Raw genomic sequence first — 112515 nt, 5'->3', positions numbered from 1 at the left:
TGGCGTCGTCGCGCAGACGCACACTGAGGGGAAGCTGAATAGGTTTCATGCCAGGCTGGGCGGACAATCCGAAAACGCCGCAGGAGTCACCGTAAAGGCTGCAAAGTTTATACGCCTCGGCAAGGCCGCACAATGAGCAACTAGGCAAGCAAAATCAAAGGTTTGCCGATAGCCGAGGCTCCTTGCCCAGAGCATCGGCCGGTCGCGCGCCGGCCCGCTCCGTTGCATAGGAGCGGATCGGCGCGCCGACTCACTGCCAGCGGAAATTCAGTTGGGTCGACGACGGTACCGCCGCGCTGGGCGCTGCGGGCTGGCCGGACGCATCCACCGGTACGCTGTCGGCCGGGACTTCCTGCAACTGCGCCAGGCCCAGCTGGGCACGCAATTGCTCGGGACTGGCCTTCACGGAATAGTCGAGGCGGTCGCCCCGCACGCCTACCAGGCGCGCGCCGAACGGATCGAGCAGGCGTTGCAACTCGGCATAGCGTGCCAGTGTCGCGCCCTGGACCTGGAGGGTCAGGCCGGTCGCCGCTCCCGGCGTGGCAACGAAACGGGTAGACAGGCGGTTGCCGACGGCCAGCATCACGCTGTCTGCCAACGCGTCGGGCGTAGCGCCTTCAGCCTGGCCTTGCTCTCGCGAATCGCCCATCCACAGCCGCCATTGCGCCTGCCATTTGCCGTCCGCCTCCTTGGCGTCCACTGCCAGCAAGGCATCGGCGGCATAACGCTCGGAGGCTGCGCGCAGGGCATCGGGTTGGGCGGCGGTGAGGTTCTCCGGGGTACCGACGATCTGTTCGTCGAGATCCGCCAGAGGCAGGCGCAACGGCAAGCCGCGGTTCTGCGCCGCACGCTTGAGCGGTTCGGCCGAGGCCTGGTTGTCACCGACCAGGGAGCTGCCATCGGCGCTTTCGTTCAGCCACCAGGCCAGCACCGCCGGCCGGTTGGCGCCCCAGCTCGGCAGGCCGGCGGCCCGCAGCGCATTACCGGTGGCGGTCGGATCGAAATCGACCACCAGCGCCAGCGGCGGACCATTTTCGAAGGCGTACTGGCTGATCAGTTGCTGCGGATCCTTCAGGTACCCCGCCAATGCCGGATTCTGCGGCGCCTGCGGATTGCCGGTCAGGCGCACCAGCAGGGTCTGCAGGGCTCGCACCAGTCCGGCATCGCGCTCCCCGGGCTGCTGCGACGAAACCGGCTCGTGGACCTGGTAGAGATTGGGGACCGTTGCCGCGAAGACGGGCAAGCCTAGCAGGGAAAAACAGAGAACGAAGAGTCGGGCTATGCGCATGGAGGGCTCTCGACGAACGGATGGGAACGGCGGCGACGAGCTGTGAAGGCCGCGCAAGTGGACCTATACCTTAAACAGCAGTCCGTCCAGCGGCAACCGAGATGGCCGCTGCGTGGCAAGCCTGATAAAATCGCGCGCCTTCAAAACCGGCAAACAGCGTTGCACGCCTGGGCGGCCGGCCGATCTCCGAATTACCCCTATAGGCCTGGATTTATGAGCAGCAAGCAACCCTCGTTGAGCTACAAGGACGCTGGTGTGGACATCGACGCCGGCGAAGCCCTGGTGGAACGCATCAAAGGCGTGGCCAAGCGCACCGCACGCCCGGAAGTGATGGGCGGCCTCGGCGGCTTCGGCGCCCTCTGCGAAATCCCGGCCGGCTACAAGCAGCCGGTGCTGGTATCCGGCACCGACGGGGTGGGCACCAAGCTGCGCCTGGCGCTCAACCTGAACAAGCACGACAGCATCGGCCAGGACCTGGTGGCGATGTGCGTCAACGACCTGGTGGTCTGCGGCGCCGAGCCGCTGTTCTTTCTCGACTACTACGCCACCGGCAAGCTCAACGTCGACGTCGCCGCCACCGTAGTTACCGGCATCGGTGCGGGTTGCGAACTGGCGGGCTGTTCCCTGGTCGGCGGCGAGACCGCCGAAATGCCCGGCATGTACGAAGGCGAAGACTATGACCTGGCCGGCTTCTGCGTCGGCGTCGTGGAAAAGGCCGAGATCATCGACGGCTCCAGGGTCCAGGCCGGCGACGCGCTTATCGCCCTGCCCTCCTCCGGCCCGCACTCCAACGGCTACTCCCTGATCCGCAAGATCATCGAGGTTTCCGGCGCCGACATCGAGCAGGTCCAACTCGACGGCAAGCCGCTGGCCGACCTGCTGATGGCGCCGACCCGCATCTACGTCAAGCCGCTGTTGCAACTGTTCAAGCAGACCGGCGCGGTCAAGGCCATGGCTCACATTACCGGCGGCGGCCTGCTGGACAACATCCCGCGCGTCCTGCCGGACAACGCCCAGGCCGTGATCGATGTCGCCAGCTGGAACCGTCCGGCGGTATTCGACTGGCTGCAGGAACAGGGCAACGTCGACGAGACCGAGATGCATCGCGTACTCAACTGCGGCGTCGGCATGGTCATCTGCGTGGCCCAGAGCGACGCCGAGAAAGCCCTGGAAGTCCTGCGTGCCGCCGGCGAGCAACCCTGGCAGATCGGTCGCATCGAAACCTGCGGCGCGGACGCCGAGCGCGTGGTCCTGAACAATCTGAAAAACCACTGATGCCGAAACTCTGCAATGTCGTGGTGCTGATTTCCGGCTCCGGCAGCAACCTGCAGGCGCTGATCGACAGCCTCCGGGACGGCGCCACGCCGGCCCGGATCCGCGCGGTGATCTCCAACCGCGCGGACGCCTATGGCCTGGAACGCGCACGCCAGGCCGGCATCCAGACCGAGGTGCTCGATCACAAGGCCTATGCCGATCGCGAAAGCTTCGACCAGGCCCTGGCACAACGGATCGATGCCCATGAACCGCACCTGGTGATCCTTGCCGGGTTCATGCGCATCCTCAGCGCCGATTTCGTTCGCCATTACCAGGGGCGTCTGCTGAATATCCATCCCTCGTTGCTGCCGCGCCACAAAGGGCTGCATACCCATCAGCGCGCCCTCGAAGCCGGCGACCGCGAGCACGGTTGCAGCGTGCACTTCGTGACGGAGGAACTCGACGGGGGGCCACTGGTCGTACAGGCAGTAATCCCGGTAGAGTCGCAAGATACGCCGGAACGCCTGGCCAGACGGGTTCACGAGGAAGAACACCGGATCTACCCGCTGGCCATGCGCTGGTTCGCCGAGGGCCGCTTGCGCCTGGGCGAACAGGGCGCCCTGCTGGATGGCCAGGCCCTGCCTGCCACCGGCCATCAGATTCGCACCAAGGAGATTCGCAATGCGTAAAGCCATGCTGTTCCTGCTGACGCTGCTGACCCTGCCGGCCTATGCCTTCGAGCTGAAGCCGTTTACCGCCAGCTATACCGCCGACTGGAAACAGATGCCCATCAGCGGCAATGCCTCGCGCAGCCTGAAGGCTCTCGCCGACGGCCGCTGGCAACTGGACTTCGAGGCCTCCATGCTGCTGGCCAGTCTCAACGAAGTCAGCACCTTCAAGGTCGAGAACGACACCTTCCTGCCACAGACCTACCGCTTCGCCCGCCAGGGTCTGGGCAAAGGCAAGCAGATCGAACTGGACTTCGACTGGTCGCAGAAGCAGGTGCTCGGCAGCGACCGCGGCGATGCGGTGCGGCAACCCCTGAATCGCGGTCAACTGGACAAGTCCACCTATCAACTGGTCCTGCAGCATGACGTTGCCGACGGCAAGAAGAGCATGAGCTACCAGATCATCGAGGGCGAGGATGTCGATACCTACGACTTCCGGGTTCTCGGCGAGGAAAAGGTACGCACCCAGGCCGGCCTGATCAACGCGATCAAGGTCGAGCGCGTGCGTGATCCGGGCAAGAGCAACCGCAAGACCATCCTCTGGTTCGCCAAGGACTGGGACTACCTGCTGGTCCGCCTGTACCAGATGGAAACCGACGGCAAGGAATACCAGATCATGCTCAAGGAAGGCACCATCGACGGCAAGACCGTCACTGGTGAAAAGAGCTGACCCCCTCTCCCACGAAAAGCCGGGCCATTGCCCGGTTTTTTATTGCCCGCGGGTCAGCCGCAGGCCTGGTGCTCGCGGCAGATCAGCTCGGCATCGACAGCGCTCAACGGCTCCCCGGTTAGACCGCAGAAGGGCGAGCCCGCACGCCGTTGATGGAACCGGCAGGACCGACAAAGGCCGAAACCAGGCACATCCTCCTGACGCTGGATGACGACCAGAAGATCACGCAACAAGCCTTGCAAGTGTTCGCCCTTCTCGCCCAGTGCCGTGACGGCCTGCTCGAGGAACTGCGGCGGAATCACCGCCTCGATCAGCGCGCGCCCCGCATCGGTCAGCCGCAGATGAACGCTGCGCCGATCCCGCGCATCCGGCAGCTTGCTGATCAGCCCCCTCCCTTCCAGCACCTTGAGCGATTGCGACACTGTGCCCTTGGTCAAGCCAAGGTATTCGGTCACGCCCAGCGGAGTGTCCGAATAGCGATTACAACGCGCCAGGTAATGCAAGGCGCTCAACTGCACCGGCTGCAGCTCAGCCACCAGCGGCTGCTCGCGGGACCAGGCACGCATCAGGCTGGTCAGCCTTTCCAGGTAATCGTAAAGGGCGATGGCGGACATGGGATACCTCCTTGCCAATATAGTATCGACTAAAAACATGTTTGACAAAGAGGTCGCCCTTGTTTAGGCTGAAAACGTATCGTATCGATACTAAATTCCCACAGGAGAATCAGCATGACCAAAGCCATCTACTACCACGCCGGCTGCGCAATCTGTGTCGAAGCCGAACGTTCCTTGCTGCCATTGCTCGATCGCAAGCAGGTGGACATCGAAGTGGTCCATCTCGCCGAACAATCGGCACGCATCGCCGAGGCGGAAAAGGCCGGGGTCAAGTCGGTTCCTGCCCTGGTTGTCGATGGACAGGTACTGCACCTTAACTTCGGTGCGGCGCTCAGCGATCTGAAATAAGGAGAACGGCCATGGAGGTGAAGATCTTCGACACCCATGTGCGAACCCGCGACGGCCGCTACCTGCACTTCGATGTCCTGGTCACGGAGGAGCTGGGGGCTCGCGCCGGCGAGTTCGCTCGACGCTGGCTCGCCGGAAGAGGCATAGACGAGGCCGATATCAGCCAGGGGCATTGCAGCTACTGCCATAGCGAGATTGCGACAGCAGAGGTTGCCGAAGCCATTCGGCTCCATGGCCATTACATCCTTCCCCTGGAAGGCTGTTGAGGCCAATGGACAGCTACCGCCCAATCGCCTGCGATCTCCATGACTACCTGGAGATCGCCTGCCTCTACCGCTACCGGTTGCTCCTCGAACTCGAGGACGGTGTTCGCTTCGAAGCCGAGGCGCGCACGACGCATACCCGGGCCGTTCGGCCAGGCGGCGGCAAGGAGGAATACCTTGAGGTGGCCGTCGAAGGAGCGACTCTGCTGCTGCGCCTGGATCGCCTGTTGGCGATTAGCGCCCTCACGGAAGCGGCCTTGTTCGGCCGCATACGCCTGAGGGAAGAGGCCTGTTCCAGAGCATCCGGCATGCCATCTTCACACCTTGGAAACTGAAAAGGTTTTTCTCAATTCCAGGGCTATTTGATTAGCCTGCTATTGAAATAGGCTGAATTTGCCTTGATGCAGATCAACCCTGGAGCAGAAAAATGAGTGTGACAGTGACCGAGCGTGACGATGACCACAAATCCCGCGAGCTGCGTGCGCTTGGCCGCCGCTGCTGGGACGTGCATCAGCAGGGACTGCTGGTTGGCGTCTTCCATAACGAGGATGACGCCCACGCCTATCGGATCAAGCTGGAGAAAGAAGAAGAACTGCGACAGATAGGTAAATCGGCCTGAACCATGCGCCCCCGCGTACTTCGGGGGCGCACCTTTGGTCTCAGGTCCCTGAAAGGCTCCGGTCGAGGCTGACGACTCCCGGCGGCAGGCTATCTTCCTGTACCCGTTGCCGTGGGGCACGCAACATCGCCCGAACCAGAGCCACCAGCACGCCGAGCGCCAGCCCACCCAGGAGGCCCAAGGCCACCACTAGAGCCTTGCGTGGCTTGATCGGCCTCAGAGGCGTTGCAGCTTTCTGGTCGACCCGTACCAGTTCGATCTTAAGGTCACTTGCCCTCAAGGTCTGTAGACGCGCCTGCTCTCCACGCAGCTTGTCGATGTTTTCGAAGAAACGCTCCTCGCCCTTTCGAGCCTGCAGGTATTGCACTTCACGGTTGTTCTCCAACTGTTTCAGCTCTTGCTGGATCGTCGCCACGCGGGGCTCGGTGAAGTCATCGCCCTTGCGTTTGAGCAAGGTATCGCGCTCGGCGGTCAAGGCATCGACGCCCATGAAATACAGGGGAATCTGCTGGTTATTCACCTCGGTGCGGAAAACGCTGCGCGAGCCATCCTGCCCGACCTCTCCCAGTGCGCCCGGGGTCGTCGGCTTGACGATCCCCAGCCGCGTGGCGATCTGGATGGCTTCGTTGAGCTGCTGGATACGCGAGTCGCGCACCATCTTCAGCCGCCCGCGCAACGCCCTGAGTTCATCCTCCAAGCCAGCCCGCCGGATGCTGTCCGCTTCCAGCAACCGGGCGATCTTGCCTTCCTTGCTAGCCTGGTAACTGGCACGCTTGCCTTCGATATCCTGCTCGAGGAATTGCAGGCGACCGTCGATACGTGCCTGGAGGTCGTCCAGGATTCGCTGGCGCTCGTTCTCGATGGTCGACGCGAGCATGCCGTTGAGAATGGCGGCACCATCCATGCCCTGGGGATACTGCATGGACAAGCGGAAGAAAGGCGCCGCCTGGGGGGCCGTCTTCAAGTCCGTCTGCTGCATGCTGAAGGCATCCTGGTTGAACTTCCAGAAAGCCTGCTCGGGGGACAGGCCCTCGGTGTTCAATTGCTGGAATAGCTCTGGATGGGCTTCGAAATACTCCAGCCTGCCGGAGTAGGCTGCCAGCTCGTTGCCGACGCGCTCCAACGCTTCCCGCGGAGTCATGGCGTAAAGACCTTCGATGTTGACAGCCTCCAGGGCCTTGGTCTGTATAGGCCGCAACAGGACATCCACCTGGTAGGTCGGAACGACCAACAGCGCATAGGCGAGCGCAGCGGCGGTCGCCAAGGCTGCGATCAGCGCTATCAGCCATTTCGACGCCCACAATTGCTGGAACAGTTGAACGAGATCGATCTCCGAGGGCGAAGCCCCCGGAAGCTGTGAGGAAGGCATACCAACGTCCTTTTCGATAGGCGGCTAGCCCACAGATGCACGCAAAGGCAACCGTAGGAGATTTCTGAGGAAAAGCATTATGCTATCGAAACGAAATCATCGGTAGTTATTTTAGAACTGCTTCGCATTCCAGAATTGGTAGTTGACCGGCATCCGTACCGGTCAAGCGACACTCCAGATGCGGACCTCACCACATGAGATCGTCGGGCACCACATAGTCCTTGTAGGGATCGTCTTCGTCCGGCTCCTGGCTCTGTACGTTGAGCAGCACCACCCGCCGCGGATCGCGCTCCTGGATCTTCACCGCCGCATCCCGGGGCACGATCTCGTAGCGTCCGTCATAGCTGACGATAGCCAGGCTGCCTCGGCTCAGCTTGTCGCGGATCAGGTCGTTGACCGCGATCCGCTTGACCTTCTTGGCGTCGACGAAATTGTAGTAGTCGTCGCTTTCCAGCTTGGGCAGGCGCGTCCCTTCGATAAGTTGCTTGATCTGCGCGGCCTTGGCCTTCTTCTCGGCTTTTTCCTGCTGCTGGCGGTTCAATTCCTGGTCGCGCGCCAGCTTTTCCGCCTTGGCCTGCTCCGCCGCCTGGCGCTGGGAGTCGTCCTTGTCGACCTGGTTCTTGTGCTCCAGGCGCTGCTGTTTCTGTTTCTGCTTGGTGGCCTGCTTGGCCTGTTTCTCATTGACCAGCCCGGCTTTCAGCAACTGGTCACGCAATGACATGCTCATTCGTCAACGACTCGCTCGCGTGGCACGCCCGGTGGGGTGCGGCATAATCTTCCAGCCGACTGGGGTTCAGCCGGCCCTCGCAGGGGGTATAATCCTCCAGCCTCAGCCGCCTCAACGCAAGTCTCGGCGGCTCGCAAACTGCCACGCATGCCCTGGAGACCCCTCCCTACCGTCCCGAGCACCCGCAGGCACTCCTCCCGGCCCCTGATATCGAAGGCATGGAAAGCAAGGCATGAGCGTTTCTCTCCTGGTAAAAGTCACTCTGGTGGGCCTGTTCGTCGCCAGCGTCCTGTTCGTCCATTTCCGTGGGCGCGCGCGCTTGCCCTTCCTGCGCCAACTGGTCAACCACTCCGCCTGGTTCGCCCCCTACAACTCGCTGATGTACCTGTTCTCCAGCGTTCCCTCGAAGCCCTATCTGGATCGCAGCCGTTTTCCGGAGCTGGACGAACTGAAGAACAATTGGCAAACCATCCGCGAAGAAGCCCTCAACCTGTTCGACGAGGGTTATATCCGGGCTGCCCTGAACAATAACGAAGCCGGCTTCGGCTCGTTCTTCAAGAAAGGCTGGAAGCGCTTCTACCTGACCTGGTACGACGGCCCGCTGCCCTCCGCCCAGCAGCTCTGCCCGAAGACCGTAGAGCTGGTGAGCCGCATCCCCAACGTCAAGGGCGCGATGTTCACCCTGCTTCCCGGCGGCAGCCACCTGAATCCGCACCGCGACCCCTTCGGCGGCTCGCTGCGCTATCACCTCGGCCTGTCCACGCCGAATTCGGACAACTGCCGCATCTACGTCGACGGCCAGCCCTACGCGTGGCGTGATGGCGAAGACGTGATGTTCGACGAAACCTTCGTCCACTGGGTGAAGAACGAGACCGAGCAGACCCGGGTGATTCTCTTCTGCGATATCGAGCGGCCGCTCCGCTCCCGCCTGCTGACCCGCCTCAATCGCTGGATCAGCGGCATTCTCGGGCGTGCGACCGCACCGCAGAACGTCGAAGGCGAACGCGTCGGCAGCATCAACCAGGCCTACTCGGTCGCCATTCGCGGCGGCAATGCCATCGGCGCCCAGGTGAAGCGCTTCAAACGCGCCTACCCGAAGGCCTACCGAATCCTCCGCCCGGTGCTGGCGGTGATCCTGCTGGTCATCCTCTATCGTTGGATCTTCGGCTGATTCAGATGCCGTGGCAGCCCGGCTGCCACGGTAATTTTCCCATTAACAGCCGGGCGCGCTCCTCTCCGCTTTCTTAGCCTCGCCCCAGAGGCTGTCCAGTTCCTCCAGCGAACACTCTTCGGCTTTCCGGCCGGCTTCGCGCAGGTTCCGCTCGATGAACCGGAATCGCCGCTCGAACTTGCCGTTGGCCTGGCGCAGAGCAGCCTCCGGATCGACCTTGAGATGCCGGGCCAGGTTGACCACGACGAACAGCAGGTCGCCAACCTCCTCGCCCACGGCACCCTCGTCACCCTCTGCCATCGCCTCGAGGACTTCGTCCAGCTCCTCGCGAACCTTGTCCACCACCGGCAGCGCTTCCGGCCAGTCGAAGCCGACCTGCGCCGCGCGCTTCTGCAGCTTCGCCGCCCGTGACAACGCCGGCAGGGCGACAGGAACGTCATCCAGCAGCGACAACTGCTGCGGCTCCTTGGCCTTGGCGGCACGCTCCTCGGCCTTCAGTTCTTCCCAGCGCTGCTTGACCGCCGCTTCGGCCAGCTTCGCCGCATCGGGCTTGCCATAGAGATCGCCATCGAGGAATACGTGGGGATGTCGACGGATCAGCTTGCGGGTGATGCCGTCCACCACCTCCTCGAAAGCGAAGCGATCCTCTTCGCGAGCCAACTGGCTGTAATAGACCACCTGGAACAGCAGGTCGCCCAGTTCCTCGCGCAATTGCGGGAAATCCCCCTGCTCTATGGCGTCCGCTACTTCGTAGGCTTCTTCCAGGGTGTGCGGGACGATGGTCGCGTAGCTCTGCTGGAGATCCCAGGGGCAGCCGAATTCGGGATCGCGCAGGCGCGCCATGAGGTGGAGCAGGTCGTCGAGTCGGTACATGGGTATCTCGGGTCTTCAGTGAACGGTCCGGGCATTCTGCCCTTTCCGGAAACGAAAAGGCCACGGGCAGCCTGCGAGCGCCCGTGGCCTGTTTCCGCCTCGCCTCAAGGCGTACGGTTGCGCCGCGCCTCGATGATGTTGGGCAGTTGCGAGACGCGCGCCAGCAGGCGTCCAAGAGCGTCCAGACCGGGAATCTCGATGGTCAGTTGCATGGTCGCGGTGTTGTCTTCCTTGTTCGAACGGGTATTCACCGCCAGAACGTTGATCCGCTCGTTGAGCAGCACCTGGGACACGTCGCGCAACAGGCCGGAACGATCATAGGCACGGATCGCGATATCCACCGGATAGGTGCGAACCGGCTCCGGCCCCCAGCTGACCTGGATCATCCGCTCCGGTTCGCGTCCCGCCAGTTGCAGCGCGGTGGCGCAATCCTGGCGGTGGATGGTGACCCCACGGCCCAGCGTGATGTAGCCGACGATGGGATCTCCCGGCAGCGGCTGGCAGCAGCCGGCCATCTGCGTCAGGAGGTTGCCGACACCCTGGATCTGCACGTCGCCGCGCTTGCCGTGGCCGATCTTGCTCGGCTTGCGCGGGATCAGTTCGAGTTGCTCGCTGTCGCGGTCCGGCTCGACCAGTTGCTGGGCATAGTTGACCAGGTGCGCCAAGCGCAGGTCGCCGGCGCCGAGAGCGGCGAACATATCCTCGGCGGTACGCACGTTGGCCTTCTCCGCCAGCCGGTCGAAATCCACCGGCGGCAGCGCCAGGCGCGACAGCTCGCGTTCGATCAGGGCCTTGCCGGCAGCGACGTTCTGGTCCCGCGCCTGCAGCTTGAACCAGTGGACGATCTTCGCCCGCGCCCGGGAGGTGGTGACGTAGCCCAGGTTGCTGTTCAGCCAGTCGCGGCTCGGACCGCTGTGCTTGCCGGTGATGATCTCGACCTGCTCGCCGGTCTGCAGGCTGTAGTTCAGCGGCACGATGCGTCCGTTGATCTTCGCCCCGCGGCAGTTGTGCCCGACTTCAGTGTGGACCCGATAGGCGAAATCCAGCGGGGTCGCGCCCTTGGGCAGGTCGATGGCATGGCCGTCGGGAGTGAAGACGTAGACCCTGTCCGGCTCGATATCGACCCGCAGTTGCTCCGCCAGGCCACCGATGTCGCCCAGTTCCTCGTGCCATTCGAGCACCTGGCGCAGCCAGGAGATCTTTTCCTCGTAATGGTTGGAGCTGGCCTTGACGTCGGTCCCCTTGTAGCGCCAGTGCGCGCAGACTCCGAGCTCCGCCTCTTCGTGCATGGAGTGGGTACGGATCTGTACTTCCAGCACCTTCCCCTCGGGGCCGATCACTGCGGTATGCAGCGAGCGATAGCCGTTTTCCTTGGGGTTGGCGATGTAGTCGTCGAACTCCTTGGGAATGTGCCGCCAGAGGGTATGCACGATGCCCAGCGCGGTGTAGCAGTCGCGCATCTCCGGAACGAGCACGCGCACGGCGCGAACGTCGTAGATCTGGCTGAAGTCCAGGCCCTTGCGCTGCATCTTGCGCCAGATCGAATAGATGTGTTTCGCCCGTCCGCTGAGATCGGCCTGTACGCCGGTGGCCGCGAGAGCTTCCTTCAACTGGCTCATCACGTTGGCGATGTACTGCTCGCGATCCAGCCGGCGCTCGTGCAGCAGCTTGGCGATCTGCTTGTACTGGTCGGGCTCGAGGTAACGGAAGGACAGGTCCTCCAGCTCCCACTTGATATGCCCGATGCCCAGGCGGTGGGCCAGCGGCGCGTAGATATCGAAGACTTCCCGGGCGACGCGGTGGCGCTTTTCCTCGTCGGCGTTCTTCACCGCGCGAATGGCGCAGGTGCGCTCGGCCAGCTTGATCAGGGCGACGCGAACGTCGTCGACCATCGCCACCAGCATCTTGCGCAGGTTCTCCACCTGCGCCTGGGTACCCAGCACCATGGAATGGCGCGGATTGAGGCTGGCGCTGATCGCGGCCATGCGCAGCACGCCCTCGATCAGCTTGGCCACCACCGGCCCGAAATGCTTGTTGACCGCTTCCAGGGTGATCTTGCCTTCCCGCACGCCTCGATAGATGACCGCGGCGACCAGGGACTCCTGATCCAGCTTGAGATCCGCGAGGATCTCGGCGATTTCCAGTCCGGTCTGGAAGCTGGACGTGCCTTCCGCCCAGGAGTTCTGTGCGGCGATCGCTCGCTGCTCGGATTCGCGAGCGAACTCGCAAGCCTCCAGCAAGCCCTGACGATCGAGCCCGGGGACGAGGTTCTGGACGTGGTCCAGCCAGGCCTCGAGGTTGATACTGCCGTCGGTGTTGACCGGCTGGTGCGCTCTCACCTGTACCATCTTGCCTACCCTTTACCACGGTGCGCGTAGCCCACCGATGACTGCGCCAGCCTTCGAACGGGCTGGTCGGATTACGCAGGCATCCTAGCCTGCCTCGAACAAAGCCATGGCCTCGACATGTGCGGTCTGCGGAAACATATCGAGGATTCCGGCGCGCTTCAGACGATAGCCCTGCCTGGCCATTTCGCCAGCATCGCGCGCCAGGGTCGCCGGATTGCAGGATACATAGACTACCCTCCGGGCACCCAGAGAACTCATTTCGCGTACCGCCTCGAACGCGCCGTCGCGCGGCGGATCGAGCAGCACAGCGGTAAAACCTTGCTCCGCCCAGGGCGCTTCGGCAAGCGCTTTGGACAGGTCGGCCTGGAAAAAGTGCGCGTTGCCAAGGCCATTGGCCAGCGCGTTGGCGCCTGCCCGCTCGACCATCGCCGCCACGCCCTCCACCCCGACTACCCGCGCCACCCGGCGCGCCAGCGGCAGGGAGAAATTGCCCAGCCCGCAGAACAGGTCGAGGACCCGCTCGTCGGCGGTCGGCGCCAGCCAGTCAAGGGCCTGGCGGATCATCGACTCGTTCACCGGCGCATTGACCTGGACGAAGTCTCCGGGTCGGTATGCCAGAGTCAGTTGCCAGTCACCCAAGGAGTAGCCCAGTTCGGCGGCCGGCTCCACCGGCAAGGGCTGTTCCGCACCTTGCAGCCAGAGCTGGGCCTGGTGTGCGGAGCAGAAAGCGGCCAGGCGCTGGCGATCCTCGTCGACCAGGGCAGTCGTATGCCGCAACAGCAATGCACTGGCCGTGCCATGGAAGAGCTCCACGTGGCCGATGCTTTCCGGCTTGCGGAAGTCCTGCAGAAGAGCAGGCAGGGCACGGGCAATCGTTTGCAAAGGCGGCACCAGGACCAGGCACTCATCGAAGGCGACGATCTCCTGGCTGGCCGAGGCACGGAAGCCGACATCCAGACGCCGCGCCCTGGCATCCCAGCGCACGGCGATCCGAGCGCGGCGCCGATAGCCGAATTCGGGCCCGACCAGAGGGGCGGCCCATTCTTCCGGCTCGATCCCGGCGAAACGCTGCAACTGCTCCTGCAAGGTACGCTGCTTCAGGGCCAACTGCTCGCCGTGTTCCAGGTGCTGCAGGGTGCAGCCGCCGCAGCGACCCGCTACAGTGCAGGGCTCGCGGCGACGCAGGTCGCTACTGCTGAACAGGCGCTCGCTGCGCGCGTCGACCACCTTGCTTCGTGCGCCCAGCACCCGGGCCTCAAGTTCCTCGCCAGGCAGCCCTCCGCTGACGAACCAGGTCATCCCCGCCTCGTGGGCGATACCTCGGCCGTCATGGGCCAGGCGCTCGATGGTCAGGCGCTGCTTCTTGCCTACCGGTATCGCGGGACCGCGCGCACCACCGCTGGGCTGGAAGCGCAGCCCGCCCTTATTTCTGGCCATGGACATGCTCAGCGCGGGTCATAGACGCCGGAAGACAGGTAGCGGTCGCCGCGGTCGCAGATGATCGCCACCAGCACGGCATTCTCCAGTTCGCGGGACAGGCGCAGCATCGCCGCCACCGCCCCACCGGAGGACACGCCGCAGAAGATGCCTTCCTCGCGGGCCAGCCGGCGCATGATGTCCTCGGCTTCGTCCTGGTGCATGTCGACGACCCGGTCGACGCGACTGGCGTCATAGATCTTCGGCAGGTATTCCTGCGGCCAGCGTCGGATTCCCGGGATGGCCGAGCCCTCCATGGGTTGCAGGCCGACGATCTGCACCGCCGGGTTCTGCTCCTTGAGGTAGCGCGAGACGCCCATGATGGTCCCGGTGGTGCCCATGGAGCTGACGAAATGGGTGATGCTGCCGCCGGTCTGCTGCCAGATTTCCGGGCCGGTGCTGTGGTAATGGGCTTCCGGGTTGTCGCCATTGGCGAACTGGTCGAGGACCTTGCCGCGGCCTTCGCGCTGCAGCTTGTCGGCCAGATCGCGCGCGCCCTCCATGCCCTCTTCCTTGCTGACCAGAATGAGCTCGGCGCCATAGGCGGTCATCGCCGCCTTGCGTTCGGCCGTGGAGTTGTCCGGCATGATCAGGATCATCTTGTAACCCTTGATCGCCGCCGCCATGGCCAGGGCGATGCCGGTGTTGCCGGAAGTAGCCTCGATCAGCGTATCGCCGGGGCGGATGTCGCCGCGCAGTTCGGCACGGGTGATCATCGACAGGGCCGGGCGGTCCTTCACCGATCCCGCCGGGTTGTTGCCTTCGAGCTTCACCAGCAGGGTATTGGAGGTTTCCCCGGGAAGGCGCTGCAGACGCACCAGAGGGGTATTGCCAACGCAGTCGGCGATAGTCGGGTACTGCACGGTCATGGAGGCACTCGTTCGGCACTGACGGTAAAGGCTGAGCATGATACCGGGAAACTGGGGCCGGACCCTAGCACCGCAATATCCGGTCATGCATGCCGATTCAGCCGAAAGACCGCCCGAAACGGCATGCGATGCGATGACCAGAGGCGTCCGAAGAGAAAACCTGGCGTTGGACAGCCGATGCCTGACCAACGCCAAAGAAAGGTCCGACAGGCGTTGCGCCTGCCGGTGAAAGCGCGTTGGCCGCGGCGATCAGAACGAGGTGGTCATCGAAACGTAGTAGGCGCGACCCGGCTCGTTGTAGGTTGCCGCGCCGGCGTCGAAGGAGTTGCCCTGGCGGTACAGGCGCTTGTCGAAGAGGTTGCTTACCCCGCCCCGTACGCTCAGGTTCTCGCTGAAGGTGTAGCCGGCGCTGACGCCCCAGATGCCATAGGTACCCACCTCTTTTCGCGAGACCACCGGCGTGTTGCGGCTGGTGCCATGCTTCGGCGGCTCCTGGCGGCCGTAGATGGTGCTGGTCAGTTGGGTGGAAAGACGCTCGCTGGCCTGCCAGTCCAGGGTCGAGTTCAGGGTGTACTCGGGGATCACCGAAAGCGGGTTGCCGGTGTCCTTGTCCTTGGATTGCAGCATATAGGTCAGGTTGGTGCTCCAGCTCAGGTCCTCGTGCAGGGGGACCAGCAGGTTGCCTTCCAGGCCCTCGACCACTGCTTTCTTCGCGTTGCTCCATTGCAGGATGTTGTTACCGGTCCCGGTCTGTCCCATGACATCCAGCGGCGCGACGATCTTGTTCTTGTAGTCGTTGCGGAAGTAGGTGAGCCCGGCGACCCAGCCATCGCGCCGGAACTCGATGCCCAGTTCCTTGTTTACGCTGGTCTCGGCGTCCAGGTTCTCGTTGCCGACCAGGTAGCAGCCGCCGCTGCTGGTCTGGATCGGGCAACCGTTGCCACGGGTATAGAGCAGGTAGTTCGGGTTGCTCTGGTACAGGTTGGGCGCCTTGAAGGCCCGTGCGATACCGGCCTTGACCGTGAAGTATTCGCCGAGCGTTTGGGAAGCGTTCAGGCTCGGGCTCCAGTTCAGGCCGAAGTCGCTGTGATCGTCCAGGCGCAGCCCGGGGGTGAGCATGGTGCCGGGGCGCAGTTCGATATTGTCTTCCACGTACAGCGCGCGGATCTCCGCCTTGCTTTTCGGGCTTCGCGAGCCGGCCGCGGGGGTCCCCGGCAAGCTATCGCTTCCCACGAAGCCCTGCTTGAGCGAGGACGGGTCGTTGAGGGTTTCCTTGTTCCACTCCGCGCCCACCGTCAGCACCTGCTCGAACAACGCATGCAACGGAAGGTTGAGTTCGCCGCTGAGGCGATAGTTCTCCAGCTTGCTGGTGCTGAACGAACGGTCGGCGCCGATCTGCCCCTCGACGGAACCGGCCAGCCCCTCCTCCAGACGGTTGTTGCGGGTGGAGTCGTACTGGGCGACGAACCTGGAAGTACCGAACGACCAGGTCCCGTTGTGGGTGATGGCGTAGTTCTCGCGATACATGCGGTTGGTCTCCGCACCGTCGTCGGCGAGTCCCTGGGTATTGGCGGTGCCGTTGTTGTTCTGGGTATCGCCGGCATAGATGTTGCCCTGTCGGCTGAAGCCCGCTTCGAAATCGACGACCTGGTCGGGGGTCACCTGCCACGACAGCATCCCGCTGAGATCGCGATTGCGTACCCCTTCGCGTCCGGCCACGGTACGGCTCGGGTTGACGGTATGTCCGAGGTTGATGTCGGTATCGTCCGAATCGGTCTTGTTCGCGCTGCCGTACGCGCGGAAGCTCAAGGCTTCGGTCAGCGGCCCGCTGAGGCTGAAGTTGGCGCGGCGCGTGGCGCCATCCTTGGAGCTTTCCGGAATGTTGGTGAACACCGTCATGGAACCACGCAAACGATCGGTCGGGCGCTTGGTGATGATGTTGACTACCCCGCCCGCCGCGCCGGAACCGTAGCGTGCCGCCGCGGGCCCACGGAGGACCTCGATGCGCTCGACCTCCTCCGGCGGCACCCAGTTGCTGTCGCCGCGGGTGTCGCGTTCGCCGCGCCAGCCGTAGCGCACCGAGTTGCGCGAGCTGACCGGTTTGCCGTCGACCAGGATCAGGGTGTTCTCCGGCCCCATGCCGCGGATGTCGATCTGCCGGTTGTTGCCGCGCTGGCCGCTGGAACTGTTGCCGGTGAGGTTGACCCCGGGCATGGTGCGGATGATCTCGGAGAGATCGTTCACCGGCGGGCGCTTCCTGATGTCCTCGGCGGTGATGATGGATACCCCCGGTGCCTGCTTGAGCTCCTGTTCGGCGGTGCCCAGCACCACCTCGTCACCCAGCTGGACCACCGATTCGGCGCGTTCGTCCAGTTCTTCCAGGCGCTCGTCCTCGGCCAGGGCCTGCCCGCCCAGCAGGCTCGATGAAGCGAAAAGGACGGCAGCGGCGAGATGGCCGCGACGGAATTGGGGGTACATGCGTGACTACTCCTGTCGAGGGAAAACGGGTAGCAGGCGAGCCACGAGGGATACGTTGACGTTTTTTCTGAAGCCTGGGTCGCCGGCGTTGCGCGGGTGACGTCTCGGCACGGGTAGGACAGGGCGCAGACCCGGAACAAGGCCGGCCGAGGAGATCGGCACGAATGATAATCATTCACAAAAGAGAGTAAAGATCATTTACATCTAGACCAAATGTAAAGGTACCTGCGCCTCGCTAGGCAGAAGGCAGCACCAGGCACAGGCGCAGCCCCGGATCGGCGGCTTCCGCCCATAGGCGGCCGCCCTGGAGCACCACGGCGCGACGGGCAATGCTCAGTCCCAGGCCGAAGCCCTTGCCGGTACGTGCCGAAGACAGCCGGGTGAACGGGCGGAAGATGGTCTCCAACTGGTGCTCGGCCACACCCTCGCCCTGGTCTTCCAGGCAAAGCCACCAGCAACTTCCTTCGCGCCGACCATGCAGGCGGATCACGCCGCCTTCCGGCGAATGCCGGATGGCGTTGCGCAGCAGGTTCTCCAGGGCCTGGGCAAGTGCATTGAGGTTGCCACGCACGACACAATCCTCGGGCAGATCGCTGCGGAACCGCTCGGCGGCCCAGCCGCTTTCGAAGCGTGCGTTCTCCACCAGCAGGTCCCATAACGCCGGGATGGAAATGTCCTCCAGCGCCAATACCGGGCGTTCGGTGTCCATCCAGGCCAGCTCCAGGGTGTTGTCCACCAGTTGCTGCATGCCCCGTACCTCCTGCTCCAGGCGCTCGCGCAGGAGCTGCGCGGACAGCGTGCCCTCTGCCGCCACCTGCAGGCGCGCCAGCGGCGTGCGCAGCTCGTGGGAGAGATCGCGGAGCAGTTGGCGCTGCAACACCATGTGCTCGTCGAGTCGCTCGGCCATATGGTCGAACGCCCGCCCCAGATCGCCCAGCTCGTCGCTGCGCCGGCTGATCTCTGCCTGCGTACGCGCCGTCAGGTCGTTGCCGCGCAGGGCATTGGCCTGCGCTCGCAGGCGTCCCAGCGGCACTATCCAGCGCCGATACAGCAACACTCCCAGCAGCAGGGCCAGCCCGGCCGGCACCAGGCCATGGGTGACCAGGCGCTTGGCCGGCGACAAGCCGGGAGGGACGAACTCGGCGGGAAGACGCAGGACCACCCGGCCTTGCTCCGGATGTTCGGGGAAGCGCAGGCTGATGAACGGCCGCGACAACGAGCGGGAGCTCATCGGCCAGTCGACGCCCCGCAGGAAAGTCAGGCGCTCGGCTTCCTCCGTGGTGAGCGGACGACTGCCCAGCGATTGCAGCCGTCCGTCGAGCACGACCACCCAGTCCAGCGCCCGCTGGCGCGGCTCGGCCAGCCAACGGTCGATGCCCTCGCGGCCATCGTCGAGCCAGGCACGTTCGGCTCGCCGCGCATAATCCGCCAAGGCGGAGCGGGCTTCGGCGGACAGGTAGTAACCCTTCAGTTCGGCGCTGCGTCCCCAGGTCCAGGACAGCCATACCGATAGCAGGAAGAACGCCACCAGCACCAGGGCCAGGCGCCAGAACAGCGAATGACGGTTGGGCATCATGGCGCCGGTGTCAGGACGTAACCCTTGCCCCAGACGGTATGCAACTGGTGACCGGCGTAACCGAGGCGTTGCAGCTTGCGCCGCAGGTGACTGACGTGCATGTCCAGGCTGCGATCATGCTGGGTATGACCGCGGTGCAGGACATGCTGGTAAAGGAAGGCCTTGGTCAGGGTCTCGCCTTCCGCGGCGAGGAAGGTTTCCAGCAGGCGGTATTCGGTCGGCGTCAGGCCGGCGAACCGCTCGCCAAGGCTGACATCGCAGACATCGGCAGAGAATTGCAGCGAGGGCCGCGCCAGCGGTTCGGCGCAGCGGCCCGGCGCGCCCCCCCGCTCCAGGGCGATCCGACGCAGGATGGCATCGATGCGTACCCGCAGCTCGGCCAGGCTGAAAGGCTTCGGCAGATAATCGTCGGCGCCCTGGCTGAACCCGGCGATGCGGTCCTGCTCGGCGCCCAGGGCTGACATCAGGATCACCGGCAGCGCCTGCTCCTGGCGGAGTTGGCGAAGAATCTCGAGGCCATCGCGCCCGGGCAGCATGATGTCCATCAGGATCAGGTCATAGCCGCCGCTGCGCGCAGCCGCCAACCCCTCTTCCCCGTCTCGGCACCAGGTCACCTCGAAACCGCTGCCATTGAGGTGCTGGAACAGATGTGCGCCCAGTGTCGGATCGTCCTCGATGGCCAGCAGTCGGGGGTCGGGCGTCAGGGATGGGAACATGGCAGACAAATAAGATTGATTAGCAATCGTGCCAGTATTCACGATCTTTCCGCTTCGTCGCAAGCCGAATCCGCCGGGCTGCGCACATCGGTGCAGATTCCCCTTCCGCGACCCGCTAAACTGCGCGGGGTAAACGTATGGCCGGGGAGCGTCGGCCATCCCGATCTGGCTCGACGGAGAGACGTGTGTTCAAGGATCTCGGCATCAAGGGGCGCGTACTGCTGCTCACCCTGCTCCCCACCAGCCTGCTGGCGATGGTGCTTGGCGGTTACTTCACCTGGGTCCAGCTGTCCGACATGCGCGCCCAGTTGATCGAGCGCGGGCAACTGATCGCCGAACAACTGGCGCCGCTGGCCGCCACCGCGCTGGCGCGAAAGGATACCGCCGTGCTCAACCGCATCGCCAACGAGGCGCTGGACCAACCGGACGTGCGCGCGGTGACCTTCCTCGACGCCCGCCAGGAACGCCTCGCCCATGCCGGGCCAAGCATGCTCACCGTCGCCCCGGCCGGCGACGCCAGCCATCTGAGCATGTCCACCGAACTGGACACCACGCACTTCCTGCTACCGGTTCTTGGCCGCCACCACAGCCTGTCCGGCGCCACCGAGCCTGACGACGAGCGCGTACTCGGCTGGGTCGAACTGGAACTGTCGCACCACGGGACTCTGCTGCGCGGATATCGCAGCCTGTTCACCAGCCTCTTGCTGATCGCCGCCGGCCTCGGCGTCACCGCCCTCCTCGCCCTGCGCATGAGCCGCGCGATCAACGCGCCGCTGGAACTGATCAGCCAGGGCGTCGCCCAGCTCAAGGAAGGCCGCATGGAAACCCGCCTGCCACCGATGGGCAGCAACGAGCTGGACGAACTGGCCTCCGGCATCAACCGCATGGCGGAAACGCTGCAGAGCGCCCAGGAGGAAATGCAGCACAACATCGACCAGGCCACCGAGGACGTACGGCAGAACCTGGAAACCATCGAGATCCAGAACATCGAGCTGGACCTGGCGCGCAAGGAGGCCCTGGAGGCGAGCAGGATCAAGTCCGAGTTCCTCGCCAACATGAGCCACGAGATCCGCACCCCGCTCAACGGCATCCTCGGTTTCACCAACCTGCTGCAGAAGAGCGAGCTCAGCCCGCGCCAGCAGGACTACCTCACGACCATCCAGAAATCGGCGGAAAGCCTGCTGGGGATCATCAACGAGATTCTCGATTTCTCGAAGATCGAGGCCGGCAAGCTGGTTCTGGAAAACCTCCCTTTCAATCTCCGCGACCTGATCCAGGACGCCCTGACCATGCTGGCTCCGGCCGCCCACGAGAAGCAACTGGAACTGGTCAGCCTGGTCTACCGGGATACCCCGATCCAATTGCAGGGCGACCCGCAGCGGCTGAAGCAGATCCTCACCAACCTGGTCGGCAACGCCATCAAGTTCACCCAGGGCGGCACCGTCGCCGTACGCGCCATGCTCGAGGACGAAAGCGACGACCGCGCGCAGCTGCGGATCAGCGTCCAGGACACCGGTATAGGCCTCTCCGAGGAAGACCAGCAAGCCTTGTTCAAGGCCTTCAGCCAGGCCGACAACTCACTGTCGCGGCAAGCCGGTGGCACCGGCCTGGGCCTGGTGATCTCCAAGCGCCTGATCGAGCAGATGGGCGGCGAGATCGGCGTCGACAGTACGCCTGGGGAAGGCGCCGAGTTCTGGATCAGCCTGAGTCTGCCGAAAAGTCGCGACGACAACGAGGAGCCGGGCGCCTCCTGGGCCGCGGGCCAACGCGTGGCGCTGCTCGAACCGCAGGAACTGACGCGCCGCTCGCTGCACCACCAGCTCACCGACTTCGGCCTGGAAGTGAGCGAATTCGCCGACCTCGACAGCCTCCAGGAAAGCCTGCGCAACCCGCCGCCCGGCCAGTTGCCGATCAGCCTGGCGGTGCTCGGCGTCTCGGCCGCGATCCATCCGCCGGAAGAGCTGAGCCAGTCGTTCTGGGAATTCGAACGGCTCGGCTGCAAGACCCTGGTGCTCTGCCCGACCACCGAGCAGGCGCAATACCACGCGACCCTGCCCGACGAACAGGTCGAGGCCAAGCCCGCCTGCACCCGCAAGCTGCAACGCAAGCTGCAGGAGTTGCTTCAAGTCCGCCCGACGCGCAGCGACAAGCCCCACGCCATGGTTTCCGGACGGCCGCCACGGCTGCTATGCGTCGACGACAACCCGGCCAACCTGCTGCTGGTGCAGACCCTGCTCAGCGACCTCGGCGCCCAGGTCACCGCGGTGGACAGCGGCTACGCGGCCCTCGAGGTAGTGCAGCGCGAGCGCTTCGACCTGGTCTTCATGGACGTGCAGATGCCCGGCATGGACGGCCGCCAGGCCACCGAGGCGATCCGCCGCTGGGAGGCCGAGCGGGAAGTCAGCCCGGTGCCGGTGATCGCGCTCACCGCACATGCGCTTTCCAACGAGAAGCGCGCATTGCTGCAGGCCGGCATGGACGACTACCTGACCAAGCCGATCGACGAGCAGCAATTGGCCCAGGTAGTGCTGAAGTGGACCGGACTGAGCCTGGGCCAGTCGCTGGCCAGCATGAGCCGTGCGCCGCAGCTCGGCCAGTTGAGCGTGCTCGACCCCGAGGAAGGGCTGCGCCTGGCCGCCGGCAAGGCCGACCTCGCCGCCGACATGCTGGCGATGCTGCTGGCCTCGCTGGCGGCGGACCGCCAGGCGATTCGCCAGGCCCGCGACAACGACGACCGCACCGCTTTGCTCGAGAGGGTCCACCGGCTGCATGGCGCCACTCGCTACTGTGGCGTGCCGCAGTTGCGCGCGGCCTGCCAGACCAGCGAAACCCTGCTCAAGCAGAACGATCCGGCGGCGGCCGCGGCCCTGGACGAGCTGGACAAGGCCATCGAGGCCCTGGCCGACACTGCCTCGGCCACCACCCACCTGTCCTCCACCAGCCTCGACTCCAGCGAACTCTGACCATGCGCATCCTGTTCTTCAGCAGCCAGGCCTACGACAGCGAGAGCTTCCAGGCCAGCAACCACCGGCACGGCTTCGAACTGCACTTCCAGCAGGCCCACCTGCAGGCGGACACGGCGGTCCTCGCCCAGGGCTTCGAAGTAGTCTGCGCCTTCGTCAACGACGACCTCTCGCGGCCGGTGCTGGAACGCCTGGCGGCCGGCGGCACGCGCCTGGTCGCCCTGCGCTCGGCCGGCTACAACCACGTCGACCTGGCCGCCGCCGAAGCGCTCGGCCTGCCGGTGGTGCACGTCCCGGCCTATTCGCCGCACGCTGTCGCCGAGCACGCGGTCGGCCTGATCCTGACGCTCAACCGGCGCCTGCACCGCGCCTACAACCGGACCCGCGAGGGCGATTTCTCGCTGCATGGGCTGACCGGCTTCGACCTCCACGGCAAACGCGTCGGAGTGATCGGCACCGGACAGATCGGCGAGACCTTCGCCCGCATCATGGCCGGCTTCGGCTGCGAGCTGCTGGCCTACGATCCCTATCCCAATCCGCGCATCCAAGCACTCGGCGGCCGCTACCTGGCGCTCGACGCCCTGCTCGCCGAGTCCGACATCGTCAGCCTGCATTGCCCGCTGACCGCCGACACCCGCCACCTCATCGACGCGCAGCGCCTGGCGACGATGAAACCCGGCGCGATGCTGATCAATACCGGCCGTGGCGCCCTGGTGAACGCCGCGGCGCTGATCGAGGCGCTGAAGAGCGGACAACTGGGCTACCTCGGCCTCGATGTCTATGAAGAGGAAGCGGATATCTTTTTCGAGGATCGCTCCGACCAGCCCCTGCAGGATGACGTGCTGGCACGCCTGCTGAGCTTCCCCAACGTGGTGGTGACTGCCCACCAGGCCTTCCTTACCCGCGAGGCGCTGGCGGCGATCGCCGACACCACCCTGGACAACATCGCCGCCTGGCAGGACGGGACGCCGCGCAATCGGGTCCGGGCCTGATGGCGTGGTAGCATGCGCGGCTGATTGGAGGCTCCATGGCTGAACACGATTTCCGTTACACCCTGCTCAACCCGCAATACACCCTCAACGAATGCCGCGCGCTCTCCCCGGGGCGCTACCAGGTCACCGGCACCGGCGGCTCGATCAAGGCCGACGACGTGCTGCTGGTCAGCCTCAAGGGCAGCAAGACCCTGAGCATGCGCCTGACCGTGGAAAAGGTCCGCCACCTGATCAACCCGCCCGGCCAGTGGCTGGCTGTCGCCCGCGGCCCGGCATTCCGCGAACTGGCGATCCATACCTGGCAGGTCGACTGCGACCAGTGCCAGGCTCGTCTCGACTTCGAGTTCGCCGTGGACGCCAGTCTCGGTCGCAAGGCCCTGGCGCCGGCCGCCGAAGAGCGCATTCACGAACTGGGCTGGCGCAGCCGCGAAGGCAAGCACCTGTGCCCGAAATGCCAGTAGGGCGAACGCTCCGTCCGACCGACGGTCTGTGAACTATCGCCCGTACGAAATGCGCAAAGGAAACGCCATGAAACCCTCTCTCGCCCTCTTCGCCTCCACCGCCCTGGTACTGGGCGGTTGCGCCAGCCAGGAGACCACCCTGGAAACCGAGCAGGCCTACCAGGTCGACTGGGTCGGCGCACAACCGACGATGGACTACAGCCACATCAGCCTGACCTTCGACGGCCAGGGCCGTGCCTTCGGCAACGGCGGCTGCAACCACTGGTTCGCCAGCTACACCTTGCAGGACGACCTCCTTCAGTTCGGCGCCATCGGCAGCACCCGCCGCCTGTGCGCGGCGGAGATCATGGAGCAGGAACGGCGCTTCCTGGCCCTGCTGCAGAGCGTCCAGCACTGGGACATTTCGCCGTCCGACGAGCTGCGCCTGTGGCCGGCCGAAGGCAAGCCGCTGCGCCTGGTCCCCGAGCACGACTGAAGCCTGAAGCGGCGCTACCCGGCGCCGCCCGTTTACATTTTTTTGACATCCATTTCATTCCCGCTTGACCACCACGTCCCTAGGCTTCCGCATCCTCGCCCGGAGACGCTTGATGTTCGCCCCACCCAGCACCGAGACACTCAACCGCTTCTTTCTGTTGTCGTGGCTGGTGGTGCTCTGGCAGGTGCTGCGCCTGCAGGACGGGATCGTCTTCGACGACGCCTGGCTGCCGCTCTGGAGCGTCGCTGCCAGCCTGAGCTACGCCTTCCTTTATATAGTCCCGGTGTACCTCGCCTGCCGACTGCTCCTGCATTTCCATGATCGCCTTCCCGTGCGCCTCAGTCCGTGGCTGGCAGGCGTGCTGGCCATCGTCGGCAGCGCGGCGGTACAGATACTGCTCTACGCCGACCGCACCCTCTACGACCTGTACGGATTCCACCTCAACGGTTTCAGCATCGGCCTGCTGGTCTCGCCCGGCGGCCTCTCCAGCCTCGGCAGCGGCGACGGCACCCTGCTCAGCGCAAGCCTGGCGGCCCTGGCCCTGCTCTGTCTGCAGGTGCTGCTGTACAGCGCCTGCCAGGTCAGCCGCGAACGCCTTCCCGCGCTCCCTCGGCGCGCCTGGCGCTACCTGTTGGCGGCCTTCCTCTGCCTGGCCCTGGGCGAACGCCTGGCCTATGCGTTCAGCTCCCTGCGCGACTACCGGCCGATCCTGCTGGCCAGCGAACGCTATCCGCTTTACCTGCCATTGACCGTCCGCAGCCTGGCGCGAAGCCTGGGCATCCAGCCGACGCCCACCCAGCGCGAGCTGCTCCAGCAGCAGAGCGACCTGCACTATCCGCTCCGGCCGCTGGAGATCAGCGCCCCGGCGCACCCATTGAACATCGTCTGGATCGTCGCCGAGTCGCTCCGCGGGGACATGCTCGATCCGCGCTACATGCCCAGGCTGTGGGACTTCTCCAACCGGGCGATCCGCCTGGACAACCACTACAGCAGCGGCAACCTGACCCAGATGGGCGTCTTCGGCATGTTCTACGGGCTGCACGGCGGCTACTGGGACGCCGTGCTGAAGGCCGGCCAGCCGCCGGTGCTCATGGAGGTACTCAGGCAGCAGAACTACCAGTTCCGGATCAATGCCGCGCAACGTTTCAGCTATCCGCCCTTCGACCGCAGCGTGTTCGTCAACCTGCGCCCCCAGGACCTGCACGTGCTGGATAGCCCGGAGCCTGCCTGGCAGCGCGACGCCCGGAACACCGACGACCTGCTGCGCTTCGTCGATCGCCGACTACCCGACCGGCCGTTCTTCGCCTGCCTGTTCCTCGAGTCGAGCCACGCCAACTACAGCTTCCGCGACGAGACCGCGAAAATCCGCCCCTATCTGGTCAACTTCAACTACCTGACCACCGATTTCCAGGCGCAGATGCCGCTGATCAAGAACCGCTACCTGAATGCCGTGCGCGAAGTCGATACACAGATCGGCCGCCTGCTGCAGCACCTGGAAAACCAGCACCTGCTGGAAAACACCGCGGTAGTGGTGCTCGGCGACCATGGGGAAGAGTTCATGGAACGCTCGCGCTGGGGCCACAATACCGAGTTCAATCGCTACCAGACCGGCACCGTCGCCGTGCTGAGCATTCCCGGACAGGCGCCCCGTGCCGTCCGCGGCATCACCAGCCACATCGACCTGCCCGCAACGCTCCTGCCGCTGCTGGGCGTACGCAATCCGCCCCGCGACTACTCGCTGGGACAGGACCTGCTCGCAGCGGACTACCATCGCGACTATGCGGTGAGCGCCGATACCACGCGCATCGCCTACCTGGGCGAAGGCTTCAAGGTGAGCTTCCCACTGCGTGGCGCGGACCGTCACCACGGTCCGGTGAGCGATGGCGACGACCGCCCGCTCGACGTGGAACAACAGGAAGCCATACGCGGCCCACTCCGTGCAGCACGCCTGGAACTGCTGCAGGATCTCGGCCGCTTCAGCGCCTTGCCGGTAGGGGAAGAGCCGTCGCCGCGGAACCTCGCGACTTCGTTGAGGCCATGAGGAGCATCAGAACAACCTGAGTTGTTCGTGGGCGCCCTGCAGGTCGAGCAGGCGCACGCCGACGCCGATCAGGCGCACCGGACGATTGCCACGGGCAAAGGCCTGGCCGAGCAATTGCCGGTAGCTCTCCAGGTCGCGCCCGGCGCCGGACTGTTCCACCGTGGTCTGGGTGAAATCGTGAAACTTCAGTTTCACGAACGGCTTGTCCGGCCGATAACTGCCATCCAGGCGTTGCAGGCGTCCGTCCAGCTCCCCGAGCAGGGTCGGCAGTTCCTCCAGGCAAGCCGCCAGGTCCGGCAGGTCGCGATCGAAGGTACATTCGACGCTCACCGACTGGCGCCGGCTGTCGACTTCCACCGGTCGCTCGTCGATACCATGGGCCAGTCCCCACAGGCGTTCGCCGAAGCTGCCGAACTCGCGCACCAGGCTCAGCTTGCTGCCCTGGCGCAGGTCGGCGCAGGTGCGGATGCCCATCCGCGCCAGGCGCTCCGCCGTGACCTTGCCGACGCCATGCAACTTGGCCACCGGCAACTCGGCGACGAACCCGTCGACCTGCTCCGGGGTAATCACGAACAGCCCGTCCGGCTTGCGCCAGTCGCTGGCGATCTTGGCCAGGAACTTGTTCGGCGCGACGCCCGCCGAAACGGTGATGTGCAGCTCCTCGGCCACCCGGCGGCGGATGTCCTGGGCGATCCGCGTGGCGCTACCGGCGAAATGCGGCGAAGCGCTGACGTCCAGGTAGGCCTCGTCCAGCGAAAGCGGCTCGATCAGATCGGTATAATCGCGGAAGATCGCATGGATCTGCTTCGACACCGCCCGGTAGACATCGAAACGCGGGCGCACCACCAGCAGATCGGGACACAGCTTGAGCGCCGTGCGCATGGCCATCGCCGAGCGCACGCCATAGGCTCGCGCCTCGTAGCTGCAAGTGGCGACCACTCCGCGCTTGTCCGGCGAACCGCCAACCGCCAGCGCCTTGCCGCGCAGGCTGGGGTCGTCGCGCATCTCGAGGGCGGCGTAGAAACAGTCGCAGTCTATATGGATGATTTTCCGCACCGGAATCTCGCTACAAGCCCCGCCGGGCCTGCCCCGGAGCGCTGAATTCTAACATTGGGCAAGCGCTAAGCATTTGAAGAAAAAACACTTTTTTCGAAAAATCGATTGACAGCCCGACGAGAGTCCGTAGAATGCGCCCACACAGACGCGGGATGGAGCAGTCTGGTAGCTCGTCGGGCTCATAACCCGAAGGTCGTTGGTTCAAATCCAGCTCCCGCAACCACATTCGAAAAGCCCCGGCACTAGCGATAGCGCCGGGGCTTTTTGCATTCCGCCCCTCCTGCTCCACTGCATCGCCTCGCCCTCCGTTCGCTCGCATCATCGCACATTTAACTGTATATTCGTACAGCCAGCTCAGCCTTCGATGAATGCTCGGTAACGGATACGGAAAGGACAGACAGATGCTGAACGTCGAACAATTGAAGCGCAGCGTGAACCGGATGGAACTCGACGACATCCGCCAGGCAGTGGACGAACTGCAGATGGACGGCCTGGTCACCGACGGCAAGACGCCGTTCACCCGCGTGCACTTCAACACCTGCTTCGCCGAGATCGAGGCGCTGTTCCAGCGCGCCGGCTTCCACCGGCCGCTCGATGTGGTCGGCTACCAGGGCGAGATCTATGCGTTGTACGACCCCTCTCGCTGGGAGGCCGTGGAAGTGCTGCGCTGGTTGAAGGAATACCGCGAGGAATCGCGTCACCTGACTCCGGCGTGAGCGCAACGCCTGCGTCAGCGCAACTCGTGTGCCAGGCGCGCGCAGGCCATCCCCACGACCAGCATCACCAGCGGACCGAAGGCCCGCATGGAGATCCGCGCAAGGCTCCAGGACTCTTTCGCAGCGAACAGGCTGGCCGGATTCACCGAATAGACCAGCAGGGAACCGCAGAACAGCCCCAGGCCCAGCAGGCCCAGGCGGCGCAACCAACCGTCGTGGCGGAGCAACACCACCAGCAGGGCGCCGTACAACAGGCAATCGACCCGCGCCACCGAGTCCTTGACCTGCAACGACTGTTCCCAATCCCCCAGCCACCATCCAGCGGCCACGCCCAGCACGACTCCGGCGCCGACATGAATGCCCGCCTGGATCATCGTCACCCTTCCCCCCTCGGAAATGGTCGGACAGTGCAAGCCGCCACTATGCCCACGGCAAGCTGAACCATCGCTGAACGAATACCAGCAAATGGCCTTCGGCCACTTCGCCGACGCAACTCCTGCAAAACCCGACGGTCTTCTCCCTGTGACAGGACGCCGCCCCGCACAGAAAAAATCTGCTGCGACCACTTGGGAACTCGCCCGAGAGGCCATACTCTGTCGCGCAAATTCCCATGAGGTGGCTGATGCGCACCGACGCTCCCGTTCCAGAACATCCCGCTCCACCCAGCTCTCCCGCGTCCCCACAACGCATCCGGCTGATCGATCGGATTACCGCCTACCGCCAGCCCATCGGCCTGGTCTTCACCTTGCTGCTGTTCGGCCTGGCGCTGGTGGCCTGCTACCACCTGCTACGGGAGATCGATCCCGGCGCCCTCCACGATGCCATCGCCGACGTGCCCAGGCCGGCGCTGCTCGGCGCCCTGGGCGCGACCGCCCTCGGCTTCGTCATCCTGCTCGGCTACGAGTGGTCGGCCAGCCGCTTCGCTGGCGTCACGCTGCCCATGCGCAGCCTGGCCACCGGCGGCTTCAGCGCCTTCGCCATCGGCAATGCGGTAGGCCTGTCGCTGCTTTCCGGCGGCTCCGTACGCTACCGACTGTATTCCCGGCATGGCATCGGCGCTGCCGAAATAGCCCGGATGACGCTATTTGCCAGCCTTTCCCTGGGCTGCGCACTGCCGGTGCTGGCGGCACTCGCCGCACTCTGCGACCTCGACGATGCGGCGTCGGCGCTGCACCTGCCCCGCGCCCTGGTCGCCGTCATCGCGATCGCCGTCCTGTCGCTGGCTGTCGGCCTGGTGGCGTTCCTGGCCCGGCACCGTCTGCCGGGAGAACGGCCGTCCCCCGACAGCCTGCTGGTCCGCCTCGGCCGCCGCAGCCTGCGCCTGCCAGGCCTGCGCCTATCGCTGCTGCAACTGCTGATCACCGCCCTCGACGTCGCCGCCGCCGCTACCGTCCTTTATCTGTTGCTGCCGGAAACCCCACCCTTCGCGGCGTTCCTGCTGGTCTACCTGCTCGCCCTGGCCGCCGGCGTGCTCAGCCACGTACCGGGCGGAGTCGGGGTGTTCGAGGCGGTGCTGCTGGCCGCGTTCGCCGGCCAACTGGGCGCCGCGCCGCTGGCCGCGGCCCTGCTCTTGTACCGCTTGATTTATGTGGTACTGCCACTGCTGCTGGCCTGCCTTTTGTTGCTGTTCCTCGAAGCGCGCCGGTTGTGGGTGACGCGCCAGGCGATCCGCGTCGCCTCGGGTTTCGCCGCACCGATCCTGGCGATCCTGGTCTTCCTCTCCGGTGTCGTGCTGCTGTTTTCCGGCGCCACACCGGCGATCGACACCCGCCTGGAACACCTCGGTTTCCTCATTCCACATCGCCTGATCGATGCCTCGCACCTGGTCGCCAGCCTGATCGGCGTGCTCTGCCTCCTGCTCGCGCAGGGTTTGCGCCGACGGCTGTCGGCCGCCTGGGCCCTGACCCTGGTGCTGTTGCTGGTGGGCGCCCTGCTTTCGCTGCTGAAAGGCTTCGACTGGGAAGAAGCCAGCCTGCTGAGCCTGACCGCCGCGCTGCTCGCCATGTTCCGCCGCTCCTTCTACCGTCCCAGCCGGCTGATGGAAGTACCCTTCTCGCCGCTTTACGTAGGCGCCAGCATCTGCGTGGTCGGCGCCTCGGTCTGGCTGCTGCTGTTCGCCAACCAGGACGTGCATTACAGCAACCAGCTCTGGTGGCAGTTCGCCCTGGACGCCGACGCCCCGCGCGCCCTGCGCGCCGCCCTCGGCAGTTGCCTGCTGCTCCTGGCCCTGGCCCTTGGCTGGCTGCTGCGCGCGGCACCGCCGGCGATCCGCGAGCCGAACGCGGAAGAGCTGCAGCGCGCGGCGCGGATCATCCGCCACTCGGACCAGCCGGATGGCGGCCTGGCCCTGACCGGCGACAAGGCCCTGCTCTTCCATGAGAGCGACGACGCTTTCCTCATGTACGCCCGCCGCGGTCGCAGCATGATAGCCCTGTACGACCCGATCGGCCCGGCCATGCAGCGCGCCGAACTGATCTGGCAATTCCGCGACCTCTGCGACCTGCACCATGCCCGCCCGGTGTTCTACCAGGTGCGTGCCGAGAACCTGCCGTTCTACATGGACATTGGCCTGACCGCCCTCAAGCTCGGCGAAGAAGCGCGAGTCGACCTGCTGCGCTTCGACCTGGAGAACAAGGGCAAGGAAATGAAAGACCTGCGCTACACCTGGAACCGCGGCCAGCGCGACGGCCTGGCCCTGGAGTTCCATGAACCGGGCCAGGCTCCGCTGGACGAGCTGAAGGCGATATCGGACGCCTGGCTGGGCGGCAAGCAGGTGCGCGAGAAAGGCTTCTCCCTGGGCCGCTTCACCCCGGCGTACCTGAACTTCTTCCGCATCGCCATCGTCCGCCACCAGGGCAAGCCGGTGGCCTTCGCCAACCTGCTGGAAACCGACAGCCGCGAACTGGCGAGCCTCGACCTGATGCGCGTGCACCCGGACGCGCCGAAGCTGACCATGGAGTTCCTCATGCTCGGCCTCATCCTCCACTACAAGGCCCAGGGCCACGCGCGCTTCAGCCTCGGCATGGTGCCGCTGGCCGGGCTCCAGCCAAGGCGCGGCGCGCCGTTGACCCAGCGCCTGGGCGCGCTGGTCTTCCGGCGGGGCGAACAGTTCTACAATTTCCAGGGGCTGCGACGCTTCAAGGACAAGTTCCAGCCCGACTGGGAACCCCGCTACCTGGCCGTGCCAGCCGGGCTCGACCCGCTGGTGGCCCTGGCCGATACCGCCGCGCTGATCGCCGGCGGCCTGACTGGATTGGTGAAACGCTGATATGTCTGTCGTGAAACGTCACTGGCGCCGTTTTCTGGTCGCCGCCCTGGTGCTGATCGTTGGTGCCGCCCTGCTGCTCTGGAGCCGACCGGCGGCCCAGGCGAAACTGGAAGCCCTGGACCTCGACGACGGCGGCCACGCCACCCTTGCCGAACCCGGCGAGAAGCCGCGCTCGCGGGTGGTGGTGATCGCCGCCCCCGAACAGCAACTGAACGACGCCCAGATGCTGAACCTGGCTCACGACAGCGCCGCCCGGGTGATCCAGTACTTCCCTCCGGAAAACGGCGATTGCAGGGCGCAGCAGTCCCGGCTCGAAGCGGTCATTGCCCGCCTCGGCGGCAAGCCGAACCTGGTCGCCGGCATCGGCCCAGGCTCGACCACCGCCTGGCGCTGGCTCGCCAGCCAGGACGACGACAAGGCCAAGGCGCTCTCGGTCGGCTTCGACATTGCCCTGGCCGAGCGCGACTGCGACGCCCCGCTGCCGCACCAGGCGTCGCACGGCCAGTGGCTGCTGGCCTGGAACGACAACCCGGACGACGACACCGCAGTCTTCGTCCGCAAGCAGTCGAGCGCGGAAACCAGCATCAGCGACTACGACACCCCGCTGTCCGACGTGCTCGCCCATCAGTTGCGCCTGCAACTGCAAGGCAACGCCGAGGCCCTGCCGGTACTCGAGGTCCCCGCGGCGCAACCCTCGGACATCGTCACCCTGTTCTACTCCGGCGACGGCGGCTGGCGCGACCTGGACAAGGACTCTGCCGAGCATATGGCCAGCATGGGCTACCCGGTGGTCGGCATCGACACCCTGCGCTACTACTGGCAACACAAGAGCCCGGAACAGAGCGCCGCCGACCTCTCCAAGCTGATGCAACACTACCGCGAGAAGTGGGGCGCGAAACGTTTCGTCCTGGCCGGCTACTCGTTCGGCGCTGACATCCTGCCGGCGATCTACAACCGCCTGCCCGGAAAGGACCAGCAGCAAGTGAAAGCCATGCTGCTGCTGGCGCTGGCGCGGACCGGCAGCTTCGAGATCGAAGTGGAAGGCTGGCTGGGCAAGGCCGGCGAGGAAGCCGCCACCGGCCCGGAAATGGCCAGGTTGCCGGCAGCCAAGGTGTTCTGCATCTATGGCGCCGAAGAAAAGGACGAAAGCGGCTGTACCCAATCCCAGGCCGTCGGCGAGAAGCTCGAACTGCCGGGCGGCCACCACTTCGACGAGGACTACCTGTCCCTGGCGAAGAAGATGCTCCAGGCCATCCGCGACCGCGAGAACGCTCCCGACGCCTGATCGCGATCAAGCTCTCCCCGCTCCGCCCTTCTTGTCCCCGGCCGGCGCCAGCTAGACTGAGCCTGCCGGGGGCATTCAGGCTGGCTTCAGCGGAGCCGCCGAGAATACCGGCCGACCCGCCGCAGAGCGGGCTCCCGAGAGCCGAAGAGAAGGAACCGTGATGAGCTGGAAAAACACCGAATCCCGTTATGGGAGCCTGACCATTGTCCTGCACTGGCTGACCCTGCTGCTGATCGCCGGGGTCTACGCCTGTATCGAACTGAAGGGCAATTTCCCCAAGGGCAGCGAAACCCGCGAACTGCTCAAGCAATGGCACTTCATGCTTGGCCTGAGCGTTTTCCTGCTGGTCTGGTTGCGCCTGCTGGTGCGCCTGGCCACCCCTACCCCGCGCATAGAGCCCGCCATCCCCGCCTGGCAGGCGACGCTGGCCAGGCTGATGCACTACGCCCTCTACCTGATGATGATCGGCCTGCCCTTCGCCGGCTGGCTGATCCTCAGCGCCGCCGGCAAGCCGATACCGTTCTTCGGCCTGGAGCTACCGCCGCTGGTCGACAAGAACCCCGACCTCGCCGGGCAAATCAAGGAATGGCACGAAACCATCGGCAACGCCGGTTATTTCCTGATCGGCCTGCACGCCGCCGCGGCGCTCTTCCATCACTTCGTCAGCCGCGACAACACCCTGGTACGGATGCTGCCGCAACGGCGCTGAGAAACGCGCAAAAAAACGCGCCCAATCGGGCGCGCTTTTTTGCAGCGGAGCGGATCAGATCTCGACCTGGGTTCCCAACTCGATCACCCGGTTGAGCGGCAGGTTGAAATAGCGCAGGTTGCCGTTGGCGTTCTTCAGCAGGAAGGCGAACAACCCCTCGCGCCAGCGCGCCATGCCGATGCGCTTGGATGGAATCACCGTCTCCCGGCTGAGGAAGTAGGTGGTGCGCATCGGGCTGAAGTCCAGTTCGTTGAGATGGCACAGGCGCAAGGCAGCCGGGATGTCTGGCTCTTCCATGAAGCCGAAGTGCAGGATCACCCGGAAGAACCCGTCGCCATAGGCCTCGACCTCGAAACGGCGATCCGGCGAAACCCGTGGGCTGTCTTCGTTGACCACGGTGAGCAGCACCACCTGCTCGTGCAGCACCTGGTTGTGCAACAGGTTGTGCAGCAGCGCGTGAGGCACCGCGTCGGTACGCGCGGTAAGGAACACCGCGGTCCCCTGGACCCGGTGCGGCGGCTGCACGCGCATGCTGGAAATGAACACCGAGAGCGGCAGCGAGCCCTCGTCGAGACGCTCCACCAGCAGTTGGCGGCCACGCTTCCAGGTGGACATCAGGATGAAGATGACGATACCCGCGATGACCGGGAAGGCGCCGCCCTGGATCACCTTGGGCAGGTTGGCGGCGAAGAACAGGCTGTCCACCGCGAGCATCACGCAGAAGAACGGGACGCCCAGCCACAGCGGCCATTTCCACAGGCGCCAGATCACCACGCCCATCAGCAGGGTGGTGATCAGCATGGTTCCGGTCACCGCCACGCCGTAGGCAGCCGCCAGCGACGCCGAGGACTCGAAGCCGAGCACCAGCAGGACCACGCCGACCATCAGCGCCCAATTCACCCCGCCGATGTAGATCTGCCCCTGCTCGTGGCTGGAAGTGTGCTGGATGGTCATCCGCGGCACGTAGCCGAGCTGGATGGCCTGGCGGGTCAGGGAGAAGGCGCCGGAGATCACCGCCTGGGAGGCGATCACCGTGGCCAGGGTGGACAGCGCCACCATCGGCAGCAGCGCCCAGCCCGGCGCCAGCAGGTAGAAGGGGTTGCGCGCCGCCTCGGCGTTGGAAAGGATGGTCGCGCCCTGGCCGAAGTAGTTCAGCACCAGCGCCGGCAGCACCAGCAGGAACCAGGCACGGGCGATCGGCTTGCGACCGAAGTGGCCCATGTCGGCGTACAGCGCCTCGGCGCCGGTCAGCGCCAGTACGGTGGCGCCGAGGATGGCGACACCGATGCCGGGATGCGAGCTGAAGAAACGCACGGCCCATACAGGGTTCATCGCCTGCAGCACTTCCGGCTGCTGGATCACCCCGTAGACGCCCAGCGCCGCCAGGGCGCCGAACCAGAGCACCATGACCGGGCCGAACAGGATGCCGATCCGCGCGGTGCCGTGCTTCTGGATCAGGAACAGGCCGATCAGCACGATAAGCGCCAGCGGTACCGTCCAGTGCTCCAGGCCGTCGAAGGCGATCTCCAGCCCTTCTACCGCCGACAGTACCGAGATCGCCGGGGTGATCATGCTGTCGCCGTAGAACAGCGCCGCGCCGATCAGGCCGGCAACCACCACGAAGGTCTGCAGCCTGCCGAACGGCGCCGCCGCCCGGCGCGCCAGGGCCGACAGCGCCATCACCCCGCCCTCGCCCTGGTTGTCGGCACGCAGGACGAAGATCACGTACTTGATGGAAACGACCCAGACCAGCGACCAGAAGATCAGCGAGAGCACGCCAAGGACGCCATCGTGGTTGGCCTGCACCCCGTAGCCGCCGATGAAGACCTCTTTCAGGGTATACAAGGGACTGGTGCCGATATCCCCATAGCAGACTCCAACCGCCCCGACCATCAGGCCGATGGCAGAGCTGGAATGCCCCTCCGACGTCTCCTCGGCACGCGTCGCTGCATCACTCATGAAACGCTTTCCCCCGGAAAAATTCGGCAAATGCTGCGCCCATGCCGTCCGCGATGCAAGCGCCGAGGCCACGGACTGCTATGACTATAGAAGGCCGGGGAGCCGATTGCCGAGCGCCCGCGGTGAGTTTTTCCAGGGCCGGAAAAGAGCTGCACGGGAGACTGGAAAAGCCGCGGCGCTGCCGCTAGAATTGCGCACTTTTTGATCAGAGGCGCCAGCAAGCGCGCCCGCCTACCGAGGTTAGCCATGTCCACCCCCACTCCCAAAGTCGGCTTCGTCAGTCTTGGATGCCCCAAGGCGCTGGTCGACTCCGAGCGCATCCTCACCCAGCTGCGCATGGAAGGCTATGAGGTCGTTCCGACCTACGAAGACGCCGACGTCGTGGTGGTCAACACCTGCGGTTTCATCGACAGCGCCAAGGCCGAGTCCCTGGAAGTGATCGGCGAAGCCATCGCCGAGAACGGCAAGGTCATCGTCACCGGCTGCATGGGCGTGGAAGAGCACGCGATCCGCGACGTCCATCCCAGCGTCCTGGCGGTCACCGGCCCGCAACAGTACGAGCAGGTGGTTACCGCGGTGCACGAAGTGGTGCCGCCGAAGACCGAACACAACCCGCTGGTCGACCTGGTCCCGCCGCAAGGCGTCAAGCTGACCCCGCGCCACTACGCCTACCTGAAGATTTCCGAAGGCTGCAACCACAGCTGCAGCTTCTGCATCATCCCGTCCATGCGCGGCAAGCTGGTCAGCCGGCCGGTCGGCGACGTGCTGAGCGAGGCCGAGCGCCTGGTCAAGGCCGGGGTCAAGGAACTCCTGGTGATTTCCCAGGACACCAGCGCCTACGGCGTGGACCTGAAGTACAAGACCGACTTCTGGAACGGCCAGCCGGTCAAGACCCGCATGAAGGAACTCTGCGAGGCGCTGAGCAGCATGGGCGTGTGGGTTCGCCTGCACTACGTCTACCCGTACCCCAACGTCGACGACGTGATCCCGCTGATGGCCGCCGGCAAGCTCCTGCCGTACCTCGACATCCCCTTCCAGCACGCCAGCCCGAAGGTGCTCAAGGCCATGAAGCGCCCGGCCTTCGAGGACAAGACCCTGGCCCGGATCAAGCAGTGGCGCGAGATCTGCCCGGAACTGACCATCCGCTCGACCTTCATCGTCGGCTTCCCGGGCGAAACCGAAGAAGACTTCCAGTACCTGCTCGACTGGCTGACGGAAGCCCAGCTCGACCGCGTCGGCTGCTTCCAGTACTCCCCCGTCGAAGGCGCTCCGGCCAACGAGCTGGGCCTGGAGCCGGTGCCGGACGAGGTCAAGCAGGACCGCTGGGAACGCTTCATGGCCCACCAGCAGGCGATTTCCGCCGCTCGCCTGCAGCTCAAGGTGGGCAAGGAAATCGAAGTGCTGATCGACGAAGTCGACGAACAGGGCGCGGTCGGCCGCTCCTGGGCCGACGCTCCGGAAATCGACGGCAACGTGTTCGTCGACAGCGACGAGCTGAAACCGGGCGACAAGGTCCGCGTGCGCATCACCGATGCCGACGAGTACGACCTCTGGGCCGAGCTGGTCTGAGCCCCCCTGAAGAGCCCCGCCCCGCGGGGCTTTTTCATCGCCAACCGTTCCGGAGAGCACGATGCTCAACAACGACGTACTACGCAGCCTGCGCTACCTGCTGGATCTTCCCGATGCACATCTGGCCGAACTGGCCGCCCCGTTCGGCGAGCAAGTCGAAGCGGACCTGCTCGAGGCTTACCTGAAGAAGGAAGACGAAGACGGCTTCCAGGCCTGCCCCGACCGCTACCTGGCGCGCTGCCTGGACGGACTGATCATCCAGCGCCGCGGACGCGACGAGTCGCGTCCGCTACCGCCGCTGGAGCTGCCGTTGAGCAACAACATGATCCTGAAGAAGCTGCGGGTCGCCTTCGAACTCAAGGAGGAAGACCTCCATGCCATCCTCGCCAGCGTCGACTTCCCGGTCTCCAAACCCGAGCTGAGCGCCCTGTTTCGCAAGCCCGGCCACAGCAACTACCGGACCTGCGGCGACCAGTTGCTGCGCAACTTCCTCAAGGGCCTGACCCTGCGCGTCCGTGGCTGAACGAGCGGAGCCGCTGCTGGCGGTTCTGCTCCAGGCGCCGCCCTGCGTCGCCCCCTGGTTCCTGGAGTGCCGCCAGGATCGCGCCGGCCTCACCATCCTCGTCCGCGACCTCGCCAACCAGCGCACCTGGCGCGTCGAGTTCGTCGAAGTCGAAGGCCTGCGCCAGCTCGACGCTGCCGACCTGCTGGAATTCTGGCCAGCCTGCGCGGCATCCGAGGGTTGGCTGTACCGGGTCGAGCAAGGCGGCTGGCTGGACCAGGAATGCCGTCGCGAGGGCTTCGTCGCCCGCGAGACCAAGGCCGTCGACGAGTATTTCGTCAATGGCGGCGATCGCTGCCTGAGCGTGCTGTCCTGGTCGCCACCGAAGGTTTCCCCGCTGATCTGACCGCCATGAAAAAAGCCGCCCGTGGGCGGCTTCTCGCGTGGCGCTCCGGCTACATCAGGAAGATCGTCGCCAGGCCGAGGAAGATGAAGAAACCGCCGCTGTCGGTCATCGCAGTGATCATCACGCTGGAGCCCATCGCCGGATCGCGTCCGAAACGATGCAGGGTCATCGGGATCAGCACTCCCATCATCGCCGCCAGCAGCAGGTTCAGGGTCATCGCGGCGGTCATCACCACGCCCAGTTCCCAGTTGCCGTAAAGATAGAAGGCCACCACGCCGATCACTCCGCCCCACGCCAGGCCGTTAACCAGCGCGACGCCAAGCTCCTTGCGCAGCAGGCGGTTGCGACTGTTGCTGGTCGGCTGTACCTGGTCGAGCGCGATGGCGCGGACGATCATGGTGATGGTCTGGTTGCCGGAATTGCCACCGATGCCGGCAACGATCGGCATCAGCGCGGCCAGCGCCACCAGTTTCTCGATGGAGCCTTCGAACAGACCGATCACCCGCGAGGCGACGAAGGCGGTGATCAGGTTGGTGGCCAGCCAGGCCCAGCGGTTGCGCACCGACTTCCAGACCGAGGCGAAGATGTCTTCTTCTTCACGCAGACCGGCCATGTTGAGGACTTCGCTTTCGCTTTCCTCACGGATCAGGTCGACCATCTCGTCGATGGTCAGACGACCGATCAGCTTGCCGCCCTTGTCCACCACCGGCGCGGAAATCAGGTCGTAACGCTCGAATGCCTGGGCGGCGTCGTAGCCGTCCTCGTCCGGGTGGAAGGTCACCGGGTCAGTGGCCATCACTTCCAGCACTTGCTTGTCCGGATCGTTGACCAGCAGGCGCTTGATCGGCAGCACGCCCTTGAGCACGCCGTCGTAGTCGACCACGAACAGTTTGTCGGTATGCCCGGGCAGTTCCTTCAGGCGGCGCAGGTAGCGCAGCACCACTTCCAGGCTGACGTCCTCGCGGATGGTGACCATCTCGAAGTCCATCAGCGCGCCGACCTGGTCCTCCTCGTAGGACAGCGCCGAACGCACTCGCTCGCGCTGCTGCGCGTCGAGGCTTTCCATCAGTTCATGGACCACGTCGCGCGGCAGTTCCGGTGCCAGGTCGGCGAGTTCGTCGGCGTCCAGGTCCTTGGTCGCGGCGATGATCTCGTGGTCGTCCATGTCCGCGATCAGGGTTTCCCGGACCGCGTCGGAGACTTCGAGGAGGATGTCGCCGTCGTCCTCGGACTTGACCAGTTGCCAGACCGTCAGGCGGTCGTCCAGCGGCAGCGATTCGAGGATGTGGGCGATGTCGGCGGGGTGCAGTTCCTCCAGCTTGCGCTGGAGTTCTACGAGATTCTGCCGGTGGACGAGGTTTTCCACCCGGTCATGGTGCTGGCCTTCCTGACGATGGGTCAGGTCTTCCACCACCTTGTGGCGATGCAGCAGCTCGACCACCTGCGCTAGGCGGTCCTGCAGGCTTTCCTGCGGCTTCTTGGCTTCTACTTCGGTCATAGCGCGCTCCACCCCCAGTAGCGGAGCACGCCAAAGGGGTCAATCAGAAACGTGATTGGTCAAACGGGAAACTGTTCGAGTTTCTACTGGGTAAGTCCATGGGGGTGTTCCAAGGGCCCTCTCGGGGCAGATACGGATAATGATAACACTCCGCTTGCGTTTTGCGCGTTACAAAATGGCGGCAAGAACAAGCGCTTGCGGCACAAAGTTCATCGTCACTCGACGCCTGACTGCGACGCCGGAAATTTCACTCAGGACACTCGGCCCCGCGGAAAAAGGCAACGCGTTAGCCTGCACTCACCCTTATCCGACCCGGAGTGCCGCCCATGCGTTCCCTGTCCCTCCTTCTCCTCCTCTCGCTGGCATCCACCTGCGAGGCCGCTGCGGTATTCCGCTGCGAAGACGCCAGCGGCCATGTCAGCTTCACCCAACTCGGTTGCCCCGCCGGGCAGGCCGGCGAGACCGTCGTGGCGGACAACCCGCCGCCGGGAGGCAGGAGCGTCACGCCGAGGGCCGAGACGAAGACGAAAAAGGCGTCCATCGGCCGGAAAAGCGTGCCGCTCGCGGTGATCGGAGAAAGAGAAGATCGCTGCGGCAGACGCCTGGACGAGAAGGAACGCCGCAAGGCGATCGTGGAGCAGCGGATAATGGCGGGAATGACCCGCTCCGATGTGGAGCGGGCGCTGGGCAAGCCGGACCGGGTCAGCGGGAACAATGCGGAGGTGCGTTATCAGTACAAGGCCGACAAGCGACGGGGAGCGAGAAGCGTGAGCTTCGATCAGGAGGGATGTGTGAAGGGAAAGAGAAGGTACCGGGTGGAGCGAGTCGATCCCGGGAGCTAAGGCCGGGCCGTCCTCATACCGATGAAAGCAGGACCGGCATCGCCCTTAGCGTGCCGGGCAGGGTGTCGCCCTGCCTGCATGGAAAAGACGGACGACAGTCTTCAGCAACCTACCGCCTGCCCGCCGTGCACGCCTCTGGCTGGCGGTTATGGTCAGGCTCAATCCTCTTTCTGCGGTTCGCCGGGCAACAACGCGCGTGATGAACAGACCGCGATACAGGTGGAATCCCGTTTGCACGTCCACCGTTTCGGAAGCGCCTTGCAGTGAAGTCAAGGCAGCGATGCCCTTGCGCACACGGCACTCGTTCAACGCGCGGCTGCCTCCCTCCATCGGCAGCAAGGAGGGCAACGGCTCGCCAGCGGGCGCATGGTCGACAATGCTGCCGACGATGGTGATGAGCTTGTCGCCGCGCGCGCTGACGGCAGCCTCTTGCCCCGTCTCGACGACACTCCCGGCAGCCTGCGCGAGGTTTTCGGAAATCACCGCATCCAGGCGAACGATGCCGACGCGACGACTGATCAACATGACCATGGATCTCTCCTCTATGTATGGATGGCATCGCTACGATGCATCGCAACGACCTCTAGTAAGCCGTTCCACCCGTCCCCCCGGAGGCCTGCCCGGAAGCGGTGCGCTCGAGGTCGACGAGCAGCACGTGTTCGTGAGCGAGAACAAGGTCGAAACGAGCCTGTCCCAGCGCCTGGCCATCCTGCACGACGGACAGGTTTTCGATGGGCGTCAGGCGCAGCAGGCTGGCCTTCAGCACGCGCAGGCGCTCGCCGGCATTGCCTGACTGCAGCAGGCAGCGGGCATCCTGCAGGTACTGGTGCGCCTCGGGACCATGCCAGGTCAGGCGAAAGATGCTCTCGCAACTGGCCAGCAGGGACTCCTGCTCGCCACTGGCGGAAAACTCCCGCCGCACCTTGCCAAGCAGGCTCGAGGACTCCAGGCGCAAGGTCATGAAGGGGATGGCCGGCGGGGCCAGCAGTTGATCGGCATCGATGACGCTGCCGGCGGGCAGGCCGAACAACTGCCGCAACGTTTCGCGCAGGGCGGCGTGATCCAGGCGCACGGTTGCACTGGACATGTCGAACTCCTTTTTCAGGATGGATGGATGACGGACAGGCACCGACGCGGCGGATACAACCGCCGGCCAGGCCGGAGCGAAGTACGTTCGTTCAATGCAGGCGCAGGACCCGCGCCAGGTTGCCGCGCGCCTGCAACAGCAGGACCAGCAGCACCAGCAGTACCCCGAGCATCCACGGCGAGAGGTGCTCGGCACGATACAACCCGGCCACTATTCCCAGCGCCTGGCAGCCGGTGCACAACGCCAGCAGGTAGGCGCACAGGGAAACGCCGGGGCGGAAACGCGCGCCGGCGCGGCGATAGGTGATCAGGCGCATGCAGATCGCCGAGCAGACCAGCACGGTCAGGGTGGACAGCGGATCAACCATCGGACTTGCCTCCCCGGCGGCGCAACAGCCCGCGCATCCAGCTGGGCAGTTCGCCGCCACGCATCCACTCGAGCATGCCGATGCCGCCGGTCACGCAGAGGGTCGCGGCGACGAAGGCGGCCATGCCGCTGGTCTGGGTCAATCCGCGGCCGAGCGCCTCGATTCCGGCGTAATAGCCGCCGACCCAGGACACCAGCAGGTAGCCGAGGCGGGTCAGGGCGTTGTAGTCACGGGCGAACACGACAAAGAAGATGGCGCCGCCGAAGCCTCCCAGCAAGGCGTTGCCATCGATACCCGGCAGGTACATGGCCAGGCCGACGCCAGCCATTGCGCTGGCGGCGGAGGCCGCAGAGCTTGGCTCGGACATGGATGACTCCCGGAAATGCAAAGGCCCGCCGAAAAGGCGGGCCCGGAACGGCCGAAGCCCGCATCGGCGGGCTTCGGCCAGAGGAATTTCAATCGTGGAGAATTTATACCTTTATCGTCCCATAGCGTCAATATGGGAAAACCCGTTTTCATACAGAAATTTTTTTAGCGCTCGCCCACGATCCCCACCTCCGCCATCGGCTCCTCCAGCCGCTGCAAGGCCTGGCGCAGCAAAGCGACGACCCGCTCGCGCCATTCCTTGTCCCAGCGATGCAGGGTGCTCTTCGACAGCCCGCTGAGTCGCTCGATCTCGCGGATGCTCGACGGCGGACGACGGAACATGCGCATCAGCAAGGCCAGGGTTGCCCGCTGCTCGATCAGGTCGGCCCCGGGCTTCAGCCAGTCGCGCAAAGCCGCCAGGCCAAGGACGAAATCCCGCCCGCGGGCGAACTCGGCCCGCACCACCGCCAGCTCCAGTGGGTGCGCAGCCAGCTGGCGCTGGGCGAAACGCACGGTCATCACCGCCTGGGCCTGCCATTCGTGCGGACTCAAACCGCTGGGCAGGTGTTCGATGAAGCTGCGATCGAAGCGCTCGCGCAGGCCATCGATCACCATCGCCGTCGACGACTTCGGTCCCGGCTGGTGCTCGAACATCCAGTAGGCCACGGCCAGCGCCTGCTCGGTACTTTGAAACATGGTATTCCCTCCTTGGCCGGCCCACCTGGCTGGCCGCTCGCATTAGCCACCCGCAGTGGCTGTGTTGGGCCGCCGTCCTACCCGAGGCGAGTAGGAAAGCGCTGAAATTATGGTAATACCCATATACGGAGGCTTGCAATGCCACAGGCACACCCTTAGTCTTGCCCCCTATGGAACTCAAAGATCGCATCAAGGCGGCGCGCAAGCACGCCCATCTCAGCCAGGTCCAGCTTGCCCAGGCGGTAGGCATGACCCAGACCTCCATTTCCGATCTGGAGCGCGGCAAGTCCCGCGCCACCAGCTTCGTCGCGCAGATCGCCGGCGCCTGCGGCGTCAACCCCCTGTGGCTGGCGGAAGGTCGCGGCGAGATGCTCGCCGAGCGCGGCCAGGCGAATGCAGGCCCCAATGCCAGTTGGCTTGGCGCAGTAGAGTCATGGGACGACGAAACGCCCCTGGATGCCGACGAGATCGAACTGCCCTTCTACAAGGAGATCGAGCTGTCCGGCGGCAAGGGCAGCACGGTGATCCTGCAGACCGGCGGGCGCAAGCTGCGCTTCGGCAAGTACACCCTGCGCAAGAAGAACATCGATCCGGCCAGTGCAGCCTGCGTCACGGTCAGCGGCAACAGCATGGAGCCGGTGCTGCCGGACGGCAGCACGGTAGGCGTGGACACTAGCGCGCGGACGATCAAGGACGGCGACATGTACGCCTTCGACCACGACGGCCAACTGCGCGTGAAACTGCTTTACCGCCTTCCAGGCGGCGGCCTGCGCATTCGCAGCTTCAACAGTGACGAGCATCCGGACGAGCGCTACGAGCCCCAGGAAGCCGCCGAGCACATCAACGTGATCGGCCGGGTGTTCTGGTACTCGGTGCTGGTCTGACCCCTTCCCGCCCCGCCTGACGACGGGGCCGCGTTCCGGCGGAAGAAAAATCCCGGGCAAAGAAAAAGGGCCTGCATTGCTGCAGGCCCTTTCGGTATGGCGCACTCAGGAGGATTCGAACCTCCGACCGCTCGGTTCGTAGCCGAGTACTCTATCCAGCTGAGCTATGAGTGCGTGTCGGTGCTTTTTCCGGCCACCTGCCGGTAACGCTTGTTTTACCGTGAAAGACCGCAACTGTCGATCCTTCGCTCGCCGAGCCCCTGACGAGAGGAACCCTTCGAAATATGGCGCACTCAGGAGGATTCGAACCTCCGACCGCTCGGTTCGTAGCCGAGTACTCTATCCAGCTGAGCTATGAGTGCGTCGTGGGGGCGCATTATAGATTGTGGATTTTATCCGTCAAGCGATTTTTTCAATCAAATCAGTAACTTAGTTACCAAGATGGCTTTCGCCGCCTGAATCAACCTCTAACACTTGAATGGCGGAGAGGGGGGGATTCGAACCCCCGACACCCTTTTGAGGTGTACTCCCTTAGCAGGGGAGCGCCTTCGGCCACTCGGCCACCTCTCCGCAACACGGGGCGCATGATACCCATCTTTACCCCGTTTGCAAAGGGAAAATTAGATAAAAATTAATGGTTTGGCTCTTGATCTTTCTCTTTCTGGATGCGCTGGTAAATTTCCTCCCGGTGTACGGCGACTTCCTTCGGCGCGTTGACGCCGATGCGCACCTGGTTCCCTTTGACACCCAGTACCGTCACGGTGACGTCGTCACCTACCATCAGGGTCTCTCCGACCCGACGAGTCAGAATCAGCATTCCTTTCTCCTCACGCGAATATTTCAGGACAACAGTCTGCAAAAAAGAAATGGCGGCGGATCCGCAGAAATCAAGAGCGCGATCCTTCACCCAGTATTGACCAGTCCCGCCGGAATGAAAGTTCCTGCCAAACGGTCAAAAACGACAAAAGGCGCGGGGTTGCCGCGCCTTTCGCCTGCCAGCGTCACTCACCCTGTCGCGCCGGCGCGTCGAGCTCGAACGCCGTGTGCAGAGCACGTACCGCCAGTTCCAGGTACTTCTCTTCGATCACCACGGAAACCTTGATTTCCGAGGTGGAGATCATCTGGATGTTGATGCTTTCCTTGGCCAGCGCTTCGAACATGCGGCTGGCCACGCCGGCGTGCGAACGCATGCCGACGCCGACGATGGAAACCTTGGCGATGTTGGTGTCGCCGATGGCTTCGCGCGCGCCGATGTTGGCGGCGGTCTGCTTGAGGATTTCCAGGGCGTTCAGGTAATCGTTGCGATGCACCGTGAAGGTGAAGTCGGTGGTGTTATCGTGCGCCACGTTCTGCACGATCATGTCGACTTCCACATTGGCGGCACTGATCGGCCCGAGGATCTTGAAGGCCACGCCGGGGGTATCGGGTACACCACGGATGGTCAGCTTGGCTTCGTCGCGGTTGAAGGCGATGCCGGAGATGATCGGCTGTTCCATGGATTCCTCTTCATCATCGATAGTAATGAGGGTGCCCGGACCCTCCTGGAAGCTGTGCAGCACGCGCAGCGGAACGTTGTACTTGCCGGCGAACTCGACCGCCCGGATCTGCAGCACCTTGGAACCGAGGCTGGCCATTTCCAGCATTTCCTCGAAGGTGATCTTGTCCAGCCGGCGGGCCTGCGGCACTACGCGCGGATCGGTGGTGTAGACGCCGTCGACGTCGGTGTAGATCTGGCATTCGTCGGCCTTCAACGCCGCCGCCAGGGCCACCCCGGTGGTATCGGAACCGCCGCGGCCCAGCGTGGTGATGTTGCCGTTGCCGTCGACGCCCTGGAAACCGGCGACCACCACTACCCTGCCGGCCTTGAGGTCGGCGCGGATGTGGGTGTCGTCGATGTGCAGGATGCGCGCCTTGGTGTGCGCACTGTCGGTGAGGATACGCACCTGGTTGCCGGTATAGGAGACCGCCGGCACGCCGCGCTTGATCAGGGCCATGCTGAGCAGGGCGATGGTCACCTGCTCTCCGGTCGAGACCATGACGTCCAGTTCGCGCGGAACCGGCTGCTCCATGATCTGGTTGGCCAGGCCGATCAGACGGTTGGTCTCGCCGCTCATGGCGGATACCACCACGACGACGTCATCGCCCGCTTCGCGGAATTTCTTCACCTTCTCGGCCACCTGCTCGATACGCTCGACGGTGCCGACGGAGGTCCCTCCAAACTTCTGTACGATCAAAGCCATTTCAAACCGCCTGATTCCGTGAAGGGCGCCCTTTTGAACCTGCCACATTCTTTCGCTACCCGGACTGGCGGGGCGCACCGCCGGCCGGGCATCAAGGGGCGCTGGCCGCCCGGCCCCGCATCGCTCTGGCGCGGGGCCGGCATGGCATCAGAGCCCTTGCTCGACGAAGCGCTGGGCCAGGGCCAGGGCCTCGTCCAATTTCGCTGCATCGGTGCCGCCGCCCTGGGCCATATCCGGGCGTCCGCCACCTTTGCCACCAACTGCCGCCGCGGCTTGCTTCATAAGCTCGCCGGCCTTCAGTTGGCCGGTCAGGTCCTGGGTCACGCCTGCGACCAGTACGACCTTCCCGTCCAGCTCGCCGCCGAGCAGGATCACTGCGCGGCCGAGCTTGTTCTTCAACTGGTCGACCAGCGCCAACAGCGCCTTGCCGTCCAGACCATCGAGGCGCGCGGCGAGTACCTTCGCGCCCTTGATTTCCACCGCCGCCGCCGAAAGGTCGTCGCCGGCCGCGCTGGCAGCCTTGGCCTTGAGCTGTTCCAGCTCCTTCTCCAGCGAGCGGTTGCGCTCCAGCAGGGCGCCGAGCTTGTCCAGCAGGTTGTCGCGGCTGCCCTTGACCAGGCTGGCGGCTTCCTTGAGCTGCTCCTCGGCACCGTTCAGGTAGGCCAGCGCCGCCGCGCCGGTGACCGCCTCGATACGGCGTACGCCAGCAGCCACGCCACCCTCGCTGGTGATCTTGAACAGGCCGATGTCGCCGGTGCGGGATACGTGGGTGCCACCGCACAGCTCGACGGAGAAATCGCCGCCCATGCTCAGTACGCGCACCTGGTCGCCGTACTTCTCGCCGAACAGCGCCATGGCGCCCTTGGCCTTGGCGGTGTCGATATCGGTTTCCTCGGTCTCGACCTCGGTGTTGCGACGGATTTCGGCGTTGACGATATCCTCCAGGGCCTTCAGTTGTTCCGCCTTGATCGCCTCGAAGTGGCTGAAGTCGAAACGCAGGCGCTGGCTGTCCACCAGCGAGCCCTTCTGTTGTACGTGGTCGCCCAGTACCTGGCGCAGCGCGGCATGCAGCAGGTGGGTCGCGGAGTGGTTGAGCGCGGTGGCCTGGCGTACCGAGGCGTCGACCTCGGCCTTGACCGCGCCGCCGACGCTCAGGTTGCCCCGGGCGACCACGCCATGGTGCAGGTGCGCGCCGCCAGCCTTGGTGGTATCGCGCACGTCGAAGCGCACGCCAGCCGCCTCGAGGTAGCCACTGTCGCCGACCTGGCCGCCGGATTCGGCGTAGAACGGCGTCTGGTCGAGGACCACGACGCCCTCCTCGCCCTCCTCCAGGCGCTCGACGGCCTGGCCGTCCCTGAACAGCGCGACGATCTGCCCGGCGCCGGAGACGCCCTGATAGCCGAGGAAGCGGGTCTCGCCGTCGACCTTGACCAGGCTGTTGTAGTCCATGCCGAAGGCGCTGGAAGCGCGGGCGCGCTCGCGCTGGGCCTCCATCTCGCGCTCGAAGCCGTCCTCGTCGATGGTCAGCTCGCGCTCGCGGGCGATGTCATTGGTCAGGTCGACCGGGAAGCCATAGGTGTCGTACAGCTTGAACACCACGTTGCCGGGAATCACGCTGCCCTGCAGTTCGGCGAGGTCCTGTTCGAGGATCTTCAGGCCTTGCTCCAGGGTCTTGGCGAACTGCTCTTCCTCGGTCCTCAGCACGCGCTCGATGTGCGCCTGCTGTTGCTTCAGCTCGGGGAAGGCATCGCCCATCTCGGTGACCAGCGCTGCGACGATCTTGTGGAAGAAGGTGCCCCTGGCGCCCAGCTTGTTGCCGTGGCGGCAGGCGCGGCGGATGATCCGCCGCAAGACGTAGCCGCGCCCCTCGTTGGACGGCAGTACGCCGTCGGCGATCAGGAAGCTGCAGGAACGGATGTGATCGGCTACCACCTTCAGCGACGGCGCGTCGTCGTTGGCGCAGCCGATGGCCTCGGCGGAGGCTTTCAGCAGATTCTGGAACAGGTCGATCTCATAGTTCGAGTGCACGTGCTGGAGTACCGCGCTGACGCGCTCCAGGCCCATGCCGGTGTCCACGCTCGGCGCCGGCAGCGGGTGCATGACGCCGTCCGCGGTGCGGTTGAACTGCATGAACACGTTGTTCCAGATCTCGATGTAGCGGTCGCCGTCCTCTTCCGGCGAACCGGGCGGGCCGCCCCAGATCTCCGGCCCATGGTCGAAGAATATCTCGGTGCAGGGACCGCAGGGTCCGGTATCGCCCATCGCCCAGAAGTTGTCGGACGCATAGGGCGCGCCCTTGTTGTCGCCGATCCGCACCATACGCTCGGCGGGCACGCCGACTTCCTTGGTCCAGATGTCGTAGGCCTCGTCGTCGGTGGCGTAGACGGTGACCCAGAGCTTTTCCTTGGGCAGGTTCAGCCATTTCTCGCCGGTGAGGAACTCCCAGGCGTAATGGATGGCGTCGCGCTTGAAATAGTCGCCGAAGCTGAAGTTACCCAGCATTTCGAAGAAGGTGTGGTGCCGCGCGGTGTAGCCGACGTTTTCCAGGTCGTTGTGCTTGCCGCCGGCGCGCACGCATTTCTGGCTGGTGGTCGCACGGGTGTAGGCGCGCTTTTCCAGGCCGAGGAAGCAGTCCTTGAACTGGTTCATGCCCGCGTTGGTGAACAGCAGGGTCGGATCGTTCGCCGGGATCAGCGAACTGGAAGCGACACGGGTGTGTCCCTTCTCTTCGAAGAAGCGGAGGAAGGCTTCACGGATTTCAGCGCTTTTCATAGGTTCTTCCACGGAAAATTGGCGGCCACGAATCGCCGGCAAAGGGCCGCATTATATCGGCCCTTGGGCAAGGTTGTAGTGTATTTGCGCGATAGTTATTGCCTATTGCCGACCTTTTCGCTTATGAGCGACGAAAGGCCGCGAAGGCATCCAGTACTTGTCCTATGGACTCGGCGGAAACGTCCAGGTGGGTGACCAGGCGCAAACGCGCCGCCGCGCTGATCCGCACCCCGCGCTCGGCGAGGAAGTCGCGCAGCGCGACCGCCCGCTCGCCGACATCGACATAGACCATGTTGGTCTGCACCGGCTCCACCGCATAGCCCAGTTCGCGCAGCCCGTCGCCCAGGCGCGCAGCGTTGGCGTGGTCGTCGGCCAGGCGTGCCACCTGGTGGTCGAGGGCGTACAGGCCGGCAGCCGCCAACAGGCCGGCCTGGCGCATCCCGCCGCCGACCATCTTGCGCCAGCGACGGGCCTTGCCGATCAGTTCGACGCTGCCGCAAAGCACCGAGCCCACCGGCGCACCGAGGCCCTTGGACAGGCACACCGACACCGAGTCGAAGTGTCGGGTGATCTCGCTGGCGTCTACGCCCAGCTTCACCGCCGCGTTGTACAGGCGCGCGCCATCCAGGTGCAGGGCCAGGCCACGCGCGCGAGTGAAGGCGCGCGCCGCGGCCAGGTAGTCGAGCGGCAGCACCTTGCCCTGCATGGTGTTTTCCAGGGCCAGCAGGCGGGTCCTGGCGAAGTGGAAATCGTCGGCCTTGATCGCCGCCGCGACCTTGTCCAGGTGGAGCGATCCGTCGGCCTCGCCGTCGATCGGCTGCGGCTGGATCGAGCCCAGCACCGCGGCACCGCCGCCCTCGTATTTGTAGGTATGCGCCTGCTGGCCGACGATGTATTCGTCGCCGCGCTCGCAGTGGGCCATCAATCCGAGCAGGTTGCTCATGGTCCCGGTCGGTACGAAGAGCGCCGCGGCGAAGCCCAGGCGCGCCGCCAGCTCGGCCTCCAGGCGGTTGACCGTGGGGTCCTCGCCATAGACGTCGTCGCCCAGTTCGGCCGCGGCCATGGCTTCGCGCATGCCGGCGGTGGGCTGGGTGACGGTGTCGCTGCGCAGGTCGATGACAGGCACGGAGGGCTCCTCGGTTCGGCGGAAAAGCCCGATCCTACGGCGCTCTAACGACAGCCACAAGGGAAGTCGGGAAATCTTCCCGGCCGCAACGGAAACGGAGCGCCGAAGCGCTCCGTCATGATCGAGAGGGAAGGCCGATACGCCTCAGAGCTTGGCCGGCACCACCAGGATTCCGGCACGCAGGCCGTTCTTCACCCGTGGATTGGGGAAGATGATGCGCGCGCCGACCTCGTCCACCACCCAGCGCGTGCCGCCGATATCCTCGGCCAGCAGGTAGCCCGGCGAGAGTTCGGTGAAGTTGGCCACGTCGTCGTCGAGGTGCAGGCGGAAGTGGTCGCTGTGCTTGATCACCTCGCGCGACACGCTGAACAGCTTGAGGCCGTCGAGCCGGGAGCCGTCCGGCTGTTCCTCGCTGCCGTCGATCAGCAGCTCCAGGCTCCGCTCCAGGCGCTCCAGGTTGACCTCCTGGTTCTCTCCGAACGGACGTGCCTTGCCCAGTTCCAGGGTAAAGGCCTCGGCGCCGAGCTGGCCGTAGGTGTAGGCGCTGAAGGTGATGCCCGGCTTGTTCTGCAACAGCACCGCCTCGATGCCGGCGTCGCGCAGGCGGGCCAGTTCGCTGCGGGAATGCTGGCGGCCCTCGGCCCAGGGGTAGAGGGCGAACTGCTCGATCTTCGAGCCGCGGATCGCGGTATGCAGGTCGTAGTGCAGGTGGACTCGCTCGGTCTTGCTGAAGAACACCTGGGCCAGGCGCTCCAGCTCGGCGGCACGGAAGGCCTCGTTGCCGCTGCCCTCCTCGTGGCGACCGTTGAACAGGCGGTTCATGTCCTGTTCGACGTAGCGCTCGCCGCGGCGGATGGCTTCGGGGTTGCCGAACAGGAAGAGGACCCTGGCGGCAGGCTTGAGGGTGCCAGCGGCGACCTTGCGGATCAGCCGTTCGAGCAGTTCGATGGGCGCGGTCTCGTTGCCGTGGATACCGGCCGAGAGCAACAGGTCGACGCCGTTATCGCGGGCGCCGATCGGCGTGACTTCCAGCGCGCCCTCGGCCAGCCAGTGCAGGCGGGTGCCGTCGGCGGTGAGCTGGATCTTCTCGGTCGGCTCGCGGCCGGCCAGGGTCAAGTCGAGCAGTTTGCCGAGGGCGAGCATGGGATGTCCTCAGTCAGTGGGTGTGGTCGCAGCCGCAGTCGGGGCCGTGCTCGTGGTCGTCGCCCTCTTCGATCGGCTCCATCTCCAGTTGCAGGCTGACCAGGTTGGTCGCCATCGGCCGCAGCAGCAGGTTGGTGTATTCGGTATCGCCGTCTTCGACGTCGACGCCGATCAGCAACTGGCCGTTGCCGGCTTGCTGGACCCACACTTCCTTGCCCTGCCAGACCACGGCGAAACGGGTGCAGGAAGTTTCCAGCTGGGTGCCGTCGGTATCTTCGAGGATCAGTTGCAGGCTATCGGACATGGTGGCGAGGCTCTCAATCGAGTTGGAAGGAATAAACCGAGCCCAGTTTAAGGATCTGCGTCAGTTCATCCAATGCCGTCCGGCACTCCAGCAGCAGTTGGGGGTCGGCCAGGTCGGTCTCGCTCAGGCGGTCGCGGTAGTGCCGGTCGACCCAGGCTACCAGCGTGTCGTACAGGCCGGCGCTCATGATCACCCCCGGATTCACCGCCGCCAGCTCCCGTTCCTGCAGCGCCACGCGCAAGCGCAGGCAAGCCGGACCGCCGCCGTTCTGCATGCTCTGCTTGAGGTCGAAGACCTTCACTTCGCGGATCGGACCGTCGTCGCCGGTGAGCTGGTCCAGGTAGTTCCAGACCCGCGGGTTGTTCCGACACTCCTCCGGTACCACCAGCAGCATCGAACCGTCGGCCTTCGACAGCAGTTGGCTGTTGAACAGGTAGGACTTCACCGCGTCCTCCACCGCGACCTGGTCGCGCGGCACGCAGATGGCGCGGAAGCGGCCGCCGCGGCGGCCCAGCTTGTCGTGCAGTTCGGCAAGGACCTTCTCGGTATCGAGGAAGGCGTCCTCGTGATGGAACAGCACCTCGCCATTGCCCACCGAGATCACATCGTTGTGGAACACGCCCTGGTCGATCACCGCCGGGTTCTGTTGAGCGTAGACCACTCCGGCCTCGCTCAGCCCGTGCAGACGCGCGACGGCCTGGCAGGCTTCCAGGGTCTGGCGCGCCGGATAGCGTTGCGGCGCCGGGAAGCGACTGTCGAAGGCGCTGCGACCGAAGACGAAGAACTCCACGCCGGCATCGCCATAGTCCTTGCAGAAGCGCGTGTGGTTGGCCGCGCCTTCGTCGCCGAACTGGCTCACTGCCGGCAGCGCCGCGTGATGAGCGAAATGCCGCTCGTCGTTGAACATCGCCGCCAGCACGCGGCTGGTGGTGGGATGCTCGATGGATCGGTGGAACTTGCAGTTCAGGTTGGCCGCGGTGAAATGCACGCGGCCATCGGCGGTGTCGGCACTCGGGCTGACCGTGGCGGCATTGGCGGTCCACATGCTCGAAGCCGAGCTGCAGGCGGCGAGGAGAGGCATCGCTTCCTTCGCCGCGCGGCGGATCACCTCCTCGTCGCTGCCGGAGAAGCCCAGGCTACGCAGCGCAGCGGTATCCGGGCGGGCTTGCGGAGCGAGTACCCCCTGCTTGAAACCCATCTCCATCAGCGCCTTCATCTTCGCCAGGCCCTGCTTCGCCGCTTCCTTCGGGTTGGACACCGCCTGGCTGTTGCTTTGCGAAGCGACATTGCCGTAGGACAGGCCGCCGTAGTTGTGGGTCGGGCCGACCAGGCCGTCGAAATTCACTTCATGGGCATTCATAGGCTGATCCCGGGAGTCAGGGTGGCAGGAAGGGACACGCTGGGGCTTTCCAGCGAGGCGACCGGATAGGCGCAGTAATCGGCGGCGTAGTAGGCGCTCGGCCGGTGGTTGCCGGACGCGCCGATACCGCCGAACGGCGCGCTGCTGGCGGCGCCGGTGAGCTGCTTGTTCCAGTTGACGATGCCGGCGCGGCTTTCCACGAGGAACTGCTCGAAACGCTCGCGGGAATCCGACAGCAACCCGGCGGCCAGGCCGTACTGGGTGGCGTTGGCTTCACGGATCGCCGCAGCGAAATCGGAGTAGCGGATCACTTGCAACAGCGGCCCGAAGAACTCTTCGTCCGGTCGCTCGGCCACCGCGCTGACGTCGAGGATGCCCGGGGTCAGCAGGGCGGCGCCGTCGATCGGCTGGGTCATCGCCAGCAGCGGCTGTGCGCCCTTGCCGATCAAATGCTCCTGGGCCTTGAGCAGGTGCTCGGCGGCGCTCAGCGAAATCACCGCGCCCATGAACGGCGCCGGCTGTTCGTCGAAGCGACCGACCCGCAGGGTAGCGCTGACCGCCACCAGGCGCGCCAGCAGTGCGTCGCCCCAGGCGCCCTGCGGCACCAGCAGGCGGCGGGCGCAGGTGCAACGCTGGCCTGCGGAGATGAAGGCGGACTGGATGATGGTGTAGACGGCGGCGTCGAGGTCGGCGACCTCCTCCACCACCAGCGGGTTGTTGCCGCCCATCTCCAGCGCCAGGATTTTCTGCGGCTGGCCGCCAAACTGGCTGTGCAGCAGGTTGCCGGTGCGACTGGACCCGGTGAAGAACAGACCGTCGAGCCCTCGGTGGGCGGCCAGCGCGACGCCGGTTTCGCGACCGCCCTGGACCAGGTTGAGCACGCCGGCCGGCAGGCCGGCCTGGATCCAGGCCTTGAGCGTCAGCTCGGCGACCTTCGGGGTCAGCTCGCTGGGCTTGAACACCACGCAGTTACCGGCCAGCAGCGCCGGGACGATATGCCCGTTGGGCAGGTGGCCGGGGAAATTGTAGGGACCGAATACCGCCACCACGCCATGCGGCTTGTGCCGTAGCACGGCGGTAGCGTCGGCCAGCGGACCGGATTTCTCGCCGGTGCGCTCGCGGAACGCCTGCACCGAGATCGCCACCTTGTTGACCATGCTGGTCACTTCGGTGGCCGACTCCCACAGCGGCTTGCCGGTTTCCTCGCCGATCACTCGGGCCAGCTCGTCGGCGCGGGACTTGAGGGTCGCAGCGAAGCGCTCGAGCAACTCGATGCGCTGCTCCAGCGGGCGCCGCGCCCAGGCCGGGAAGGCCTCGCGGGCGGCGCGCACGGCGGCGTCGACCTGGGTGGCGTCAGCGCCGCGCCCGGACCAGACCACGCCCTGGCCAACCGGGTCGAGGGACTCCAGGGTCTCGCCCTGGCCCGCCAGCCACTGGCCGGCAATGTAATGGGTACTCATCATCGACTCCTCGGGCGCCCTCGCCGGGACGCCTCCATCAGGCTTTCAAGCGCGCTTCTGCGCCGACAGCGGCACCGCGCGTACCGAGGCGCCGGCCGACAGGCGCAGGCGCTTGGCAGTCAGCGGATCGACCACCAGGGTGCCGGCGGCGGCCCGCGCCGGCGCGGCGGTGATGCGACAGTCTTCGCGCTTGCGGTTGTGGATCAGGTAGGGCTCGGCGTCGTCGCCGGGAGTGCCCACCGCCAGCACCAGGTTCTGGCTCTCGGCGATGGCGCGGATCTTGTCGGTCTCGGCCTCGATCGCCGGGCCGGCGTCGAAGATGTCGACGTAGCCCTGGTAGCTGAAGCCCTCGGCCTTGAGCATGGCCAGCGCCGGCTCGGTGTTCGGATGGACGCGGCCGATCACCCCGCGCGCCTCCTCGGAGAGGAAGCAGGTGTAGAGCGGGAACTTCGGCATCAGCTCGGCGATGAAGGCCTTGTTGCCGACCCCGGTGAGGTAGTCGGCCTGGGAGAATTCCATCTTGAAGAAGTGCCGGCCGAGGCTTTCCCAGAATGGCGAACGCCCCTCCTCGTCGGACATGCCGCGCATCTCGGCGATCAGCTTGTCGCCGAACAGGTGGCGGAATTCGGCGATGAACAGGAAGCGCGCGCGCGACAGCAGCTTGCCGTTGAGGCCGCTGCGGTGGTCGGCGTGGAGGAACAGCGAGCACAGCTCGGAATTGCCGGTCAGGTCGTTGGCCAGGAACAGCGTGGGGATCTCGCGATGGATGTTGAGTTCCTGCGAGGCGCTCACGGTGAGGCCGACCCGGTAGTTGTACCAGGGTTCGCGAAGCCCCACCGCTCCGGCGATGGCGGAGATGCCGACGACCTTGCCGGCGTCGTCCTCGAGGACGAACAGGTAGTCGGCGTCGCCGCGTTCGGCCTCGCCGCGGAAGGCCTTCTCGGCCCAGCTGACGCGATGCTGCAGGCGCTGCTCGTTGGCCGGCAGGGTGGTCAGACCGGTACCGGTGCTGCGCGCCAGCTCGATCAGGGCCGGCAGGTCGGCGCTGGTAACAGGACGTACGATCATGACTGGCTCCTTCAGACCGCTACCAGGCGCACGCTGGCGCCTTCGCCGACGCCCAGGGCCTCGGCGGCTTCAACACTCAGGGCCACCGGCTTGCCGGGCGCCCAGTCCAGGTCCAGCACGACCGCGCGGAAGTCCTGCAACTGGCCGTTGGTGACCAGGTATGGACGCCCGCTCTTCGGCGCCTCGCCGATCTTCACCGGAACCACCCGGCTCTGGGCGATCGAGCGAATCCCCGAGGTACGCGCGTGCAGGGTCGGGCCGCCATCGAAGATGTCGATGTAGTTGTCGGTCTCGAAGCCTTCGCGCATCAGGATATCGAAGGTGATCTGCGCTCGCGGGTGGACCTGGCCCATGGACTCCTGGGCGGCATCCGGCAACAGTGGCACATAGATCGGATAGTGCGGCATCAGTTCGGCGAGGAAGGTGCGGCTCTTCAGCCCGGAGAGCTTTTCCGCCTCGATGTAGTTCAGGTCGAAGAAGTTGCGCCCGACCGCGTTCCAGAACGGCGATTCGCCCTGCTCGTCGCTGTAGCCGACGATCTCCACCACCACCGCGTCGGCGAAGCGCTCCGGATGGCTGGCCATGAACAGCAGGCGACCGCGCGAGTTGAGTTCGGCATGGACGCTCTGCACCAGGTCGCGCTGTACGTAGAAACTGGTCAGCAGGCTGTTGCCGGTAAGGTCGTGGCACAGCGAGAGGACATGGATCTTGTTGTGGATCGACAGCGAGCGCGAGGCGTGCACGAAGGTTTCATTGCGGAAGCTGTAGAACGGTTCCGAGAACCCGGCCGAGGCGACGATCGCCGAGCAGCCGACCAGCTCGCCGCTGGCGCTGTCCTCGAGGACGAAGAAATAGCTTTCCTCGCCGTTGTAGCTCACCTCCGCGGCGAACGAGGCCTCGGAAGCGAGGATCTTGTCGCGCAGGCGTTCGGCGTCATCCGGCAAGGACGTGACGCCTACCGGGCTGTCCGCCGCCAGACGCTGCACCTGTGGCAGGTCGGCCGCTTGGGCGGGGCGCATCACCAACATGGCGTCACTCCTTTCTCAGACAACGATGATTGCCGCATCCATGCGCGGGACCGCGGCACCTTCCTGTGCCACGGTTTCGAACGTCCAGCAGGGAAGATCCCGCGCCACGCACGGCGGCACGGTTCCCGGCTCCGGCGCGGGCCGCTCCGGGATTTCGCATCGGGTGCCCCGGCCTGCGCCGGGGCCCCGTGGGTTCGCTCAGCCGCGGACCAGCTTGGCCACGGCGCGCTCGAAGCGCTCCAGGCCTTCGTCGATCTCGGCGTCGTCGATCACCAGGCTCGGCGCGAAGCGCACCACGTCCGGGCTGGCCTGGAGCACCATGACCGCCTCTTTCTCGGCGGCGTTGAGCACATCCCTGGCCTTGCCCTTCCACTCGTCGGTCAGCGCCGCACCGATCAGCAGGCCCATGCCGCGGATCTCGTCGAAGATGCCGTACTCCTGGCCGATCTTCTGCAGGCGGGACTTGAAGCGCTCATGCTTGGCCTTCACGCCATCCAGCACTTCCGGGGTATTGATCACGTCCAGCGCCGCCTCGGCCACCGCCGAGGCCAGCGGGTTGCCGCCGTAGGTGGTGCCGTGGGTGCCGACCGAAAGGTGCTTGGCGATCTCGCCGGTGGTCAGCATCGCACCGATAGGGAAGCCGCCGCCCAGGCTCTTGGCACTGGAGAGGATGTCCGGGACCACGCCGTAGTGCATGTAGGCGAACAGCTCGCCGACCCGGCCCATGCCGCTCTGGACCTCGTCGAAGACCAGCAGCGCGTTGTGCTCGTCGCACAGCTTGCGCGCCCCTTCCAGGTAGGCCTGCTGCGCCGGCAGCACGCCGCCCTCGCCCTGGATCGGTTCCAGCACCACGGCGCAGGTCTTGTCGGAGATCGCCGCCTTCAGCGCTTCCAGGTCGTTGTAGGGAACGTGGGTGATACCCTCGAACTTGGGCCCGAAGCCATCGGAATACTTCGGCTGGCCGCCGACGTTGACGGTGAACAGGGTGCGCCCGTGGAAGCTGTTGCTGGCGGCGATGATCTCGTACTTCTGCGGGCCGTAGACATCGTTGGCGTAGCGGCGAGCCAGCTTGAAGGCCGCCTCGTTGGCTTCGGCGCCGGAGTTGGCGAGGAACACCCGCTCGGCGAAGGTGGCGTCCACCAGCTTGCGCGCCAGGCGCAGGGCCGGCTCGTTGGTGAAGACGTTGGAAACGTGCCAGATGCGCTGGGCCTGCTCGGTGAGCGCCTTGACCAGCGCCGGATGCGCGTGGCCCAGGGAGGTCACGGCGATGCCGCCGGCGAAATCGATCAGTTCGCGGCCGCTCTGGTCCCAGACGCGCGATCCCTCGCCTCGCACCGGAATGAAGGCGGCGGGGGCGTAGTTGGGGACCATATACCGGTCGAAATCGGCACGTTCTACCTGCGCATGGGGAGCGGACATCGGTGTTTCTCCTGCCTGAAGGCGGCTATCGATGAAAGGATTGTAGGGATTGGGACCGGGCCGGCATTGCCGCCATGCGACAACTTGTTATAGCGCCAACCCGGGAATTTCCGCGGCTTTCGGAAATGCGACAGAAAGCATCGGGAAGGCGCAGTGTAAACGCGCGATGCACTCGGGTGCATACTTCTTCTACGCCGCCCCGCGGGCGGGAACAGCAGGGAAACAAGCCATGCCCATCGAGGGAATCGACTACCGTCTCGTCTTCGCCTCCGACGTCAATCCGCGCGACGGCCTCGGCCTGGAGTGCTGGCGCGGCGAACAGCCGCTGTTCGAGGTCTTTCGCGACGACGTCGGCCGGCGTTTCGTGGTCAACCTGTTCGCCAGCGACGTTCCGCTGGAACTGCTGGAGACGATCATTCCGACGGCCCGTCGCGAACTCGGCGACTTCCCGAGGCGATCCGCCTCCCGGGGCGTCGCAAAGCCCGGCTGAAACCGCCGCGCCCTTGGCGATCAGCCGCGTTCGACGGGAGTGAAGGTCGTCTCGAAGGCGCTGCCGCCGCGCCGCTGGTTGCGGTCCTCGCGCGGAGTGACGCCGAAGAAGTTGCGGTAGGCGCTGGAGAAATGCGGCCCGGAAGAGAAACCGCAGGACAGGCCGATCTGGATGATCGACTTGCTGGTCTGCATCAGCATCTGCCGCGCGCGGTTCAGGCGCAGCTCCAGGTAGTACTGGCTGGGTACGCGGTTCAGGTATTGCTTGAAGATCCGTTCCAACTGGCGCCGCGAAACACACACATGCTGGGCGATCTCGTCGGTGGTCAGTGGCTCCTCGATATTGGCTTCCATCAGCAGTACCGCCTGGGTCAGCTTCGGATGGCTGGAGCCGAGGCGATTCTTCAGCGGGATGCGCTGGCGCTCGTTGCCTTCGCGAATGCGCTCCACCACCAGCTCCTCCGAGACCGCGCCGGCCAGTTCAGCGCCATGGTCGCGGGACAGCAGCGCCAGCAGCAGGTCGAGTACCGCCATGCCGCCGCAGGCGGTCATGCGGTCGCGATCCCACTCGAACAGGTGATTGGTGGCGATGACCTTGGGGAAGCGCTCGGTGAAGTCATCGTGCCAACGCCAGTGCACCGCGGCGCGATAGCCGTCGAGCAGGCCGAGCTGGGCCAGCGGGTAGATGCCGGCGGACAGCGCGCCGATCGCCGCTCCCGAACGCGCCAGTTGCTTGAGCGCCAGGCCCAGCGCTGGCGACACCGCCGCCGGCGCCTCGTCGGCGACCAGGAACAGCCGCGAGCATTGCTCCAGCCTGCCGTTCCAGGCCGTTCCCGGCAGGCGCCAGCCCTCCTCTTCGGCCGGCGCTTCGGCGAGCAGGAACAGCGGCTCGTAGAGCGCCTCGGGGTGCAACCGCCGGGCCGCCCGCAGGGCTTCCTCGGCAAGCGATAGCGTCAGCGCGCGGGTGGCGGGCCAGAGGAGGAAACCGATGCGTTGGGGTTGGGGTTGGGCAGTCATGGGAGCAGCTTAGCCGGCCTCTGCGATGAATGTTACTTGAGGCTGCCGGAGAGGAACTGCTTGAGGCGGTCCGACTGCGGGTTGGCGAGGACTTCCTTCGGGCAGCCGTGTTCCTCGACCAGGCCCTTGTGCAGGAACACCAACTGGTTCGACACCTCGCGGGCGAAACCCATCTCGTGGGTCACCACCACCATGGTGCGGCCTTCCTGGGCCAGGTCCTGCATGACCTTCAGCACTTCGCCCACCAGTTCGGGGTCGAGCGCCGAGGTCGGCTCGTCGAACAGCATCACTTCCGGCTCCACCGCCAGCGCCCGGGCGATCGCCACGCGCTGCTGCTCGCCGCCGCTCATGTGCGCCGGGTAGGCGTCCTTGCGGTGCGCCACGCCGACCTTGGCCAGGTAGTGCTCGGCCTTCTCGATGGCTTCCTTCTTCGACACGCCGAGCACATGCACGGGCGCCTCGATGACGTTCTCCAGGGCGCTCATGTGCGACCACAGGTTGAAATGCTGGAACACCATCGACAGGCGCGAGCGCATGCGCTGCAACTGGCGGGAGTCGGCGGCCTTCAGCGCGCCGTCGCGGCCGGGCACCAGCTTCAGCTCCTCGCCGTTGAGCAGGATCTTGCCGGCGTGCGGCTGTTCCAGCAGGTTTATGCAGCGCAGAAAGGTGCTCTTGCCGGAACCGCTCGAGCCGATGATGCTGATCACGTCGCCCGCTTTCGCCGCCAGCGAGACGCCCTTGAGCACCTCGTGGCTACCGTAGCGCTTGTGCAGGTCTTGGACTTCCAGTTTGTACATGTGTGTGTTCTCGGCTAATCAGTCGCTGAGCAAGCGTCCCTGACGGATCGGTTGACGACCGGCCACCTTGGCCAGCCAGAGTCCCGGCTGCGCGTAGCGCATCCGTTCGATGGCGAAAAGCACGCCGGAAACCCCGGCGCACACGGTGCTGGCACGGTCGGCCAGGGGATCGATGACCTGGAACAGCGGTTCGCCCGCCTCCACCCATTCGCCCGGCCGGCGCAGGAAACTCACCACGCCGGTATGCGGGGCGTGGACGTATTCGGTGCCCTCGAAGGGCAAGCCTTCGCAGCAGGCTTCGGGCGCCGCCGGCCATTCGCCCTCGACGAAGCCCTGCTCGGCGAGGAAGGCCAGGATCGCCGCGGCGTTGGCCTCGGCCTGCTGCACGGTGGTGTCGGCCTGGCCGCCGAGTTCGACGGTGGTCGCCAGGCAGGCCAGCGGCAGCTCGGCGCGCGGATACAGGCGCGACAGGCGCAGCCACGGCACCGAGCAGGCCTCGTCGAAGGAACCGCCGCCGGACTCCTCGGCGAGCAGCCCGACGGCGGCGCCCAGGCGTGCGGCCAGGGAGGCGAAGGCGGGCCATTGCTGCGGCAGGGTATAGAGATGGATGGCGGCCTCGAAGTCGCAATGCAGGTCGAGCACCAGGTCGGCGTCGCAGGCGTGGCGATACAGCAGGCGCTGCATGCCCTCCAGTTCCGAGGTCGCCGGCGGCAGGGCGTCCAGCGCCGCGCGCAGGGCCTGGCGGACCAGCGCGACATTGGCCGCCGGATCGCTGCCGAGACGCTCGCCGACGCTGTCGATCACCGCGTCCAGCAGGTCGGGGAAATCGCGATTGAAGTTGCGCCCGCTGCTCATTTCGAAGCGCCCCTGGTGCAGCGCCTGGATCATCTGCCCGAGACCGACCGGATTGGCCACCGGCACCAGCTCGACGGTGCCGCGCAGGCGGCCTTCCGCCTCCAGCAGGCGCAACCGCTGCTTCAGCTCCCAGGCGGTGCGCATGCCCGGCAACTCGTCGGCGTGCAGGCTGGACTGGATGTAGACCTTGCGCGCGCCGCAGCCGAAGCGGAACACGCTCAGGCGCTTCTCGCTTCCCAGGGTGCTCCACGGCAGCAGGTGGTCGATACGCTCCATGCGGTCCTCCGGATCAGGATTTGCGCGGCGCCAGGTAGGCCAGCCAGCGGCGCTCGGCAAGCTTGAACAGGCGCACCAGGATGAAGGTCAGGCACAGGTAGAACAGGCCAGCGGTGATGAACGCCTCGAACGGCAGGTAGTACTGCGAGTAGACGGTCCGCGCGGCGCCGGTGATGTCCACCAGGGTGACGATGGACGCCAGGCTGGTGGTCTGCAGCATCATGATCACTTCGTTGCTGTACTGCGGCAGGGCGCGCCGCAGTGCCGACGGCAGGAGGATGCGGCGGTACATCTTCAGGCGCGACATGCCCATCGCCTTGGCCGCCTCGATCTCGCCATGGGGCGTGGCCTTCAGGCTGCCGGCGAGGATCTCGGCGGTATAGGCGCTGGTGTTGATGGCGAACGCCAGGCAGGCGCAGAAGGAGGCGTTCGACAACCAGGGCCACAGCGCGCTCTCGCGCACCGCGTCGAACTGCGCCAGGCCGTAGTAGATCAGGAACAGCTGGACCAGCATCGGCGTGCCGCGGATCACGTAGGTGTAGAGCCAGGCCGGGAAGTTCACCAGCGGCTGCTTGGAGACCCGCATCAGCGCCAGCGGCACCGCCAGCAGCAGGCCGATCAGCAGGGAGATCGAGAGCAGCTTGAGGGTGACCAGCAGGCCGTCGAAATAGAGCGGAAGGCTGTCCCAGATGACGGAGAAATCGAAGATCACGATAGGGCCCCTTGACTCACAGTTCCGCGGTTTTCACGCCGACCGAATAGCGGCGTTCGAGCAGGCGCAGCAACAGCAGCGACACGCTGGTCACCAGCAGGTACAGGCCGGCCACGGCGAGGTAGTAGGTGAACGGCTCGCGGGTCGCATCGGAGGCCTGCTTGGCCTTGAACATCATGTCCTGCAGGCCGACCACGGAAATCAGCGCGGTGGCCTTGACCAGCACCAGCCAGTTGTTGGTGAAGCCGGGGATCGCCAGGCGGATCATCTGCGGCACCTGGATGCGGAAGAACACCTGGCGGTGGCTCATGCCATAGGCGTAGCCGGCCTCGCCCTGGCCCTTGGGAATCGCCATGAAGGCGCCGCGGAAGGTTTCCGAGAGATAGGCGCCGAAGATGAAGCCGAGGGTGCCGACGCCGGACACGAAGGGATTCAGGTCGATGTAGTCGTCGTAGCCGAGTTGCGGGGCGACCCAGTTCAGCAGGCCCTGGCCGCCGTAGAAGATCAGCAGGATCAGCACCAGGTCGGGGATGCCGCGCACTACCGTGGCGTACAGGTCGCCGCACCAGGCCAGCCAGCGCACCGGCGACAGGCGGAAGGCCGCGCCCAGCAGGCCGAGGACGATGGCCAGGAGCATGGAAAGCAGGGCCAGCTGGAGAGTCAGCCAGGCGCCATCGACGATGGTCGCACCGTAGCCAGTGATCATCAAAACGGTACCTCTATGCAGCTAATGCAGCGCTAAAGCAGTGGCGTCCAGTCAATAAAAAAGTGGCACAAACAGCGCGAGGCGTCGCGGACGTTTGTGCCACCTCTGACGGATAGCGTCAGTTCGAACCGTAGACGTCGAAGCTGAAGTACTTGTCCTGGATCTGCTTGTACTTGCCGTTGGCGCGCAGCGCGTCGATGGCCGCGTTGAACTTGCCGGCCAGCTCGCTATCGCCCTTGCGCACGGCGATGCCGACGCCTTCGCCGAAGTACTTGGCATCGGTCAGTTGCGGACCGACGAAGGCGTAGCCCTTGCCGGCATCGGTCTTGAGGAAGCCGTCCTCGAGGTTCACCGAGTCGGCGACCACCGCGTCGAGGCGACCGGCCACCAGGTCCATGTTGGCTTCCTGCTGGGAGTTGTAGCGCACCACTTCGACGCCGGCCGGGGTCAGTTCGGCGGAGGCGTAGCGGTCGGCGGTACTGCCACGCAGCACGCCGGCCTTCTTGCCCTTCAGGTCGGCCTTGGGATCGTTGAGGCTGGCGCCTTCCTTCATCACGAAGCGCGCCGGGGTGTTGTAGTACTTGTTGGTGAAGTCGACCGAACGCTTGCGCTCGTCGGTGATGGTCATCGACGAGAGGATCGCATCGATCTTGCGCACCTTGAGTGCCGGGATCAGGCCGTCGAACTCCTGCTCGACCCACTTGCACTGCACCTTCATCTCTTCGCAGAGGGCATTGCCGATATCCACGTCGAAGCCTGCCAACTGGCCGTCCGGGGTCTTCAGCGAGAACGGCGGGTAGGCCGCCTCGATGCCGATGCGCACCGGCTTGTCGGCGGCGAAAGTGGGCAGGGAGAGCACGGACAGCGCCAGGGCGCCGAGAAGTGCGAGCTTCTTCATCTGGAACTCCTTCGAAGGGGATGGCATCGATTGGCAGGAGAAATAGAACCTTGCCCAGGCTGCCGACGGATATGCGTGATCACCGGCTCTTGCGCATGGCGCCTTCTCGTGGACAGGGCGCCAGCTGGGGTGAGCGGCATTCTAGCGACAGGCCGAAAGTGGTTATTTCTTCAATGCGACAACTAATTATAAAAGCACCGAAGAGGGCATTCGGCGATATTGACAGGCAGCGACATTTGTGCCCGGAAAGCGCGAAGTGTAATCAATGAGTAAAGCAAATCTCAAGCCATAAATTGCCAATTCCTTCTCCTTCAATGGCTTGGCCGCTACGACTCACCTCGACTGCTACCCCGTGTCGCACCTTGGCTGTGCGTGGCGTTTCCTCTCGCCCCAATTATGCGCAGGCGCGCATCACCGAAGTGTTACCGCCGCCCCATTCCCGGCGCGAGCCCATTCGAAACGCCCTCCTCCTCGGCCCGCGCCAAATGAAAGACCCCGCGCGGCTCGCACCGCGCGGGGTCGTTTCGGATCAGGCGGAAGTCAGGCGGCCTGCATCGAGCGATGGGTCTCGATCAGGTGCTGGACCACGCCCGGGTCGGCAAGGGTGGAGATGTCGCCGAGGGTGTCGTACTCGGCCGCGGCGATCTTGCGCAGGATGCGCCGCATGATCTTGCCCGAACGGGTCTTCGGCAGTCCCGGCGCCCACTGGATCACATCCGGCGTGGCGATCGGACCGATCTCGCGGCGAACCCATTGCTTCAGCTCCTGGCGCAGCGCCTCGCTCGGCTCGACCCCGGAGTTGAGGGTGACGTAGACATAGATGCCCTGCCCCTTGATGTCGTGCTGCATGCCGACCACCGCCGCCTCGGCGACCTTCGGGTGGGCGACCATCGCGCTTTCCACCTCGGCGGTGCCCATGCGGTGGCCGGAGACGTTGAGCACGTCGTCGACCCGCCCGGTGATCCAGTAGTAGCCGTCCTCGTCGCGGCGCGCGCCGTCGCCGGTGAAGTACATGCCCTTGAAGGTCTTGAAGTAGGTGTCGACGAAGCGGTCATGGTCGCCGAACAGGGTCCGCGCCTGGCCCGGCCAGGAGTCGAGGATCACCAGGTTGCCCTCGGCGGCGCCCTCGATCAGGTTGCCGAGGTTGTCCACCAGCGCCGGGACCACGCCGAAGAACGGCTTGGCCGCGGAGCCCGGCTTCATCGCATGGGCGCCCGGCAACGGGGTCATCAGGCAGGCGCCGGTCTCGGTCTGCCACCAGGTGTCGACGATCGGGCAGCGCGACTGGCCGACGGTCTCGTAGTACCACTGCCAGGCTTCCGGGTTGATCGGCTCGCCCACCGAACCGAGCAGACGCAGGCTGGAACCGTCGGCACCGGCCACCGCCGCCTTGCCTTCGGCCATCATCGCGCGGATCGCGGTCGGCGCGGTGTAGAGGATGTTGACCTTGTGCTTGTCGATGATTTTCGCCACGCGGGTCACGTCGGGGTAGTTCGGCACGCCCTCGAACAGAATGGTGGTGGCGCCGTTGGCCAACGGGCCATAGACGATGTAGGTGTGGCCGGTGACCCAGCCGATGTCGGCGGTGCACCAGTAGACTTCGCCCGGACGGTAGTCGAAGACCCGCTCGTGGGTCAGCGAGGCGTACACCAGGTAGCCGCCGGTGGTATGCAGCACGCCCTTCGGCTTGCCGGTGGAGCCGGAGGTGTAGAGGATGAACAGCGGGTCCTCGGCGCCCATTTCCTTGGGTGCGCAAGTGCTGCCGGCAACCTTCATCAGGTCGTCGTACCAGACGTCGCGGTGCTGGTTCCACTTGATCTCCGCACCGGTACGCTTGCAGACGATGATCTTCTGCACGCTGGAGGTTTCCGGGTTGGTCAGGGCGTCGTCGACATTGGCCTTCAGCGGAGTGCGCTTGCCGCCGCGCACGCCTTCGTCGGCGGTGATCACCACCTTCGACTTGCAATCGATGATGCGCCCGGCCAGGGCCTCGGGGGAGAAGCCGCCGAAGACCACCGAGTGGATCGCGCCGATGCGGGTGCAGGCGAGCATGGCGACCACGGCCTCGGGGATCATCGGCATGTAGATGGTCACTACGTCGCCGCGGTGCACGTCCTGCCCGCGCAGGGCGTTGGCGAACTTGCAGACCTGCTCGTGGAGCTGGCGGTAGGTGATTTCCTGGTGGTCGGCGGGATCGTCGCCTTCCCAGATGATCGCCACCTGGTCGCCGCGTTCGGCGAGGTGACGGTCGAGGCAGTTGTGCGACACGTTGAGGGTGCCGTCGGCGAACCACTTGATGTCCACGTGATGGTCGTCGAAGGAGGTCTGCTTGACCTTCTCGAACGGCTTGATCCAGTCGATCCGCTGGGCCTGCTCGCGCCAGAAGCCGTCGGGGTTGACGACGGACTGCTGGTACATCGTCTTGTAGGTGGCTTCGTCGGTGAAGGTCCGTGCCACCGCTTCCGGGTGCACGGGGTACAGGGATGCCGCAGACATGGCTTTAACCTCGGTACGTGAGTGTTGTTTTTGTTGTGCCCAGTTGTAGCGAGCGCACACCCCACGAACCATACGACCATGGTCTTACCACTGCGCGACAGCGCCGATAGTAGCTATAAGCCGCGCCGATCGTAGCCTTGCGCCAGCGGCGGAGCGCGTCCCGCGCCCCGCCGCCGCGACCTCAACTCATGCCCAGCAGGCCCGGCAGCCACAGCGAGATCAACGGCACGTAGGTCACCAGGATCAGGAACAGCAGCAGGATCATCAGCCACGGCAGCGCCGCGCGGATGGTCGCCCCCAGCGGCATGCCGGTGACCGCCGAAGTGACGAACAGGTTGAGGCCGACCGGCGGGTGTACCAGGCCGATCTCCATGTTCACCACCATGACGATGCCCAGGTGGATCGGGTCGATGCCCAGCTTCATGGCGATGGGGAAGAAGATCGGCGCCAGGATCAGCACGATCGCCGAGGGCTCCATGAAGCTGCCGGCGACCAGCAGCACCACGTTGACCATCAGCAGGAAGCCGATCGGGGTCAGGCCTTCCTGCACCACCCATTCGGTGATCTGCTGGGGGATCTGCTCGGTGGTCAACACGTGGGCGAAGAGCATGGCATTGGCGATGATGAACATCAGCATGATGCTCAGCCGCCCCGACTCCAGCAGCACCTTGGGACAGTCGCGCAGGCGCATGTCCTTGTACACGAACAGCGCGACGAAGGCCGAATACACCGCCGCCACCGCCGCCGCCTCGGTGGGGGTGAACAGCCCGGAATAGATGCCGCCGAGGATGATCACCAGCAGCAACAGGCCCCAGCCTGCACGGCGTGCGGCGGCCAGCCACTCGCGGAAGCTGGCGCGCGGCTGCGCCGGCAGCTTCTTGACCCGCGCGACGATGTAGATCACCACCATCAGGATCACCCCGAGCAACAACCCCGGAACCACCCCGGCGACGAACAGCTTGCCCACCGAGGTCTCGGTGGCGGCGGCGTAGACCACCATCACGATCGATGGCGGGATGAGGATGCCCAGGGTCCCGGCATTGCAGATGATCCCCGCGCCGAAGGCGCGCGGATAGCCGGAGCGGACCATGCCGGCCACGGCGATCGAGCCGACCGCCGCCACTGTCGCCGGCGACGAACCGGACAGCGCGGCGAACAGCATGCAGGCAAGCACCGCAGCGATCGCCAGGCCGCCGCGGATATGCCCGACGCAGGCATTGGCGAAGTCGATCAGGCGCCGCGCCACGCCACCGGTGGTCATGAACGCGCCGGAGAGCAGGAAGAACGGGATCGCCAGCAGGGTGTAGGCCTCGGAGGTCTCGAACAGCTTGATCGCCAGCGAGCGCACCGAATCCGGGCTGAACAGCAGGATCGTCAGGGCGCCGGACAGCCCCAGGGAGATGGCGATGGGCACGCCGATGAACATGAACAGGAACAGCAGCAGGAACAGGATCAGCACGGTCATGGACGGTTCTCCCCGGCCTCTTCGCCGGCCAGTTTGGAGGCCTCGGCGGCCTCGTCGGCGAGGCCCAGCCCGAGCTGGCGACCGCGCAACAGGTTGACGAGGATTTCCAGGTAGCGCAGCAGCACCAGGCCGAAGCCGACCGGCACCACCACCGCGATGTAGGCCTGGAGGATGCCGAAGTGGTCGAGGTCCTCGGCGCCGATGCCGGCGACGAACAGGGTCTTCACCCAGTCGTAGCTGGCGACCATGAACAGCCCGGCGTAGCCCAGGCAGCAGAGGCAGGCGAGTATCCCGATCAGGCGCTGCAAGGGACGCGGCGCCAGGCGCACCAGGGCATCCACCCCGAGGTGGCCGGCGGTGCGTACGCCGTAGGCGATGCCGAGGAAGATCAGCCAGCCGAACAGCGCCTTGGTCAGCGCGTTGCTCCAGGACATATCCTGGGCTACCCCGAGGATCGCGTCGCCCATCGAGTACAGCGGAGCCCGCAGTGTCGGCAGGCGGTCGCCGAGGTCGTAGAACAGGGTGAAGACGTTGGTCATCACCACATAGAGGAAGGTCACCAGCGTCATCGCCGCCAGCAGGAAGGCGATAGCGCCCTCCTCGAAGCGGTTCCAGACGCGCACGAGTCGATTCATCGCAGCGTTCTCCACAATGCCCCGCCCGGCCGGGCGGGGCCGGACGGGTCAATCGGGACGGTTGGAAGCTTCGGCGGCCTGGAGCAGATCGGCACCGACATTGCCGCGGAATTTCTGCCATACCGGCTGCATCGCCTGGCGCCAGTCGGCGCGCTGCTGCGGGCTCAGGGTATGGATCTCGCTGGCGCCACTGGCGAGGATGCGCTGGCGGGCGTCGCGGTTGAGGCGCTCGGCCTCGAGGTTCACCTGCACGGTGACCTCGTCCATGATCCGCTGCAGTTCTTCGCGGATGTCCGCCGGAAGGCCGTTCCAGAACTTCGCGTTGGTGATCACCATGTAGTCCACCAAGCCGTGGTTGGACTCGGTGAAATACTTCTGTACCTCGTTGACCTTCTGGCTCTCGTAGTTCGACCAGGTGTTCTCGGTGCCATTCACCACGCCGGTCTGCAAGCCCTGGTAGACCTCGGCGAAGGACATCTTCCGGGAGATCGCGCGGAGCTGGCGGAACTGCTCGTTGAGCACGTCGGACGCCTGCACGCGGAATTTCAGCCCGCGCGCGTCTTCCGGCTCCAGCAACGGGCGATTGGCGGAGAGCTGCTTCATCCCGTTGTGCCAGTAGGCCAGGCCGAGGATGCCCTTGCCCTGCATGCTGGTCAGCAAGGCGCGCCCCTGCGGGCTGCGCTGGAAGCGGTCGACCGCCTGGATGTCGTCGAAGAGGAACGGCAGGTCGAAGATCTGCACCTTGCGCGTGTACTGCTCGAACTTGGCCAGGGACGGCGCCAGCATCTGCACGTCGCCCAGCAGCAGCGCCTCCATTTCCTTGCCGTCGCCGAACAGCGACGAGTTGGGATAGACGTCTACCTCGACCCGGCCGCCCAGGCGCTGTTCGACGAGTTTCTTGAACAGCAGCGCGCCCTGGCCTTTGGGCGTGTTTTCCGCGACCACGTGGGAGAACTTGATGACGATCGGCTGCGCGGCATTCGCCAGGCAGGAGCCACCGATCGCCAGGGCGCACAACAGCGCCCGTACCATCGTCTTGAACATTTCGTGACCTCAGATTGTTGTTGTGCTTTCGAGGTATCGACGAGCCTGACGCAGCCGGCGCGTTCGGAGAATTCGCCATTGCTCAAGCCCGCGTTCGCGTCTGTCGAACGCGTTCAGCCACCCTCCCCGGCCCGCTCCAGCAGGCGTCGCGCGCGCCCCAGCACCGGCGCGTCGACCATCTCGCCGTCGACCACGAAGACGCCGGCACCGGAGGCGCCGGCCTCTGCCACCCGACGCGCCCACTCCAGTTCCGCGGGACTCGGCATCAATGTCTGGTGGATCGGCTCGACCTGGCTCGGATGGATGCACAGCAACCCGCCGAAGCCCATGTCGCGAGCGAAGCGCACTGCCTCGACCAGTCCGGCACGGTTCTGGATCGCCGGATAGACGCCGTCCAGCGGCGGCGCCAGGCCTGCCAGGCGCGATTGCAGGAGCAGTGCGTAACGGGCGTGACCGAGAATCTGTTCGGCTGCGTTGCTGCCGCTGTTGAGATCGAGGTCCAGGGCCAGGTCGAGGCTGCCGAAGGACAGCCGCTCGACCCCCGCGGCAGCGGCGATCTCGCCTAGCGCGGCAAGGCCGCGGGCACTCTCGACGATGGGCCAGACCGGCTTGCCGCTGGCCACGGCGGCGTGGCGCACCTGGGCGGCGCTCTCCACTTTCGGCAGGAGCAGGCCGATCACTCCGGCGTGGTCGCGGCACAGCGCCAGGTCGTCGGCATGCCCGGGATGCTCCGCCGCGTTGATCCGCACCAGCACCCGGGCTTCCGGCGTATCGACGAGGAAACGCCGGAGATTGGCCCGCGCCTCGACCTTCAGCCCCTCCTCCACCGCATCCTCGAGGTCGACGATGACCCGGTCGGCGCCGCTGGCAAGGGCCTTGGGGATCCGCTCCGGGCGGGTCGCCGGGACGAACAGCGCGCTGCGCACGATCTGTCGGTTCATGTCCGCCTCCTCATACCGTTCCGGTCGCGCGCAGGCGCTGGATATCGGCCGCGGTACAGCCCAGTTCGGCAAGCAGCGCGTCGCTGTCGCCGCCCAGCGCCGGCACCGCATCCATGCGCGGAACGAAGGCGCTGCTGCTGGCCGGCGGCAACAACGCCGGCAGGCGCCCGGCCGGGCTGTCGATGGAGGTCCAGCGTTGCCGCGCCTGTAACTGCGGGTGCGCCCAGACCCCGGCCATGTCGTTGACGTGGGCGCTGGCGATCTGCGCCTGTTCCAGGCGCGCCACCACCTCGGCGGCCGGCAAGGCGGCGAAGGCTTCGACGATCAGCGCACGCAGCTCTTCGCGGTTGGCCGAGCGCTTGAAGTTCGCCGAGAAGCGTTCGTCGTCGGCCAGCTCCGGGCGGCGCAGGACCTTGTCGCAGAAGGCCCGCCACTCGCGCTCGTTCTGCAGGCCGAGCATCACTGTGCCGCCGTCGCCGGCGGGGAATGGCCCATAGGGGTAGATGGTCGAGTGCGAAGCGCCGGCGCGCGGCGGCGGCGGCGCGTCCTGGTAGGCGTAGTACATCGGGTAGCCCATCCACTCCACCAGGCTCTCCAGCATCGACACGTCGATGCGGCTGCCCTCGCCGGTGCGCTCGCGCAGCAGCAGGGCCGAAAGGATGCTGCTGTAGGCGTACATGCCGGCGGCGATATCGGCGATCGAACAGCCGGCCTTGGCCATCTCGTTCGGCCCGGCGCCGCCGGTCACCGAAAGGAAGCCGCCCTCGCTCTGGATCAGCAGGTCGTAGGCCTTCTTCTTCTCGTAGGGACCGCCTTCGCCGTAGCCGGAGATATCGCAGACGATCAGTCGCGGGAAGCGCTCGCGCAACGCCTCGTAGGACAGGCCCAGGCGCGCGGCGGCGCCCGGCGCGAGGTTCTGCACCAGCACGTCGGCGCCGGCCAGCAGCTTCTCCAGCAACGGCAGCGCCTCGGCCTGCTTGAGATCGAGGCTGAGGCTCTGCTTGGAACGATTGGTCCAGACGAAGTGCGACGACAGGCCGTTGACCCGCTCGTCGTAACCGCGGGCGAAATCGCCGACGCCGGGGCGTTCGATCTTGATCACCCGCGCGCCGAGATCGGCCAGTTGGCGGGTGCAGAAGGGCGCGGCGATGGCGTGCTCCAGGCTGACCACGGTGATGCCGTCAAGCGGGCGCGGCTGGTGGGATTGCGTCATGGGTCGGACTCCCTGCCCTCGTCCGTCGAAGACGAGGTGCGGCTGGTTCGGTTGATCAGATCAGGGGCGTTACGGAAGGCGCCTGACGCAGGCCCCAGGCGCGCTGGATAAGGATCTCCGCCTCGGCGCCGGTGGCCGCGCCGGAAAACGCCAGCAGGCGGCGGAACTTGTCGGCCAGCTCGTCGCGGCTGAGGGTATTGCCGGGATCGCCCTTGGGTTCGTCGATGGCGGCGGTATGGCGCCGCCCTTCGCGATCCAGTACTTCGACCCGCCCGAGCCAGCGCTGCGGATAGGCGGCGTCGACCTCCGGGTCCAGGCGCATCTCGACCCGCTCGCGGAACGCTGCGACCCGCGGGTCGCTCAGCGCATGCCGATGGAACTCGCCGAGGCCGGCCTTGCCGTACACGGCGATCAGGCCCAGCACGGTGCCCATGGAGAACTTCGCCTGGTGCACGGTCTGCGGCTCGACCACCCGGCCGAGCACGTCGATGGCGCCCTGGTGGACCCGCGCGGTGACCGCGGCGATCTGCGAGTGATCGAGCCCTTCGCGCTGCATCAGCGCCAGCAGCGCGTCGGCCGCGGGATGGGTATGGCGGCACGAGGCGTGGAACTTGAACGAGGTTTCCAGCAACGCCCAGCGGCTGCCGAGGCGATCCACCAGGCGCTCGGGGTCGGCGTCGCTGGACATCCCGGCGGCCATCCCCTGCTCGCCTTCGAGGATGTGTCGCGCGCCGCTCAGGCCGTCGGCGGTGAGATAGGCGGCGAGCAGCCCGTCGGCGGCGGCCTTGGCGGTATGCAACTGCTTGGAATCGGCGGCGTCGCGGAGGAACTCCCAGAGCCCGGCGGCCTGGGTTCCGGCGCTGCCGAGCAGGTCGACGAAGCGCTCGCGGTCGAAGTCCATCAGCTTGCCCACCGCCACTGCCGCGGCGAGGGTGCCGACCGTGGCAGTGGTATGGAACACCCGGTAGTGGGAACGGCCGAGGAATTCGCCGATGCGGATGCCGGCCTCGTAGCCGGCCACCGCCGCGAGGATCAGCTCGGCGCCGCTGCGGCCGAGGTCCTGGGCCGCGGCCAGGGCAGCAGGGAAGACCACCGCCGCGGGGTGCAGCACCGAGCTGTTGTGCAGGTCGTCCTGCTCCACCACGTGGGAAGCCGCGCCGTTCACCAGGGCGGCGAAATACGGCGAGCTGCGCCGCCGGCTGGGCAGGATCTGCGCGCTACCGTCGGCCGGGCCCATGCGTTCGGCGTAGCGCTCGAACAATGGGATCGGATGCTGGCCCTTGCCGGCCAGCGCCGAGCCGAGCCAGTCGAGGAACAATTCTTCCATCCGCGCCAACACCGCCGGCGGCAGGTCCTGGTAGCGCAGGCCGGCGAGAAAGCCGGCGAGTTGCTGGGTGTAGTCGGTCATGACCAACGCTCTCTTGTAGTTGTCCCGAGGCACGCGGCCTACAGCGGGTTGCTCAGTTCGATCAGGTTCAGGTCGGGGTCGCGCAGGTACAGCGAGAGGATCGGCCCGCCGGCGCCGGTGCGCTGCACCGGGCCCTCGAGGATTTCCACGGCCTGCTGGCGCAGTTGCTCGGCCACCGCCTCGAGTGGCGTGGCGACGATGAAACAGAGGTCGGCGGACCCTGGCGTAGGTCGCTCGGCCTTGGGTTCGAATTCGCCCCCGGCCTGGTGCAGGTTGATCTTCTGCGCACCGAAGGCGAGGGCCTTGCGACCCGCGCCGAAGGTAACGGCGCGCATGCCCAGCACGCGTGTGTAGAAATCGATGCTGGCGTCGATGTCGCGGACGGTGAGCACCAGGTGGTCGAGACGGTCGATCTGCATGGGCGGCTCCCGCTTCAGAACGAGCGCGGCAGTTCGAGCAGGTGCTCGGCCACGTAGGACAGGATCAGGTTGGTGGAGATCGGCGCCACCTGGTACAGGCGGGTCTCGCGGAACTTGCGCTCGACGTCGTACTCGCAGGCGAAGCCGAAGCCGCCGTGGGTCTGCAGGCAGGCGTTGGCCGCCTCCCAGGAAGCTTTCGCCGCCAGGTACTTGGCCATGTTCGCGCTGGCCCCGGCGTTGAGCCCGGCGTCGTACTCCTGGCAGGCGCGCCAGCGCATCAGGTCGGCGGCCTCCACTTCGATGTGCGCCTCGGCGATGGGGAACTGCACGCCCTGGTTCTGCCCTATCGGCCGGCCGAAGACCACGCGGTCGCGGGCATAGTGGCTGGCCTTGTCGATGAACCAGCGGCCGTCGCCGATGCATTCGGCGGCGATCAGGGTGCGCTCGGCATTGAGGCCGTCGAGGATGTAGCGGAAGCCCTTGCCTTCCTCGCCGATCAGGCTATCGGCGGGGATCTCCAGGTTGTCGAAGAACAGCTCGTTGGTCTCGTGGTTGACCATGTTGGCGATCGGCTGCACGGTCAGGCCCTTGCCGATGGCCTCGCGCAGGTCGACGAGGAAGATCGACATGCCTTCGGACTTGCGCTTCACCTCGGCCAGCGGCGTGGTGCGCGCCAGCAGGATCATCAGGTCGGAGTGCTGGATCCGCGAGATCCACACCTTCTGCCCGTTGATCACATAGCGGTCGCCCTTGCGCACGGCGGTGGTCTTGATCTTGGTGGTATCGGTGCCGGTGGTCGGCTCGGTCACCCCCATCGACTGCAGGCGCAGCTCGCCGCTGGCCAGCTTCGGCAGGTAGAAGCGCTTCTGCGCCTCGCTGCCGTTACGCAGCAACGTGAACATGTTGTACATCTGCCCGTGCACGGTGCCGGAGTTGCCGCCGCAGCGGTTGACTTCCTCCAGGATCACCGAGGCCTCGGCCAGGCCCAGACCGGAACCGCCGTACTCCTCCGGGATCATCGCCGAGAGCCAGCCGGCGTCGGTCAGGGCCTTGACGAAGGCCTCGGGAAAACCGCGCTGCTCATCGATGCGGCGCCAGTAGGCGGCGTCGAATTCGGCGCAGAGGGCACGTACGCCCTCGCGGATCGCGTTCAGCTCTTCGCTGTTCGGATTCATCGGTGACTCCTCGATTCTTGTCGTTGGATGGGCGCTGGGGCCCTTTCAGTCGAATTCCACGTCGCCGCGCTGGGCCAGGCCGGCGCCATTGCCGACCCATACCTCGGCCTTGCCGGCAGCGAGCAGGCGGCCGCCGACCTCGAACGGCTCGGGACAGATCAGCGGGCGCAGGCCGCGATAGGCGAAGCGACGCAGGCGCGCCTGCGGATTGGCCCGGCAGAACGCGCGCAGGGCCAGGGTGGCGATCAGCGGACCGTGCACCACCAGGCCCGGATAGCCTTCGGCATCGGTGACATAGGGCCAGTCGTAGTGAATGCGGTGGCCGTTGAAAGTCACCGCCGAGTAGCGGAACAGCAACACCGGATCGGGCTCCAGCGCCTCGCGCCAGTCGCCCTCGGGCAAGGCCTCGGTACCGCCGAGCTTGGGCGGGGTCGGTTCGCGGTAGACGATGTCGTGCTCTTCGCTCAGCGCCAGTTGGCCGTCCTGGCGGTAGTCGTGGCGCAGGGTGACGAACAGCAGCGCGCCGCTGCGACCGTGCTTCTCCTCGACCCGGAGGATGGTCGAGGTGCGGCTGGCCTCGCCGCCGACCCGCAGCGGCTGGTGGAACTCCAGGCGCCCGCCGGCCCACATGCGGTTGCGATCGTCCGCCGGCGGCAGGAAACCGCCGCGCGCCGGGTGGCCGTCGACGCCGAGGCCGGCGGCCTCCACCGGGTCCTGGAAGAACGCCCAGTGCCAGAGCGGCGGCAGCGCTTCGCCGTGGGCCGGGGTCGGCTCGCCGAAGGTGGCGGCGATGCGCTTGACCAGGTTGCGGCTCAATTGATCGTGGGTTTCTTCCTGGCGACCGATCCAGGGGGCGAAAGCGGACTCACTCATGCGTGGCTTCCCATGACCTAGGGGGTGATGGGAGGAGAATGATAGGATGCTAGCGTTTTGAGAATTTGCAATTACGCAATGGCGCGTTCGGATTTGCCGAACGCCATGGAGTGCCCATGCATTTCGATCTCGCCGACCTGCGCCTGTTCATCCATATCGCCGAGTCGCCCAGCCTGACCCAGGGCGCGCGCCGCGCCTTCCTTTCCCCGGCCGCCGCCAGCGCGCGGGTCAAGGCGCTCGAAGGCCAGCTTGGCAGCCGCCTGCTGTATCGCGACAGCCGCGGCGTCGAACTGACCCCGGCGGGCCAGCGCCTGCTACAGCACGCGCGGCTGATCATGCGCCAGGTGGAATACCTGAAGAGCGAGTTCACCGAGTACGGCAGCGACGCCGCCGGGCATATCCGCATCTTCGCCAATACCACCGCGGTCACCGAATTCCTTCCGGAAATCCTCGCCGGCTTCCTCGCCGCTCGTCCCGGGGTCACCGTCGACCTGCAGGAACGCCTCAGCCGCGACATTGTCCGCGGCGTGCTGGACGGCTCCACCGACCTCGGCATCATCGCCGGGCCGGTGGCGGCCAGTGGCCTGCAGGTCCTGCATTTCAGCACCGACCGCCTGGTGATGGCGGTGCCCCAGGGCCATCCGCTGGCCGGACAGGCCAGGGTACGCCTGCGCGACACCCTGCAGTTCCAGCATATCGGCCTGCCCGAGGGCACCACCCTGCACGCCTTCCTGTACGAACGGGTGGAGCAGATGGGCGAGCAGCTATCGCTGCGCATCCAGGTCTCCAGCTTCGAGGCGATCTGCCGGATGATCGAGGGCGGCGTCGGCATCGGCGTGATCCCGCAGTCCGCCGCGCGCCGCCACAGCCGGACGATGAAGCTGGCGACCATCGAACTCGACGAGCCCTGGGCGATCCGCGAGCGCAGCCTGCTGGTACGCGACCTGGAAGCACTACCGAGTTGCCTGCGGGCGTTGATCGAGGAGTTGCAGAGGGTGGGAGACAGCCTGTAGGGCGGATAACGCCCCTGGCGTTGTCCGCGGGGCTCCGGAGAATCGGCGGACAACCGCCAGGCGGTTATCCGCCCTACGACTCCCGACAAGCCGGGGTGCGATCGTCGCGAAGGGCGCCGCCCACCACTCCCGCTCAGTTCGCCAACCCACCGCTCTCCGCCAGGCTGCGCTCGTCCGCGGCGAGCATCGCCGGCATGTGCTCGCGGAGGAACTCGACCCAGGTGCGGATCTTCGCATCCAGGTACTGCCGCGAGGGGTAGAGGGCGTAGACGTTGAGATGGAACAGGCTATAGCGCGGCAACACCCGCACCAGGCTGCCGTCCTTCAGGCCGTTGACCGCCGCGTACACCGGCAGCGCACCGATACCCATGCCGGAGACCACCGCCTCGGTCATGGCGTCGGCGGTGTTGACCTGGAAATGCGTCTGGTTGATGCAGGCCAGTTCCTGGCCGTCGGGCCCGTCAAACAGCCAGCGGTCCAGCGACATCACCGAGTTCACCAGGCGCAGGCAACGGTGCGCGGACAGCTCCGCCGGCAGCTTGGGGAAGCCGTGCGCGGCAATGTAGCCCGGCGAGGCGCAGAGGATGCTGTAGGTCTGGCCGATGCACTTGGAGACGAAACCGGAGTCCGGCAGCTCGGGGGCGATCACCACGGAAATGTCGTAGCCCTCGTCGAGAATGTCGGTGATCCGGTTGGCCAGGGTCAGGTCGAAGCCAACCTCCGGGTAGGTCTCGCAATATTGCGAGATGGCCTTGATCAGGTAGTGCTGGCCGATGCCGGTCATCGCGTGGACCTTCAGCGTGCCCGACGGCCGCGCATGGGCGTCGCCCGCCTCGGCCTCGGCCTCCTCGATGTAGGCGAGTATCTGCTGGGCGCGCATCAGGTAGCGCTGCCCGGCTTCGGTCAGCGCGATGCGCCGGGTGGTGCGATGCAGCAGGCGGGTCTGCAGGTGGGCCTCCAGCTTGGCCACCGCACGGGAGACATAGGCGGTCGTCAGGTCCAGGCGCTGGGCGGCGGCAGTGAAACTGCCGGTCTCCGCGACGCTGACGAACGCGCGCATATTGAACAGGATATCCATCACGGCCCTCTAGGCTCTGACGCTTATGGCGCGTCTCTTTTCCACGCAACCCGGAGGACACCCCAAGGCGGCGCAGATTCTGTCACGAGTCAACCCACCTATTATTGCCTTTTGTGACAAAAATTTTTCACCTATCCGATCTCTTATCCGCAAGCGCGGGCGCTCCTAGAATTCCCAGCCGTTTCGGCCTCCCCTCGCCGTCGTTCAGGATTCGCAGCAGTGCCCCGCGCCACCCGGAAAGGTCTCCCCCTGGTTCCACCGGCTCCCCTCGCGTTCTTTCCCAGCCCCGACGAATTGCGCCGCGCCCTGCTCGAATGGGCGCGTAGCGACGGCGTCGCCTGGGTCTTCGTGTTCAAGGCCCTGCTCACCGCCAGCCTCGCCCTGTGGCTGGCCTATCGCCTGGAACTGCCGCAGCCGAGCACGGTGCTGGTGACGGTCTTCATCGTCATGCAGACGCAGAGCGGGCAGGTCCTGGCCAAGAGCTTCTACCGCATCGTCGGAACCCTGATCGGCCTCAGCGTGATGGTCACTCTGATCGCCCTGTTCGCCCAGGAGCGCGTGCTGTTCCTCGCCTGCCTGGCGCTCTGGGTCGGCCTGTGCACCGCCGGCGCCGCGCGCTACCGCGATTTCCGCGGCTACGCCTGCGTACTCGCCGGCTACACCGCGACCATGATCGGGATTCCAGCCACCGCGCACCCGGAAGGCGCCTTCATGGCGGCGCTGTGGCGGGTCCTGGAAATATCCCTGGGCATCCTCTGCACCGGTACCGTCAGCGCCATCTTCCTGCCGCAGACCAGCGGCGCCGCCCTGCGCAACACACTCTACGGGCGCTTCCGCGACTTCGCCGGGTTCGCCGCCGAAGGCCTGCAGGGCAGCCTCGACGGCGAGCGCTTCGGCGAGCTCAGCGCGCGCTTCGTCGCCCAGTCCGTGGGCCTGGAAAACCTGCGCAGCGCCACTACTTTCGAAGATCCGCACATGCGCCTGCGCAGCGGCCGGCTGATTCGCCTGAACAACGAATTCATGGTCATGACCAGTCGCTTCCACGGCCTCCACCGCCTGCTCGAACGCCTGCGCGGGCGCGGGGCGCAGAATGTCCTGGAGGTCCTGGCGCCCTGCCTGGCGGAGCTTGCCGGGCTGCTCGCGCCGATTCGCGAACGGACGCCCACCGACGCCGACGCCGCGCGCCTGGCCGAACGCATCGAGGCCTACAAGCCGGAACTGATGCAGAACATCCGCCAGGCCCGCCAGCGCCTGGTGGAGCAGCGCCCCGGCGAGAACGATCTGCTGGATTTCAACACCGCTGCCGAACTGGCCTTCCGTTTCACCGACGACCTGCACAACTACGCCCTGACCCACGCTTCCCTGGCCGAACACCACCATACCCGCGAGCAATGGAAGGAAAGCTTCGTCGCCCGCGCCAACCCGGTCGCCGCGCTGGTCGCCGGAGCGCGCAGCGCGCTGATGATCGGCCTGCTCGGCACGTTCTGGATCCAGACCTCCTGGCCCCACGGCGGCACCTTCGCCCTCACCGCGGTACTGATCTCGGCGCTCTCCTCGACCTCGCCGAATCCCGGCCGGTTGTCGCTGCAACTCACCCTCGGGACCCTCGCCGGGGCCTGCACCGGGCTGTTCGTGCTGCTCTACCTGCTACCCCACGTGGACGGTTTCCCGATGCTGCTCTGCTGCCTGCTGCCGGTCTTCGCGGTCGGCGCCCTGCTGCTCTGGCGGCCGCAGTGGAACGGCTACGGCGTCGGCCTACTGGTGTGGTTCTGCTTCGCCTCGCTGCCGGCCAACATGGCGCGCTACGACGCCCTGGCCTTCTTCAACGAATACCTGGCACTACTCTTGTCGATGGTCCTCGCCACGGTCGCCGCCATGGTGATCCTGCCGCCGAACCGGCCGTGGATGTGGAAGCGCCTGGAGCACGACCTGCGCGAGCGGGTGGTGTTCGCCATCAGCGGCAAGAGCAAGGGCCTGGTCTCCGGTTTCGAAAGCGGCACCCGCGACCTGCTGAACCAGGCCTACACCTTCTCCGCCGGCCGCCCGGACGTGCAACGCCGGTTGCTGGGCTGGATGTTCCTGGTGCTGGAGGTCGGCCAGGCGATCATCGAGCTGCGCCTCGAACAGCAACGCCTGCCCCAGGAGCCCTGCTACGCCGAACGCACCGCCTGGCGCCGGGCGATCCGCCTGATGGGCCGGGCGCTGATCCGGCTGTTCCTGCAACCCGGGCCGAGCAACCGCCAGCGCGCCCTGCACGCGGTGAACCAGGCGATCATGGCGGTACGGGCGGCGCCGGAGCCGCGCGCACCGCAGTTCGATACCTCGCCGCTGCGACGGGTGCTCAGCTACCTGCACTTCATTCGCAGCGCCCTGCTCGACCCGCAATCGCCCCTGGGCCAGGAAAGAAACCCGTGAGCCGGTCGCAAAGCCGCGGCGCAGAAGGCCACAGGGATATTGTTACCGATCCGTACAAGGTTCTTGTCTTGACTGAGTCTATATGTCGCAGCCTATCCCAACTTACAATAAACCCAACAGCCGAAGTTAACTCCCGTTGAACTTCGACTCCGCAACTTGATTGCAGACTTACTTACCCAGCCTTGTTTATCGAGTTGCCCCGGTGACCTGTCCGCCTGTCTTCCGACGGCAGATCGTACCCACTCAGAAACTACTCAGGTAAATAGTAATGAAGGCTTTCGCCCTGATGGCCCTGTTCGCCTGCTCGCCGCTGGTGATGGCGGCTGGCGCCCAGGATCAACCTGCCAGCCAGCAGGAAAACGCTGTTGAAGAATATGCCTATGGCATGCAACTGGATGTGGCTCGCGTTATATCTTCAACCGACACTTCCAATGCCTGCGGCATCGTTCCCGCACGCATGACCTACGAAGATTCGAACGGCCAGAAACATACCGTCGAATATCAGGTCTGGGGCAACGGCTGCACTGGCGGCTAAACTCTGCTCGACCTCCGGGTCGACCTCCGAAGGATCGCGCCACGAGGGGCAGCTCGCCCATCCGGCGCGATCATTGTGTACTCGGCGGCGACAATCCCGCCTCTCGGCGAACATCCTGGCCGTCCTCCCCACGCCTCATCGTGCTGCCGCCCTTTCACAAGGGCCGACGCCTCCACCGTTTCTTTCCCAGCCTGCAACAAACCGGCAAGCATGCCGCTCAGCCCTCGCCTTGCCCCACGCCATGCTGGCGCAGCTTGTTCGCCGCCGTGGTATGCGAAACGCCGAGGCGCTTGCCCAACTGGCGGCTGCTCGGATGTTCGCGGAACAGGCGCTCCAGCACCGCCTTCTCGAAGCGCCCGACGATGGCGTCGAGGTCTCCTTCCAGGGAAAAATCCCCCAGCGGCTGCGGCGCGCCGTAGTCCGGCAGGCGGATGTGCTCGGCCTTGACCGTTCCCCCTTCGCACAGCGAAACCGCCTGGAACAGCACGTTTTCCAATTGCCGCACGTTGCCCGGCCAGTGGTAGCGTTCGAGACGTTCCAGCGCCTGCGCGGAAAGCTTCGGCAGGCCGCAGCCGATCTGCCGGCTGGCCTGGTCGAGGAAATGCTCGGCGAGCGGCGCCAGGCCATCCAGGCACTCGCGCAGCGGCGGGATGTGCAGCGAGAGCACATTGAGACGGTGATAGAGGTCCTGGCGGAATTCGCCCTTGGCGCAGAGTTCGGACAGGTCTACCTGGGTGGCGCAGATCACCCGCACGTCCAGGTACACCTCCTCGTCGCTGCCGACCCGGCGGAAACAGCCGTCCTGCAGGAAGCGCAACAGCTTGGCCTGCAGGCGCGGGCTCATCTCGCCGACGCCGTCGAGGAACAGCGTGCCGCCGGCGGTAAGCTCCAGCAGGCCGAGCTTGCCCTCCGGGCGGGCGCCCTCGAAGGCTCCCGGACCATAGCCGAACAGCTCGGTCTCGGCCATGGATTCCGGCAGGCCGGCGCAGTTCAACGCCATGAACGGCGACTGCCCGCGCGGGCTGGCCAGGTGGCAGGCGCGCGCCAGCAGCTCCTTGCCGGTGCCGGTCTCGCCCTCGATCAGCAGCGGCGCGTCCAGCGGCGCCATGCGCCGCGCCTCGCGGACCACCGCGGCCATTACCCGCGAACTCTGGAAGATACTGTCGAAGCCACGCAGCTCCTGCTTGCGCACATGGTAGATGCGCTCGCCGACGCGATCCGCGCGATGCAGGGTCAGCACCGCTCCAGCCAGCGCCTCGCTCTCGTCGTGCTCGGATTGCAGCGGCGCGATGTCGGCGAGGAACACGTCGCCCTTCACCTTCACCCGCAGCCCGTTGATCCGCGCCTTGTTGGCGCGCACCAGTTCGGGCAGGTCGAGGTCCTCCACATAGCGCGACAGCGGAATCCCCGGCACCTCGTCGACGCGCACGCCGAGCAACTGCGCGGCGGCACGGTTGGCGGCGACGATCTGCCCGCCCATGTCCACCGAGAGCACCGGGAAGTCCAGGGCGGCGAGCAGCGCGTTGAGTTCCAGGTGCCGGCGCTCGCTGGGCATCAGGCCGACGCGCTTGACCCCGAAGACCCCCGGCACCGCCTCCAGCTTGGGCCGCAACGACTGCAACTGGAGGTTGATCATGTTCGGACAGAGCAGGTAGATGGCGTTGCCCTGGTCGCCGCCGACTTCGCCGCGATTGACGTTGATGCCGTAGTCGACCAGCAGGTTGAGGATGTCGCGGAGGATGCCTACGCGGTTCTGGCAGTGCACTTTGATACGCATGGCGTGGCCCGGTGTTGTCGTTCTGATGGGCTCGCGGCCGGTTTTTTAACTCCCGGCCGGAAATTTCCGTCAAGAATATGTGACAGTTAGACTCACCAGCAACAATGCCTGACCCAATGAACAGGCGACCCAGGCCAATTCGTAAGGAAAACTTTACGAAAACGCCGATTCCTCCCCGTTGCCCGGTCCCTATCCGGGGCTGCACGGACCGTCCCGACGCGGTATCGATAAGGCAACGACAACAACAAAGACCCCGCGGCCACAAGCCGCTCATGGAGTCCGTATGAAAACGACGCAGTACGTGGCCCGCCAGCCCGACGACAACGGTTTCATCCACTATCCGGAAACCGAGCACCAGGTCTGGAATACCCTGATCACCCGGCAACTGAAGGTGATCGAAGGCCGCGCCTGTCAGGAATACCTCGACGGCATCGAACAGCTCGGCCTGCCCCACGACCGGATCCCCCAGCTCGACGAGATCAACAGGGTTCTCCAGGCCACCACCGGCTGGCGCGTGGCGCGGGTTCCGGCGCTGATTCCGTTCCAGACCTTCTTCGAACTGCTGGCCAGCCAGCAATTCCCCGTCGCCACCTTCATCCGCACCCCGGAAGAACTGGACTACCTGCAGGAGCCGGACATCTTCCACGAGATCTTCGGCCACTGCCCACTGCTGACCAACCCCTGGTTCGCCGAGTTCACCCATACCTACGGCAAGCTCGGCCTCAAGGCGAGCAAGGAGGAACGCGTGTTCCTCGCCCGCCTGTACTGGATGACCATCGAGTTCGGCCTGGTCGAGACCGACCAGGGCAAGCGCATCTACGGCGGCGGCATCCTCTCCTCGCCGAAGGAGACCGTCTACAGCCTCTCCGACGAGCCGCTGCACCAGGCCTTCAATCCGCTGGAGGCGATGCGCACGCCCTACCGCATCGACATCCTGCAACCGCTCTATTTCGTCCTGCCCGACCTCAAGCGCCTGTTCCAACTGGCCCAGGAAGACATCATGGCGCTGGTCCACGAGGCCATGCGCCTGGGCCTGCACGCGCCGCTGTTCCCGCCCAAGCAGGCGGCCTGACGAGAAACGCCGCCGCCGCGGCTGACCCCGCGGCGGCCTTGTACTATGGTGGACGGGCACGGCCCGTCCGCCGCTCCCACATGCGACAACCAAGGACTCCCACCATGACCGCACTCACCCAAGCCCATTGCGAAGCCTGCCGCGCCGACGCCCCGCACGTCAGCGACGAAGAACTGCCCGTGCTGCTGCGGCAGATCCCGGATTGGAACATCGAAGTCCGCGACGGCATCATGCAACTGGAGAAGGTCTACCTGTTCAAGAACTTCAAGCATGCCCTGGCCTTCACCAATGCCGTCGGCGAGATATCCGAGGCCGAAGGCCACCATCCGGGCCTGCTGACCGAGTGGGGCAAAGTCACCGTGACCTGGTGGAGCCACTCGATCAAGGGCCTGCACCGCAACGATTTCATCATGGCGGCGCGCACCGACGAGGTAGCGAAAACCGCCGAGGGGCGCAAATGAGTCATTTCGCCAAGGTCGCCCGCGTACCGGGCGACCCGATCCTGGGCCTGCTCGACGCCTACCGCAACGATCCGCGCGCGGACAAGCTGGACCTCGGCGTCGGTGTCTACAAGGATGCCCAGGGCCTGACCCCGATCCTGCGCTCGGTGAAACTCGCCGAGCAGCGCCTGGTCGAGCAGGAAACCACCAAGAGCTACGTCGGCGGCCACGGCGATGCGCTGTTCGCCGCGCGCCTGGCGGAACTGGCGCTCGGCGCCGCCTCGCCGCTGTTGCTGGAGCAACGCGCCGACGCCACCCAGACGCCCGGCGGCACCGGCGCCTTGCGCCTGGCCGGCGACTTCATCGCCCATTGCCTGCCCGGCCGCGGCATCTGGCTGAGCGACCCGACCTGGCCGATCCACGAGACCCTGTTCGCCGCCGCCGGCCTGAAGGTTTCCCACTACCCCTACGTCAGCGCCGACAACCGCCTGGATGTCGAGGCGATGCTTGCTGGCCTGGAGCGCATTCCCCAGGGAGACGTGGTGCTGCTGCATGCCTGCTGCCACAACCCGACCGGTTTCGACCTGAGCCACGACGACTGGCGCAGGGTGCTCGACGTGGTGCGTCGCCGCGAGCTGCTGCCGCTGATCGACTTCGCCTACCAGGGCTTCGGCGACGGTCTCGAGGAAGACGCCTGGGCGGTACGCCTGTTCGCCGGCGAACTGCCGGAGGTGCTGGTCACCAGTTCCTGCTCGAAGAACTTCGGCCTGTACCGCGACCGCGTCGGTGCGCTGATCGTCTGCGCGCAGAACGCCGAGAAGCTCACCGACCTGCGTAGCCAACTGGCCTTCCTCGCCCGCAACCTCTGGTCGACCCCGCCGGCGCATGGTGCCGAGGTGGTCGCGGCGATCCTCGGCGACAGCGAGTTGAAGGGACTCTGGCAGGAAGAGGTCGAAGGCATGCGCTCGCGCATCGCCAGCCTGCGCATCGGCCTGGTCGAAGCCCTGGCGCCGCACGGCCTGGCCGAGCGCTTCGCCCATGTCGGCGCGCAACGCGGGATGTTTTCCTATACCGGACTGAGCCCGCAGCAGGTCGCTCGGCTGCGCGACGAGCACGCCGTTTACCTGGTCTCCAGCGGCCGGGCCAACGTCGCCGGTCTCGACGCGCGCCGCCTCGACCGCCTGGCGCAAGCCATCGCCCAGGTCTGCGCGGACTGAACCCTCACGGTTACCCTGAGCCGGCTGTGATGGCCGGCTTTTTTTCGCCCCAGCGAATGCCGCACACTCCCGCCGAGGCGGCGGATAACCGCGTTGCGGTTATTCGCCCTACCGCACCACGACCTTGTGGGCGTAGGGCGAATAACGCCACAGGCGTTATCCGCCGAACCTCTCTGAACCGGGCCAACCATAAGTCAGCACTTTCAAAGCCCTACGTGCTTTTCCTACAAAAGAGCATAAAATGCTCAATTATGGGCACCAGTTCACACTGCGCCCCACGGCCCCCACTTTCTCGTCTTAGTGAGCAACGCACGTGAGAAACCGTCTCCTGTCACTGGTCACCCTGTTCCTGTCCCTCAGCGTTGCCACCGCGGTATCCGCCTCCCCGCCGCCCAAGGCCGGGCTGCCGCTGCAACAGGAGCTGGCGTCGGGCAGCGCGCTGGTTACCGACCAGAACACCGGCAAGGTGCTCTACTCGCGCAACCCCGACCTGGTGGTGCCGATCGCCTCGATCACCAAGCTGATGACCGCCATGGTCGTGCTCGACTCGAAACTGCCGCTGGACGAGGTACTGCCGATCGCCATCAGCGAGACCAGCGAAATGCGCGGGGTGTTTTCCCGGGTGCGGGTCGGCAGCCAGATCAGCCGCCGGGACATGCTCCTGCTCGCCCTGATGTCCTCGGAGAACCGCGCCGCCGCCAGCCTCGCGCAGAACTATCCGGGCGGCAAGAACGCCTTCGTCAAGGCGATGAACGCCAAGGCTCACGCCCTGGGAATGAAGAACACCCGCTACGTCGAGCCGACCGGGCTGTCGCTGCACAACGTCTCCACCGCTCGCGACCTCACCCGCCTGCTGGTGGCCAGCCGGCAATATCCGCTGCTCAGTCAGTGGAGCACCACTCCGGAGAAGACCGTGGCCTTCCGCCACCCCAACTACACCCTGGGCTTCCGCAACACCAACCACCTGATCAACAACAAGACCTGGAACATCCAGTTGACCAAGACCGGCTTCACCAACGAAGCAGGCCACTGCCTGGTGATGCGTACCACGATCAACCGCAATCCGGTCAATCTGGTGGTGCTGGACGCCTTCGGCAAGTACACCCACTTCGCCGACGCCACGCGCCTGCGACGCTGGCTGGAAACCGGCCAGGTCACTGCGATCCCGGCCGCGGCCAAGGCCTATCGCCTGCAACGCGACCGCGAGCGCGGCCTCGGCCAGCCGGTGGCCCAGGCCGTACGCTGATCCGTCGCGAAGACCGGCCGGCTCAGAAATCCACCTTGCCGCGCCCGGCCTTCACCGCGCCGCGCTTGGCCTTGCCGTCCAGCCGGCGCTTCTGCGAGCCGCGCGTAGGGTTGGTCGGGCGGCGCGCCTTCTGCACCTTGGCCACGCTGCGGATCAACTCCGCCAGGCGCTCCAGGGCATCCTCGCGGTTCTGCTCCTGGGTCCGGTACTGCTGGGCCTTGATCACCACCACGCCGTCGCCGCTGATGCGCTGGTCGTTCAGTGCCAGCAGACGCTCCTTGTAGAACGGCGGCAACGACGAGGCCTGGATGTCGAAGCGCAGGTGCACCGCGCTGGAGACCTTGTTGACGTTCTGCCCGCCGGCGCCCTGGGCGCGAATGGCATTCAGCTCGATCTCATGGTCGGGCAGGTGGACGGCATTGGAGATGATCAGCATGGGGCGGCACGGTGGACCAACGGGCTGCCAGCATAACCCCTTTGCCGAGCGGAGAAGCAGGCCAAAAGAAACCCGGCCGCGGCCGGGTTCCTTCATTTCGGCTAAGGCGCCAGGTCGAACTCAACGCTCCTTGCAGGCGACCCCGTCGGTGGGCTCGCCGCCCTTCCAGTCGCCGTAGAGGGTGGCTTCCTCGCCCTTGGTCCACCAGATGTACTGGCCGGCGGCGTACTTGGCGCCGGAGGCGGAAATCACATTGCTGAAGACCAGCGTCGAGTTGTCGCTGACCGGCACCACGGCGAGGCTGTTGTCGCCCTTGTTCAGGTACTGCACGGTGAACTTGCGACCGTTCTCGCACTTGTAGTCGACGCTGCGGGTATCCAGCTTGGCATCCCCCGGCAGGGCCAGGTAATCGACCTGGGCGGTCTGCTTGTCGTCGTCGCTGCCGCCGCAGGCGACCAGGACCACGGGAACGGCAGCCAGAAGCAGCCAGAGCGCTTTTTTCATGGAAATCCCTCTAACGAGAAAAAATGGCGCTGCCACTGTAGGAATTCGGCACCTGCCGCGTCAACGACAGGCGCCCCTAGAAAAAGTCTTGTGGGCCGCCGGGACACGCAAAGGAGCGCTCCCCTCTCCTCTGCGCGCCGGCGCCCCATCGATCACTCGGTGACCGGCTTCACCCGCAGGCCCGGCATCGGCCGCGGGGCTCCCTTGAGTCGATAGCAGGCCCACATCACCAGCAGCCAGACCGGGATGGCATAGACCGAGACCTGGATGCCGGGGATCAGCAACATGACGCCGAGGATGAACACCACGAAGGCCATGCACAGGTAGTTGCCGTACGGATACCAGAACGCGCGGAAGTGCGTACGGGTGCCCTGGCGGTCCATCTGCGCGCGGAACTTCAGGTGCGCCATGCTGATCATCGCCCAGTTGATCACCAGCGCCGCCACCACCAGCGACATCAGCAGCTCCAGCGCCTGGTGCGGGATCACATAGTTCACCACCACCGCGAGGAAGGTCACCAGCGCCGATACCACCAGGGCGCGTACCGGTACGCCGCGCTTGTCGACCCTGGCCAGCGCGCGCGGGGCATCGCCCTGCTCGGCCAGGCCGAGAAGCATGCGGCCGTTGCAATAGGTGCCGCTGTTGTACACCGACAGTGCGGCGGTGAGCACCACGAAGTTCAGCAGGTGCGCGGCGGTGCCGCTGCCGATCATCGAGAAGATCTGCACGAACGGGCTGCCGCTGTAGGCATCGCCGGAAGCGTTGAGGGTCTGCAGCAGGCTGTCCCAGGGCGTCAGCGAGAGCAGCACGATCAGGGCGCCGATGTAGAAGATCAGGATGCGATAGATCACCTGGTTGATCGCCTTCGGGATCACCGTCCTCGGCTTGTCCGCCTCGGCCGCGGTGAAGCCGAGCATTTCCAGGCCACCGAAGGAGAACATGATGATCGCCATGGCCATCACCAGTCCGCTCACTCCGTTGGGGAAGAAACCGCCGTGTGCCCAGAGGTTGCTCACCGAAGCCTGCGGACCGCCGCTGCCGCTGAACAGCAGGTAGCAGCCGAGCAGGATCATGCCGATGATCGCCACCACCTTGATGATCGCGAACCAGAACTCGGCTTCGCCGAAGGCCTTGACGTTGGCCAGGTTGATCGCGTTGACGACGACGAAGAACAACGCCGCCGTGGCCCAGGTCGGCACCTCCGGCCACCAGTAGTGGATGTACTTGCCGACCGCGGTCAGTTCCGACATCCCGACCAGGATGTACAGCACCCAGCAGTTCCAGCCGGAGAGGAAGCCGGCGAAGCCGCCCCAGTACTTGTGCGCGAAGTGGCTGAAGGAGCCGGCGACCGGCTCCTCGACGATCATCTCGCCGAGCTGGCGCATGATCATGAAAGCGATGAAGCCGGCGATGGCGTAGCCGAGGATCATCGACGGGCCCGCCGACTTGAGCACCCCGGCCGAGCCGAGGAACAGGCCGGTGCCGATGGCGCCGCCGAGGGCGATCAACTGGATGTGACGATTCTTCAGGCCGCGCTTGAGCTCGCCCGAATGCGGATGTTGGCCGTCCATTGAATTATCTCACGCAAGTGGAAATTTATTGTTGTCGGAGGCGAAACGGGGCCGTGCGGCTCAGGCGGCAGGCGCACGGCGGGCGCCATGCGGGGCGCGTGGCGGCGGGCGGTCGGCTGGGCGGAGGGAGGACTCACGGATCATGCGTCACCTGTTTGTTGTTGTACGTGACGTGAATGGGCCGCCAGGCTCGTGGCTCGGCGGTGCGGGCAAGGCTGGCGCGATCGGCGCCGCTGGAACGGAAACGCGGAGCGCAAGGAAAACCGCCAGCCCCGGAAGAGGCTGGCGGCAGCGGGATCAGATCACGCCGCGGCGAATCTGGTCTTCCTCGATGGACTCGAACAGGGCCTTGAAATTGCCCTCGCCGAAGCCCTGGTTGCCCTTGCGCTGGATGATCTCGAAGAAGATCGGGCCGATCACCGTGTCGGTGAAGATCTGCAGCAGGATGCCGTCGTCGCCCGGGGCGCCGTCGATCAGCAGGTTCAGTTCGCGCAGTTGCTCGAGCGGCTCGCCATGCCCGGCGACGCGGGTGTCGACCTTCTCGTAGTAGGTGTCCGGGGTCGACATGAACTTCACGCCGTTGTCGCGCAGCTTGCGCACGGTGGCATAGATGTCATCGGTGGTCAGGGCGATGTGCTGGATGCCTTCGCCATGGTATTCGCGGATGAATTCCTCGATCTGCGAGGTATCGTCGGCCGACTCGTTGATCGGGATGCGGATCTTCCCGCAAGGTGCGGTCATGGCGCGGGAGAACAGGCCGGTGAGCTTGCCTTCGATGTCGAAGTAGCGAATCTCGCGGAAGTTGGCGATGCGCTCGTAGAAACCGGACCAGACGTCCATCTGGCCGCGCTTGACGTTGTGGGTCAGGTGGTCGATGTAGGTCAGGCCGACCGAGTTGTCGTTGGCGCTGCGGCCTTCGATGAACTCGAAGTCGACGTCATAGATGCTGCGGTCGCCGTAGCGGTCGACAAGATACAGCAGCGAACCGCCGATGCCTTCCAGGGAAGGGATGTTCAGCTCGCCGAAGTTGGCGTGGCTGCCCACCAGCTTGGCGCCCTGGGATTCGGCGTAGGCGGCGGCCTGGGAAGCGTTCTTCACCCGGAAGGCCATGGCGCAGGCGCTCGGGCCGTGCTTGAGGGCGAATTCATGGACATGCCCGGTCGGGCTGCCGTTGAGCACGATGTTGATATCGTTCTGCTGGAACAGGAAGACTTCCTTGGAACGATGCTTGGCGGTTTCGGTGAAGCCCATCATGTTGAACAGCTGGCGCAGCTGCTCGATGCCCTTGGCGTCGGGGGCGGTGAACTCGACGAATTCGAATCCGTCGGTACCGATGGGATTGTGCTGTTCGATCTTGGCCACGGCGTTCATCCGGCCTCCTCGTTGTTCTTGTTGAATGGACCGCCGCCGGTCCAGGCGGCCGACGACATGGGAGATGCCTTCATCTCACCCCGTGGCGGCGCGGCGGACAAGCCGTCGGCAGGGCCCGGCACAGGGCCTGGCGCAGGGATTCTGGCAACTATTCCTTACGCGCCGGCGGCATGCATGGCGAACGCCCGGTCTTCGTAAAGTTATCTTTACAGTGCGGTGCGAAAAGCTGCCAGCAGCGCTGTCACGGCTGCGCTGAAAGCCGGCGCTGCATGATCGGCGTCAAGCGGTTAACCTGCGTCTTTCCTCCGCGACGGCATTCCCATGGCACGACCCGCCCCACCCGACCTGAGCGACAGCCGCCGGCCCCTGCGCGGCGTTGCCCGCAGCTATCCTGCCGGGCACCGCGTCGATGCCCACGAGCACGCCTGGGGCCAGGTGCTCTATGCGGTGTCCGGGATGATGTGGCTGGAGACGCCCGACGAGGCCCTGCCGGTCCCGCCGCAACGGGCGGTCTGGTTGCCTCCGGGCCTGCGCCATGCGGTGCGGGTCGCCTCCGAGTTGCAGATGCGCAACATCTACCTGAGCCCGGAACTCTCCCGCGGCCTGGAGGACCGCACCCTGGTGCTGGTGGTCGGCCCGCTGCTGCGCGAGCTGATCGTCAGCCTGGTGGAGCAGGAACGGCAGAGCAACCCCGACTACTATCGGGCGCTGGCCGATCTCGCCGTGCTCGAACTCGGCCGCGCGCGCCGTTCCAGCCTCCGCGTACCGCTGCCGGACGCCTCCGACAGGCGCCTGCTCGCGCTGTGCCAGGCGGTGATGGCCAATCCCTCCCTGGACATCGGCCTGGAGCGCCTGGCCGAAGACGCCGGGGCCAGCGTGCGGACCCTCTCGCGCCTGTTCCAGCGCAGCCTGGGCATGGGCTTCGCCGACTGGCGGCGGCAGGTGCAACTGGCGACCGCCGCCGCCGCACTGATCGATGGCCGTCCGGTGGCAGGCATCGCCCATGCCCTGGGATATACGCCGAGCGCCTTCAGCGACATGTTCCGCCGCGAGCTGGGCGTCTCTCCCACCGAGTACAGGGCCGAGCATCACCAGCCGTTCCAGCCTTGACCGGTATTCGATAGCGATTGGCCGATAGATGTTTTTTCGGCCAACTAGACTGGCACCATCGTTCACCGTCCCTGTCAGCCGCCATGAACTACCTGATCTCCCTCGGCATCGGCCTGCTGGTCGGCCTGCTCTACGCCGTACTCGACTTCCGCTCGCCGGCGCCACCCGCCATCGCCCTGGTCGGCCTGCTTGGCATGCAGCTCGGCGAACAGCTTTTCCCCCTTGGCCGCGACCTGCTGCAGCAGTGGCTGCACTGATCGCCGCGACGACACGGAGCCCCCGATGAAAGCACTGCAATTCGACCGTACCGGCGACCTCGCCGCCCTCGAGCTGGTGGACATGCCCGACCCGCTTCCCGCCGCCGATGAGGTGCGGGTGGAAATCCGCGCCGCCGGGCTGAATCCGAGCGACGTGAAGAACGTCCTCGGCCGCTTCCCCTATACCACCCTGCCCCGGGTACCGGGCCGCGACTTCGCCGGGGTGGTGGTGGAGGGACCGAAGGCCCTGCTCGGCCAGGCGGTCTGGGGCACCGGGCGGGAGCCAGGATTCTTCCGCGACGGCAGCCACGCGCAGTTCCTGACCCTGCCGGCCGCCGGCGTCGCGCTCAAGCCGGAAAGCCTGAGCTTCGCCCAGGCCGCCAGTTGCGGGGTGCCCTACAGCACCGCCTGGGACGCCCTGCAACGCAGCCAGGTCAAGGCCGGCACCCGGCTCCTGGTAATCGGCGCCAACGGCGCGGTCGGCAAGGCCGCGCTGGCGCTGGCCAAGGCCCTGGGGGCCGAAGCGATCGGCGCGGTGCGGCGCGAGGAGCAACGCCAGGCGCTGGAAACGCAGGGCATCGCCGCGCTGCTGCTGGGCGAGCCGGCCGAACTGGCGGCACAGGTGGAAGGGATCTTCCCCGGCGGGGCCGAGGTGATCTTCGATACGACCGGTTTCTGGCTCGAGGCGGCGGTCCCGGCGCTGGCCGCCTTCGGTCGCCTGGCGATCATCGCCGCACCGGCCGACGGCCATGTGCGCCTGCCGGCGTTGAACCTGTACCGTCGCGGTGGCTCGGTGGTGGGGATCAACTCGCTGCTCTATGGCGTGGAAGCCTGCGCAGGCTTCCTCGACGCCTTCGGCAAGCTGTTCGACCAGGGCCGCCTGCCGCTGCCGGACGGGCTGCGGGAAGTCCCGCTGGAGCAGGGCGTTGAGCAGTACCGGGCGGTGAACGAAGGCACCTGCGAGAAGATCATCCTGGTGCCCTGAGGAGCGGGCGGAATCCCGGCGGAACACGCCGGGATTCCGCTGCGCGCAAGACTACTCCGCGCCGACCGCGAGCTTGCGGGCGCTGCGCGCCTCCTCCAGCTGCATGCAGCGCTCGAGGAACAGGTACATGTAGTCGTAGCTCTTGCAGATCGCGTCGCGCAATTGCCGGCGCAGCTCGGCGCTGGGATTGGTGCCGGCCAGGGTGCAGATGATCTCCAGCGCCTCCCAGGGGTGGGCATCGTCGTACTGGGCGTGGAGCTTGAGCCACTTCATGGCGCGCTTGCGGCCTTCCTTGGGGAAGGCGTTTTCGTAGACGCCGTTCGAACAGACCAGCGCCGACCACTCGCCGGTGACGCCTTCGATGGCGTAGTTGGTGGCGGCCATGGCCACCGCCAGTGAGTCGCTGGCGCAGGTGTGCCAGCACCAGTGGCTGAGCGCGTGCAGTTCGGCCGGCACGTCTTGCGCCTGGATCTCGGCCAGGCTCACGCCGTGGGCCTCGGCCCAGTGCAGCCAGTAGTCGGCGTGGTTGAGTTCGACCCGAATGTTGCGCATCAGCCAGCGGCGCGCCATGTCTTCGCCGGGATGGCGGGCGAAACGGGTCTTCAGCAGGTTCTGCGACATGTACAAGGGGAACTGCTCGACCACCGGCCAGCCGCCGATCAGGTACAGGCGCATCAGCGCCGGGCTCAGCTCGGCGTCGCGCATGCGCCGGTACAGCTCGTGACCGGAAACCCGGTCCTTGCTCGCCTGGCAGTCGACGATCAGTTGCTGCGCCCACTGCGGATAGCTTCCCGCCTCCTGCAAGGGGCCCGTACGGTCAAAGAACTCGCTCACACCCGTCTCCCTTCTCTTCTTGTCGGCAACGGCCTCATAGCAGCGAAACTACTCTTTCTTCGCCCCGCGGTCACCTACCGGAGGTTCTGTCCCAGGCTCGGCCACAGGCCCTGGGCATCCACTCCAGCCCCCGGAGGCTGGCGACTGAACGGCAGGGGCGCGCCGATGGCCAGGCCCTGGGCATAGTCGATGCCGATCTCGCGCAGCGCTTCCATGACTTCGACGGTCTCGACGAACTCGGCGATGGTACGTTTGCCCATCACGTGGCCGATATGGTTGATCACCTGGACCATGGCGCGATCGATGGGATCCTCGAGCATGTCCTTGACGAAGCTGCCATCGATCTTCAGGTAATCCACCGGCAGGTGCTTGAGGTAGATGAAGGACGACATGCCGGCGCAGAAATCGTCCAGGGAGAAACGACAACCGGTGTCCTTGAGCTCGTTGATGAAGCGGATGGCGCTGGCCAGGTTGGCAACCGCCACGGTTTCGGTGACCTCGAAGCAGATCGTCTGCGGCGGAATGCGGTAACGGGCGAACAGCTCGGTGAGGAACTGCAGGAACGACTCGTCGCCGATGGTCGCGCCGGAGAGATTGATGGCGCAGGTGCCGATCGGCTCGGCGCGAGGGTCCTGGGCGCGCTCGACAAGGGTGCGGAAGGCATTCTCCACCACCCAGCGATCGATCAGCGTCATCAGGCCGTAGCGCTCGGCGGCGGGTATGAAGCTCAGCGGCGGCACCAGGCGCCCGCCCTCGTCGCGCAGGCGCAGCAGCAGTTCGACGTGCAAGCCCTCCTCCGCACCTTCGCCCAGCGGCACGATGGGCTGGGCATAGAGACTGAAGCGGTCTTCCTCCAGCGCCAGGTGGATGCGCTGGACCCAGGTCATCTCGCCGAAGCGCATCGACAGTTCGACGTCGTCCTGATGGAACACCTGGACCCGGTTGCGGCCCTTTTCCTTGGCCATGTAGCAGGCCATATCGGCGGAGCGCAGCGCCTCCTCGAGGGTCGAGATACCCGGCAGCAGGTGCACCAGGCCAACGCTGACGGTGCAGTTGAACGGCTGCCCGCTCCAGGTGAAGTGCAGGTCCTGGATGGTCTTGCGCAGATGGTCGGCGATCTCCACGGCTTTTTCCGCCGGACAGTTCTCCAGCAGGATGCCGAACTCGTCGCCGCCCAGCCGCGCCAGCGTGTCGCCCTCGCGCAAGCCTTGTTGCAGCAGGGTACAGACCTGGCGCAGCAGTTCGTCGCCGGCGGCGTGGCCGCAGGTGTCGTTGACCAGCTTGAACTGGTCCAGGTCGAGGAACATCAGGGCGTGCCGCCCGCTGTTGCGCTCCAGGCGTTCCAGCGCTATCTGCAGGCGATACTCGAACTCGCGGCGGTTGGTCAGCCCGGTCAACGCATCGTGGGTCGCCTGCCAGGACAGGCGCGCCATGTACTGGCGCTCGCGGGTCATGTCGTGAAGCACCAGGACCACCCCGGTGATCTCGCCGCCACGGTGGATCGGCGCGCCCACCAGGGTCACCGGCACGCTGCTGCCGTCGTGACGCAGAACCAGCTTGGAATGCTCGCGACCGCCGTCGATCTCGCCGCTGAGGATCTGCTCGATCAGCAGCATGCCCTCCTCCCGCGAGCTTTCGTCGACGATCCGGAACAGCGACGCCAGGGGCAGGCCGCGGGCCTTGTCCAGCGTCCAGTTGGTCATCTGCTCGGCGGCCGGGTTGAGGTAGGAAATGCCCCCCTGGGTGTCGGCGGTGATCACTCCGTCGCCGATCGAGGCCAGGGTGATCTGGGCCCGTTCGCGCTCGGCATCGAGGGCGTTCTCCACTTCCTGGCGCTGCATCAGTTGCTGCCGGGTCCGCAGGAACGCCAGGAGGATGAGCACGCTGGCGGTGGTCAGGTTGGCCACCAGCAGCAGCCTGAGCAAGGCCCGCGAGCCCTCGCCGAGGGCGTCGCTGAAGGCCTTGGCCGCCGGCGTGACCTTCTCGTTGATCGCGTGGATCTCGGTCTTCCACTGTTGCACCTGCTCGGCGCTGGCCTGCCCGGCACCGATGCCCGCGCGCATCTTGCCGGCGACGTCGATCAGTTCCATGACGTACTTGTCGCCCACCAGCCACAGCTCGATGGCGCGCTCGAAGTAACTGAAGTCGTGGAAGTTGCGGTACAGCCAGATGATCGCGGTAACGTCGTCGGCATGGTTGCCGCCCTTGAGGATGCCCTGGCGGGCCGCCTCGATGTCCGGGTCGGGCTGGTCCAGGGCAAGGCGCATCTCGCGGTCGCCGAGGGGGATCGCGATGGCCTCCTCGTAGCGGCGGAAGTCTTCGTCGGCGCGTGAGTCGGCATAGAGGGTGAGGTAGTAGATGGCATCCTTCTGGCCCTTCGACCAGAGGCTTTCGCCGCCGACATAGCTGCGCACCGCGGAGAGGACGTAGAGACTGCCGCCCGCCAGCATGGCCTGCAGCAGCACCACGACGATGAAGGGCCATACCAGGCCGAGCAGGCGGGGCTTGTCGAGAGTCCGGTTCTGCCTCATTCCATCTACCATTCAAACTGGCGCTAAGCGATCGGGCGCCGTCTCCGTCGCCCCTGACTGCATCACCTGTCGGCCGCTCAAGATCCCGTCGCAGAACTCCCGAGGCCTTGCCTGCCGGCAGCCACGACGCTGGAGGAGGCGGACACCTGGCAAACAGTAGGAGTCTAGTGGCTGTTTGCCGAACCTGCCCTGCACCTGGCGGAACAGACAGCGTTTTTTATTGCCGCAGCCAATAAAAACCGGATGTCTTATATGGAATATACGAGAAAAACCGCCAGGCGACAGCCTGGCGCCTCACATCTGTTGCAGATGTCCGTAGAGCCGGGCGTAGAGGCCGCCTTCGGCGATCAGTTGCTGGTGATCGCCGTCTTCGGCGATATGCCCGCCATCGAAGACCAGGACCCGGTCGGCCTGCTTCACCGCCGACAGCCGATGGGCCACGATCAATGTGGTGCGGCCTTCGAGGAAGTCCCCGAGCGCCTGGTGCAGGGCATACTCGGTAGCGGCGTCGAGGGCCGAGGTGGCCTCGTCGAGGATCACCACCTTGGGCTCGGCGAGGATCATCCGGGCGATCGCCAGGCGCTGCCGCTGACCGCCCGACAGGCGCACCCCGGAACGCCCGACCACGGTGTCCAGCCCCTGCGGCAGGCGCCGCACGCCGTCGGCCAACTGGGCGATCTCCAAAGCCCGCCAGCAGGCCTGGTCACTGCGTTCGCGGCCCATGGTCAGGTTGGCCCGCACGCTGTCGTTGAACAGCGCCGGATGCTGGAGGACCACCGCGACATGTTCGCGCACGCAGTCCAGGCCGATTTCCTCCAGGGGCACCCCGCCGTAGCGGATGCTGCCGCGCTGCGCACTGTAGAGGCCGAGCAGCAGTTGCACCAGCGTGCTCTTGCCGCCGCCGCTGGCGCCGACCAGGGCAACCTTCTCGCCGGCGCCGATGTTCAGGTCCAACTGCTCCAGGACCTTGTCCTCGCCGTAGGCGAAATCCAGCCCGCGCACCTCGATGCCAACGGTCGTGCGGCCGGCGAACGGATCGCGCAGCGGCGGGTAGCGCGGCTCGTCGGCCCGCGCCAGCAACTCGTTGATCCGCTGCAACGCGCCGCCAGCGGCGTAGTAGGCGTATTGCAGGCCGAGCAGCTGTTCGACCGGACCGATCATGAACCAGAGGTAGCTGAACACCGCGAGCATCTGGCCGATCGACAGGTCCGAGAGCAGCACGGTGAGCATCGCCGCGGCGCGGAACACGTCGATGCCGAACTGGAACAGCAGGCCGCTGGCGCGCCCGGCGGCGTCGCTCTTCCATTGCGAGGCCACGGCGTAGTCGCGGACCTCCTGGGCGCGGTGGCCGAGGCGGCCGAGGAAATAGCCCTGGCGATTGCCGGCGCGGACTTCCTGGATCGCCTCGAGGGTCTCGGTGAGCGCCTGGGTGAAGCGCGCGGTGCTGTCGTTCTCGAGCTTCTTGAGATGCTTGACGCGCTTGCCCAGCTGCACCGTGGACCAGATCACCAGCGGGTTGAACAGCAGGATCAGCAAGGCCAGCTGCCAGTGCATCCAGACCAGGATCGCGGCGGTGCCGAGCAGCGTCAGCAAGGCGACCAGGAAGCGGCTGAGGGTTTCCCCGACGAACTTGTCCAGGGTATCCAGGTCGGTGACCAGGTGGGCGCTGATCGACCCGCCGCCGAGGGTTTCGTATTCGCCCAGGGCGATATGCCGGAGGCGCTCGATCAGACGCAGGCGGATGCGGTAGACGATGTCCTTGGACAGCCGCGCGAACAGCTTCGCCTGGAGCACGTTGAACACCAGCGCCGCCCCCCGCAACAGAAGGGTCGCCGCCAGCATCAGGCCGATGTAGCCGAACGCCACCTGCCAGTCGGCGGGCAACAGGCGGTCCATGAAACGCAGCGCGCCGTCACCCTTGCCGAGCAGCACTTCGTCCACCAGCAGCGGCAGCAGCAAGGGAATCGGCACGGTGCAGAGGGTGGCCAGCACCGCCACCAGGTTGGCGAACAACAGGGCTTTCTTGTGGCGCAGTGCGAGTCGACGAATCTCCGCCCAGCTCAGGCGGTCTCCGCGCTCACTCATGCCGGCCCCGTTCCAGCCAGCGGCCGAGCAAGGGTGAAAGTTCGGCAAGCGGCTGGTAGCCGTTGGTGAGCAACGCCAGTTGGCCGTTGCGTTCGGCCAGCAGGGTCGGGAACCCGGCGATGCCGAGGTCCTGGACCCAGGCGAAATCGGCGGCGGTGGCGTCACGCGCCTCGCCGCTGTCGAAGGCCGCGGCGAACTCGATGCGCGGAAGCCCCACCGCTTCCGCCAGGCCGGCGAGCACCGCCGCCTGGGTGACATCGCGACCCTCGGCGTAGAACGCCCGCTGGATCGCCCTCACCAGCGGCCAGGTGCTTTCCTCGTCGAGGCTGCGCGCCGCCACCAGGGCCCGGCAGGCCGGCTCGGTGTCATAGACGAAGCCATCGGGCAACGCGTCGTCGAAGCGGAACGGCTGGCCGGTGGTCTGCTGCACGGTCTGCCAGTGGCCGAGGATGTAGCCGCGGGTATTCGGGTCGAGCGCCGCGCCGTGGCCGGCGCGCAGGCCACCGGCTACCAGGTGGAAAGCGACGCCGTCGGCGGCCGCCTGCCGGGACAGCGCCTCGGCGACCGGGGCGAAGCCCCAGCACCAGGAGCACATGGGGTCCATCACGTACAGCAGGCGGGCCTTGGCCAAGGTTCAGTTCTCCAGCGTGGACTGGCGCGGATCGCGACCGAGCGGGTGCGGCTGGTTGCGCTGCCGCGCCAGTTCGATCTGTTTCTGCCGCTCGCGGGCGCCGGCGCGGGTCTTCTCGCTCAGCGAGTCCCAGCAGTGCGGACAGCTGATGCCGGGCACGTAGTGCTCGGACTGGCGGTCCTCCAGCGAAACCGGGTTGCGGCAGGCGTGGCACTGATCGTACTCGCCCTCGCTAAGATCGTGGCGCACGGTCACGCGGTTGTCGAATACGAAGCAGTCGCCGCGCCACAGGCTCTGTTCCTGCGGCACCTCTTCGAGGTACTTGAGGATGCCGCCCTTGAGGTGGAAGACCTCCTCGAAACCGGCGCCGAGCATGTAGCTGGAAGCCTTCTCGCAGCGGATGCCGCCGGTGCAGAACATCGCCACCTTCTTGTGCCGCGCCGGGTCGTAGTGGGCCTTGATGTACTCGGGGAACTCGCGGAACGACCTGGTCTTCGGATCGACCGCGCCCTCGAAGGTGCCGATCGCCACCTCGTAGTCGTTGCGGGTATCGATCAGCAGGACTTCCGGATCGCTGATCAGGGCATTCCAGTCCTTCGCCTCGACATACTGGCCGACCTGCTTGTTCGGATCGACGCCAGGCACGCCGAGGGTGACGATTTCCTTCTTCAGCTTGACCTTGGTGCGGTAGAACGGCTGTTCGTCGCAGTAGGATTCCTTGTGCTCGATATCGGCCAGCCGGGGATCGCTGCGCAGCCAGGCGAACAGCGCATCGATGCCTTCGCGGCTACCGGAGACGGTGCCGTTGATGCCTTCCTCGGCCAGCAGCAAGGTGCCTTTCACACCGTTGTCGAGCAGGGTTTGCAGCAGGGGTTCACGCAGCGCCACGTAATCGTCGAGAGTCACGAACTTGTACAGCGCCGCCACGACGATGGATGTCATGGGGATATAGCCTCCAGGTGGTCGCCCGCGTAAAGGGCGGACCGGAACGAAAAGCGCCAGCCGCTGGCGCCATGGAAACGACAACGCCGGCGGAAGGCCGGCGCTGGGTGCGTAGTCTAGCGCAGCAGGGGCAGGCTCTGCACCCCGCCGCGACGGACGCCGTCTCAGGGTATGTCGTGCTTGCTCCCGCCGCGGCAGGTCGGCGAGGCCGGCACCGCAGCCTGGCTCCACTCCTCAGGGGTGAAGGTATGCAGCGCCAGGGCGTGGAACTCGCCCATCAACCCACCGAGGGTGGCATATACCTTCTGGTGCCGCTTCACCGCGTTCAACCCGGCGAACTGCGGGCTGACCAGCACCACCTTGAAGTGGGTCTCCAGCCCGCGGCTGTGCATGTGGCTCTCGTCGAGCACCTCGACGTGTTGCGGATCGAGGGGCTGCAGGGCGGTCTGGATACGGTCACGCATGCTCATCGCGAATCACGACTCACTTTTTCTTCTGGGCCGGCGCGGCGACGCCGAGTTCCTTGTCCATGTCGGCCATCAGCTTGTTCACCGGCTCGACGGCGCCTTGCAGCTTGGCCTGGGTCAGTTGGGCGGATTCGGCAGTCAGGCGCGGCATCTTCTCCAGCACCTTCTTGCCCAGCGGCGACTGGTAGAAGGCATTCAGGTCCTTCAGCTCGGACTCGGTGAAGTTGGTGGTGTAAAGCTTGATCAGCTCGGGCTTGATCTTGTCCCAGCCGATGGCGCGGTCCAGTTCGGCATTGGCCTTGGCCTGGTAACGCTCGAGAACCGCCTTCTTGCTCTCCGGCGCCTTGGCCTGGGCGAAGCGCTGGGCCAGCATCTGCTGCACCTGGGCATAGACCGGGACCGTCAGCTTGTCGGCATGGACCAGCTTGAGGAATTGCTCGGCCTGGCTGGCGGAATCGGCCATGGCCATGGAGCTGAGGCTGAGCAGCACGGCGCTGCCGATGAGGCGAAGACGGGTCATGGAAAATCCTTGAGGTTGGGTAGATGTGTCCGTGGGACCCGACATTCTGCGCCTAAGTTCGAAATCCGCTCAAGCGCGGCGCCGAATATCGGGAGAATCCTATCCGGCGCCCGCCCGCTCCATGCCGTCTACTATCAGTTCTGTAGTGGGTACTTGCCGCCTTCCTTCCGCAGCCGGCATGCTTGCGTCAGCCTGTCACATGGATGTGTTAGATGAACGGAACCGCCGCCGATACCCTCGCCGTATCGCCCCCGCCCCTGCGCAACCTCTGCGACGGCCACGGCCGGCTCGATCCCCGGGCGGTCGGCTGGTCCGCCCGGCCGCGGGTGCTCTGCCACATCCCCGGCCACTTCGGCCGGCGCAAGCGCTGGAACCACTGGTGCATCGTCAGCCCCGGCTGGATGCTCTCGCTGACCATCGCCGACCTCGACTACCTGACCTACGGCGCCGCCTATTTCCTCGACCTGGACAGCGGCCAGGCGGTAGCGCACACGCAGATCCGCTTCTTCGGCCTCGGCTGCCAGTTGCCCGACGAGCCGCAGGCCAGCCATGCCTTCGAGCATCCCCGCCTGCAATTGCGCTTCGACGAACAGCCCGGGCGCCTGCGCGTCACCGGCCAGGCCCCGGACCTCGGCGGCCTGCCGCTGGAGCTGGCGCTGGAAGTGCGACGACCGTCGCACCTGGAGTCGGTGAACCTGGTGGTGCCGATGGGCAAACACACCTTCCATGCCTGCAGCCGCCAGCTCGGCCTGCCGATCAGCGGCTGCCTGCAGCTCGGCCGCCGACGCTACGACTGCCAGGCGGGCCAGAGCTTCGCCGCGCTGGACTTCGGCCGCGGCGTCTGGCCGCTGCATACCTACTGGACCCGCGCCGCCTTCGCCGCCCCCGGCGGCATCGCCGGCAACTTCGGCACCGGCTGGACCGAAGCCAGCGACCTGCGCGAGAACGCCCTGTGGTTCGGCGGCAAGCTCAGCCGCGTGCTCGACGACGTGCACATCCGCGAGCCTCGCGACCCGCTGGCCGAATGGCGCCTGGACAGCGCCTGCGGTCGCGTCGAGCTGCTCTTCCGTCCCGAACAGCTGCACCAGGCGCGGCCCAGCGTCGGCCTGTTCTATGCCAATACCCGCCAGTGGTTCGGCCGTTTCAACGGCACCCTGCGCCACGACGACGGCGACTGCGTGCCGGTGGACGGCGCCCTCGGCTGGATCGGTTCGACCCGCGCGCGCTGGTGAGGCCGGCGGCGGGCAATCTATTTCCGACCCGCAGCGCGGCGAAAAATGCCCACGAGGAAGCGACGGCAGCGGAACCCAAGGCGGGAGCGAAGGCCTAAACTGCCGGATACGCACCCTGGAGAACACTCATGAGCCGGACCGAAACCGATAGCCTGGGCACCATCGAGGTGCCCGACGACGCCTACTGGGGCGCCCAGACCCAGCGTTCGCTGGAGAACTTCGCCATCGGCGGCCAGCGCATGCCGCTCGCCGTGATCCACGCCCTGGCGCTGATCAAGAAAGCCGCCGCGCGGGTCAACGACCACCTCGGCGAACTGCCGCCGGAAGTCGCCCGGCTGATCGAACAGGCCGCCGACGAAGTCCTCGCAGGCCGCCACGACGAACACTTCCCGCTGGTGGTCTGGCAGACCGGCAGCGGCACCCAGACCAACATGAACGTCAACGAGGTGATCGCTGGCCGCGCCAACGAACTGGCCGGCAATCCGCGTGGCGGCAAGTCGCCGGTGCATCCCAACGACCACGTCAACCGCGCGCAGAGTTCCAACGACAGCTTCCCCACCGCCATGCACATCGCCGCCGCCAAGGCCGTGCACGAACAATTGCTGCCGGCCATCGCCGAGCTTTCCGGCGGTCTCGCCGAACAGTCGGCGCGGCACGCCAGCCTGGTCAAGACCGGGCGCACCCACCTGATGGACGCCACGCCGATCACCTTCGGCCAGGAACTCTCGGCCTTCGTCGCCCAGCTCGACTACGCCGAGCGCGCCATCCGCGCGGCGCTGCCGGCGGTCTACCAGTTGGCCCAGGGCGGCACCGCGGTGGGCACCGGGCTCAACGCGCCGAAGGGCTTCGCCGACGCCATCGCCGCGGAAATCGCCGCCGAATCGGGCCTGCCCTTCGTCGCCGCGCCGAACAAGTTCGCCGCCCTGGCCGGCCACGAGCCGCTGGTCATCCTCTCCGGCGCCCTGAAGAGCCTGGCGGTGGCCCTGATGAAGATCGCCAACGACCTGCGCCTGCTCGGTTCCGGCCCACGCGCCGGCTTCGCCGAGGTGAAGCTGCCGGCCAACGAGCCGGGCAGCTCGATCATGCCCGGCAAGGTCAACCCGACCCAGTGCGAGGCGCTGTCGATGCTGGCCTGCCAGGTCATGGGCAACGACAGCACGATTTCCTTCGCCGCCAGCCAGGGCCATCTGCAACTCAACGTGTTCAAGCCGGTGATCGTCTACAACCTGCTGGAGTCCATCCGCCTGCTCGCCGACGGCTGCCGCAACTTCAACAAGCATTGCGTCGCCGGCCTGGAGCCGGACGCCCAGCGCATGGCCGACCTGCTGGAGCGCGGCCTGATGCTGGTCACCGCACTGAACCCGCACATCGGCTACGACAAGGCCGCCGAAATCGCCAAGAAGGCCTACGCCGAAGGCACCACCCTGCGCGCCGCGGCGCTGCAGCTGGGCTACCTGGACGAAGCGCAGTTCGACGAATGGGTACGGCCGGAGCAGATGCTGGAGGCCGGCCACCATGGTTGAAACCGCCAAGACCGGCGCCACCCCGCTGGAAGGCGACGGCAAGCGCATCCTGCTGATCGTCGGCTCGCCCAAGCGCAAGAGCTTCTGCCACCTGCTCGCCGAATGCTACGCCCAGGGCGCGCGCAGCAAGGATCACGTGGTGCGCGAACTGAAGCTGGGCGAGCTGGCCTTCGACCCGATCCTCCACGAAGGCTACGAACAGAGCCAGGTGCTCGAACCCGACCTGCTGGAAGCGCAGCGGCAGATCCACTGGGCCGAGCACCTGGTGTTCGTCTACCCGGTCTGGTGGGGCGGCCTGCCGGCGCTGCTGCAGGGCTTCTTCGACCGCGCCCTGCAGCCGGGCTTCGCCTTCCGCTACCGCGGCACCCAGGACAAGGACTGGGAGCAACTGCTGGGCGGGCGCAGCGCCGACCTGCTGGTCTGCCACGACCAGCCGCTGTCGCGGCTGCGCTTCCTCAAGGGCCCGCCGGCGCACCGGCAGATGCTGCGCAGCGTGCTCGGCGCCTGTGGCATCGCCACCCGCCGCCTGGAAGAGTTCGCGCCGATGCGCAGTTCCAGCGAGGAACAGCGCCAGGGCTGGCTGCGTCGCGCCGAACAGCTCGGCAGCCAGGTCTAGTTCCCTTCCCGCCCGGCTGCGGCCGGGCGCGGACACTGATCGTTCTGACAGGTCCGCCACCTTCCCGCCGGCTTCCCTTCCCCGCCCCCATGGCGGCCCTTTGCCTGCCTCTACCGGCTCACAGTGCGGGTGCCGACCGCTTTGCATTCCGCGACATCCATCAGGAATGGGTAGCGAATCTGACCGGCCCGTCACATTTGGTAGGGACCTCAAACCGGCACCGAGGGCTAGGATCAGCCCGCTTCGAAATGAATCCGGTTCTGGAAAAAAGGACTTGTCATGAAACACTACTCAGCCACCCTGGCACTCCTGCCACTCACCCTCGCCCTGTTCCTGCCCCAGGCAGCCCATGCCCACGGCTCGATGGAAACGCCGCCCAGTCGGGTCTACGGCTGCTTCCTCGAAGGTCCGGAGAATCCCAAGTCGGCCGCCTGCAAGGCCGCCGTCGCCGCCGGCGGCACCCAGGCGCTGTACGACTGGAATGGCGTCAACCAGGGCAACGCCAACGGCAACCACCAGGCGGTGGTCCCCGACGGCCAGCTCTGCGGCGCCGGCAAGGCACTGTTCAAGGGCCTGAACCTGGCTCGCAGCGACTGGCCCAGCACTGCCATCGCGCCGGACGCCAGCGGCAACTTCCAGTTCGTCTACAAGGCCAGCGCGCCGCACGCGACCCGCTACTTCGACTTCTACATCACCAAGGACGGCTACAACCCCGAGAAGCCGCTGGCCTGGAGCGACCTGGAACCCGCGCCGTTCTGCTCGATCACCAGCGTCAAGCTGGAGAACGGCACCTACCGGATGAACTGCCCGCTGCCCCAGGGCAAGACCGGCAAGCATGTGATCTATAACGTCTGGCAGCGCTCGGACAGCCCGGAAGCCTTCTACGCCTGCATCGACGTGAGCTTCAGCGGCGCCGTCGCCAACCCCTGGCAAGCGCTGGGCAACCTGCGCGCGCAGCAGGACCTGCCAGCCGGTGCTACCGTCACCCTGCGTCTGTTCGATGCCCAGGGCCGCGACGCCCAGCGTCACAGCCTGACCCTGGCCCAGGGCGCCAACGGTGCCAAGCAATGGCCGCTGGCGCTGGCGCAGAAGGTCAACCAGGACTCCACCCTGGTCAACATCGGCGTGCTGGATGCCTACGGGGCGGTCAGCCCGGTGGCCAGCTCGCAGGACAACCAGGTCTACGTGCGCCAGGCCGGCTACCGCTTCCAGGTCGACATCGAACTGCCGGTCGAGGGCGGCGGCGAGCAACCGGGCGGCGACGGCAAGGTCGACTTCGACTATCCGCAAGGCCTGCAGCAATACGACGCCGGGACCGTAGTGCGCGGTGCCGATGGCAAGCGCTACCAGTGCAAGCCCTACCCGAACTCCGGCTGGTGCAAGGGCTGGGACCTCTACTACGCCCCGGGCAAGGGCATGGCCTGGCAGGACGCCTGGACCCTGCTGTAACGCCCTCGACTGCCGCCCGCTCCGGGCGGCAGTCGTTTTCGCCGCCAGGCACCCGCCGCGAGACGGCGAATCCGCGCAACGGTACAGTCCCCCGGCGAAACCCTGGCTACGTGTGCCTGTTCAATCTGCCGTGCGCTCCCTAGGCTGGTCCGACCACCAGCACGGGGAAACCACGCATGCCTTTTTCTCTCGCCGCCCTCCAACAGGCCGCCGCCATCGTCCACCAGAGCCTGCCGCCGACGCCGCAGATACGCTGGCCGCTGCTATGCGAGGCACTGGGTTGCGAAGTGTGGATGAAGCACGAGAACCACCTGCCGGTGGGGGCCTTCAAACTGCGCGGCGGCCTGGTGTATTTCCACCACCTGGCGCACCAGGGCGAGCGGCCGGCCGCCGTGATCAGCGCGACCCGCGGCAACCACGGCCAGTCGGTGGCCTTCTCGGCGAGCCGCTACGGCATCCAGCCGATCATCGTCGTGCCGCACGGCAACAGCCGCGAGAAGAACGCGGCGATGCGCAGCCTTGGCGCGGAGCTGATCGAGCATGGCGAGGACTTCCAGGCCTCCCGCGAATACGCCGCCGAGCGCGCCCGGCGCGAAGGCCTGCACCTGATTCCGGCGTTCCATCCCTGGCTGGTGGCCGGGGTCGCCAGCTACAGCCTGGAGTTGTTCGCCGCGCTGGCCGACCTTGACGAAGTCTACGTGCCGATCGGTATGGGTTCGGGCATCTGCGGCCTGATCGCCGCGCGCGACGCGCTGGGCCTGAAGACCCGCATCGTCGGCGTGGTGTCCGCCCATGCGCCGGCCTACGCCCTGTCGTTCGAGGCCGGCACGGCGATCAGCCACCCGGTCGACACCCGCCTGGCCGACGGCATGGCGTGCAGTACGCCGGACCCGAGCGCGCTGGAAATGATCCTGGCCGGCGCCGATCGCCTGGTGCGGGTCAGCGACAGGGAGATCGGCGCGGCCATGCGCCTGTGCTTCACCAGCACCCACAACGTCGCCGAGGGCGCCGGGGTGGCGGCGCTGGCCGCCGCCTGGCAGGAGCGCGAGCGCCTGAAGGGGCTGAAGGTAGGCCTGATCCTCAGCGGAGCGAACGTCGACCGCGAGGTATTCGCCGAGCAACTGGCCGCCGGCGACTGAGCCGGCGCCGCTAGGCCAGCCCCGCGAGGAGCAGCAGCCACCAGGCGAGCACCAGCAACTGCACGAAGAAGCCGGCAAAACGCAGCCAGACGAACAGCGCGGAGGTGCTGACCAGGTGCATCAGCGACTGGAACAGCCGGGCGCCGAGCACCAGTGGCGCCAACGGGTCGGTCAGGCTGCTCTGCCCGCTGGCGATCGCGTAGAGCAGCGCGCCGGCCAGCAGCGGCAGGTTCTCCACGCAGTTGGCATGGACTCGCACCAGCCGCTGGCCGAAACCGCCAGGCGTGTTGCTGCCATCGGCGGCGAAGGCGTTCACCGCCATCCGCCCGCCGAGTACCAGCAGGCCGCGCTGGCTGACCAGCAGGAAGACCAGCAACAGGGTCCAGGCGATCAGGCCGAGCAGGCAGATCGCGCTAGGGCTGAGAAACATGGATGACGCTCCTTCTATTGTGTTGTCGTGGGAAGGATGAAGCGTCTGGATTCTAGGCCGGCTAGAGCAATTGCTCTATTCGCAGTCCGCCGTCCTTAAGTCGTGTTCTGCCGGCACGCCGCTCGGCCCCGATGTCCGCCGTCGGCGGATGCGTAACCGGACGACCCACTGCCCGCGGCCTTCCGAACGGACAAAGAAAAGCCCCGCCGAAGCGGGGCCTTCCTTGCACGCAGCACTCAGGGCTGTCTTCTCATCAGAGCGAATCGAGATAGCGCTCCACATCCAGCGCGGCCATGCAGCCGGCACCGGCCGAGGTGATCGCCTGGCGGTAGACGTGGTCGGCCACGTCGCCGGCGGCGAACACACCCGGTACGTTGGTCGCGGTGGCGTTGCCTTCGCGCCCGCCGTTGACCACCAGGTAGCCGTCCTTCAGGGCCAGTTGCCCTTCGAACAGCGAGGTATTGGGAGTATGGCCGATGGCGACGAACATGCCATCCACGGCGATCTCCTCGCTGCCACCATCGCGGGTCTTCAGGCGCACGCCGGTGACGCCCATCGTGTCGCCAAGCACCTCATCGACCTCGGCGTTGAGCTTGAGCACTATCTTGCCTTCGGCGACCCGCGCCTGCAGCTTGTCCTGGAGAATCTTCTCGGCGCGGAAGGTTTCGCGACGATGCACCAGGGTCACCCGGCTGGCGATGTTGGCCAGGTACAGGGCCTCTTCGACAGCGGTATTGCCGCCGCCGATCACCGCCACTTCGCGGTTGCGGTAGAAGAAACCGTCGCAGGTGGCGCAGGCCGACACGCCCTTGCCCATGAACGCCTGCTCCGACGGCAACCCCAGGTAGCGCGCGCTGGCACCGGTGGCGACGATCAGTGCGTCGCAGGTGTAGGTGCCATTGTCGCCGCGCAGGGTGAACGGCTTGCCGGCCAGGTCCACGGCATGAATGTGGTCGAAGACGATCTCGGTCTCGAAGCGCTCGGCGTGCTCCTGCATCCGCTGCATCAGTGCCGGGCCGGTCAGGCCGTGGGGATCGCCCGGCCAGTTGTCGACCTCGGTGGTGGTGGTCAACTGGCCGCCGGCCTGCATGCCGGTGATCAGCAGCGGCTTGAGGTTGGCGCGCGCGGCGTAGACAGCCGCGCTGTAACCGGCGGGACCGGAACCGAGGATGATCACTCGGGCGTGGCGGAGGGTATCGGGCATCTCGTCGGACTCCTGCCGACATCAGCGTCGGCGCGAATAAAAACGGGGCCACCAAAGCACATGGGGAAGGCTTGGAAGGAGCGGTCGCCCCGGGAAAAGGTCGGCCGGGCACACTTCGCGCCCGGCATCGGGATCACAGTGCCTCGGCGTTCTCGGCCAGGTACGAGGCCACGCCCTCGGCGCTCGCCTTCATGCCTTTCTGGCCCTTGCGCCAGCCGGCCGGGCAGACCTCGCCGTGTTCCTCGGTGAACTGCAGGGCCTCGACCAGGCGCACCATCTCGTCCACCTCGCGCCCCAGCGGCAGGTTGTTCACCACTTGGTGCTGGACCACCCCGGCGCGGTCGATCAGGAACGAAGCACGCAAGGCCACGCCGTCCTCGTGCTCGATGCCGTAGGCGCGGGTGATCTCGTGCTTGACGTCGGCGACCATGGTGAACTCGACCGCACCGATGCCGCCCTTCTCCACCGGCGTGCTGCGCCAGGCGTGATGGGTGAACTGCGAGTCGATGGAGACACCGACCACCTCGACGCCCAGCTCGCGGAACTTATCCATGCGGTTGTTGTGGGCGATGATTTCCGAGGGGCAGACGAAAGTGAAGTCGAGCGGCCAGAAGAACAGTACGACGTACTTGCCGCGCAGGCTGGAAAGCTGGAAGGCATCGACGATGGAACCGTCGCCGAGGACCGCGGCGGCAGTGAAATCGGGGGCTTGCTTGTTGACCAGTACGCTCATCGCGAGGCTCCTAGAAGGTTGGGTTGCGCCCGGCGACGCCAGGCTCCCGGAAGAATATGCAGCGCAGGTTACCCAGCCACGACGATGCATTGAAATGTCGAATTTCAATTCGCACGATAGAGTCAGCCTATGCTCTCAACCTGCGGCTAGACTCATGCTGTCGCCCATTACCCGTCCTCACCGCATGCCCCTACGCACACGCCTGCTCTGGCTGTTCCTGCCGTTGCTGGCCGCCAGTCTCGGCGGTATCTGGCTCTTGTCGGAAAGCATCCTGCTGAGCCGTTTCGACCGAGAGGACCAGCAACGCCTGCAAGAGGGCGCCACCGTCCTGCACAACCGGCTGGACTTCGAGTTGAAGCGCCACCTGGACATCGTTCGCACCTACGCCTGGTGGGATGCCAGCTACGACTTCATCCAGCGCCCCAACGAGACCTTCGAACAGGAAAACCTCGACCACGAGATGCTCGACGACCTGGGATTCGACTTCGTCCTGTTCCTCGACGACCGGGGTCACCTGCAACTGAAGCAGTGGTCCCCGCCCGCGCCCGACCAGCGCGTGCTCTTCGGCGCCCCCTCGGCGAGCGACCAGGCCCTGCTCGAGGCACTGCAGCAACGCGCCATCCGCCTCGGCGCGCTGGACTTTCGCGGACGCACCGACCACAGCCTGAGCGAGCTGCTGCTGGTCGACAACCTGCCGACCCTGCTGGTCAGCGTGCCTATCAGCAACAACCAGGGTAGCGCGCCGGCGAAGGGCGCGATCCTCGCCGGCTACTTCCTCGACCGGGAACGCCTGGCCAACCTCCGCGAACAGATGCAGGCCGACCTGCAACCGATGCCCAACATCGCCACCGACTCCACCTGGAAGCCGCTGCGCAGCCGCAGCGGCAGTACCCACAACCAGGCCCTGCTCAGCCCACGGCGGTTCATCGGCGAACATGTCCAGCAGGTCTCGGTGCAGTACCTGAGTTCCAGCGGCGAGCCGCAGCTGCGCTTCGACATCACCAAGAAACGCCTGCTCTACATCCAGGGCGAGAAGGCCATCAACTTCTTCCTCGGCGCCTCCCTGCTGGTCGCGCTGGGCGCTTTCCTGGTCGGCTACCTGGCCCTGGAGCTGTGGGTCCTGCGCCGGGTCCAACGGCTCAACCGGGAGGTCGCCGAAGTCGGACGCAACGCCCACTCGATACGCCTGAGCGACTTCGGCAACGACGAGCTGGGACAACTGGCGGGCGAGATGAACCAGATGCTCGAGCGCCTGGAACACAGCGAGGCGCGCGACCGGGCGATCCTCCAGTCGATGCGCGACGGCTACTTCGAAATGGACGTCGACGGCGTGATCCTCACCGTCAACCCCGCGCTCTGCCAACTGCTCGGCCAGACGCGCGAAACGCTGATCGGCCATCCCTACTACGAACTGCTCGGCGAAGACGACCTGGCGCGTGCCCGCCAACCCTTCCAGCGCGCCATGCAGAGCGGCGCAGGCAAGACCTTCGCCATCCCCCTGCAGCGCGCCGACGGCAGCCTCGGCTACTTCGAGGCCACGGTTTCGCTGATCCACGACCTGCAGGGCGAACTACGGGGCTACCGCGGCATCGTCCGCGACGTCAGCGACCAGATCGCCTACCAGCAGCAATTGCTGGAAATGGCCTACCGCGACCCGCTGACCGGCCTGGGCAACCGCAAGGCCTTCGACGAACAGCTCGGCCAGGCGTTGCTTCGCGCCGGCTCCGGCGGAAGCGAACTGGCGCTGCTGTACCTGGACCTGGACCGCTTCAAGGAGGTCAACGACCGCTTCGGCCACGACATCGGCGATGCCCTCCTCAGGACCGTCGCCGAACGGGTACGCAGCACCCTGCGGCAGCCGGACAAGGCCTACCGCCTGGGCGGCGACGAATTCGCCGTGCTCCTCGAGGACAGCCAGGAAAACAATCCGCAGCGCCTCGCAGAACGCCTGCTGGCGGCGCTGGTCCAACCGATCGCGCTGAATGGCGAACGCATCGACTTCGTCACCCCGAGCATCGGCATCGCTCTCTACCCGCGGCATGCCGGCGATGCCGAAGGACTGGTCCGTGCCGCCGACAGCGCCATGTACGAGGCCAAGCGCCAGCGCAACCACTATTGCCTGTACCAGGCGCCAGCCTGAAATGCGCGGTCAAACAGGCTCTGTCGCGGGCTTTCGCCAGTCTGCTAAGGTTTCAGCCCGCATCCCATCGGAGAACCATTCCCTATGCCAGCCCTGAGCGGCCCGCAATACCTCGGCGAAGGCCTGAAGCTGATCATGCGTCCCGGCCTGCGCCTGTTCGTGCTGATCCCCCTGACCCTCAACCTGCTGGTGTTCGCCCTGCTGATCGGCTTCGCGATGCAGCAGTTCAGCCACTGGGTCGACCTGCTGATGCCCAGCCTGCCCGACTGGCTGAGCTTCCTGCAGTACATCGTCTGGCTGTTGTTCGTCCTGCTGGTGCTGGTGATCGTGTTCTTCACCTTCACCATGGTCGCCAACATCATCTCCGCGCCGTTCAACGGCTTCCTCTCGGAAAAGGTCGAGGTGGTGGTTCGCGGCCGCGACGACTTCCCGCCGTTCAGCTGGGCCGAACTGCTGGCGATGATCCCGCGCACCATGGGTCGCGAGATGCGCAAGCTCGCCTACTTCCTGCCGCGCGCGCTGGTGCTGCTGGTGCTGAGCTTCGTGCCCGGGGTCAACCTGATCGCCACGCCGCTGTGGATCCTCTTCGGCATCTGGATGATGGCGGTGCAGTACATCGACTATCCGGCGGACAACCACAAGCTCGGCTGGAACGAGATGCTCGCCTGGCTGCGCAGCAAGCGCTGGGCGTGCATGGGTTTCGGCGGGGTGACCTACCTGGCGCTGCTGATCCCGCTGGTCAACCTGGTCATGATGCCCGCCGCCGTCGCCGGCGCCACCCTGTTCTGGGTCCGCGAGGAAGGCGAGAAGGCGCTGGTGAAATAAGCATGCGCCCGGTGTCCGCTGTCGGCATTGTCAGGCGGGCGTCAGCGCCCTGACAGCCGGCGTCGGGCACACTACGAATGCCCTCGGGAGCGTCGGCGCAGGCCGCAGCCGAGACCTGCGCCAGCCCTTGCAGACCGGCTCGACGCTGCCGAACCGACTGGCCGCCGGTGCCTCCCCACGCAGGCGGCCTTTTTTTACCCGCCTGCCTTGCCGTCCATGCAGGATGGCCGGCGCTCACCCCCTTCCTGTCCGCTACGCCCCCCTCGACTCCACCACCCTGGCACTACAGTGGCAACCAGGCGAAGCAGGCTCCGGCCCGCTTTCGATGACCACCGTCCCCAGCCCGCCCAGCGGCGGAAAACAAGAAGAGGGTCGCCATGTCACGTTCCGCATTCACCGCGCTCTTGCTGTCCTGCGTCCTGCTGGCGCTCTCCATGCCTGCTAGGGCCGACGACCTGCCCTACCGCTTCGGCCTGGGCAAGGCGGACATCACCGGCGAAGCCGCCGAAGTCGGCATGATGGGTTACTCCTCCCTCGAACAGAAGACCGCCGGCATCCACATGCGCCAGTGGGCGCGTGCCTTCGTGATCGAGGAAGCGGCCAGCGGACGTCGCCTGGTCTACGTCAACACCGACCTGGGGATGATCTTCCAGGCCGTGCACCTGAAGGTCCTGGCCCGGCTCAAGGCGAAGTACCCCGGTGTCTACGACGAGAACAACGTGATGCTCGCCGCCACCCACACCCACTCCGGTCCGGGCGGCTTCTCCCACTACGCGATGTACAACCTGTCGGTGCTCGGCTTCCAGGAAAAGACCTTCAACGCCATCGTCGACGGCATCGTCCGCTCCATCGAGCGGGCCCAGGCCAGGTTGCAGCCCGGCCGCCTGTTCTACGGCAGCGGCGAGCTGCGCAACGCCAGCCGCAACCGTTCGCTGCTGTCGCACCTGAAGAATCCGGACATCGCCGGCTACGAGGATGGCATCGACCCGCAGATGAGCGTGCTCAGCTTCGTCGACGCCAACGGCGAGCTGGCCGGCGCGATCAGTTGGTTCCCGGTGCACAGCACCTCGATGACCAACGCCAATCACCTGATCTCCCCGGACAACAAGGGCTACGCCTCCTATCACTGGGAGCACGACGTCAGCCGCAAGAGCGGTTTCGTCGCCGCCTTCGCCCAGACCAATGCCGGCAACCTGTCGCCCAACCTGAACCTGAAGCCCGGCTCCGGTCCCTTCGACAACGAGTTCGACAACACCCGCGAGATCGGTCTGCGCCAATTCGCCAAGGCCTACGAGATCGCCGGCCAGGCCCAGGAGGAA

At 65.9% G+C, this 112515-nt stretch carries 105 protein-coding genes and 4 tRNA genes (2 of these 109 only partly in view); 42 read left to right on the top strand and 67 right to left on the bottom strand.

What is annotated here, in order from left to right; all coding sequences use genetic code 11:
- Positions 1 to 49: the 5' end (the start) of a DnaA regulatory inactivator Hda gene (gene hda / locus JHD77_RS16315; protein WP_003102398.1), read on the bottom strand. Its footprint begins 656 nt before the window's first position; 49 of the gene's 705 nt are visible here — the first part of the coding sequence; the start codon lies at positions 47 to 49; its stop codon lies beyond the left edge, outside the window.
- A 201-nt stretch (positions 50 to 250) separates the two neighbouring features.
- Positions 251 to 1288 carry a DUF2066 domain-containing protein gene (locus JHD77_RS16310; RefSeq protein WP_015503398.1) on the bottom strand — a complete coding sequence of 346 codons (1038 nt, stop codon included), beginning with the start codon at positions 1286 to 1288 and terminating at the stop codon, positions 251 to 253.
- Positions 1289 to 1501: 213 nt separating this feature from the next.
- On the opposite strand from JHD77_RS16310, the gene purM reads away from it, so the two are divergent.
- Genes purM through JHD77_RS16295 form a run of 3 tightly spaced genes read left to right on the top strand, consistent with a single transcriptional unit; the run spans position 1502 to position 3940 of the window.
- Entirely contained in the window at positions 1502 to 2563 is a 1062-nt protein-coding gene (gene purM, locus JHD77_RS16305; protein ID WP_031755595.1) for a phosphoribosylformylglycinamidine cyclo-ligase, read from the top strand.
- Complete coding sequence (gene purN, locus JHD77_RS16300) at positions 2563 to 3231, top strand: phosphoribosylglycinamide formyltransferase (protein ID WP_003102402.1); 669 nt, start codon at positions 2563 to 2565, stop codon at positions 3229 to 3231. Before purM ends, purN begins: the two co-directional genes overlap by 1 nt.
- Positions 3224 to 3940 carry a DUF3108 domain-containing protein gene (locus JHD77_RS16295; protein ID WP_003102406.1) on the top strand — a complete coding sequence of 239 codons (717 nt, stop codon included), beginning with the start codon at positions 3224 to 3226 and terminating at the stop codon, positions 3938 to 3940. Before purN ends, JHD77_RS16295 begins: the two co-directional genes overlap by 8 nt.
- Positions 3941 to 3993: 53 nt before the next feature.
- Here the strand turns inward: JHD77_RS16295 and JHD77_RS16290 are convergent, their stop codons facing one another.
- The gene (locus tag JHD77_RS16290) at positions 3994 to 4554 is read right to left on the bottom strand and encodes a MarR family winged helix-turn-helix transcriptional regulator (RefSeq protein ID WP_003086060.1); all 561 of its coding nucleotides are present in this window, start codon (positions 4552 to 4554) and stop codon (positions 3994 to 3996) included.
- 114 nt (positions 4555 to 4668) lie between these two features.
- Here JHD77_RS16290 and JHD77_RS16285 point away from each other — a divergent pair, with 114 nt between their 5' ends.
- The 4 genes from JHD77_RS16285 to JHD77_RS16270 all read left to right on the top strand — a co-directional run bounded on the left by JHD77_RS16285 (position 4669) and on the right by JHD77_RS16270 (position 5784).
- Complete coding sequence (locus tag JHD77_RS16285) at positions 4669 to 4902, top strand: glutaredoxin family protein (RefSeq protein WP_003086058.1); 234 nt, start codon at positions 4669 to 4671, stop codon at positions 4900 to 4902.
- An 11-nt stretch (positions 4903 to 4913) separates the two neighbouring features.
- Positions 4914 to 5168: a DUF2024 family protein gene (locus JHD77_RS16280; RefSeq protein ID WP_003086057.1), complete on the top strand. Its 255-nt coding sequence runs from the start codon at positions 4914 to 4916 to the stop codon at positions 5166 to 5168.
- Positions 5169 to 5173: 5 nt separating this feature from the next.
- Positions 5174 to 5500 (top strand): Rho-binding antiterminator, encoded by a 327-nt coding sequence (locus JHD77_RS16275; RefSeq protein ID WP_003102410.1) that lies wholly within the window; start codon positions 5174 to 5176, stop codon positions 5498 to 5500.
- Positions 5501 to 5592: 92 nt separating this feature from the next.
- Positions 5593 to 5784 (top strand): hypothetical protein, encoded by a 192-nt coding sequence (locus tag JHD77_RS16270; protein WP_003454532.1) that lies wholly within the window; start codon positions 5593 to 5595, stop codon positions 5782 to 5784.
- 40 nt (positions 5785 to 5824) lie between these two features.
- On the opposite strand, the gene JHD77_RS16265 is transcribed toward JHD77_RS16270, so the two are convergent.
- Entirely contained in the window at positions 5825 to 7153 is a 1329-nt protein-coding gene (locus tag JHD77_RS16265) for a Wzz/FepE/Etk N-terminal domain-containing protein (RefSeq protein ID WP_023088492.1), read from the bottom strand.
- A gap of 187 nt (positions 7154 to 7340) precedes the next feature.
- Entirely contained in the window at positions 7341 to 7880 is a 540-nt protein-coding gene (locus JHD77_RS16260) for a DUF2058 domain-containing protein (protein WP_003086049.1), read from the bottom strand.
- A gap of 232 nt (positions 7881 to 8112) precedes the next feature.
- On the opposite strand from JHD77_RS16260, the gene lpxO2 reads away from it, so the two are divergent.
- Positions 8113 to 9051, top strand: a complete 939-nt coding sequence (gene lpxO2 / locus JHD77_RS16255) for a lipid A hydroxylase LpxO2 (protein ID WP_003086047.1) — start codon at positions 8113 to 8115, stop codon at positions 9049 to 9051.
- A gap of 42 nt (positions 9052 to 9093) precedes the next feature.
- Here lpxO2 and mazG read toward each other — a convergent pair whose 3' ends face one another.
- From mazG to pirR, 7 genes are all read right to left on the bottom strand, one after another.
- Positions 9094 to 9924, bottom strand: a complete 831-nt coding sequence (mazG, locus tag JHD77_RS16250; protein WP_191519290.1) for a nucleoside triphosphate pyrophosphohydrolase — start codon at positions 9922 to 9924, stop codon at positions 9094 to 9096.
- A gap of 104 nt (positions 9925 to 10028) precedes the next feature.
- Entirely contained in the window at positions 10029 to 12272 is a 2244-nt protein-coding gene (gene relA / locus JHD77_RS16245; protein WP_003086042.1) for a GTP diphosphokinase, read from the bottom strand.
- A gap of 84 nt (positions 12273 to 12356) precedes the next feature.
- Positions 12357 to 13709, bottom strand: coding sequence for a 23S rRNA (uracil(1939)-C(5))-methyltransferase RlmD (gene rlmD, locus JHD77_RS16240; RefSeq protein ID WP_003102417.1), 1353 nt, complete (start codon positions 13707 to 13709; stop codon positions 12357 to 12359).
- Positions 13710 to 13717: 8 nt separating this feature from the next.
- Complete coding sequence (cysM, locus tag JHD77_RS16235; protein WP_003102419.1) at positions 13718 to 14617, bottom strand: cysteine synthase B; 900 nt, start codon at positions 14615 to 14617, stop codon at positions 13718 to 13720.
- A 249-nt stretch (positions 14618 to 14866) separates the two neighbouring features.
- Positions 14867 to 17095, bottom strand: coding sequence for a TonB-dependent siderophore receptor PirA (gene pirA / locus JHD77_RS16230; RefSeq protein WP_003117107.1), 2229 nt, complete (start codon positions 17093 to 17095; stop codon positions 14867 to 14869).
- A gap of 235 nt (positions 17096 to 17330) precedes the next feature.
- Entirely contained in the window at positions 17331 to 18668 is a 1338-nt protein-coding gene (gene pirS, locus JHD77_RS16225; protein WP_073658460.1) for a sensor histidine kinase PirS, read from the bottom strand.
- The gene (gene pirR / locus JHD77_RS16220) at positions 18668 to 19387 is read right to left on the bottom strand and encodes a response regulator transcription factor PirR (protein ID WP_003102425.1); all 720 of its coding nucleotides are present in this window, start codon (positions 19385 to 19387) and stop codon (positions 18668 to 18670) included. The genes pirS and pirR overlap by 1 nt, the downstream gene beginning before the upstream one ends.
- Before the next feature lie 185 nt (positions 19388 to 19572).
- Here pirR and gacS point away from each other — a divergent pair, with 185 nt between their 5' ends.
- From gacS to JHD77_RS16195, 5 genes are all read left to right on the top strand, one after another.
- Positions 19573 to 22350, top strand: coding sequence for a two-component system sensor histidine kinase GacS (gene gacS / locus JHD77_RS16215; RefSeq protein ID WP_003102426.1), 2778 nt, complete (start codon positions 19573 to 19575; stop codon positions 22348 to 22350).
- 2 nt (positions 22351 to 22352) lie between these two features.
- Positions 22353 to 23342, top strand: coding sequence for a 2-hydroxyacid dehydrogenase (locus JHD77_RS16210; protein WP_003112591.1), 990 nt, complete (start codon positions 22353 to 22355; stop codon positions 23340 to 23342).
- A 35-nt stretch (positions 23343 to 23377) separates the two neighbouring features.
- A complete protein-coding gene (locus tag JHD77_RS16205) occupies positions 23378 to 23803 on the top strand; it encodes a hypothetical protein (protein ID WP_003112592.1) in 426 nt (141 codons plus the stop codon).
- Positions 23804 to 23870: 67 nt separating this feature from the next.
- The gene (locus tag JHD77_RS16200; RefSeq protein WP_003086021.1) at positions 23871 to 24278 is read left to right on the top strand and encodes an META domain-containing protein; all 408 of its coding nucleotides are present in this window, start codon (positions 23871 to 23873) and stop codon (positions 24276 to 24278) included.
- A 112-nt stretch (positions 24279 to 24390) separates the two neighbouring features.
- Positions 24391 to 26319, top strand: coding sequence for a sulfatase-like hydrolase/transferase (locus JHD77_RS16195; protein ID WP_003109931.1), 1929 nt, complete (start codon positions 24391 to 24393; stop codon positions 26317 to 26319).
- A gap of 6 nt (positions 26320 to 26325) precedes the next feature.
- Here JHD77_RS16195 and dinB read toward each other — a convergent pair whose 3' ends face one another.
- Entirely contained in the window at positions 26326 to 27375 is a 1050-nt protein-coding gene (gene dinB, locus JHD77_RS16190; protein ID WP_003109930.1) for a DNA polymerase IV, read from the bottom strand.
- 146 nt (positions 27376 to 27521) lie between these two features.
- Between dinB and JHD77_RS16185 the strand changes: the two genes are divergently transcribed.
- Positions 27522 to 27598 (top strand) — tRNA-Met (locus JHD77_RS16185).
- A gap of 178 nt (positions 27599 to 27776) precedes the next feature.
- Positions 27777 to 28091, top strand: coding sequence for a hypothetical protein (locus JHD77_RS16180; protein ID WP_003086015.1), 315 nt, complete (start codon positions 27777 to 27779; stop codon positions 28089 to 28091).
- Between the two features lie 14 nt (positions 28092 to 28105).
- On the opposite strand, the gene JHD77_RS16175 is transcribed toward JHD77_RS16180, so the two are convergent.
- Positions 28106 to 28465 (bottom strand): hypothetical protein, encoded by a 360-nt coding sequence (locus tag JHD77_RS16175; protein ID WP_003104747.1) that lies wholly within the window; start codon positions 28463 to 28465, stop codon positions 28106 to 28108.
- A 248-nt stretch (positions 28466 to 28713) separates the two neighbouring features.
- Here JHD77_RS16175 and mprF point away from each other — a divergent pair, with 248 nt between their 5' ends.
- From mprF to JHD77_RS16160, 3 genes are all read left to right on the top strand, one after another.
- Entirely contained in the window at positions 28714 to 31359 is a 2646-nt protein-coding gene (gene mprF / locus JHD77_RS16170) for a bifunctional lysylphosphatidylglycerol flippase/synthetase MprF (protein ID WP_003104749.1), read from the top strand.
- A gap of 1 nt (position 31360) precedes the next feature.
- Positions 31361 to 32644: a virulence factor family protein gene (locus tag JHD77_RS16165; protein ID WP_003112596.1), complete on the top strand. Its 1284-nt coding sequence runs from the start codon at positions 31361 to 31363 to the stop codon at positions 32642 to 32644.
- Positions 32645 to 32804: 160 nt separating this feature from the next.
- Positions 32805 to 33353, top strand: coding sequence for a cytochrome b (locus JHD77_RS16160; protein WP_003454537.1), 549 nt, complete (start codon positions 32805 to 32807; stop codon positions 33351 to 33353).
- Positions 33354 to 33407: 54 nt separating this feature from the next.
- Here JHD77_RS16160 and JHD77_RS16155 read toward each other — a convergent pair whose 3' ends face one another.
- Complete coding sequence (locus JHD77_RS16155; RefSeq protein ID WP_003104754.1) at positions 33408 to 35312, bottom strand: potassium transporter Kup; 1905 nt, start codon at positions 35310 to 35312, stop codon at positions 33408 to 33410.
- A gap of 246 nt (positions 35313 to 35558) precedes the next feature.
- Here JHD77_RS16155 and rimO point away from each other — a divergent pair, with 246 nt between their 5' ends.
- The 3 genes from rimO (at position 35559) to JHD77_RS16140 (ending at position 37789) form a co-directional block, all read left to right on the top strand.
- Complete coding sequence (rimO, locus tag JHD77_RS16150) at positions 35559 to 36881, top strand: 30S ribosomal protein S12 methylthiotransferase RimO (RefSeq protein WP_003086001.1); 1323 nt, start codon at positions 35559 to 35561, stop codon at positions 36879 to 36881.
- Between the two features lie 61 nt (positions 36882 to 36942).
- Entirely contained in the window at positions 36943 to 37404 is a 462-nt protein-coding gene (locus tag JHD77_RS16145; protein ID WP_003085999.1) for a DUF1456 family protein, read from the top strand.
- Positions 37397 to 37789, top strand: a complete 393-nt coding sequence (locus JHD77_RS16140) for a hypothetical protein (RefSeq protein ID WP_031755608.1) — start codon at positions 37397 to 37399, stop codon at positions 37787 to 37789. Before JHD77_RS16145 ends, JHD77_RS16140 begins: the two co-directional genes overlap by 8 nt.
- Positions 37790 to 37838: 49 nt before the next feature.
- Here JHD77_RS16140 and mgtE read toward each other — a convergent pair whose 3' ends face one another.
- The gene (gene mgtE, locus JHD77_RS16135; protein WP_003085996.1) at positions 37839 to 39287 is read right to left on the bottom strand and encodes a magnesium transporter; all 1449 of its coding nucleotides are present in this window, start codon (positions 39285 to 39287) and stop codon (positions 37839 to 37841) included.
- A 326-nt stretch (positions 39288 to 39613) separates the two neighbouring features.
- Here mgtE and JHD77_RS16130 point away from each other — a divergent pair, with 326 nt between their 5' ends.
- Positions 39614 to 40129 carry a DUF4124 domain-containing protein gene (locus tag JHD77_RS16130; RefSeq protein ID WP_031755610.1) on the top strand — a complete coding sequence of 172 codons (516 nt, stop codon included), beginning with the start codon at positions 39614 to 39616 and terminating at the stop codon, positions 40127 to 40129.
- A 45-nt stretch (positions 40130 to 40174) separates the two neighbouring features.
- Here the strand turns inward: JHD77_RS16130 and JHD77_RS16125 are convergent, their stop codons facing one another.
- The 5 genes from JHD77_RS16125 to JHD77_RS16105 form a co-directional block, all read right to left on the bottom strand.
- Complete coding sequence (locus JHD77_RS16125) at positions 40175 to 40660, bottom strand: hypothetical protein (protein WP_031755612.1); 486 nt, start codon at positions 40658 to 40660, stop codon at positions 40175 to 40177.
- 52 nt (positions 40661 to 40712) lie between these two features.
- The gene (locus JHD77_RS16120) at positions 40713 to 41216 is read right to left on the bottom strand and encodes a phage neck terminator protein (protein WP_003145589.1); all 504 of its coding nucleotides are present in this window, start codon (positions 41214 to 41216) and stop codon (positions 40713 to 40715) included.
- A 91-nt stretch (positions 41217 to 41307) separates the two neighbouring features.
- On the bottom strand, positions 41308 to 41583 hold the full coding sequence (locus tag JHD77_RS16115; protein WP_003085989.1) for a phage holin family protein: 276 nt from the start codon (positions 41581 to 41583) through the stop codon (positions 41308 to 41310).
- Positions 41576 to 41950 carry a phage holin family protein gene (locus JHD77_RS16110; RefSeq protein ID WP_003104765.1) on the bottom strand — a complete coding sequence of 125 codons (375 nt, stop codon included), beginning with the start codon at positions 41948 to 41950 and terminating at the stop codon, positions 41576 to 41578. Before JHD77_RS16110 ends, JHD77_RS16115 begins: the two co-directional genes overlap by 8 nt.
- Positions 41951 to 42114: 164 nt before the next feature.
- Positions 42115 to 42645 carry a hypothetical protein gene (locus JHD77_RS16105; protein ID WP_003159664.1) on the bottom strand — a complete coding sequence of 177 codons (531 nt, stop codon included), beginning with the start codon at positions 42643 to 42645 and terminating at the stop codon, positions 42115 to 42117.
- Positions 42646 to 42815: 170 nt separating this feature from the next.
- Here JHD77_RS16105 and alpR point away from each other — a divergent pair, with 170 nt between their 5' ends.
- Complete coding sequence (gene alpR, locus JHD77_RS16100; RefSeq protein ID WP_003085982.1) at positions 42816 to 43529, top strand: transcriptional regulator AlpR; 714 nt, start codon at positions 42816 to 42818, stop codon at positions 43527 to 43529.
- A 97-nt stretch (positions 43530 to 43626) separates the two neighbouring features.
- On the opposite strand, the gene JHD77_RS16095 is transcribed toward alpR, so the two are convergent.
- The 14 genes from JHD77_RS16095 to aruC form a co-directional block, all read right to left on the bottom strand.
- Positions 43627 to 43703, bottom strand: a tRNA-Arg gene (locus tag JHD77_RS16095).
- Between the two features lie 111 nt (positions 43704 to 43814).
- Positions 43815 to 43891 (bottom strand) — tRNA-Arg (locus tag JHD77_RS16090).
- A 117-nt stretch (positions 43892 to 44008) separates the two neighbouring features.
- A tRNA-Ser gene (locus tag JHD77_RS16085) sits at positions 44009 to 44099 on the bottom strand.
- A 61-nt stretch (positions 44100 to 44160) separates the two neighbouring features.
- Positions 44161 to 44346, bottom strand: coding sequence for a carbon storage regulator CsrA (gene csrA, locus JHD77_RS16080; protein WP_003085981.1), 186 nt, complete (start codon positions 44344 to 44346; stop codon positions 44161 to 44163).
- Positions 44347 to 44530: 184 nt separating this feature from the next.
- Positions 44531 to 45769, bottom strand: a complete 1239-nt coding sequence (locus tag JHD77_RS16075; RefSeq protein ID WP_003085971.1) for an aspartate kinase — start codon at positions 45767 to 45769, stop codon at positions 44531 to 44533.
- A 147-nt stretch (positions 45770 to 45916) separates the two neighbouring features.
- Positions 45917 to 48541 carry an alanine--tRNA ligase gene (gene alaS / locus JHD77_RS16070; RefSeq protein ID WP_003159662.1) on the bottom strand — a complete coding sequence of 875 codons (2625 nt, stop codon included), beginning with the start codon at positions 48539 to 48541 and terminating at the stop codon, positions 45917 to 45919.
- A gap of 121 nt (positions 48542 to 48662) precedes the next feature.
- Positions 48663 to 49667, bottom strand: a complete 1005-nt coding sequence (ltaE, locus tag JHD77_RS16065) for a low-specificity L-threonine aldolase (protein ID WP_003112603.1) — start codon at positions 49665 to 49667, stop codon at positions 48663 to 48665.
- A gap of 144 nt (positions 49668 to 49811) precedes the next feature.
- Positions 49812 to 50810 (bottom strand): succinylglutamate desuccinylase, encoded by a 999-nt coding sequence (gene astE, locus JHD77_RS16060; protein ID WP_003112605.1) that lies wholly within the window; start codon positions 50808 to 50810, stop codon positions 49812 to 49814.
- A 13-nt stretch (positions 50811 to 50823) separates the two neighbouring features.
- Positions 50824 to 51114 carry a hypothetical protein gene (locus JHD77_RS16055; RefSeq protein WP_003085959.1) on the bottom strand — a complete coding sequence of 97 codons (291 nt, stop codon included), beginning with the start codon at positions 51112 to 51114 and terminating at the stop codon, positions 50824 to 50826.
- Between the two features lie 13 nt (positions 51115 to 51127).
- Complete coding sequence (astB, locus tag JHD77_RS16050; RefSeq protein WP_003085956.1) at positions 51128 to 52474, bottom strand: N-succinylarginine dihydrolase; 1347 nt, start codon at positions 52472 to 52474, stop codon at positions 51128 to 51130.
- Complete coding sequence (astD, locus tag JHD77_RS16045; RefSeq protein ID WP_003123236.1) at positions 52471 to 53937, bottom strand: succinylglutamate-semialdehyde dehydrogenase; 1467 nt, start codon at positions 53935 to 53937, stop codon at positions 52471 to 52473. Before astD ends, astB begins: the two co-directional genes overlap by 4 nt.
- A gap of 42 nt (positions 53938 to 53979) precedes the next feature.
- Positions 53980 to 55002, bottom strand: a complete 1023-nt coding sequence (astA, locus tag JHD77_RS16040) for an arginine N-succinyltransferase (protein ID WP_003110258.1) — start codon at positions 55000 to 55002, stop codon at positions 53980 to 53982.
- A gap of 11 nt (positions 55003 to 55013) precedes the next feature.
- Entirely contained in the window at positions 55014 to 56030 is a 1017-nt protein-coding gene (aruF, locus tag JHD77_RS16035; protein WP_023083145.1) for an arginine/ornithine succinyltransferase subunit alpha, read from the bottom strand.
- 198 nt (positions 56031 to 56228) lie between these two features.
- Complete coding sequence (gene aruC, locus JHD77_RS16030; protein ID WP_003112608.1) at positions 56229 to 57449, bottom strand: bifunctional succinylornithine transaminase/acetylornithine aminotransferase; 1221 nt, start codon at positions 57447 to 57449, stop codon at positions 56229 to 56231.
- Between the two features lie 166 nt (positions 57450 to 57615).
- Between aruC and JHD77_RS16025 the strand changes: the two genes are divergently transcribed.
- Positions 57616 to 57939: a hypothetical protein gene (locus tag JHD77_RS16025; protein ID WP_025270892.1), complete on the top strand. Its 324-nt coding sequence runs from the start codon at positions 57616 to 57618 to the stop codon at positions 57937 to 57939.
- A gap of 20 nt (positions 57940 to 57959) precedes the next feature.
- Here the strand turns inward: JHD77_RS16025 and argR are convergent, their stop codons facing one another.
- The 16 genes from argR to JHD77_RS15945 all read right to left on the bottom strand — a co-directional run bounded on the left by argR (position 57960) and on the right by JHD77_RS15945 (position 74868).
- The gene (argR, locus tag JHD77_RS16020) at positions 57960 to 58955 is read right to left on the bottom strand and encodes a transcriptional regulator ArgR (protein WP_031756458.1); all 996 of its coding nucleotides are present in this window, start codon (positions 58953 to 58955) and stop codon (positions 57960 to 57962) included.
- Positions 58956 to 58987: 32 nt separating this feature from the next.
- Positions 58988 to 59752, bottom strand: coding sequence for an arginine/ornithine transport ATP-binding protein AotP (aotP, locus tag JHD77_RS16015; protein WP_003085940.1), 765 nt, complete (start codon positions 59750 to 59752; stop codon positions 58988 to 58990).
- Between the two features lie 18 nt (positions 59753 to 59770).
- Positions 59771 to 60883: a M14 family metallopeptidase gene (locus JHD77_RS16010; protein ID WP_003112610.1), complete on the bottom strand. Its 1113-nt coding sequence runs from the start codon at positions 60881 to 60883 to the stop codon at positions 59771 to 59773.
- A gap of 13 nt (positions 60884 to 60896) precedes the next feature.
- Positions 60897 to 61595 carry an ABC transporter permease gene (locus tag JHD77_RS16005; protein ID WP_003085936.1) on the bottom strand — a complete coding sequence of 233 codons (699 nt, stop codon included), beginning with the start codon at positions 61593 to 61595 and terminating at the stop codon, positions 60897 to 60899.
- Between the two features lie 16 nt (positions 61596 to 61611).
- Positions 61612 to 62301 carry an ABC transporter permease gene (locus JHD77_RS16000; RefSeq protein WP_003085934.1) on the bottom strand — a complete coding sequence of 230 codons (690 nt, stop codon included), beginning with the start codon at positions 62299 to 62301 and terminating at the stop codon, positions 61612 to 61614.
- 118 nt (positions 62302 to 62419) lie between these two features.
- Positions 62420 to 63199 carry an ABC transporter substrate-binding protein gene (locus tag JHD77_RS15995; RefSeq protein WP_003085932.1) on the bottom strand — a complete coding sequence of 260 codons (780 nt, stop codon included), beginning with the start codon at positions 63197 to 63199 and terminating at the stop codon, positions 62420 to 62422.
- 540 nt (positions 63200 to 63739) lie between these two features.
- Complete coding sequence (acs, locus tag JHD77_RS15990; protein WP_003110260.1) at positions 63740 to 65695, bottom strand: acetate--CoA ligase; 1956 nt, start codon at positions 65693 to 65695, stop codon at positions 63740 to 63742.
- A gap of 181 nt (positions 65696 to 65876) precedes the next feature.
- Positions 65877 to 67160, bottom strand: a complete 1284-nt coding sequence (dctM, locus tag JHD77_RS15985) for a C4-dicarboxylate TRAP transporter large permease protein DctM (protein WP_003085927.1) — start codon at positions 67158 to 67160, stop codon at positions 65877 to 65879.
- On the bottom strand, positions 67157 to 67795 hold the full coding sequence (locus JHD77_RS15980; RefSeq protein WP_003114245.1) for a TRAP transporter small permease: 639 nt from the start codon (positions 67793 to 67795) through the stop codon (positions 67157 to 67159). Before JHD77_RS15980 ends, dctM begins: the two co-directional genes overlap by 4 nt.
- A gap of 48 nt (positions 67796 to 67843) precedes the next feature.
- Complete coding sequence (locus tag JHD77_RS15975; RefSeq protein ID WP_003114244.1) at positions 67844 to 68839, bottom strand: TRAP transporter substrate-binding protein; 996 nt, start codon at positions 68837 to 68839, stop codon at positions 67844 to 67846.
- 113 nt (positions 68840 to 68952) lie between these two features.
- Entirely contained in the window at positions 68953 to 69780 is an 828-nt protein-coding gene (locus tag JHD77_RS15970; RefSeq protein ID WP_003123245.1) for an HpcH/HpaI aldolase/citrate lyase family protein, read from the bottom strand.
- Positions 69781 to 69790: 10 nt separating this feature from the next.
- On the bottom strand, positions 69791 to 70993 hold the full coding sequence (locus JHD77_RS15965; protein WP_016561592.1) for a CaiB/BaiF CoA transferase family protein: 1203 nt from the start codon (positions 70991 to 70993) through the stop codon (positions 69791 to 69793).
- Positions 70994 to 71048: 55 nt separating this feature from the next.
- Complete coding sequence (locus JHD77_RS15960; RefSeq protein ID WP_004348281.1) at positions 71049 to 72401, bottom strand: MmgE/PrpD family protein; 1353 nt, start codon at positions 72399 to 72401, stop codon at positions 71049 to 71051.
- A gap of 38 nt (positions 72402 to 72439) precedes the next feature.
- Positions 72440 to 72820 carry a VOC family protein gene (locus tag JHD77_RS15955; protein ID WP_003085915.1) on the bottom strand — a complete coding sequence of 127 codons (381 nt, stop codon included), beginning with the start codon at positions 72818 to 72820 and terminating at the stop codon, positions 72440 to 72442.
- Positions 72821 to 72834: 14 nt separating this feature from the next.
- Positions 72835 to 73995, bottom strand: a complete 1161-nt coding sequence (locus JHD77_RS15950; RefSeq protein WP_003085913.1) for an acyl-CoA dehydrogenase family protein — start codon at positions 73993 to 73995, stop codon at positions 72835 to 72837.
- Positions 73996 to 74040: 45 nt separating this feature from the next.
- Positions 74041 to 74868 carry an FAS1-like dehydratase domain-containing protein gene (locus JHD77_RS15945; RefSeq protein ID WP_003085910.1) on the bottom strand — a complete coding sequence of 276 codons (828 nt, stop codon included), beginning with the start codon at positions 74866 to 74868 and terminating at the stop codon, positions 74041 to 74043.
- 116 nt (positions 74869 to 74984) lie between these two features.
- Between JHD77_RS15945 and JHD77_RS15940 the strand changes: the two genes are divergently transcribed.
- Positions 74985 to 75881 carry a LysR family transcriptional regulator gene (locus tag JHD77_RS15940; RefSeq protein ID WP_003085908.1) on the top strand — a complete coding sequence of 299 codons (897 nt, stop codon included), beginning with the start codon at positions 74985 to 74987 and terminating at the stop codon, positions 75879 to 75881.
- A gap of 133 nt (positions 75882 to 76014) precedes the next feature.
- Here the strand turns inward: JHD77_RS15940 and JHD77_RS15935 are convergent, their stop codons facing one another.
- Positions 76015 to 76959: a LysR family transcriptional regulator gene (locus JHD77_RS15935; RefSeq protein ID WP_003085907.1), complete on the bottom strand. Its 945-nt coding sequence runs from the start codon at positions 76957 to 76959 to the stop codon at positions 76015 to 76017.
- Between the two features lie 219 nt (positions 76960 to 77178).
- Here JHD77_RS15935 and JHD77_RS15930 point away from each other — a divergent pair, with 219 nt between their 5' ends.
- Both JHD77_RS15930 and JHD77_RS15925 read left to right on the top strand, forming a co-directional pair.
- Positions 77179 to 79374: an FUSC family protein gene (locus tag JHD77_RS15930; RefSeq protein ID WP_074231462.1), complete on the top strand. Its 2196-nt coding sequence runs from the start codon at positions 77179 to 77181 to the stop codon at positions 79372 to 79374.
- Between the two features lie 268 nt (positions 79375 to 79642).
- Positions 79643 to 79909: a DUF2790 domain-containing protein gene (locus JHD77_RS15925; RefSeq protein WP_003085904.1), complete on the top strand. Its 267-nt coding sequence runs from the start codon at positions 79643 to 79645 to the stop codon at positions 79907 to 79909.
- 217 nt (positions 79910 to 80126) lie between these two features.
- On the opposite strand, the gene JHD77_RS15920 is transcribed toward JHD77_RS15925, so the two are convergent.
- A complete protein-coding gene (locus JHD77_RS15920) occupies positions 80127 to 81686 on the bottom strand; it encodes a sigma-54-dependent phenylalanine hydroxylase transcriptional regulator PhhR (RefSeq protein ID WP_003105980.1) in 1560 nt (519 codons plus the stop codon).
- Positions 81687 to 81969: 283 nt separating this feature from the next.
- On the opposite strand from JHD77_RS15920, the gene phhA reads away from it, so the two are divergent.
- The 4 genes from phhA to pbpG all read left to right on the top strand — a co-directional run bounded on the left by phhA (position 81970) and on the right by pbpG (position 85661).
- Complete coding sequence (gene phhA, locus JHD77_RS15915; RefSeq protein WP_003105977.1) at positions 81970 to 82758, top strand: phenylalanine 4-monooxygenase; 789 nt, start codon at positions 81970 to 81972, stop codon at positions 82756 to 82758.
- Between the two features lie 104 nt (positions 82759 to 82862).
- Positions 82863 to 83219: a 4a-hydroxytetrahydrobiopterin dehydratase gene (locus JHD77_RS15910; RefSeq protein WP_003085898.1), complete on the top strand. Its 357-nt coding sequence runs from the start codon at positions 82863 to 82865 to the stop codon at positions 83217 to 83219.
- On the top strand, positions 83216 to 84415 hold the full coding sequence (locus JHD77_RS15905) for an amino acid aminotransferase (RefSeq protein WP_003114240.1): 1200 nt from the start codon (positions 83216 to 83218) through the stop codon (positions 84413 to 84415). The genes JHD77_RS15910 and JHD77_RS15905 overlap by 4 nt, the downstream gene beginning before the upstream one ends.
- Positions 84416 to 84728: 313 nt before the next feature.
- Positions 84729 to 85661, top strand: a complete 933-nt coding sequence (pbpG, locus tag JHD77_RS15900; protein ID WP_003105974.1) for a D-alanyl-D-alanine endopeptidase — start codon at positions 84729 to 84731, stop codon at positions 85659 to 85661.
- Positions 85662 to 85683: 22 nt separating this feature from the next.
- Here the strand turns inward: pbpG and arfB are convergent, their stop codons facing one another.
- From arfB to hppD, 4 genes are all read right to left on the bottom strand, one after another.
- Positions 85684 to 86097 (bottom strand): alternative ribosome rescue aminoacyl-tRNA hydrolase ArfB, encoded by a 414-nt coding sequence (gene arfB, locus JHD77_RS15895; RefSeq protein WP_191519291.1) that lies wholly within the window; start codon positions 86095 to 86097, stop codon positions 85684 to 85686.
- 120 nt (positions 86098 to 86217) lie between these two features.
- Positions 86218 to 86601, bottom strand: coding sequence for a lysozyme inhibitor (locus tag JHD77_RS15890; RefSeq protein WP_003085889.1), 384 nt, complete (start codon positions 86599 to 86601; stop codon positions 86218 to 86220).
- Between the two features lie 152 nt (positions 86602 to 86753).
- Positions 86754 to 88172, bottom strand: coding sequence for an amino acid permease (locus JHD77_RS15885; protein ID WP_003159652.1), 1419 nt, complete (start codon positions 88170 to 88172; stop codon positions 86754 to 86756).
- A gap of 297 nt (positions 88173 to 88469) precedes the next feature.
- Positions 88470 to 89543, bottom strand: coding sequence for a 4-hydroxyphenylpyruvate dioxygenase (gene hppD, locus JHD77_RS15880; protein ID WP_003106569.1), 1074 nt, complete (start codon positions 89541 to 89543; stop codon positions 88470 to 88472).
- Positions 89544 to 89864: 321 nt separating this feature from the next.
- On the opposite strand from hppD, the gene JHD77_RS15875 reads away from it, so the two are divergent.
- The 3 genes from JHD77_RS15875 (at position 89865) to JHD77_RS15865 (ending at position 91895) form a co-directional block, all read left to right on the top strand.
- On the top strand, positions 89865 to 90653 hold the full coding sequence (locus JHD77_RS15875) for an AraC family transcriptional regulator (protein ID WP_031756453.1): 789 nt from the start codon (positions 89865 to 89867) through the stop codon (positions 90651 to 90653).
- A gap of 83 nt (positions 90654 to 90736) precedes the next feature.
- On the top strand, positions 90737 to 90910 hold the full coding sequence (locus JHD77_RS15870) for a DUF1427 family protein (protein WP_003109411.1): 174 nt from the start codon (positions 90737 to 90739) through the stop codon (positions 90908 to 90910).
- Between the two features lie 25 nt (positions 90911 to 90935).
- On the top strand, positions 90936 to 91895 hold the full coding sequence (locus JHD77_RS15865; RefSeq protein ID WP_003106575.1) for a quinone oxidoreductase family protein: 960 nt from the start codon (positions 90936 to 90938) through the stop codon (positions 91893 to 91895).
- Between the two features lie 51 nt (positions 91896 to 91946).
- On the opposite strand, the gene JHD77_RS15860 is transcribed toward JHD77_RS15865, so the two are convergent.
- The 7 genes from JHD77_RS15860 to JHD77_RS15830 form a co-directional block, all read right to left on the bottom strand.
- Positions 91947 to 92729: a TenA family transcriptional regulator gene (locus JHD77_RS15860; protein WP_003106577.1), complete on the bottom strand. Its 783-nt coding sequence runs from the start codon at positions 92727 to 92729 to the stop codon at positions 91947 to 91949.
- 74 nt (positions 92730 to 92803) lie between these two features.
- On the bottom strand, positions 92804 to 95260 hold the full coding sequence (locus tag JHD77_RS15855) for an EAL domain-containing protein (RefSeq protein WP_003106578.1): 2457 nt from the start codon (positions 95258 to 95260) through the stop codon (positions 92804 to 92806).
- A 294-nt stretch (positions 95261 to 95554) separates the two neighbouring features.
- Positions 95555 to 97345 carry an ABC transporter ATP-binding protein gene (locus tag JHD77_RS15850; RefSeq protein WP_003085865.1) on the bottom strand — a complete coding sequence of 597 codons (1791 nt, stop codon included), beginning with the start codon at positions 97343 to 97345 and terminating at the stop codon, positions 95555 to 95557.
- A complete protein-coding gene (locus JHD77_RS15845) occupies positions 97338 to 97940 on the bottom strand; it encodes a DsbA family protein (protein WP_049950152.1) in 603 nt (200 codons plus the stop codon). Before JHD77_RS15845 ends, JHD77_RS15850 begins: the two co-directional genes overlap by 8 nt.
- Before the next feature lie 39 nt (positions 97941 to 97979).
- A complete protein-coding gene (gene trhO, locus JHD77_RS15840) occupies positions 97980 to 98918 on the bottom strand; it encodes an oxygen-dependent tRNA uridine(34) hydroxylase TrhO (protein WP_003085861.1) in 939 nt (312 codons plus the stop codon).
- A gap of 164 nt (positions 98919 to 99082) precedes the next feature.
- Positions 99083 to 99388, bottom strand: a complete 306-nt coding sequence (locus JHD77_RS15835; protein WP_003114234.1) for a BolA family protein — start codon at positions 99386 to 99388, stop codon at positions 99083 to 99085.
- A 13-nt stretch (positions 99389 to 99401) separates the two neighbouring features.
- Positions 99402 to 99950, bottom strand: a complete 549-nt coding sequence (locus JHD77_RS15830; RefSeq protein WP_003120754.1) for a DUF2059 domain-containing protein — start codon at positions 99948 to 99950, stop codon at positions 99402 to 99404.
- Between the two features lie 167 nt (positions 99951 to 100117).
- Between JHD77_RS15830 and JHD77_RS15825 the strand changes: the two genes are divergently transcribed.
- The 5 genes from JHD77_RS15825 (at position 100118) to JHD77_RS15805 (ending at position 105864) form a co-directional block, all read left to right on the top strand.
- Positions 100118 to 101137 (top strand): DUF2804 domain-containing protein, encoded by a 1020-nt coding sequence (locus JHD77_RS15825; protein ID WP_031756449.1) that lies wholly within the window; start codon positions 100118 to 100120, stop codon positions 101135 to 101137.
- A 128-nt stretch (positions 101138 to 101265) separates the two neighbouring features.
- Positions 101266 to 102660, top strand: coding sequence for a class II fumarate hydratase (locus JHD77_RS15820; protein WP_003085854.1), 1395 nt, complete (start codon positions 101266 to 101268; stop codon positions 102658 to 102660).
- The gene (locus tag JHD77_RS15815; protein ID WP_031756447.1) at positions 102653 to 103276 is read left to right on the top strand and encodes an NAD(P)H-dependent oxidoreductase; all 624 of its coding nucleotides are present in this window, start codon (positions 102653 to 102655) and stop codon (positions 103274 to 103276) included. The genes JHD77_RS15820 and JHD77_RS15815 overlap by 8 nt, the downstream gene beginning before the upstream one ends.
- A 279-nt stretch (positions 103277 to 103555) precedes the next feature.
- Positions 103556 to 104725 carry a chitin-binding protein CbpD gene (cbpD, locus tag JHD77_RS15810; RefSeq protein ID WP_003114231.1) on the top strand — a complete coding sequence of 390 codons (1170 nt, stop codon included), beginning with the start codon at positions 103556 to 103558 and terminating at the stop codon, positions 104723 to 104725.
- A gap of 176 nt (positions 104726 to 104901) precedes the next feature.
- The gene (locus JHD77_RS15805; RefSeq protein WP_003114230.1) at positions 104902 to 105864 is read left to right on the top strand and encodes a threonine dehydratase; all 963 of its coding nucleotides are present in this window, start codon (positions 104902 to 104904) and stop codon (positions 105862 to 105864) included.
- 10 nt (positions 105865 to 105874) lie between these two features.
- On the opposite strand, the gene JHD77_RS15800 is transcribed toward JHD77_RS15805, so the two are convergent.
- From JHD77_RS15800 to JHD77_RS15790, 3 genes are all read right to left on the bottom strand, one after another.
- Positions 105875 to 106294: an MAPEG family protein gene (locus JHD77_RS15800; RefSeq protein ID WP_003085846.1), complete on the bottom strand. Its 420-nt coding sequence runs from the start codon at positions 106292 to 106294 to the stop codon at positions 105875 to 105877.
- Between the two features lie 253 nt (positions 106295 to 106547).
- Positions 106548 to 107498 (bottom strand): thioredoxin-disulfide reductase, encoded by a 951-nt coding sequence (gene trxB, locus JHD77_RS15795; protein WP_003114229.1) that lies wholly within the window; start codon positions 107496 to 107498, stop codon positions 106548 to 106550.
- Between the two features lie 133 nt (positions 107499 to 107631).
- Positions 107632 to 108231 carry a peroxiredoxin gene (locus JHD77_RS15790; RefSeq protein WP_003085842.1) on the bottom strand — a complete coding sequence of 200 codons (600 nt, stop codon included), beginning with the start codon at positions 108229 to 108231 and terminating at the stop codon, positions 107632 to 107634.
- 184 nt (positions 108232 to 108415) lie between these two features.
- On the opposite strand from JHD77_RS15790, the gene JHD77_RS15785 reads away from it, so the two are divergent.
- From JHD77_RS15785 to cerN, 3 genes are all read left to right on the top strand, one after another.
- Positions 108416 to 110371: a sensor domain-containing diguanylate cyclase gene (locus JHD77_RS15785; protein WP_003115193.1), complete on the top strand. Its 1956-nt coding sequence runs from the start codon at positions 108416 to 108418 to the stop codon at positions 110369 to 110371.
- Positions 110372 to 110455: 84 nt separating this feature from the next.
- Complete coding sequence (gene cysZ, locus JHD77_RS15780; RefSeq protein WP_023083151.1) at positions 110456 to 111196, top strand: sulfate transporter CysZ; 741 nt, start codon at positions 110456 to 110458, stop codon at positions 111194 to 111196.
- A gap of 377 nt (positions 111197 to 111573) precedes the next feature.
- Positions 111574 to 112515, top strand: partial view of a ceramidase CerN gene (cerN, locus tag JHD77_RS15775; protein WP_003120759.1) — the 5' end (the start) only. The gene runs 1071 nt beyond the window's last position; the window shows 942 of its 2013 coding nt (coding positions 1–942); it begins with the start codon at positions 111574 to 111576; its stop codon lies beyond the right edge, outside the window.

This window comes from Pseudomonas sp. P20 (assembly GCF_016463925.1).
Taxonomy (GTDB): Bacteria; Pseudomonadota; Gammaproteobacteria; order Pseudomonadales; family Pseudomonadaceae; genus Pseudomonas; species Pseudomonas aeruginosa.
The sequence above is the reverse complement of the archived record's forward strand: the minus strand, read 5'-3'. Positions and strand labels throughout refer to the sequence as shown.

Bases quoted from the DNA above. Each gene is read 5' to 3' on its own strand.
- rlmD (WP_003102417.1), bottom strand. From the start codon at position 13,709: ATGGCCAGAAATAAGGGCGGGCTGCGCTTCCAGCCCAGCGGTGGTGCG.
- JHD77_RS16295 (WP_003102406.1), top strand. From the start codon at position 3,224: ATGCGTAAAGCCATGCTGTTCCTGCTGACGCTGCTGACCCTGCCGGCC.
- mgtE (WP_003085996.1), bottom strand. From the start codon at position 39,287: ATGACCGAAGTAGAAGCCAAGAAGCCGCAGGAAAGCCTGCAGGACCGC.
- JHD77_RS15830 (WP_003120754.1), bottom strand. From the start codon at position 99,950: ATGTCGGGTCCCACGGACACATCTACCCAACCTCAAGGATTTTCCATG.
- JHD77_RS16115 (WP_003085989.1), bottom strand. From the start codon at position 41,583: ATGGTTGATCCGCTGTCCACCCTGACCGTGCTGGTCTGCTCGGCGATC.
- arfB (WP_191519291.1), bottom strand. From the start codon at position 86,097: ATGCTGATCATCTCCAATGCCGTCCACCTGCCCGACCATGAGATCGAG.
- JHD77_RS15885 (WP_003159652.1), bottom strand. From the start codon at position 88,172: ATGGACGGCCAACATCCGCATTCGGGCGAGCTCAAGCGCGGCCTGAAG.
- cysM (WP_003102419.1), bottom strand. From the start codon at position 14,617: ATGACCGTGCAGTACCCGACTATCGCCGACTGCGTTGGCAATACCCCT.
- JHD77_RS16155 (WP_003104754.1), bottom strand. From the start codon at position 35,312: ATGAGTGATGCAGCGACGCGTGCCGAGGAGACGTCGGAGGGGCATTCC.
- JHD77_RS15950 (WP_003085913.1), bottom strand. From the start codon at position 73,995: ATGAATCCGAACAGCGAAGAGCTGAACGCGATCCGCGAGGGCGTACGT.
- cbpD (WP_003114231.1), top strand. From the start codon at position 103,556: ATGAAACACTACTCAGCCACCCTGGCACTCCTGCCACTCACCCTCGCC.
- JHD77_RS15995 (WP_003085932.1), bottom strand. From the start codon at position 63,199: ATGAAGAAGCTCGCACTTCTCGGCGCCCTGGCGCTGTCCGTGCTCTCC.
- cysZ (WP_023083151.1), top strand. From the start codon at position 110,456: ATGCCAGCCCTGAGCGGCCCGCAATACCTCGGCGAAGGCCTGAAGCTG.
- aotP (WP_003085940.1), bottom strand. From the start codon at position 59,752: ATGTACAAACTGGAAGTCCAAGACCTGCACAAGCGCTACGGTAGCCAC.
- phhA (WP_003105977.1), top strand. From the start codon at position 81,970: ATGAAAACGACGCAGTACGTGGCCCGCCAGCCCGACGACAACGGTTTC.
- JHD77_RS16055 (WP_003085959.1), bottom strand. From the start codon at position 51,114: ATGTCCGATAGCCTGCAACTGATCCTCGAAGATACCGACGGCACCCAG.
- JHD77_RS16075 (WP_003085971.1), bottom strand. From the start codon at position 45,769: ATGGCTTTGATCGTACAGAAGTTTGGAGGGACCTCCGTCGGCACCGTC.
- JHD77_RS15905 (WP_003114240.1), top strand. From the start codon at position 83,216: ATGAGTCATTTCGCCAAGGTCGCCCGCGTACCGGGCGACCCGATCCTG.
- mprF (WP_003104749.1), top strand. From the start codon at position 28,714: ATGCGCACCGACGCTCCCGTTCCAGAACATCCCGCTCCACCCAGCTCT.
- JHD77_RS15820 (WP_003085854.1), top strand. From the start codon at position 101,266: ATGAGCCGGACCGAAACCGATAGCCTGGGCACCATCGAGGTGCCCGAC.
- JHD77_RS16310 (WP_015503398.1), bottom strand. From the start codon at position 1,288: ATGCGCATAGCCCGACTCTTCGTTCTCTGTTTTTCCCTGCTAGGCTTG.
- JHD77_RS15960 (WP_004348281.1), bottom strand. From the start codon at position 72,401: ATGACCGACTACACCCAGCAACTCGCCGGCTTTCTCGCCGGCCTGCGC.
- JHD77_RS16290 (WP_003086060.1), bottom strand. From the start codon at position 4,554: ATGTCCGCCATCGCCCTTTACGATTACCTGGAAAGGCTGACCAGCCTG.
- purM (WP_031755595.1), top strand. From the start codon at position 1,502: ATGAGCAGCAAGCAACCCTCGTTGAGCTACAAGGACGCTGGTGTGGAC.
- JHD77_RS16000 (WP_003085934.1), bottom strand. From the start codon at position 62,301: ATGATCACTGGCTACGGTGCGACCATCGTCGATGGCGCCTGGCTGACT.
- csrA (WP_003085981.1), bottom strand. From the start codon at position 44,346: ATGCTGATTCTGACTCGTCGGGTCGGAGAGACCCTGATGGTAGGTGAC.
- JHD77_RS16275 (WP_003102410.1), top strand. From the start codon at position 5,174: ATGGACAGCTACCGCCCAATCGCCTGCGATCTCCATGACTACCTGGAG.
- JHD77_RS15955 (WP_003085915.1), bottom strand. From the start codon at position 72,820: ATGCAGATCGACCGTCTCGACCACCTGGTGCTCACCGTCCGCGACATC.
- JHD77_RS15940 (WP_003085908.1), top strand. From the start codon at position 74,985: ATGCATTTCGATCTCGCCGACCTGCGCCTGTTCATCCATATCGCCGAG.
- JHD77_RS16105 (WP_003159664.1), bottom strand. From the start codon at position 42,645: ATGTTTCAAAGTACCGAGCAGGCGCTGGCCGTGGCCTACTGGATGTTC.
- rimO (WP_003086001.1), top strand. From the start codon at position 35,559: ATGTCCACCCCCACTCCCAAAGTCGGCTTCGTCAGTCTTGGATGCCCC.
- astB (WP_003085956.1), bottom strand. From the start codon at position 52,474: ATGAATGCCCATGAAGTGAATTTCGACGGCCTGGTCGGCCCGACCCAC.
- JHD77_RS15970 (WP_003123245.1), bottom strand. From the start codon at position 69,780: ATGAACCGACAGATCGTGCGCAGCGCGCTGTTCGTCCCGGCGACCCGC.
- JHD77_RS16175 (WP_003104747.1), bottom strand. From the start codon at position 28,465: ATGATCCAGGCGGGCATTCATGTCGGCGCCGGAGTCGTGCTGGGCGTG.
- JHD77_RS15855 (WP_003106578.1), bottom strand. From the start codon at position 95,260: ATGAGGCAGAACCGGACTCTCGACAAGCCCCGCCTGCTCGGCCTGGTA.
- JHD77_RS15870 (WP_003109411.1), top strand. From the start codon at position 90,737: ATGAACTACCTGATCTCCCTCGGCATCGGCCTGCTGGTCGGCCTGCTC.
- JHD77_RS16025 (WP_025270892.1), top strand. From the start codon at position 57,616: ATGCACTCGGGTGCATACTTCTTCTACGCCGCCCCGCGGGCGGGAACA.
- JHD77_RS16200 (WP_003086021.1), top strand. From the start codon at position 23,871: ATGAAACCCTCTCTCGCCCTCTTCGCCTCCACCGCCCTGGTACTGGGC.
- trxB (WP_003114229.1), bottom strand. From the start codon at position 107,498: ATGCCCGATACCCTCCGCCACGCCCGAGTGATCATCCTCGGTTCCGGT.
- JHD77_RS15875 (WP_031756453.1), top strand. From the start codon at position 89,865: ATGGCACGACCCGCCCCACCCGACCTGAGCGACAGCCGCCGGCCCCTG.
- pirR (WP_003102425.1), bottom strand. From the start codon at position 19,387: ATGTTCCCATCCCTGACGCCCGACCCCCGACTGCTGGCCATCGAGGAC.
- JHD77_RS15785 (WP_003115193.1), top strand. From the start codon at position 108,416: ATGCCCCTACGCACACGCCTGCTCTGGCTGTTCCTGCCGTTGCTGGCC.
- JHD77_RS16130 (WP_031755610.1), top strand. From the start codon at position 39,614: ATGCGTTCCCTGTCCCTCCTTCTCCTCCTCTCGCTGGCATCCACCTGC.
- JHD77_RS16165 (WP_003112596.1), top strand. From the start codon at position 31,361: ATGTCTGTCGTGAAACGTCACTGGCGCCGTTTTCTGGTCGCCGCCCTG.
- JHD77_RS15890 (WP_003085889.1), bottom strand. From the start codon at position 86,601: ATGAAAAAAGCGCTCTGGCTGCTTCTGGCTGCCGTTCCCGTGGTCCTG.
- JHD77_RS16210 (WP_003112591.1), top strand. From the start codon at position 22,353: ATGCGCATCCTGTTCTTCAGCAGCCAGGCCTACGACAGCGAGAGCTTC.
- alaS (WP_003159662.1), bottom strand. From the start codon at position 48,541: ATGAAAAGCGCTGAAATCCGTGAAGCCTTCCTCCGCTTCTTCGAAGAG.
- JHD77_RS15865 (WP_003106575.1), top strand. From the start codon at position 90,936: ATGAAAGCACTGCAATTCGACCGTACCGGCGACCTCGCCGCCCTCGAG.
- purN (WP_003102402.1), top strand. From the start codon at position 2,563: ATGCCGAAACTCTGCAATGTCGTGGTGCTGATTTCCGGCTCCGGCAGC.
- JHD77_RS16125 (WP_031755612.1), bottom strand. From the start codon at position 40,660: ATGGTCATGTTGATCAGTCGTCGCGTCGGCATCGTTCGCCTGGATGCG.
- JHD77_RS15835 (WP_003114234.1), bottom strand. From the start codon at position 99,388: ATGAGCATGCGTGACCGTATCCAGACCGCCCTGCAGCCCCTCGATCCG.
- JHD77_RS15815 (WP_031756447.1), top strand. From the start codon at position 102,653: ATGGTTGAAACCGCCAAGACCGGCGCCACCCCGCTGGAAGGCGACGGC.
- JHD77_RS15805 (WP_003114230.1), top strand. From the start codon at position 104,902: ATGCCTTTTTCTCTCGCCGCCCTCCAACAGGCCGCCGCCATCGTCCAC.
- hppD (WP_003106569.1), bottom strand. From the start codon at position 89,543: ATGAACGCCGTGGCCAAGATCGAACAGCACAATCCCATCGGTACCGAC.
- trhO (WP_003085861.1), bottom strand. From the start codon at position 98,918: ATGACATCCATCGTCGTGGCGGCGCTGTACAAGTTCGTGACTCTCGAC.
- relA (WP_003086042.1), bottom strand. From the start codon at position 12,272: ATGGTACAGGTGAGAGCGCACCAGCCGGTCAACACCGACGGCAGTATC.
- alpR (WP_003085982.1), top strand. From the start codon at position 42,816: ATGGAACTCAAAGATCGCATCAAGGCGGCGCGCAAGCACGCCCATCTC.
- JHD77_RS16160 (WP_003454537.1), top strand. From the start codon at position 32,805: ATGAGCTGGAAAAACACCGAATCCCGTTATGGGAGCCTGACCATTGTC.
- JHD77_RS15975 (WP_003114244.1), bottom strand. From the start codon at position 68,839: ATGTTCAAGACGATGGTACGGGCGCTGTTGTGCGCCCTGGCGATCGGT.
- JHD77_RS15790 (WP_003085842.1), bottom strand. From the start codon at position 108,231: ATGAGCGTACTGGTCAACAAGCAAGCCCCCGATTTCACTGCCGCCGCG.
- JHD77_RS15825 (WP_031756449.1), top strand. From the start codon at position 100,118: ATGAACGGAACCGCCGCCGATACCCTCGCCGTATCGCCCCCGCCCCTG.
- JHD77_RS15910 (WP_003085898.1), top strand. From the start codon at position 82,863: ATGACCGCACTCACCCAAGCCCATTGCGAAGCCTGCCGCGCCGACGCC.
- astA (WP_003110258.1), bottom strand. From the start codon at position 55,002: ATGATCGTACGTCCTGTTACCAGCGCCGACCTGCCGGCCCTGATCGAG.
- lpxO2 (WP_003086047.1), top strand. From the start codon at position 8,113: ATGAGCGTTTCTCTCCTGGTAAAAGTCACTCTGGTGGGCCTGTTCGTC.
- astD (WP_003123236.1), bottom strand. From the start codon at position 53,937: ATGATGAGTACCCATTACATTGCCGGCCAGTGGCTGGCGGGCCAGGGC.
- JHD77_RS16260 (WP_003086049.1), bottom strand. From the start codon at position 7,880: ATGAGCATGTCATTGCGTGACCAGTTGCTGAAAGCCGGGCTGGTCAAT.
- JHD77_RS15935 (WP_003085907.1), bottom strand. From the start codon at position 76,959: ATGGATATCCTGTTCAATATGCGCGCGTTCGTCAGCGTCGCGGAGACC.
- JHD77_RS15925 (WP_003085904.1), top strand. From the start codon at position 79,643: ATGAAGGCTTTCGCCCTGATGGCCCTGTTCGCCTGCTCGCCGCTGGTG.
- JHD77_RS16265 (WP_023088492.1), bottom strand. From the start codon at position 7,153: ATGCCTTCCTCACAGCTTCCGGGGGCTTCGCCCTCGGAGATCGATCTC.
- acs (WP_003110260.1), bottom strand. From the start codon at position 65,695: ATGTCTGCGGCATCCCTGTACCCCGTGCACCCGGAAGCGGTGGCACGG.
- JHD77_RS15965 (WP_016561592.1), bottom strand. From the start codon at position 70,993: ATGACGCAATCCCACCAGCCGCGCCCGCTTGACGGCATCACCGTGGTC.
- JHD77_RS16270 (WP_003454532.1), top strand. From the start codon at position 5,593: ATGAGTGTGACAGTGACCGAGCGTGACGATGACCACAAATCCCGCGAG.
- JHD77_RS16120 (WP_003145589.1), bottom strand. From the start codon at position 41,216: ATGTCCAGTGCAACCGTGCGCCTGGATCACGCCGCCCTGCGCGAAACG.
- JHD77_RS16205 (WP_003112592.1), top strand. From the start codon at position 23,378: ATGGCTGAACACGATTTCCGTTACACCCTGCTCAACCCGCAATACACC.
- JHD77_RS16195 (WP_003109931.1), top strand. From the start codon at position 24,391: ATGTTCGCCCCACCCAGCACCGAGACACTCAACCGCTTCTTTCTGTTG.
- JHD77_RS16280 (WP_003086057.1), top strand. From the start codon at position 4,914: ATGGAGGTGAAGATCTTCGACACCCATGTGCGAACCCGCGACGGCCGC.
- JHD77_RS16145 (WP_003085999.1), top strand. From the start codon at position 36,943: ATGCTCAACAACGACGTACTACGCAGCCTGCGCTACCTGCTGGATCTT.
- JHD77_RS15980 (WP_003114245.1), bottom strand. From the start codon at position 67,795: ATGAATCGACTCGTGCGCGTCTGGAACCGCTTCGAGGAGGGCGCTATC.
- JHD77_RS16010 (WP_003112610.1), bottom strand. From the start codon at position 60,883: ATGGAGCGTATCGACCACCTGCTGCCGTGGAGCACCCTGGGAAGCGAG.
- JHD77_RS16180 (WP_003086015.1), top strand. From the start codon at position 27,777: ATGCTGAACGTCGAACAATTGAAGCGCAGCGTGAACCGGATGGAACTC.
- JHD77_RS16110 (WP_003104765.1), bottom strand. From the start codon at position 41,950: ATGTCCGAGCCAAGCTCTGCGGCCTCCGCCGCCAGCGCAATGGCTGGC.
- JHD77_RS15800 (WP_003085846.1), bottom strand. From the start codon at position 106,294: ATGTTTCTCAGCCCTAGCGCGATCTGCCTGCTCGGCCTGATCGCCTGG.
- JHD77_RS16285 (WP_003086058.1), top strand. From the start codon at position 4,669: ATGACCAAAGCCATCTACTACCACGCCGGCTGCGCAATCTGTGTCGAA.
- JHD77_RS15850 (WP_003085865.1), bottom strand. From the start codon at position 97,345: ATGAGTGAGCGCGGAGACCGCCTGAGCTGGGCGGAGATTCGTCGACTC.
- JHD77_RS15920 (WP_003105980.1), bottom strand. From the start codon at position 81,686: ATGCGTATCAAAGTGCACTGCCAGAACCGCGTAGGCATCCTCCGCGAC.
- JHD77_RS15845 (WP_049950152.1), bottom strand. From the start codon at position 97,940: ATGTGCTCCTGGTGCTGGGGCTTCGCCCCGGTCGCCGAGGCGCTGTCC.
- mazG (WP_191519290.1), bottom strand. From the start codon at position 9,924: ATGTACCGACTCGACGACCTGCTCCACCTCATGGCGCGCCTGCGCGAT.
- JHD77_RS15945 (WP_003085910.1), bottom strand. From the start codon at position 74,868: ATGAGTGAGTCCGCTTTCGCCCCCTGGATCGGTCGCCAGGAAGAAACC.
- pirA (WP_003117107.1), bottom strand. From the start codon at position 17,095: ATGTACCCCCAATTCCGTCGCGGCCATCTCGCCGCTGCCGTCCTTTTC.
- aruF (WP_023083145.1), bottom strand. From the start codon at position 56,030: ATGTTGGTGATGCGCCCCGCCCAAGCGGCCGACCTGCCACAGGTGCAG.
- pirS (WP_073658460.1), bottom strand. From the start codon at position 18,668: ATGCCCAACCGTCATTCGCTGTTCTGGCGCCTGGCCCTGGTGCTGGTG.
- aruC (WP_003112608.1), bottom strand. From the start codon at position 57,449: ATGTCCGCTCCCCATGCGCAGGTAGAACGTGCCGATTTCGACCGGTAT.
- argR (WP_031756458.1), bottom strand. From the start codon at position 58,955: ATGACTGCCCAACCCCAACCCCAACGCATCGGTTTCCTCCTCTGGCCC.
- dctM (WP_003085927.1), bottom strand. From the start codon at position 67,160: ATGACCGTGCTGATCCTGTTCCTGCTGCTGTTCCTGTTCATGTTCATC.
- astE (WP_003112605.1), bottom strand. From the start codon at position 50,810: ATGCTCGCCCTCGGCAAACTGCTCGACTTGACCCTGGCCGGCCGCGAG.